This is a genomic window from Massilia haematophila (genome assembly GCF_042647645.1).
GTDB lineage: Bacteria > Pseudomonadota > Gammaproteobacteria > Burkholderiales > Burkholderiaceae_D > Telluria > Telluria haematophila.
Map to the genome: position 1 here is coordinate 2,384,656 of NZ_JBHRVV010000001.1, position 113,237 is coordinate 2,497,892.

The window sequence follows — 113,237 nt, forward strand, 5'->3', positions numbered from 1 at the left end:
GCCCAGGCGGGTCGCCTCGACCAGGCGGCAGCCTTGCAGCCACTCCGGCAGCTCGACCGACTGCTCCACGTCCAGCGGACGGAACAGGTTGGTACGGATGCGGGTGCTGCCCAGCGGCGTGCCGTCGAGCTTCGACTCGGCCAGCAGAACGATGGTATCGCTTTCGTAATCGGCCGCCTCGGGCAACGCCAGCGCACGGGCAAAATCCGGCACGTGACGTGCGTAGGCGGCGTGGCGGATGCGTACCGCCTTGAGCAGCTCGTCCTCGGTCTCGACGCGGCGGATGGTGAACGGAAGACGCTCGACCGCCTGGTGCACGGCCTGCTGCCCACCGAACGGGCGGATCGCGTCAGCGTTCGCTTGGGTGGTGAGGTTTGCTTGGCACAGCTCCATGACGGTTACTCCTAGAAATTTAAATTAAGTGAGGAAAGAATTCTTGTTTCCTGATAATTATCAATCCCTAGGGAAATATTTATGCTTTGAGCAAAGCGGCTTTTACCCTTTAGTTCCAAATTGACAAAACCCGCGAGTCAGTTATTAATCCAACGTGACTCACAAACGGCGCGCCGTGCCCGAGACCCGGATCGAGCTGCCGGGCGCCGCACCGATGTCGGCGCGCAGGCGCGAACGCATGCCCATGTCCTCGCCTTGCACCACCTCGATGTGTCCGCCGTGCGGCCAGCCCAGGTCGCGCAGGTAGCCCGCCAGCGCGGCCGTGCCGGCCCCCGTCGCTGGATCCTCGTAGACGCCGCCGGCGGCGAACGGGTTGCGTGTATGGAACAGCGAATCCGATTCCGCCCAGGCCAGCACCACGGTGACGATGCCGAGCCCGCGCATGAAACGCCGCCCCGCATCCAGGTCGTAGCGCATCGCCGCCAGCAGCGCGCGGCTCTTCAGCGCCAGCACCAAGTGGTCGGCGCCGCCATGGGCCAGCGCCGGCGGGATCCGCGGATCGAGGTCGTCGTCGCGGTAGCCGAACAGCGCCAGCGCGTCCGCGACCGCCGCGAGCGGCGCCGGGGCGCTGCGCGTGGGCGGCGACTGCAGGGCGGCCGAAACAAGGTGTCCGGCATGATTGCCGCCGCGCCTGCCCTCGACCGTGATGCGCGCGTCGTTCAGGGTCAGCGCGAAGACGCCGTCGCCCCGGCTCGCCGCCAGCGCCGCGCCCAGTGCGATGGTCGCGTGGCCGCAGAACGGCACCTCGGCTTCGGGCGAAAAATAATGCACCCGGTAGCCGTCCTCCCCGCCCTCCTCCAGCGGCGCGGCAAAGGCGGTCTCGGAATAGCCGATCTCGTGCGCAATGCGCTGCATCTCGGCCGCGGACGGAAGGGCGGCGCCGATCAAGACGCCGGCCGGGTTGCCGCCTTCGCTGCCGTCGGAAAAAGCGGCGATGCGCTGCACGCCGGCGGCCGAGGGATGGCCGGTATTGACACGATATTCCAATTGCATGTTTCCTTTTGAAAATTCATTACTCATATGACCACGCCGCCGCAGCGCCGGCGCGTACCCTGCCTGGGCTCACGGGTAGCGGACCGGGCGGCCCGGCGTCTCGGGCAGCGGAATGAACTCGGTCTCGCCCAGCACCTGCGGAAAGGCGCCGTTGCGCCAGTCCTGGCGTGCCTGCTCGATGCGGTCTTCCGAACTGGCGACGAAGTTCCAGGACAGGTAGCGCGGACCGTCCATCGGTTCGCCGCCGAGCAGCATGGCGCGGGTCGGCCCGGGGCCGGGCGCGGACAGGATCACCTCGGTCTTCGGCTTGAGCACGACCAGTTGCCCGGCCTCGAACACGCCGTCGCGGCCCAGGTCGAGCTGCCCTTCGACGATGTACAGCGCCTGCTCGTGGTATTCCGCCGGCATCGCGATGCGCGCGCCGGCCTGCAGGTGCAGGTCGACGTAGAACATGTCCGAATGGGTGGGCACCGGCGCCTTCTTGCCCCAGTAGCTGCCGGCCACCACGCGCGCGCTGACGCCGCCATCCTCGATGAAGGGCAAGTCCTCCGCGTCGATGTGGGCGAAGCCAGGATCGCTTTCCTCGCTTGCGCGCGGCAGGGCCACCCAGCATTGCAGGCCGAACAGGTCGGAACCCTGGCTGCGGCGTTCGCTGGCGGTGCGCTCGGAATGGACGATGCCGCGCCCGGCCGTCATCCAGTTGACTTCGCCCGGCTTGATCGGCTGCACGCTGCCCAGGCTGTCGCGGTGCAGGATCTCGCCGCTGAACAGGTAAGTGACGGTGGCCAGGCAGACGTGCGGGTGCGGCCGCACATCCAGGCCCTGGCCGGGCTGGAACACGTGCGGGCCCATCTGGTCGAGGAAGACGAAGGGTCCGACCATGCGGCGCTGGCGGCTGGGCAGCGCGCGCCGCACCTTGAAGCCGTCGCCGAGGTCGTGCGTGGGCGGCACGACGACAATCTCGATGTCGTGCATGCCGTTGTCGTGATCGATGGTATCCAAGCTGGTCTCCCTGGGCTGGCCGGCACGCGGCCGGCGGGTGAATGTGGGTCCGCCGCCACGACGACGTGCACATCGCGCGGTAAGCAAGACAGTCTACGTGGCCCCGCGTTCTTGTGCAAATGTTCACATATTTATTGCTGAGGAGCAGCGCCCCTTCGGTTATAATGGCGGCACCCATTGGGGAGTAGCCTGCTTCCTTCCCAGGAAGTTCCCGTATCAACATACTCGGCCAGCAAACATCAGTCGCCGTGGTACGGGCAGCCGACGCCGCGTCCGGAGCCGTGTATCCGGACTGCGCATGCCGCTCGGTTGGCAAGACCTTTGGCAAGACCGCGTGCGTTGTCCGGGCCGCGCGGCTTGCCTTTGTGCTCGCCCGGCAACGAGACCCCGATGAATCTTGCAGCAACCGCCTCCCTCGCCTTCGCCATGTCCACCGATGCTTTCGCCGCCGCCGTCGGCAAGGGCGCCGCATTGCAACGTCCGCAGCTGCGCGAGGCCTTGCGTACCGGCCTGATCTTCGGCGTGATCGAGGGCCTTACGCCCCTGCTCGGTTGGGCGCTCGGCCAGGCCGCGGCGCCCTATGTGCAGGCCTGGGACCACTGGATCGCCTTCGTGCTGCTGGCCGCGCTCGGCCTGCGCATGATCCGCGAAGGCCTCAGCGCGCCGGATGCCGTGGAAGAGAAACCCTCGAGCCACTCCTTCCTGCGCCTGGCGGTCACCAGCGTCGCCACCAGCATCGACGCGCTGATCGTCGGCGCCGGCCTGGCCTTCGTGGATGCGGACATCCTGGTCGTCTCGGCCGCGATCGGCTTCGCCACCTTCCTCATGGTGACGCTCGGCGTGATGCTCGGCCGCGGCCTGGGCGCGCTGGCGGGCAAGCGCGCGGAGCTGGCCGGCGGCGTGGTCCTGATCGTCATCGGCAGCACCATCCTTTACCAGCATCTGAGCGCGGCCGCGGTCTGAGGCAGGCGGCGGCACCCGTGGAACCGCGGGCGTCATCCGCTTCACGCAGGCCTGCCTGGGCTGCGCCGCTTACCGGCGCGGTCCGTGCATGCCCCTTTTCGCGGGCCAAACCTTTCCTCAGGCGCACTCGCGCTTCATCGCCTCTTCCATCTCTTCCGGCGAAACGTCGCGGATGTGCTGGGCCAGCGACCAGCGGTGTCCGAAGGGATCGTCGAGCTGGCCATAGCGGTCGCCCCAGAACTGGTCGGCCAATTGCATGCGCACCGTGGCGCCGGCCGCCACCGCCTTTTCCCATAACGCATCGACGTTCGGCACCGACAGGTGGATCGTGACCGGCGAGCCTTTCAGGGCGAGCGGCCCGAAGGAACCATAGTCTGGGAATTCGTCGGCCAGGAATAGCGGCGAGTCGCCGATGCGCAGCATGGCGTGGCCGACTTTGCCGTCGGGCATGGGCATGGACATGACTTCCTCGGCCCCGAAGGCCTTTTTATAGAACTCGATGGCCTCGCGGCAGTTCGCACAGACCAGGTGCGGGGTGATGGTGTGCATGCCTTCTTCGACCGGCTTGACTTCCGAACTCATGGTGCTTTCCTTTCAGGATGGGTGACCACTGCGGTGGGTTCTGGTACTGCTCTATTGAGCCTAGCTGGGCCTTGAAGTTCGTGCAACCAGTCTCGATGTTGCGCTGCGCCAGAGGCGTCCTGCACCCTCATTCATCCAGCACGAACGACAGCTCGCGCGCCAGGAACTCGACCAGCGCCGCCACCCGTGGCGCCAGCGCGCCCTGCTTGTAGAACACCGCCCAGACCGGCTGCGACCACGGCAGCGCGGCATCCGCCAGCACCGGCACCAGGCGTCCAGCGGCGACGTCGGCGCGGGTCATGAAGTCCGACAGCGAGGCGATGCCGGCGCCGTTCAGGGCCAGGTGGCGCACCGTCTCGCCGCTCGATGCGGTGACGGCCGGCGCGATCGTGTAGCCCTCGGCGCCATCGTGCACCAGCGGCCAGGTGTTCAGCGACGCCGGCGCGGAAAAGCCGAGCAGGCGATGGCGCGCCAGCTCGGCCACGCCCGCCGGGGTCCCGTGGCGCTCCAGGTAGGACGGCGCGGCCAGCACGCGGATGCGGCTGCTGCCCAGGCGGCGCGCGTTCAACGTCGAGTCGGGCAACTGGCCGATACGGACCGCGACGTCCGCCCGCTCCTCGATCAGGTCGACCACGGTTTCGCCGCTGGTCAGCTCCAGCTGCACCAGGGGATAGGCATCGAGAAAGGCCGGCACCAGGGGCGCGAGCAGGTGATCGTAGGCCGGCGTGGCGGCGTTCACCCGCACCAGGCCCGAGGGCTGGGACCGGCGCGCGGCCGCTTCCGCCTCGGTGTTGGCCAGGTCGGCCAGCAAGGCGCGAGCCCGTTCCAGCAGCCAGGCGCCTTCGTCGGTGAGCTGCAGGCGGCGCGTGGTGCGGTGCAGGAGCGTCAGGCCGAGGTGATGTTCCAGCCGCGCGATGGTGCGCGAGACGCCGGACGGCGTCTGGCCGAGGCGCTCGGCGGCCTTGGTGAACGATCCCGCATCCATGACGGCGGAGAATGCAATCAAGGCCTCTACGTCGATCATTCGTGACTCCCAGTCAAAAGTGTATTGTAGGGCAAAGGATTTTTCGCGAAGGACGAATCCATCACACTGCGCTCTTTCTTTTCACATAGAGAGAGCAACATGCCACTCGCACTCTGGGCGCTTACCTTGAGCGCCTTTGCCATCGGGACGACGGAATTCGTGATCGTCGGCCTGATTCCAGACGTCGCCGCCAGCCTCGGCGTCTCCCTGCCATCGGCCGGGCTGCTGGTCAGCCTGTACGCGCTCGGCGTCGCGGTCGGCGCGCCGGTGCTGACCGCCCTCACCGCGCGCGTGCCGCGCAAGCGCCTCCTGATCGGCCTGATGCTGCTGTTCACGGCCGGCAACCTGGTTGCTTCCGTCGCGCCGGGCTATGCCGCCCTAATGGCGGCGCGGGTGCTGACCGGCCTGGCGCACGGCGTCTTCTTCTCGATCGGCTCGACCATCGCCACCAGCCTGGTGCCGAAGGAAAAGGCCGCGCGCGCCATCGCCCTGATGTTCACCGGACTGACCGTCGCGCTGGTGACCGGCGTGCCGCTCGGCACCTGGATCGGCCAGCAGTTCGGCTGGCAGTCGACCTTCCTGGCGGTGGCCCTGCTCGGCGTGATCGCGATGATCGGCAGCGCGATCCTGGTGCCCTCCTCGATCGGCGACGCCAAGCCGGCCAGCCTCGCGGCCCAGTTCGCGGTGCTGAAGAAACCGCGCCTGCTGCTGGTGTACGCCATCACCACGCTCGGCTATGGCGGCTCCTTCGTCGCCTTCACCTACCTCGCCCCGATCCTGCAGGACGTGGCCGGCTTCGCCGCCTCGAGCGTTGGCCTGGTGATGCTGGTCTATGGCGTCTCTGTCGCCGCCGGCAATATCTGGGGCGGGCGCCTGGCCGACCGCAAGGGACCGGTGCGCGCGCTGCAGATCGTGTTCGCGCTGCTCGCCGCCGTGCTGGCCGTGTTGACATTCACCGCGCCGCACCCGGTACTGGTGATCGCCACCGTGCTGGCCTGGGGCGCAGTCGCCTTCGGCAACGTGCCCGGCCTGCAGCTCTACGTGGTGCAGCGCGCCGAGAAAGACGCGCCGCAAGCGCTGGACATGGCGTCGGGCCTGAACATCGCCGCCTTCAACCTCGGCATCGCGCTCGGCGCCTGGGGCGGCGGCCTGATCGTCGAAAACCTCGGACTGATGGCCACGCCGCCGATCGGCGCCGTGGTCGTGGCCGGCGCCCTGGCCTTGGCCACACTGGCCGGACGCCTCGACCGGCGCGATGCCGCCCGCAGCACCCGCTCGCAGTCCAAGCGGGCCACGGAACTCGTTTAATCACAACAAAGGAAACCACATGAACAAGCAAATGACTATGCCCCAGATCGGCGCAGGCACCTTCCGCCTGCAAGGCCAGCAGGCCATCGACAGCGTCGCCAACGCCCTCGACCTCGGCTACCGCCACATCGACACCGCCCAGATCTACGACAACGAAAGCGAGGTCGGCCAGGCCCTCGCGCAGAGCGGCGTGGCGCGCGGCGAGGTCTTCGTCACCACCAAGATCTGGACCGAACACCTGGCGGCCGACGCCTTGATCCCGAGCCTGGAAGAAAGCCTGCGCAAGCTGCGCATGGACACGGTCGACCTGACGCTGATCCACTGGCCTTCGCCCGGCGCGGCGGTCCCGGTGGCCGAATCGATGCGCGCGCTGATGGGGGCGCGCGAGCGCGGCCTGACGCGTGCCATCGGCATCTCGAACTTCACGATCCCGCTGATGCGGGAAGCCATCGACGCCGTCGGCGCGCAGAACATCGCCACCAACCAGGTCGAACTCCACCCCTACCTGCAGAACCGCGCGGTGGCCGCATTCGCGCGCGAGCACGGGATCCACGTCACGGCCTACATGCCGCTCGCCTACGGCAAGGTGCTGGACGACCCGGCGATCCAGGCGATCGCCGACCGCATCGGGGCGACGCCGGCCCAGGTCACGCTGGCCTGGCTGCTGGCGAAGGGTTACGCCGTAATCCCCTCCTCGACCCTGCGCGCCAACCTCGAAAGCAATCTCGCAGCAAGCCGCCTGCAGCTCGATGCGGACGCCGTCGCCGCCATCGATGCCCTCGAACGCGGCGAGCGCCTGGTCAGCCCGGACTTCGCACCGGCGTGGGATTGACCTAGATGTCGAGCTCCGGATAGCGGCGGAAGATCCCCTCTTCGTTGAAGGGGATGCGTCTATCCGAAGCCAGGTAGGCGGCGATGCGTGGCCTGCCCGCGACGCGCCGGCGCAGTTCATCGAGCTGCGGATGGCGCTTCAGCTCTTTCGCCGTCGCCTTCGGAAATGCGTACTCCAGGCCTTCGAGCGCCTGGAACAGCGACAGGTCGGCATAGGTCACCTCCTGTCCCAGCAGGTAGTCCTGTTTCCCCAGCACGCGGGCGAAATAGCCGAGGAACTTGGGGATGCGCTGCGCCGTGAACTCCCGTGCGCGGCGCAAGGCCTCGGCCTGCTGGTCCTCGTAGTAGAGCGAGGCCCCGACTGGATGGTGGGTCTCGTGCGCCTCGGCGACCAGGTCGGCGATCGTCAGTTGCAGCTGCTGGGTCCAGATCCGGCCCGCCGGGTCGTTCGGCGCCAGGCCATGGCGCTCGCCGATGAACATCAGGATCGCCGCCGTCTGGCCGATCGTCATCCCCTCGACACGCAGGAAAGGCGGCGCAAAGGCCGGCCTCGCGTCCTCCTTCAGCGCCGCCATCAGTTTCTCGACACCCTTCGGGCCGCGCGCCACATCCACATAGTCGACGCCCGCTTCCTCCAGCGCCAGCCGGACGAATTCGCCGCGGCCCTGGATGCTGGGCCAGTAGAACAGTTCATAAGTCATGGTGTCCTCCGCCATCGTCGAACCGGCAGTATCAGGCAAAAATCGGCGGGGCCGCGCGCGGCTCGTGCTATTCTGGCAAGAAACGAACCGTAGTGTTCAACGAGAAAAGCACACCTGAAGGAGCCGACACCGTGTTCGCGAACCGCCGTCGTAGCGTCGAAAAGATTGCTTCAAAGAACTTATTTCCCTTGAGCAATATCACCGCTAGCGCCAGGGAGGTAAGCCACCATAGCGTGGACTACCGCCTTTCACGGAGCGCCACCATGATTTTCGCTCACCTGACCAAGCACTGGCTGGCCCGCCGCGGCCAGCTGCCCCTCTCCTCGCGCCTGCTGTCGGTACTGCGTAGTTCGCGCGTGCTGCTGTACTGGCGCGAGCACGCAGCGCTGTGCCGGCTCGACGTCGTGCGCAACCATCTTGCCGCGGTCGCAAGCGACGACCTGTTCCACCACCTGAGCCACCGCGATTACCTGGTCAAGGGCTTGAGCGCGCGCCAGCGCGTGCAGTGCGTGCTGGCGCACTACCGTTTCGAGGACAGCAGTTTCGACGCCGCCTACAAGCAGGCGGTGTACGCGAGCGGCGGGCTGGCGCTCTGGCAGCACGAGGCGAACGGCAGCCGCTTCCTGATCCGCCTGGAGATGGCCTCGCGCATGAACGCCGAGGGCGACCTGACCATCGCCCTGGTCGCCGACGGCAAGGTGCTGCACCGGCTGTCCTTTTCTTGGGTCGCCGGCGCCATCGCCGGGCTGCCGGCCGGCCTGCTGCCCTTCGTTGCCCGCAACCAGGGACGCTGGCTTGATTCCGGCGCGGCCTTCGAGGCCTTCGAGAATGCCTTCCCGAACAACTCCCCGAGCTTCTTCTGCTTCGCCGCGATGCAGGGCGTGGCCCAGGCCCTGGGCATGGAGCAGGTGGCGGCGGTCAAGTGCACCGCCCACATCGCCTACGACCCACTGGAACTCAAGCACTTCGCGAATGCCTACGACGGCTTCTGGAAAATCCTGGGCGGGACCGAGCTCCCGGGCGACACCTGGCGCATCACGCTTCCCTTCTACCTGAAGCCGTTGGCCGACATGCCGTCCAAGCACCGCAAGCGCGCCGCCCAGCGCCGCGAACACTGGCGCACGATCGGCGACGCCGCGCGCACGACGCTGCAGCGCCACCTGCTGCACGGGCGTGCGCACTCCGGGCATGCGGCGCCGCTGCGCGAGGCGGCCGAGGCGTGAGGTGTGTTTTTCGTAGGGTGGGTTCTCGAACCCACGCGGTCGTGCTGGTGCATACCGCAACGCGACAGGAACTCCCCGTCATCCAGCCGCCCCGGCTTCGCTTGAGGTTCCATTTGCCCAAGCCGTGAGACCGCGTGGGCTCGAGAGCCCACCCTACGTAGCCTTCCATCGTCACGTTTCGATTGATCGTCTGTGCCATACCGCGTGGACACAGGTGTCCACCCTACGAGGATCAATTGTTCGCGACCGAGACGCGCACCCCCATCCATTGACAGAACCACCACGGCGCAAGAAGCCCGTGGTACACTCGCGCCTTCGCTAGGGGTCCTGGAATTCGCGTTCCGGGTGAGAGATACCCTTCGTACCTGATCTGGATAATGCCAGCGAAGGAAAGCGCAACGCAGTTCGACATCCTTGTTTGCCCTTCCCCCACGTTGGCTCCGGCTTTTTTGAAAGCAGTGCGCCGCCGACGCGGTGCGCGAAAACGAGCAAACTCATGAAACCTGTATTCAAGCATTCCCTCCTCGCCTGTGCGATCGCGCAGGCGTTCGCCATATCCGGTTCCGCTGCCGCCTCCGACGAGACCGTGGAAAACGCGCAGGCCATCCCCTCGGTGGTCGTCAGCGGCAGCAAGTGGACGGTCAGCGACCGCGCCAGCGTCGGCGGCTTCGCCGACATGCCGATCATCGACACCCCGGCCTCGGTGAGCGCCTTCGGCCGCGAACGGATGCAGGACCTGTCGATCCGCAGCGCCAGCGATGCCCTCGCCTACGACGCCTCGGTCGGCGACGCCTACAACGCGGTCGGCTATGCCGAGCAGTTCTCGGTGCGCGGCTTCATGCTGAACAATAACTCGGGCTACCGCAAGGACGGCATCGCGATTCCCGCCGATACCCAGATCCCGCTGGAGAACAAGGAGCGACTGGAGCTGCTCAAGGGCGTGGCCGGCATGCAGTCCGGCCTGGCGGCGCCGGGCGGCATCCTGAACTTCGTCACCAAGCGCCCGACCAACAACGATCTGCGTTCGGCGACCGTCGAAGCGCGCGAGCGCGGCACCCTGTATGGCGCCGTCGACCTCGGCGGGCGGTTCGACGATAAACGCTTCGGCTACCGCGTGAACGCCGCCGCCGAGCGCCTGCGCTCCTACATCAAAGGGGCCGATGGCGAGCGCCAGTTCGTGTCCGGCGCCTTCGACTGGCAGATCAGCCCGGACGCCCTGCTCCAGCTCGATGCCGACTTCCAGCACAAGGAACAGGTCACCGCGCCGGGCTACCAGCTGATCCGCGGTGTCGCACTGCCGCGCGGCGTCTCGGCCAAGACCCTGCTCAATGCCCAGCCCTGGACCAGGCCGGTCGACACCGACAGCGCCAACTTCGGCCTGCGCTTCGACTATCGCCTCAACGCCGACTGGCGCGCCACCGTTACCGCCAACAAGCACTGGTTCAAGCGCGACGACTACACCGCCTTCCCTTACGGCTGCAGCAACGAGGGCGACGGCTACTATCCGGGCTTCTGCTCGAACGGCGACTACGACGTCTACGACTACCAGAGCGTTGGCGAGCGCAAGACCCCGTTCGGCGTCCAGGCCCAGGTCCAGGGCCGCTTCGCGCTGGGCGGCCTGCGCCACGTGCTCACCGCCGGCCTCGGGTACGCCGAGCGCCACAACAGCTACGGCGACTACGTCTACGACTACGCCGGCTACAGCAACATCTACAACAATTTGATCGTCGATCCGGCGCCGGGCAACCCGAGCACCGGCCCGGTCTCGGAACGCTACACCGAGCGCGAACGTTCGCTGTTCGTGCAGGACATCGTGACGCTCACGCCGGAACTGACCCTGCACGCCGGCCTGCGCTACACCAAAATCGACAGCAGCCAATTGCCGGAACCGGAACTGGGCTGGACGTCGAGCAAGGCCAGTTATGTGCTGCCGAGCGTCTCGCTGGTCTACGGCCTGACGCCGAACTGGAACGTCTACGGCACCGTCGCCCACGGCCTGCAGTCGGGCGGCGTGGCCGAGATGGGCACGACCAACGAGAACGAGGACCTGGGCCCGAACCGCTCGAAGCAGTTCGAGCTCGGCACCAAGGGCCAGTTCGGCGACGTCGCCTTGAGCGCCGCGCTGTTTCAGATCACGACCGGCCTCGAGTACACGAACGCGGCGGACACCTTCGTCCGCAACGGCGACCAGCAGCACCGCGGCTTCGAACTGGCGGCCCAGCGCAGCAGCGGCGACCTGACCTACGGCGCGACCCTGATGGCGCTGCGCGCGAAGCAGGAAGGCACGGGCGACGCCCGCTACGACGGCAAGCGCGCCACCAACGTCCCGGAACTGAAGACGACCCTGTGGGCCGACTATGCGGTGCCGGCACTGCCGGGCCTGAAAGTCAGCGGCCAGTGGCAGTATGCCGGCAAGAAGTCCTTCGATCCCGAGAACACGGTCTACGTGCCGGGCTACCACGTGTTCGGCCTGGGCGCGTCCTACGGCCTGAAGATGGGAACGACGAACGTGACCCTGCGCGCCCGCGTCGACAACCTGTTCGACAAGTTCTACTGGCGCGACGTCACCCAGCAACTGGGCGGCTACCTGCTGCCGGGCGCGCCGCGCACCTTCCGCGTGTCGGCGCAGTTCGACTTCTAAAGGGCTGCCAACGCCAGCTCCACCTGCCGCAGACGCCGCGGCAGGTCTCCGCTGATCAACACGAACGGGATGCCCCGTTCGTTCAGCTCGGCCAGCACCATCCGGTGCACCATCTGGCGCACCTCTTCCGATTCGCGCTGCAGCCCGTCCGGCGTCCATGGCGTATCCGTGGCGGTCACCAGGGTCAGCGCGTAATCGTGGCTGCGCGCCAGTTCCCCCAGTCGGTCATCCACCCTGCCCCAGTAGACGCGGCTGTAGAGGGCCGTCATCAGCGGCGTGGTGTCGCAGAACAGGTAACGTCCTGCCTGCGCGGCGGCGGCGTCCTCGCGTTCGCGCTGGGTGCGCGCGATGCCGAACTGGTCGTCCTCGAACGGCACCCGCCCCATCGTGTCGACGAATTCGCGCAGGTATTCCGGCACCCAGAGGGTAGCGTAGCGCCGGGCCAGCGCTTCGCACAGGGTCGACTTGCCGCTCGACTCGGCGCCGAGAACGGCGATGCGCAAAGGCGCGTTCATCGAGAACACACTCATTGCGCCACTCGCGCGATATTGCTCCAGGCGCGCAGCCCGCGCGCCGCCAGCAGCACGAACACCGCATACAGCACGGCCGTCACGTGCAGGTCCTTGTACAGGTAGAGGCCGACGTAGAGCACGTCGACCACGATCCAGACGTGCCAGTTCTCGACTTTCTTGCGCGCCAGCAGGAGCTGGCCGACCAGGCTGCCGGCGGTGAGGAAGCCGTCGATGTGCGGCACGTCGGTGTTCGTGTAGTTCTTCAGGAACCAGGACAGCAGGAGAAAACCCAGGCCCCATGCCGCCACTGCCCAGGCCCAGCCGGCGGCCCCGAGGCGCGTCACCACCAGCCGCGTCTCTGCTGCACCGCGCAGCCATTGGTACCAGCCCCACACCGAGGCCGCGATGAACACCAGCTGCAGGCCGCTGTCGCCGTACAGGCGCGCGTCGAAAAACACCACCGCATAAGTGGCCGAGGACGTGATCGAGAACAGCCAGGCCCAGTGGTTCTGGCGGACGTTGAGCAGCACGGTCGTCACCGCCAGGGCAAACGAGACCAGTTCGAGGGGCGTGGTGCTGAAACCGAGGACGGCGAGTGTTTCGTTCATTCGGGCGTGTCGATGGGAAGGCGGGGCCGTGCGCGGACGGATCGAGGCTGCTGCATGGCGTACTGCATCGCGGCGGCAGGTCAGCGGGCGATTATGCGAGCTGGCGCCCGAATGCGCAAGCCGAACCGTCCGGTTCCGGACACCCCTGTTCGCAGCCGGGCAGCGCCAGGCGGGTATGCCGGACGTGTTCCCGCAATCCAGCATAAAAAAACCGCGGCCGGATCGCTCCGGCCGCGGTTCTTCGATCGATCCAGACTGCTTATTTCTTCGGATACTTGATCGTCATTTCCTTCAGCAGGTTGTCGGCGCCGTCGACCTCCTTCATCACCCACAGCATGTAGCGGATGTCGACGTGGATCGCGCGCGTGATCGCGGTGTCGAAGTACCAGTCCTTGGTGATCGACTCGTAGGTCGAGTCGAAGTTCAGGCCGACCAGTTCGCCGCGCTTGTTCATCACGGCCGAACCCGAGTTGCCGCCGGTGGTGTCGGCGCTCGACAGGAAGTTGACCGGCACGGTGCCCAGCACCGGGTCCTTGAACGCGCCATAGCGCTTTTCCAGCACCGCTTTCTTCAGCGTTGCAGGCACCAGGAACGGGTCCTTGTCGGTTTCCTTCTCGAGGATACCCGCGACGGTCGTGAACGGGCCCTTGACCAGGCCGTCGCGCGGCGCGTACGGCGACACGGTGCCGTAGGTCACGCGCAGGGTCGAGTTGGCGTCCGGGTAGACCGGTTTACCCTGCGACTTCTTCCAGGCGATGACGGCGCTCATGTACTGCGGGATGGTGCGGTCCAGGTTGCCGTCGATGTCCTTGCGGCGGTTCTCGAGCGCGTCGGCGACCTCATTCAGGCGCACGGCGAGCTGGATGAAGGGATCGTTCGACTTGCGGAAAGCATCGACGTCCGCGTTCATCCAGGCCAGGCGCTTGGCGGTGTCGGCCAGCTCGGTGCCCTTGTAGAAGGCGTCCAGGCTGGCGGCGTTCGGCGCCAGGGCGTCCAGGCCCTGCGGACGCAGCTTCTGGTCGATCTTCGCATAACGCGTCAATGCGGCGGCCCAGCGCGCCTGGTCGACGTCCGGCACGAAGGACTGCTCGAGGCGGGTCAGGCGCGCCTTGATGAAGGACAGGTCGCGTTCCTGGTAGCCGGCGTCGCGCTGGGCGTCCGGCTTCTGGCGCTCCTGGGCCAGGCGGTACAGGGTGCGCGCGCTCTTGAGCAGGTCGCTATGCGTAGCCTCGGCATAGGCCGCTTCCTCGCGCGACAGCGCCATGTCCGACGCGATCACGGCGTCCAGGTCGGCCAGCAGGTTGCCCGCGCTGCCGTTCTTGCCGTACCAGGCGCGGAACTCGGCGTCCTGCACGTCCTTGATGGCGGCGATGTCCTTGCGCGCGAAGCCGTCGAGCAGGCCCTGGGTCTTCTTCAGCACGTTGTTCAGGCTCTTGGCGACGCTGGCGTAGCGCACGTCCCAGGCGGCGTTGCCGCGGGTGGCGGCAGCGATCACGTCGAGGTCGGCGGTGATGGTCGCGACCTTGGCCGGGTAGTCGACCTCGCGCGCGAAGCGGATTTCCGACGGCAGCTTGTAGCGGCTGGTGCGGCCCGGGTAGCCGGCCAGCAGGATCGGGTCGCCGTTCTTCAGGCCTTCGGCGGACACCACCAGGAAGTCCTTCGACTTGTAGGGCACGTTGTTCGGCGACGGATCGGCCGGGCGGCCGTCGGGGCCGACGTAGGCACGCAGGAAGCTGTAGTCGCCGGTCTGGCGCGGCCACTCGTAGTTGTCGATGTCGCCGCCGAAGTTGCCGATCTTGTCCGACGGCGCGTGCACCAGGCGCACGTCGCGGATCATCAGCTGCTTGATGCGGTAGTACTCGAGGCCGCGGTGGAAGGCCGGCACCGAGCAGCGGTAGGCCTTGTCGCTCTCGCACTCGGCGATCAAGGCCTTGATGCGCGCGGAAATCGCTTCGCTGCGCTCGCGCCCGCTCATGCTGCCGCCCAGGCCCTTCAGCACGCGATCGGTGACGTTCTCGACCTTCTCGGTCACGTACACCAGGGTGTTCGGACCGCCCGGCAGTTCCTCGGCGCGGGTCTTGGCCAGGAAGCCGTCGACGATGTAGTTCTTTTCCGCGGTCGAATTGCGCTGGATGGCGCCGTAGGCGCAATGGTGGTTGGTGACCACCAGGCCGTCCGGCGACACGAACGAGGCCGAGCAGCCGCCCAGCGAGACGATCGCGCTCATCGGATGCTTCGACAGGTCGGCCAGCTTCTCGGCCGGCATCGTGATGCCGATGCGTTTCAGTTCGGATTTCAGCTGCGGCAGCTGGTGCGGTTGCCACTGGCCTTCGTCGGCGACGGCATGGGCGGCCACGCCGATCAGGGCGACGGGCAGGACGATCGATTTGAACAAGGTAGGACCCCGGATGAGTTGGAACAAGCGCGAGTATAGCCCTTGGCCGGGGCCGGAAAAAGGTTTTTCGCCGTCCATACAGGATGCATGGAGCGTACCGCGTGCCCCGCAACTCGTGCATTCTGGCTAGAATGGAGGATTGCCCGCCGGGCTGGCATTTCGAAGGAACGCCATGGGACGCCTCGCCACCCTCCTCTCCACCCTCGCGCACAAGCTCGCGCTCGACGCCTATACCGTGGCGCTGCTCGGCATGGTCGTGCTGGCGAGCTTCCTGCCCGCCAGCGGCCAGGTCGCCGTCGCGCTGGGCGACGTCACCACGGTCGCCATCGGCCTGCTGTTCTTCCTGCACGGCGCCAAGCTCTCGCGCGAAGCCATCGTCGCCGGCCTGATGCACTGGCGCCTGCACCTGCTGGTCCTGGCCTCGACCTTCGTCATGTTCCCGCTGATGGGCCTGGCCATGAAGCCGCTGGCCCTGGGGCTGCTCACGCCGGACCTGTATCTCGGCATCCTGTTCCTGTGCGTGCTGCCCTCGACCGTGCAGTCCTCGATCGCCTTTACCGCCATGGCGCGCGGGAACGTGGCGGCGGCCGTCTGCAGCGCCTCGGCCTCGAACTTCCTCGGCATCTTCCTCACCCCCATGCTGGTCGGTGCGCTGATCGTCAGCGACGGCGGCGCGGCCGGCGGCGGCTCGGGCTGGTCGCAGGTGCTGAGCATCGTCGAACAGCTGCTGCTGCCCTTCCTTGCCGGCCAGTTGCTGCGCCCCTGGATCGGCGCCTTCATCGACCGTCACAAGCCGGTGCTGCGCTACGTCGACCAGGGTTCGATCCTGCTGGTGGTCTACACCGCGTTCTCGGAATCCGTGACCGAAGGCCTGTGGCAACACGTCTCGGGCTGGACCCTGTTCGCGCTGATCGGCGTCAGCTGCCTGATGCTGGCGATCGCCCTGGGCCTGGCCACCTGGACCAGCCGCCGCGCGGGCTTCTCGAAAGAGGACGAGATCACGATCGTGTTCTGCGGCTCGAAAAAGAGTTTGGCCACCGGCGTGCCGATGGCCAAGGTGCTGTTCGCGCCTTCGGCGCTGGGGATGATCATCCTGCCGGTGATGCTGTTCCACCAGATCCAGCTGATGGTCTGCGCCGTGCTGGCGCAGAAGTGGGCAAGGCGCGCCGAGTGAGGCTTGCCTGAGGCTTACTGCTGGCGGCGCCGGCGGACGGCGTACAGTGCGCCCAGGCCGCCCAGCAGCATCGCGGTGGTGGCCGGCTCCGGCACGGGCGACGGCTCGCCCGGGGTGGCATCGAGGTCGGTGACCGTCAGGGTGTAGACGCCGGTCCCCAGGTACTGGGTCAGGTTGAAGGTGCCGAGCTTGAAGGTCGGCGTGTATTCGGAACCGGTGTAGAGCTGGAGGCCGTCGGTGCTCAGCAGGAGCGTGTCGCCGTACCAGTCGAGGATCTCCATGCCGCCGCCGATGGAAGCGTTGAAGAAGGTCAGGTCGGCCACGTCGAACCACGAACCCGGGAAGTTACCGAAGACGTCATAGACGGTGAAGCCGAGGCCGGGATAGGGAACATCCGACGCGAGGGTGGAGTCCAGCTGCCAGCTGGCGTTGTAATCGCCGGTGAGATCGAACTGGTACAGCCCCGCATTCGCCACGCCTGCCGAGAAGAACATGACGGCAGCAGCTGCTTTTTTCAGACTTTTCATCAGATTCATTGCGCATTCCTGTCAAGTGAATGGTCGTTATCCCGACCGGTGATGGTAGTTTCGGGAGCAATGCGAGGGATGTCACACTGATACCGAGGGTAAAACATCGTGCAATACCATTCGTTAGCAGGAAATGTGCCTGAGAGAAAATATTTATAAAAAACAATGAGTTATGATAATTGCCCGAAAATTAATAATATTTTCGTAAGATTTCTCGACAGGATATGGCGAAAGAAAAGCAGGTACGAGGTCCGGCTCTCGGACCTCGCCCTTGAATCCAGTCTTAGAAGCGGACCTTGACGAAGGCCGAGGGGCCGGTCAGCTTCAGGTCGAGGTCGGCAGTGCGTTCGCCATTGCGGTGCAGGTCGATCTTCTGGATGCCGTAGTCGAGCATCAGCGAGACGTTGCGGGCGGCCAGCCATTCGACGCCGGCGGCGCCATTGTAGACGTGGCCCTCGACCGTGCCGCCGTTCTTCTTGACGCCGCCCGCTTCGGCGTACAGGCGCACCTTGTCGTTCAGGGCGTAGCGCCAGGCCAGCTCGATCGTCGGCGCCCAGACGCCATCGCTGGACGAGCCGCTGCCGCTCCAGGTATAGGTCTCGGGCGGGTTGGATGCGCTCACCTGCGCATCGGCCGAACCGGAAATCTTGGCGCGCAGGTAGGCCGCGCCCAGGCCGACGCCGAACACGCTCTTTTCCTTGCCGAACCACAGCTTGTACGCCAGGCGCGCCATCTCCAGGCGCAGCTTGGCGTCGGCCTCGATGCTGCCGCTCACCGGACGGCCTTCGTACACGGTGTCGCCGTCGAGCGTGGCGCCGTAGCCTTTGCTGAAGCGGAAGTAATCGAAGGACAGGCCGTGGCTGTCGCCGAACAACAGCTCGGCCTTGGCGCGCGGCAGGCTCTCGTGGCCGATCTTTTCGTCGGGCGTGTCGACGCGGCCGTAGCGGGTGTCGCCGCCGAGGTGGATCTCGGGATCGGCATAGAAGGCGCCGCCGGAAATGCTGATACGGTCCAGGGCCGGCGATTGCTGGGCCTGGGCCATGCCGGCCGTCGCGGCGCCCAGCAGGATGGCGCCCTTGACGGCATTGACGACGATCTTGTTCAGGGAGGGGCGGACGGCGCGCGTGGCTGGGCTGGACATGGGTTCTCCAATAGAAAAGTGTTGTTCAAAAAATGTCCGCCAGACTTTGTCTGGCGCGACAACACTTTTATTATCGCCAATATCATATTAACAACGCGCACGATTGCTGACCTTGCGGTCAGCAATCGTGCGCCCGCCTCGCCCCTTCCCTCCCTTCACTCGATGCTGACCTCCTTGCGGTTGTCGCGCGACACCCGGTCGATCATCTTGTTGTAGGGATCGACGCCGACCTCGAACGGTTGTTCCTTGACCGTCACGGTCAGCACCGGATTCGCGCCCGAGAGCGCACGCTTCTCCAGCAGCAGCACCTTTTCGTCGGCTTCCTTGGCGCCCCTGGCGCGGGCGAAGACGCCGACTTCCACCGGTTCGTCGTAGGCGCGCGGGTTCTCCTTGCCCTTGCCGTCGGCCTCCGTCTTGGCCAGGTGCAGCTTCATGGTCACGTCCCACTGGCCGTCGCTGCGCTTCTTCGCGCTGGCCTCCAGCACGCGGTTGTCGTAGAAGACGATCTTCTCGAACAGGTCGGTGATCAGGGCCTGCTTCGATGGCGGGGCTTCGGCGCGGATATAGTCGACCAGCTCGGCGGAGGTAGCGAACGGCGACTCCTGGTAGCCCTTGTCCTGCAAGAAGCGCTTCAGGGCGCGGTTCAGGGCTTCTTCGCCGATCTCGTCGCGCAGGCGGTAGAAGACCAGGCTGCCCTTGCGGTAGTGGATGTAGGCCTGGTTTTCCACCCGCACCAGCGGCAGTTCCTCGATCAGCTCGCCGCCGCGCGAACTCAGGTAACGATCGAGTTCGTAGCGCAGGAAGCGGCGCATCTGCTGGCGGCCATATTCCTTCTCCATCACCATCAGCGCCGAGTATTGCGACAGCGATTCGATCAGCATGCTCGATCCCTGCACGTTGGCGGCGGTCACCTGGTGGCCCCACCACTGGTGCGCCATTTCGTGGGCCGTCACGTAGAACACGTAGTCGATGGCGTCCTTGTCGCGCAGGTCGGCGATGAAGCCGATCGACTCCGAGAACGGGATCGTGTTGGCGAAGGACTGGGCGAAGCTCTGGTAGTTCGGGAACTCCAGGATGCGCACCTGCTTGTGCTGGTAGGGCGTGAACCGGGTCGTGAAATAGTCCAGCGACTTCTGCGTGCCCGCGATCATCCGGTCGACGTTGTAGGCGTGCTTCCTGTCGTGGTAGATCTCGATCGGGATGCCCTTCCACTCGCCCTTCTTCACCGCCCAGTCGGCCGACAGGTAGGCGAAGAACGGCATCATCTTCTGGTCCATCCTGTACTGGAAGTAGTTGCGGCCGTTTTCCTTCCACGACTTCTGCAGGTAGCCCGGCGCCAGCGCGACCTGGTCGCCGCTGGTCGAGACGACGGTCTCGAAATCGATCCAGTCCGCATCCTGGCCGAACATGGTGTTGGCGCGCGCCGCCTTGTCTTCCAGCTTGGCCATGCGCTCGGGTTCGCCCAGGCCGCGCTTGCGGCGCTCGTTACGGTCGGTCAGCTCGCCGCCCGGCTGGTAACCGATCTGCGGGAAGAACTCGCGGTTGTTGAAGAAGGTGCCGTTCAGGTTGATGGTATCGGCCGTCCCGCCGTTCGTGAAGCCCGGACGGCGCACGTCGACCGCGAAGTCCAGCGGCAGGCGGGCGCCGGGCGCCAGGGCCTGGTCCAGCTTGATGATGGTGAAGCCGAACTTCCTGTCGTCCAGCTCGACCTTGTGCGCGGGCAGTCCCGACAGGGTGGTCGCGACATCCGGGTTGCGCTGCAGGCGCAGCGTGTCCAGCGGCTTGCCCGTCTTGTTCTCCAGGACGTAGCGGCCCCGGATCGCGACCCGGCGCTCCTCCGGATAGATATCCACGTTGGCGCGCACGTCGACGATCTTCGCGTGCGGCAGGTCCTTGTACTTGCGGTAGGTCTTTTCGTACTCGGCCTGCTTGTCCATCGCCACGTTGCCGGCCTCGTAGCGCGCCAGGGTGTTCGTGTTGTGGAGGATCCATGCGCCGACCCCGGCGAATGCGATGCCGCAGGCCGCCAGCGCCACGCCGGAAGGCCCCTTCAGGCGCTGGCCGGCCGTGCGCAAGCGGGTGCGCCAGTCGACCGACAGGCCGCGTACCCAGAAGGCCTGGGCCACGATCAGGGCTGCCACGGTGAACAGGGTCCAGTACAGCGCGAACCAGGCCCAGCCCGCGAGGAAGTGGCCGTAGCCGTTCATGTCCGAGTACGGCGTGCGCGGCAGGCCGCCGATGTTGTACAGGTTGTGGTCGAAGTGCATGACGAGGGCGACGACCTGCGACACCATCAGGACGATCATCAGGGCGTAGCCGGCGAACTTGTTGTTCGTGACCACCTGCAGGACGATGGCGATCAGGCCCAGGAGGATGAAGGGAACGCTCGAGACCAGCATGCCCTTGGCGTAGAGCGCCAGCTCGACCGGGGCGCCGCCCCTGACCAGCTGGATCGCGATCGCGGCCAGGACGCCGGTGAACAGGAAGGCCAGCACCACGCCCACCAGCGCCAGGCTCTTGGCGACCAACGGCGCCCAGTTCGGGGTCGGCATCGCATCGACGACGTCGGCGATCCTGGCCTGGCGTTCCTTGAAGATCAGTTCGCCGGCGTAAAAGGTCACGATGATGAGCAGCATGAAGTTGAAGCTGCCCTCCATCATGTCGATCATCAGGTGGGTCATCGGATAGACGTCGGTGCCGAACATCCGGTCCATCTGGGAGGCGGAGCCGACCATGTTCAGCACGCCGAAGAGCAGCATGACGAGGAAAGGCACGCTCTTGAAGACGGCCGCGGCGTCGAAAGCGAAGATGTGGCGGCACTGGGCCCAGCGCGTGGCGCGGCCGAAGCGCGGTTCGATGCGCGGCAGCGCACGGGGAGCAGCGGCAGGCGCGGCCGGCGCCGGCATCCTGGCCTTGCCGAACAGGCGCTTGCCGGTGCCGGCGCGCTGCGGCTTGAACAGGGCCAGGGTCAGGCCGAACAGCGCCAGCGCGACGCCGGCCCAGAGCACGCGGTTGGCCAGGATGTAGCCGGCGAAGTCAGGCAGGCCCGCGTTCGCCTCGGCGGTGGAGAAATAGCGGGTGGCGCGGCCCAGCGCGCGGATGCCGAAGGGGTCGGTCAGGACGGCGATCCACTCGTTGTCGATATCCGCGGTGAAGCGGCCGGCGACGATCCACAGCACGAAGAAGGCCAGCACGCCGACGTAGACCAGCATGATCGAGCGCGTGGTCGAGGCCAGCAGCATCAGCACCGCGCCGATGAAGAACAGGTTGGGCACCACGATGACGCCGAGCGCCCACAGGTAGGCGCTGCCCGGGAAGGGGCCGACGCGCTGGGCGTCGACCCAGGGCATCAGCGGGCCGAGCATCGAACCGGCGACGATCAGGGCGAAGATGAACAGGCAGGCCACCAGGCCGGCGGCGAAGCGGCCGACCAGGTAGTCGTGCTTCTTCATCGGCGTGGCGAACAGCATGTCGGAAATGCCGACGTCGGCGTCGCGCAGCACGGTGCCGGCGATGAAGATGGTGACGACGAACATCGAGATCAGGCTGAAGGAGCCGAGCAGCTGGGCCACGACCAGCGGCGCGTTGCGGTTGACGTTGCCGATGGCGCCGCCGACCTGGATCGCGTCGGTGGTGGTGGCGCCGAAGGCCAGCGCGCCGAACAGCAGCGCGCAGACCCACAGCAGGGGCTGGCGCAACTGGGTAGCGAGTTCGAACTTGAAGAATTCTCTCAGCATGGCCGCCCCTTATGCCATCGCCGGCGTGTGGTCGGTCGATGCGGCCGGCGCGGCCGCTTGCGCGGCGCGGCCGGCGTTGCGGATCTGGAGGAAGTAGACGTCTTCCAGGTCCGGCTCGACGCTGACGAAACCGTCGTCCGGCTGCGACTCGGCATACACGTTGATCTGTGGACGGCCGGCCACCAGGCGCGTCGACAGCACTTTGAAGCGTTCCTGGTATTCCGCCAGCGCTTCCTGGCTGATCGTGCGGCGCCAGACGCGGTTCTTGAGCGTGTCGATCGCGGCCTGGGGTTCGCCCTGCAGCAGCACCGTGCCCTTGGCGATCATCGCCATGCGCGGGCACAGGTCGGTCACGTCCTCGACGATGTGGGTGGACAGGATCACGACCACCTGCTCGCCGATCTTGGCCAGCAGGTTCAGGAAGCGGTTGCGTTCGTCCGGGTCGAGGCCGGCGGTCGGCTCGTCGACGATCACCAGGCGCGGCGCGCCGAGCAGGGCCTGGGCGATGCCGAAGCGCTGGCGCATGCCGCCCGAATAGGTGCCGAGGGCGCGCTTGCGCGCCTCCCACAGGTTGGTCTGGTGCAGCAGGCCCTCGACCGCTTCCTTGCGCTCGCCCTTGCCGGTCAGGCCCTTGAGGACGGCGAAGTGGTTCAGCAGCCGCTCCGCGCTGACTTTCGGGTAGACACCGAAGTCCTGCGGCAGGTAGCCGAGCTGGCGCAGCAGCCCTTCCTTGTTCTGCAGGACATCGAGGCCGTGGAAATGGATGCTGCCGCTGTCGGGATCCTGCAGCGTCGCGATGGTGCGCATGAGCGAGGACTTGCCGGCGCCGTTCGGTCCCAGCAGGCCAAACATGCCGTTCGGGATCTCGAGGCTGACATTGTTGATGGCCTTGACGCCGTTGGCGTAGGTCTTGTTGAGCTGCTTGATCGATAACATCGTTGCTTCTCCCTAGTTATAGATGGTGCGATGCCGCGTCCTGCCGGGGCGGATCGACGGATAGTATTTCCTCGTTGTTAATCTATCTTTGATGAAAAGCAATGTCAGCCGTTTGTGACAGGCTGCAGAAAACCGGGAATGGATGACGTTTTTCGCGGAATATGCAATGCGCATGGGAACGCCGGCGGGCCGGGGCGTCTGTTCAATGAATGTCTTGACGAGCGGAAAAATTGATCTTAAAGTGATATCACTTTTAGATCACTTCGGAGACCAGCAATGACCATGAACAAACGGCACGAAACCGCGCTTTCGTCGATGAACGGTTACCTGGGCGCCGGCGCCGGCCTGCTCGCCATCGGCGTCGGCGCCATGCTGCTGCGCGGCGGCGCGGTGCTGCCGGGCGTGCTGCTGGTCGTGCTGGGCATCCTCGCCTTCAGCGGCCTGTACATGCTGCAGCCGAACGAAACGGCGGTGCTGACCCTGTTCGGCCGCTACGTCGGCACCGACCGCAGCGAAGGCCTGCGCTGGGCCTTCCCGCTGTATCGCAAGCACCGCCTGAGCGTCCGCGCGCGCAACCTGAACATCCAGACCATCAAGGTGAACGACAAGCGCGGCAATCCGGTCGAGATCGCGGCGGCCGTGGTCTGGCGCGTGCGCGATACCGCGCAGGCGATGTTCGAGGTCGACAGCTTCGAACGCTATGTGAGCGTGCAGGCGGAAGCGGCCCTGCGCCACCTGGCCGCGCAGTACGCCTACGACGAAGGCGAAGACCTGGCGCCGGGCGAGCTGACCCTGCGCGGCGGCGCGGCCGAGGTGACGGCGGCGCTGCGCAGCGAACTGACCGACCGTTTCGAGGCGGCAGGCGTGGAGACGGTGGACGCCAAGCTGACCCACCTGGCCTACGCGCCCGAGATCGCGCAGGTCATGCTGCGCCGCCAGCAGGCGCAGGCGATCATCAGCGCCCGGGCCCAGATCGTGCGCGGCGCGGTCGGCATGGTGGAGGAAGCCCTGAAGGGACTGGCGGAGCGCGAGATCGTCGAACTGGACGCGGAACGCAAGGCGTCCATGGTCAGCAACCTGCTGGTGGTATTGTGCTCGGACCGCGAGACGCAGCCCATCGTCAATGCCGGCACCCTGTATAACTGATCATCGACACGAGGCGATACGAAGTGGCAAGTCCTGGAAAAAAGTCCTACCCGCTGCGCATCGATCCCGCCCTGTGGGAGCAGTTGCAGCGCCTGGCCGCCAACGACCTGCGCAGCGTGAACGCCGAGATCGAGTTCCTGCTGCGCGAAGCGCTGGCGCGGCGCGGCATCCGCATCGCCCCGGCACAGCAGCCGGACGACGGGAGCGAGTAAACAGCGCGGAAAAGCCACACGCCTCGCCGCCGCGCCTTGCGAGTCGTGCGACCGGAAATGGTGCAATTAAGGCATCATGACAGCGCGGCCGGCCGGCAATGGCTGGCCATGCGCGCCGCCTGTGCCGCCTCCCGGACCGCCGGGGTGCCGGCCCACGCGGCCGCACACGACAACCCGGAGAAAGGCGAGCAGAATGAATCAAGCAAACACCCGCGTCGTCATCACCGGCGCATCGAGCGGCATCGGCGCCGCCACGGCCATCGCTTTCGCCAGGGAGGGCGCGATGCTGGTCCTGGGCGCGCGCGGCCAGGAGGGCCTCGACGACGTCGCGCGCCAGTGCCGCGATGCCGGCGGCAGCGCCGAGGTGCGCACTGTCGACGTGACCGACGCCGATGCCGTCGCCGCCTTTGCGCGCGAGGCGCGCGACATCCTGGGCGAGATCGACCTGTGGTTCAGCGACGTCGGCATCGGCGTGGTCGGCAAATACCCGGACGTGCCGCTGGAAGACCACCGGCGCGTGGTCGAGGCCAACCTGCTCGGCCACATGCACGACGCGCACGCCGTGCTGCCGGTCTTCCTGGAGCAGGGCCACGGCATCTGGGTCAACATGATTTCCTTCGGCGGCTTCGTCGCCTCGCCCTACTCGGCCGCCTACGCCGCCAGCAAGTTCGGCCTGCGCGGCTTCAGCGAGGCGCTGCGCGCCGAGCTGCGCGAGCATCCCCACATCCACATCTGCGACGTCTACCCGACCTTCGTCGATACGCCCGGCTTCCGGCATGCGGCCAACTACACGGGCGCGAAGCTGTCCTACCCGCCCGGCACGGTGGAGCCGGAAAAGGTCGCCGACGCCATCGTCGCACTGGCCGAGCAGCCGCGCGACACCACCGTGATCGGCGCGCCGCTGGCCCTGATGAAAATCAGCGAACTGGCGGCGCCCCTGCCCGCCATGCTGCTGGGCCGCTTCATGGACGCCTGGGCCAAACGCGCCGACCGCACCGCCGACACCACCGGCGCACTCTACTCCCCGCAAGGCGGAGCGGATGGCATCCACAGCGGCCAGCGCCAGCCGGACGGGCAGCGCAACACGGCGCTGCTGGTCGGCGCCGGCCTGGCGCTCGGGGTGCTCGGCTGGCAGCTGCTGCGCCGGCGCGAGGCCGGCGCGCGCGACGAATATTACTGATCCTGCGCGGCCGCGCGCTCCTCGGGCGGCGTGGCCGCCTGCGCCGCAGGCGTGGCTTCGGCGACCAGCACCGTGGTCGCCGGCCTCATGGCTTTTTGCTGCACCACCTGCACCGCGACGGCGCGGCCGTCGACGACCGGCTTCGGATGACGAAAGTTGAACATGGCGGACCCGGTTCGAGTGATTGATAACTCGACATGGGTGCGCCCTGCCCCGTTTCAAGGCTGAGCTATCTGGTCTCCCGCGTGCCAGCCGCCGCCCAGCGCCTGGATCAGCGCCACCGCCACCGTCTGGCGGTCGGACTGCAGCTGCACCAGCGCGCGGCGCGCGTTCAGGGCCGTGACCTGGGCCTGCACCACTTCCGTATAGCTCACCTGCCCCGCCTTGTAGCGGTTCAGGATCTGCTGCTCGACCAGGTCGGCCGCTTCCGATGCCTCGCGCCGCAGCGCCAGCTGCTCGCTTAGCACGCGGGTGGCGGTGAGCTGGTCCTCGACGTCGGCAAAGGCGTTCAGCACGGTCTGGCGGTAGCGCGCGACCGCCGCCTGGTGGCGCGCCTCGGCGCCGGCGACGCTGGCGCGGGTGGCGCCGGCGTTGAAGATCGACTGCGCGGCCGACAGGCCGAAGGACCAGGCCGCGTTCGACACCGAGAATAGGTCGGAGAAGCTGCCGCCGGCCGTGGCGCCGGCAGCCGACAGGCCGATGTTCGGGAAGTAGGCCGAGCGCGCGATGCCGATCTCCGCGTTCGCGGCGGCGACGTCGCGTTCGGCGGCGGCGATGTCGGGACGGCGCTGCAGCAGCGTGGACGGCACGCCCACCGGCACCTCGGGCACCGTCGGGCGCCACCCAGGTTGCGGCGCCAATGAAAAGTCGCTGGGCGCCTTGCCGAGCAGGATGGCGATCGCGTGCTCGAACTGGGCGCGCTGGCGCACCAGGCCCAGTTCGTCGTTGCGGGCGTTCGCCAGCTGGGTCTGGGCCTGCAGCACGTCGGTGCGGGCGACGATGCCGACCTTGAAGCGGTTCTGCGTGATCGTGAACACCCGCTCGTAGCCGGCGATGGTGTCCGCCAGCAGCTTGCGTGCGATGTCGAGCTGGCGCACCGCGAAGTAGTTGGCGGCCAGCTCGCCCTGGGCCGACAGGCGGGCACTGGCCAGGTCGGCCGCGCTGGCCTCGGCATTGGCCTGGGCGCTGGTGACGCCGGCGCGCAGGCGGCCCCAGACGTCCGGCTCCCAGCTGCCGCCCAGGTTCAGGCGGTAGGCGTTATCGGCGCCCTGCCCGCGCACGCCGGAACGGTCGGCGCTCAGTTGCAGGTTCAGCGAGGGAAACAGCGCCGCGCGCTCCTGCCGCACCAGGGCGCGCGCCTGGGCATAGTTGGCGGCCGCCTGGGCCACGTTCTGGTTCGATACCTCGACCCCGCCGGCCAGTTCGTTCAGGACGGGATCGCCGAACAGTTGCCACCACGGGCCCCGCTCGAGCGCGTCGCCTGGCGCGGCGGGCACCCAGCCGGCCAGCTCCTTGAACGCCGCCGGTTGCGGCGTGCTCGGGACCTGGTAGGCGGGGGCGACGCTGCAGCCGGCAAGGGCCGCGGCAAGCGCAAGCAGGGTCAGTCGGATTGGCGTCGTTGCATGCATAAAAAGTCTCATTTCGATGGGGACGGGACGGCCTGTTCTTCCTCGAGCGGGTGGCGGCTCAGTTCGCGCTCGCCGGGCGTGCGGCGGCGCAGCTTGTCCATCAGGACGTAGACCACCGGCGTGGTGAGCAAGGTCAGCAACTGGCTCGCGACCAGGCCGCCGATGATGGCGATGCCCAGCGGCTGGCGCAGCTCGGAACCCTCGCCGAAGCCGATTGCCAGCGGCAGCGCGCCGAGCGCGGCGGCCAGGGTGGTCATCAGGATCGGGCGGAAGCGCAGCAGGCAGGCTTCGCGCACCGCTTCCACCGCGCTCCAGCCGTGCGCCCGCTCCGCCTCCAGCGCGAAGTCGATGATCAGGATCGCGTTCTTCTTGACGATGCCGATCAGGAGGAAGACCCCGATCAGGGCGATGATCGAGAACTCCATGTCGAACAGCAGCAGGGCCAGCACCGCGCCCACGCCCGCCGACGGCAGGGTCGAGAGCACGGTGATCGGGTGCACCAGGCTTTCGTAGAGGATGCCGAGCACGATGTAGATCACGACGATGGCCGCCAGGATCAGGAGCGGCTGCTCCTTGTTCGAGTCCTGGGCCGCGCGCGCCGTGCCTTCGAAACTGCCGCGCACGTTGGCCGGCATGGCGATGTCGGCCTCGGCCTGGCGCACCGCGGCCTGGCCGTCCGCCAGGTTGTAGCCCTCGGCCAGGTTGAAGGAGACCGTGGTCGCCAGTTCGCCGTCCTGGTGGTTGACCGACGTGGGCGTCGAACTCTCGGCGAAGCTGGCGATGGCCGGCAGCGGCACCATGGTCGATGCGCTGCTGGACAGGGCCGAGCCGCTGGAAGCGTCGCGCGTGGCGCTCAGCGTGGATGCCGGCGCCGGGGTGCCGTTGCTGGTCATGGCGTTGCTGGCGCTGTTACCTGATCCGGCGCCGGAACCGCCGGCGCGCGCCGGCACGTACACGTCATTCAGGGCTTCCGGCGACTGCGCATAGCGCTGGGCCACGCCCATGATCACGCGGTACTGGTTCAATTCGTCGTAGATGGTCGACACCTGGCGCTGGCCGAAATTGTTGTACAGCGCATTGTCGACGTCGCGCGTATTGATGCCCATGCGCGCTGCGCTCTCCTTGTCGATGGTGACGAACATCTCGACGCCGTTCTCGGCCTGGTCGGTGTCGACGTCGACCAGCGCCGGCTGGCGCTTCATGGCGTCGGCCAGTTTCGACGCCCATTCCTTCAGGTCCTGGCTGCTGTCGCTTTTCAGCGTGTACTGGTAAGTCGAGTTGCTGGAGCGCCCGCCCATGCGCAGGTCCTGCACCGGGTTCAGGAACAGCGACACGCCGGTGACCTTGGCCAGCTGCGGACGCAGGCGCGCGATCACGGCCTGGCCCTTCTCCGTCCTCTCGGACGCCGGCTTCAGGTTGATGAACATGAAGCCGCCGCCGGCGCGTCCGCCGCCGGTGAAGCCGACCACGGTGTCGACCGCCGGGTCGTTCTTGATGATGTTCACCAGCTGGCGCATCTTGGCCTGCATCGCCTGGAAGGAGATGCTCTGGTCGGCGCGGATGCCGCCGCTGATCTGGCCCGTGTCCTGCTGCGGGAAGAAGCCTTTCGGCGCGGCCGCGAACAGGTAGACGTTCAGGCCGATCACGAACACCAGGATCAGCATCACCAGCGCGCGGCTGGCCAGCGCCCAGTCGAGCGCGCGCTCGTAGACGCGCAGCATCCAGTCGAAGCCCGACTCGGCCCAGCGCGACAGCCGGCCCTGGGGCCGCTCGATGGTGTGGCCTTTTCTGAGCAGCCAGGCGCACATCATCGGCGTGGTGGTGAGCGAGATCACCAGCGAGATCATCACCGCGGCCGACAGCGTCACCGCGAACTCGCGGAACAGGCGCCCGACCTGCCCGCCCATGAACAGCAGCGGGATGAACACCGCCACCAGCGACAGGCTGATCGAGAGCACGGTGAAACCGACTTCGCGCGCGCCGAGCAAGGCGGCCTGCATGCGGTCCATGCCCTTCTCGATGTGGCGCGCGGTGTTTTCCAGTACGACGATCGCGTCGTCGACCACGAAGCCGGTGGCCACCGTCAGCGCCATCAGCGACAGGTTATTCAGGCTGAACCCCAGCAGCCACATCACGCCGAAGGTGCCCAGCAGCGAGACCACGGTCGCCACCGCCGGGATCACGGTGGCGCGCACGCTGCGCAGGAACACGCTCACCACCAGCACCACCAGCAGGATCGAAATGAGCAGCGTGAACTCGATCTCGTGCAGCGAGGCGCGGATCGAGTTGGTGCGGTCCGAGGCCACCTGCAGGGTGATGTCGCCCGGCAGCTGGGCCTGCAGCGAGGGCAGCAGCGCACGCACGCCGTCGACCGTCTCGATCACGTTGGCGGCCGGCTGGCGCGTGATCAGCACGATCACCGCCGGTTCGCCGTTGAACAGGCCCAGGGTGTTGATGTTTTCCGGCCCGTCGATGACCTCGGCCACATCAAGCAGGCGCACCGCCGCGCCGTTACGCCAGGCCACGACCAGGTCGCGGTAGTCGGCCGCGGTGCGTCCGTTGGTCGGCGTATCGACCTGGGAATAGATCTGCAGGCGGTTGCCGCCGCCCTCGATCGCGCCCTTCGGGCGGTTCGGGTTGCTCGACTGGATCGCCGCCCGCACGTCCTCGGCCGAGACGCCGAGGCGGTTCAGCGCGTAGGGGTTGAGTTCGACGCGCACCGCCGGCAGCGAGCCGCCGCCGATCTCGACCTCGCCCACGCCCGGCACCTGGGCCAGGCGCTGCTGGACGATGTTCGAGACGGCGTCGTAGATCTGGCCCGGCGTCCTGGTCTTCGACGTGAGCGCCAGGATGATCACCGGCGCGTCCGAGGGATTGACCTTGCGGTAGGTCGGGTTGCTGCGCAGCGTGGACGGCAGGTCGGCGCGTGAAGCGTTGATCGCGGCCTGCACTTCGCGCGCGGCCGAATCGATCTTGCGGTTCAGTTCGAACTGCAGGTTGATGCGGGTCGAGCCGCTGCCCGAGTTCGAGGTCATCTCGTTGACGCCCGCGATCACGCCCAGGCGCCGCTCGAGCGGCGTGGCGACGCTGCTGGCCATGGTCTCGGGACTCGCGCCGGGCAAGGACGCCGACACGGAGATCGCCGGGAAGTCGACCTGCGGCAGCGGCGAGACCGGCAGCACGAAGAAGGCGGCAATCCCCGCCAGCGCCAGCCCGAGCGTCAGCAGGACGGTCGCGATCGGACGCTGGACAAAGGGCTTCGACAGATTCATGCGCCCGCCTCTTTCGGTTTCGACGGCGCCTTTCCGGTCCAGCGGCGCGCGGTGCGGTCGAATGCCAGGTAGATCACCGGCGTGGTGAACAGGGTCAGCAGCTGGCTCACGATCAGGCCGCCGAAGATGGCCAGGCCCAGCGGACGCCGCAGCTCGGCGCCTTCGCCCCAGCCGAACATCAGCGGGACGGCGGCGAACAGCGCGGCCAGGGTCGTCATCAGAATCGGACGGAAGCGCAGCAGCGCGGCCTGGCGGACCGCCTCGAGCGGGGTTTTACCTTGATCGCGCTCGGCCTCGATCGCGAAGTCGATCATCATGATCGCGTTCTTCTTGACGATGCCGATCAGGAGGATGATGCCGATGATGCCGATCACGCCCAGGCCCTGTCCGGTGACCCACAGCGCCAGCAGCGCGCCGACGCCGGCCGAGGGCAGTGTCGACAGGATCGTCAGCGGGTGGATGTAGCTCTCGTAGAGCACGCCCAGCACGATGTAGACGCAGACCACCGCCGCCAGGATCAGCCACAACTGGTTCGACAGCGAGTTCTCGTAGGCGCCGGACGCGCCGAGGAAGGTCAGCGTGACCGAGGCCGGCAGCTTGATGTCCTCGGCCGCCGCGCGGATCGCGTCGACCGCCTGGCCGAGCGAGGTGCCGGCGGCGGTGTCGAAGCCGATCGTGGTGGCCGGGTACTGCGCCACGTGGGTCACCTGCAGCGGCGCTTCTTCCTCGCGGATGGTGGCCACCGCCGACAGCGGGGTCGGCTCGCCGGAACCGGTGCGCAGTTGCAGGCGGCCCAGCGCAGCCAGCGACATGGCTTCGTCCTGTTGCGCCTCCAGGATCACACGGTACTGGTTGGTCTCGGTGAAGATGGTCGAGACGATGCGCTGGCCGAAGGCGCTGTACAGGGCGTCGTCGATGGCGGACGCGGTGATGTTCAGGCGCGAGGCGGTGTCGCGGTCGATGTGGACCACGGCCGCCGCGCCGACCGCGCCGGCGTCGGTGGTCACGTTGCGCAGCTGCTTCTGCTGCTGCATGCGGGCGACCAGCTTCTTCGCCCACTCGACGACGGTGGCGTTGTCGGCGCCCTCGAGCGAGACCCGGTACTGGGTCGGGCCGGTCTCGGCGTCGATCGTCAGGTCCTGGGTCGGCTGCAGGTAGAGCGTCACGCCGGGCACCTGTGCCACGCGGTTGCGCAAGCGCTGCATCAGCTCGTCCGGGTCTGAGCTGCGATCGCGCTTCAGGTTGATCAGCATGGTGCCGGTGTGGAGCATGGTGCTATTGGCGGCGTCGACTCCGACATTGGAGGCCAAAGACGCCACTTCCGGATCCTCGAGAATGGCCTTGGCGGCGCGCTGCTGCAGCTCGGCCATGGCGTTGTAGGAGATCGCCTGGCGCGCTTCGACGCGCGCCTGGAGCTGGCCCGTGTCCTGGGTCGGGAACAGGCCTTTCGGGATCACCACCCACAACAGGGCCGTGAGCGCCAGCGTGGCCAGGGCGACGATCAGCGTCAGGCCCTGCCGCGCCAGCACCCAGTCCAGGCCGCGGTCGTACTTCTGGATCACGCGATCGAAAAAAGCCTGGGTCTTGCGCGCGAACTTGCCTGGCTTTTCTTCCTCGTGGCTGCGCAGCCAGCGCGCCGACATCATCGGCACCAGGGTCAGCGACACCACGCCCGAGATCAGGATCGTAATCGCCAGCGTCACCGCGAATTCGCGGAACAGGCGGCCGACCACGTCGCCCATGAACAGCAGCGGGATCAGCACCGCGATCAGCGAGACCGTCAGCGAGATGATGGTGAAGCCGATCTGGGCCGCGCCCTTGATGGCGGCCGCCATCGGCTTCTCGCCCTCCTCGATGTAGCGCGCGATGTTCTCGATCATCACGATGGCGTCGTCGACCACGAAGCCGGTGGCGATCGTCAGCGCCATCAGCGACAGGTTGTTCAGGCTGTAGCCGAGCAGGTACATCACGCCAAACGAGCCGATCAGCGAGATCGGCACGGCGAGGCTGGCGATCACGGTGGCGCGCACGCTGTGCAGGAAAGCGAAAATCACCAGCACCACCAGCACCACAGCCAGCAGCAGCTCGATCTGCACGTGCTCGACCGAGGCGCGAATGCCCGTGGTGCGGTCGCTCAGCACGTCCAGGCGCAGCGCGGCCGGCAGGCTGGCCTGCAGCTCGGGCAGGCGCTCCTTGATGGCGTCGACCGTGGCGATCACGTTGGCGCCCGGCTGGCGCTGCACGTTCAGGATGATCGCGGGCTTGAGGTTGGCCCAGGCGCCCAGGCGCACGTTTTCGGCGCTGTCGACCACCTGCGCCACGTTCTCCAGGCGCACCGGGGCCCCATTGCGGTAGGCAACGATCAGGTTCTTGTAGTCCTGGACGGTGACCAGCTGGTCGTTGGCGTTGATCGCGTAGGCCCGGGTCGGGCCGTCGAAGCTGCCCTTGGCGCTGTTGGCGTTGGCCGCCGTGATCGCGGTGCGCAGCGAATCCAGGCCCAGGCCGTACGAGGCCAGAGCTTCAGTGTCGGCCTGGATCCGGACGGCCGGACGCTGGCCGCCCGAGAGCGTGACCAGGCCCACGCCCGAGACCTGGCTGATCTTCAGCGCCAGGCGCGTGTTGACCAGGTTCTGGACCTCGGTCAGCGGAATCGTATCGGAGGTGATCGCCAGCGTCAGCACCGGCGCGTCGGCCGGGTTGACCTTGGCGTAGACCGGCGGCGCCGGCAGGTCGGCCGGCAGCAGCGAGCCGCCGGCATTGATCGAAGCCTGCACTTCCTGCTCGGCGACGTCCAGCGTCTGGCCGAGGCCGAACTGCAGCGTGATCACCGAGACCCCTGCGGCGCTGGTCGAACTCATGCGCGTCAGGCCCGCCATCTGGCCGAACTGGCGCTCGAGCGGCGCGGTCACGGTGCGCGACATCACCTCCGGACTCGCGCCCGGATACAGGGTCTGCACCTGGATGGTCGGGAAGTCGACCTGCGGCAGGGCCGACAGCGGCAGGAAGCGGTAGCCGACCAGGCCGGCCAGCACGATCGCCAGCATCAACAGGGCCGTGGCGACCGGACGGCGGATGAATGGTCCGGACGGGCTCATGGCAGCACCTCGTAGGGTGGGCGGCTATGCCGCCCACGCGTCCAACCGGCGGGTGATCGGTCGGGGAGCGGCATCACATCATTGGCAAACATCGCGTGCGCGGATACGCACACGTTCGTTGAACGCGTGGGCGGCGAAGCCGCCCACCCTACGACGACCTTCATTGCGCATTCCCTTCACGCTGGCGGCGCTGGCCTTGTGCTCCCTGCGCACCCTGCGGCCGCTCGCCCGGCAGCGTCACCTTCGCGCCATCCTTCAGGCGGTCGGCGCCTTCGGTGATCACGCGCTCGCCGGGCTTCAGGCCTTCGGTCACCTGGACCCGGTCCGCCGTCGCCTGGCCGCGCTTCACCGGGCGCATCGACACCGTCTTCTGCTGCTCGTTCAACACGAACACGAAGTCGCCGTCGGCGCCGTGGCGCAAGGCGTTCACCGGGACCACGACCGCGTCCTCGATGGTGCGCACCTGCAGGCGCAGGTTCACGAACTGGCTCGGGAACAGCTTGCTGTCGGCGTTCTCGAAACGCGCCTTGGCGCGCACGGTGCCGGTCTGGACGTCGACCTGGTTGTCGAGCGCGGCGAAGCGGCCCTGGGCCAGCTCGTTGCTGCGGGTGCGGTCGAGCGCCGTGGCCGGCAGGGTCGCACTCTGGGCGATGCGGCGCTGCAGCTCCGGCACCTGGTCCTGGGGCACGGCGAATTCGACGTCGATCGGCGAGAACTGGGTGATGACGGCGATGCCGTTGGCGTCGCCGCTGCCCACCAGGTTGCCGATGTCGACCGTGCGCAGGCCGACGCGGCCGGCGATCGGCGCCTTCACCTGGGTATAGCTCAGGTTCAGGCGCGCCTGGTTCTCGGCCGCGCGGTCGGTGGTGACCGTGCCTTCCAGTTGCTTGACCAGGGCCGCTTGGGTGTCGACTTCCTGGCGCGCGATCGAGTCCTGTTCCAGCAGGGTCTGGTAGCGCGACAGGGTCAGGCGCGCGCTTTCCAGCTGGGCTTCGTCGCGCTGGCGCTGGCCGGTGGCCTGCAGCACCGAGATCTCGAAGGTGCGCGGATCGATGGTGGCCAGCACCTGGCCGGCCTTCACTTGCTGGCCCTCGGTGAAGTGGATCTTTTGCAGCACGCCCGAGACCTGGGGACGCACGGTGGCGACCGCCGCCGGCACCACCGTGCCGAGCGCGTCGAACATGACCGGGATGTCGGCCTGTTCGGCGGTGGCCACGCCGACCGTGGTGGCCGGCATGCCGCGCCCACCCCCGCCGCCCCTGCCCGGCCCGCCCGCCGCAGGACCGGCTGCAGAACCGGCGCCCGGCCTGCCGCCGGCCGCACCCGGACCGCCGGCGCCAGCCGGCGCGCGGTGCGTCAGGTACCAGGCCAGGGCGCCGAGCGCCACCATGGCCAGGACCGCGACGATGCTGCCGGCGATCCGGCCACGCTTGGTCCGTGGCGGGGTGGTGGAAGTCTTGTTGGGGGATACGGGAGAATCCATGCTCATCCTTGTTGACCGAACTGAACTGCTGACAAATGCACAAGTAATCAGCTTGGAATGTAACATGGGGCGGCGGCTCAATATGTTTCGTAACGTACATAGCGCCGGGTCCAGAAATGACGCGCAAGCCTGCGCTGCGGCATCCTCTTTACACCGATTTACACCATAGGTAGAACTTAGCCGCAGTTAGCGAAACAAATAAAAGAAAACGGGCGCTGGTTACCCTGCGCCCGTTTCCCTTGGTATGTAACAGCGGTTACAAATTCACACCACCCTCAAGCCCGCGTTCACACCCATGCGCACGCCATCACGGCAATTCGCACAAGCAATGGGTGACGGCGGCGAACGGCTTCTTGCCGTCGGCCAGCTCGTTCAGCCAGCCCAGGTCCTTCGCCACGCCGGCCACGGCGCCCGCGGGCAGCGCGTCCGGCAGGATGCCCAGCTTGACCTGGATGTTGACGGCGGCCTGGGTCGAGGCGCCCATCATTTCCAGGAAGCGCTCGAACTTCGAGCCCGGACGCTCGACGTAGGCGACGCGGAAGTCCTCGCCCAGCTTGGCCCGCTTGGCGGCCGAGCGCAGCGCGTCGCCGTAGCTGCCGAGCGTGTCGACCAGGCCGCGCTCCTTGGCCTGGGCGCCGGTCCAGACGCGGCCCTGGCCCACTTCGTCGATCTTCGCCGCGGTGGTCTTGCGCGCCACCGCCGCCTTGGTGGTGAACTCCCGGTAGACGTTGTTGATGCTGGCCTGGACCAGCTGGCCGAAGCGCGGGTCCATCGGGCGCAGCGGGTTGTAGGCGTCGGCCAGCCAGGTGGTGGTGTAGCCGCCGGTGCGCACGCCGATCTTGTCGGCCACGCGGTCGGCGGTCGGCAGGATGGCGAACACGCCGATCGAGCCGGTGATGGTGGCCGGGTCGGCGATGACTTCGTCGGCCGCCATCGACATCCAGTAGCCGCCCGAGGCGGCGACGTTGCCCATCGAGACCACGACCGGCTTGCCGGCGGCGCGCGTCAGTTCCAGTTCGCGCCGGATCAGCTCGGAGCCGTAGGCGCTGCCGCCGGGCGAATCGACGCGCAGCACCACGGCCTTGATCTGGTCGTCCTCGCGCGCGCGGCGGATCTGGTTGGCGGTCGAGACGCCGCCGATCACGCCCGGGCCGCCTTGGCCGTCAGTGATCTCGCCGGCCGCGACGATCACGCCGACCGCGTCGCCGAAGGGCTTTTGCGGATGGCGCTGCAGGTAGTCGTGGTAGGACACCTGGCGGAACGACTCGATCGACGCGTCGAAGACGCCGCGCTGGATCATCATCGCGCGCACTTCGTCCTTGGTCTTGATGCCGTCGACCAGCTTCAGGTTGCGCGCGACCTGGGCGGCGCTGCCGCCGGCTGCTTCCATCAGCTGCGGCAGCTGCTCGATGCCGCGCGCCACCGCGCCGGCTTCCAGCTTGCGGTTCTTCTCGACCATGGCGGTGTAGTTCTGCCACAGCGCGCCGTACAGGTAGGCGTCGGCCTCGAGCGCCGCCTGCGAAGGGCCGTTCGCGATGAAGGGCTCGGCCGCGCTCTTGTAGGTGCCGACCTTGATCAGGTTGACGGTCACGCCCAGCTTGTCGAGGGCGTCGCGGTAATAGTTGCGGTTGCGGCCGAAACCTTCGATCAGCACCATGCCCATCGGGTGCACGTAGATTTCGTTGGCGTGCGAGGCCAGCAGGTAGCGCTTCTGGTCGTACATCCCGCCCCAGGCCACCACCCGCTTGCCGGCCGCCTTCACGCGGTCGATGGCGGCGCCGACCTCGCGCAGCATGGCCAGGCCACCGCCGTCGAGCTCGTCGAGCATCAGCACCACGCTGCCGATCTTCTCGTCCTTGGCGGCGGCATCGAGCACGGTCAAGAGGTCGCGCAACTGGATGGTGCGGCGCGTCTCGCCGCCGATGTTCGACAACAGCTGGTCGCCGACGCTGCCGGTGTTCTGCTCGGCCAGGTCGCCGCGCAGTTCCAGCACCAGCGCCGTCTTGTCCGCCAGCGGCTTGGCGCCGCCGCCGAACAGCGCCACCAGGAACACGATCAGGATCAGCAGGAACAGCATGTTCAGCACGAAGCGGCGCGTGGCGTCGAGGCCGCGCCAGAGCATGCCGATACCGCGGCGCAGGGAAGACAAGGGCTTGAAGGACATCGGAACTCCGCTAAAAGGATTGGAACGTGATGCGCCGGGGACGTCAGGCAGTAAAAGGCTTCCGGACCGCCGCCTCGTCCGCGGTCTCCTTGCGGGAGATCGCGAACAAACCGGCAAATACGAGTATGCCATTGAGGATCAACAGTTCAAGGCCAAGGCGGTAATTGCCCAGCAAATACTGTTGATAGTGCTCAAGCAGCGCACAGAGAATCGGCGCGCCGATGGTCACGAAAGGCACCAGCCGGTCCGTCAGCGTACGTTTGGTCAGCATGCCGAAGGCGAACAGGCCGAGCAGCGGGCCATAGGTGTAGGCGGCCAGCTTCAGGATGATGACGATCATGCTCGGTTCGTCGATCCATTTGAAGCCCATCACCAGCAGCAGGAACAGGCCGGCGAAACCGAGGTGCACGCGGCGGCGCAGCTTTTCCTGCGCTTCCACCGACAGGTCGGTGCGGCGCTTGATGCCGAGGATGTCGATGCAGAAGGTGGACGTGAGCGCCGTGATCGCACCGTCCGCGCTCGGGAACAGCGCCGAGACCAGGGCGATCAAGAAGATGATCTGCACTGCGGCTGGCAAGTGGCCCATGACGATCGCCGGGAAGATCTTGTCGCCGGTGGCCGTGACGCCGACCGCCGGCGCGTACAGGTACAGCAGGCCGCCCAAAAACAGGAAGGCGGACAGGACGACCACCAGCACCGCGGTCAGGCTCAGCAGGTTCTTCTGCGAATCCTTCAGGGTCTTCACCGAAATCGTCTTCTGCATCATTTCCTGGTCCATGCCGGTCATGGTCAGCACGATGAAGATGCCGGCGACGATCTGCTTGAGCCAGAAGTTCGGGCTGTCGACGTCCATCGTGAAGATGCGCGCCAGGCCCTGCGACTGCATCGCGTTCAGGCTTTCCGTCATCGACATGCCCATCTGGTCGAGCAGGAACCAGACGCAGGCGAACAGGCCGAACAGCATGCAGGAGGTCTGCAGGGTATCGGTCCAGACGATGGTCTTCACGCCGCCCTGGTAGGTGTACATCAGGATCATGCCGAGGATGACCAGGGTGGTCAGCCAGAACGGGATGCCGAGGCTGTCGAGGATGATCGCCTGCAGGATGTTGACGACCAGGTAGAGCCGCGCGGTCGAGCCGAGCAGGCGCGAGACGATGAAGAACCCTGCCCCGCTCTGGTAGGCGCGCCTTCCCAGGCGCACGTCCAGGTAGTGGTAGATCGAGGTCAGTTGCAGGCGGTAGTACAGCGGCAGCAGGATGTAGGCGACGGCGATGTAGCCGATCACGTAGCCGATCAGGATCTGGCCATAACCGAAGGCATCGGCGCCGACGTTGCCCGGCACGCTGATGAAGGTCGCGCCCGAGAGCGTGGTGCCGACCATGCCGAAGGCAACCAGCATCCAGTTGCTGCTTTTATTACCGATGAAGAAACTGTCGTTGTTGGCGTTGCGGGAGGTGGCCCAGGCCACGCCGAGCAGGAGCGCAAAATAGCCGATGAGGATGCAGAACAGGAGAACCGGTGACATGTAAATCCGAAGGTGTTGTCGTTTCGCCCAGCAATATAACTGAGAACGGACGGCAGGTCACCAAGGGAATGGCCGTATTGACGGCCTGGAAAGTGGCGGTGCGCCTTTCGTAGGGTGGGTTCTCGAACCCACGCTGTTTCACCTGATGCATCCATGCGGCGCTGGCGTCGCCGGACCGCATGCGTTGCCGGTTTTCGTAGGGTGGGCTCTTGAGCCCACGCGGTAGAGCGTTTGATCAACCGCGATGCGCGCAAAGATAGGCAGATCGAGCAATCCGGCGATAACGGTATCCCGTGTACGCGACCGGTGAGACCGCGTGGGCACAGGTGTCCACCCTACAACGTCACGCCTCCTCGCCCTCGACGCGCTCGAACGGCCCGATGCACGCCTCCATCGACTCGTCGCTGCACATCAGGAACAGCTCCCCCGAGGGGTGGAAGCGCACGAAATTGGTCGCGCGCGTGCCGACCTTCATGATCGCGCCGGCGCAATCCTTCTTGCCGTTGTCCTTGACGATGCGGTCCTCGAGCTTGTAGAAGCCCTTCGCGCTGGGCTGGTCGGGAATGCTGTATTCGCTCTCGGACACCTCTTCCGCGCTGGTGACGAGGGTGGTGCCGTCGCCGCGGAAGCGGTAGACCTCGGAGCAGCGCAGGTCCGGCAGCGACAGCTTCCAGATGCCGAGGATGGGATGGGTGGAGGCCGGCGCCGGCGGCGCAGCCGCGGCGTAGGGGACGGCCACGAGGAGGGAGATGAGCACACCGGCAAGGACACGCATGGCTTTCCTTTCACAACGGTCGAGCACGATCGGCCGCGCCGCGGCCAGCTCCCCGGCGCGCGACGCGCGAGGCGGCGGCGCCAGGACGCCGGCCCCGGCGCCCTGCTGCTGTATTACTGCTGCTGTACGACTGCTGCTGCCTTACGCGTTGTCCACCGTCTTCGGCTTGGCCGGACGGCGGCTGCGCGTGGCCGGCTTGCGTGCCGGCGCCTTGTGCGCGGGCTTGGCGCCGGGCTTGGCGTTCTTCTTGCGCGCGGGCTGGTCGCCCGCCTCGCCAGCCGCACCCTCGCCCGCAGCGTTGACCTCATTCTCGCCGATTGGCGGGAAACCTGCTTCCGGCACCAGTGCGCCCAGTGCTTCGGCGGCGGCGCCCTCGGCGGGCGGCAGCGCGGCGGGGGCGGCAGCCGGAGCGGCGGCCTCGGCCGGGGCGCCGAGCGGCGCCAGTTCGGCGGCGGCGGCATCGCCCTGGGCAACTGCAGCGGTCTTCTTGGCAGCCGGCTTGCGCGGCGTGCGGCGGCGCTCCTTCAACGGCGCCGGCGGCGCCTCGGCCGCAGCGGTGTCGACAGGCGCATTTTCCGCCACGGCGGCAACGGCGTCGGTGGCAACCGCGCTGTCGTCAAGCGCCGCCTGGGTTGGCGCCTGCGCCTGGGCATCCTGGGCTGGCGGCACGGCCGCTTCCATTTCGCCCAGCTCGTCCGGCGTCACGGCCACGACCGGCGTCTCGGCACGCTGTGCGCCCTTGCGCCCGCGTCCGCCACGGCGGCGGCCCTCGGCACGGCCTTCTTCAGGCGCGGCCTGCTGTTCGACCGGTTCGGCCGGCTCGGCAGCCGAGGCTTCCACCAGTGCGGTCTCGAGCGGCGCCGGTTCCGCCAGCACGGACGGAGCGGCGCTGCGGTACACATAGGTGCCGGACTTCTCGTCGCGGCCGAACTCGAACAGGCCGCGCACCTGCGCTTCCTCGAGCAGGTTGCCAAAAGTACGGAAACCGTAATACACCTCGGAGAATTCCGGACGGCGGCGCTTGAGGGTGTCCTTCAGCAGCGAAGCCCAGATCTTGCCGGTATCGCCGCGTTCGGATACCAGGGCGTCGAAGGTCTCGACCACCATCTCCAGGGCCTGCACCTTGCGCGCTTCCAGCTCTTCCTTGCGCTTGTCTTCGCTCGGACGCTTCGATTGCGGCTGGGCCTTGCGTTCGTCGCGCTTGGCGGCAGCGCGGCGCACTTCGCGCACCAGGTCGTCATAAAAAATGAATTCGTCGCAATTGGCCACCAGCAGGTCCGAGGTGGATTGCTTCACGCCCACGCCGATCACCTGCTTGGCGTTCTCGCGCAGCTTCGACACCAGGGGCGAGAAATCGGAGTCGCCGCTGATGATGACGAAGGTGTTCACGTGCGACTTCGTATAGCACAGGTCGAGCGCGTCGACGACCAGGCGGATGTCGGCCGAGTTCTTGCCGGACTGGCGCACGTGGGGAATCTCGATCAGCTCGAAATTGGCTTCGTGCATGGTGGACTTGAAGCCCTTGTAGCGATCCCAGTCGCAATAGGCTTTCTTGACGACGATGCTGCCCTTGAGCAGGAGCCGCTCGAGAACGGGCTTGATATCGAATTTCTCGTAGTTCGCATCGCGCACGCCGAGTGCGACGTTCTCGAAGTCGCAGAACACCGCCATGCTGATGTTATCGGAAGATGAAGCCATGAATTGTTGGTTTCTTAATGAGTGGACAGATTACCTGCGGATTATACGCACAACGGGCGCGCTTCCTGCGCGCATGACAAGCTGGCCACGGCCATAAAAATTTTCCGATCAGAACCCGCAAGCCGGCCTCGACGGTATACACTTGCGGCGCGCAGGATGCCTGTCGCGGACCCAGCACGTAGTCGAAACGCACGTCATAGCACCGCACGCAGTTGAACCTCTGAGGTACGAGCCCGCATGAAACACTCGAAACATGTCGCACTCCGCTTGAGCCATACCGCCGCTTGTCCGCCTTGCGGGATCCAGGCGCCAGCCTGACACCGGCCTTCCTTCAGCCGCTTCCTCCATTTTTACGATTCCTACCAGGCGATGACATCCTGCGTCGATGACCGCGTTGCGCGCGTAACATTCGCGTCGCGCCTTGCTGCCCACCTGCGGCGGGCGCTGCCCCTGCTGCTGCCCTTCCTCGCCGTGCTGGCCGCCGTCCACGCCGGCCATGCCGGTTCGCGCGCCTGGCAGGTGCTGGTGCTGGCCCTGCCCGGCTGGTTCTGGCTGTGGTGGCCGATGCGCAGCGCGCGCCGGCGCCGCCTCCAGGGCCTGGCCTGCCTGGCGCTGGGCCTGGCCTTCGTGCTCGACGGCGCGGTGCGCGGCTTCCTGTTGTCCGCCTACGACGCGCTGCCGAACAGCTCGATGGTCTTAAGCGCGGTCGCCAACACCACCCCGGGCGAGTCGCGCGAATTCGCCGCCATGTACTGGCGCGACCTGGTCGAATGGTCGCTGTTCGCCTTCCTGTGCGGCGCCGTGCTGGTGGCCGGCATCCGGCTGTGGTGGCGGGCCCCGCCGAAGCTGCCCGAGCCGCGCGGCTGGCGCATCGCGATCGCGGTGCTGATGCTGGCCCTGATCCTGGGCGCTTTCGTGAGCAAGCCGTGGCGGCGCCACCATCCGGCCGTGTTCTGGGCGCAATGGGTACAGGATATCGGCGATCTGCGCCACCAATGGGGCGAACTGGGCCAGCAGCGCCAGCGCCTGCTGGCCGCGGCCAGGCAGCTCGCGCCGAGCCTGGCCGAGGACAGCCCGGACACCCTGGTGCTGGTGATCAGCGAAAGCATGAACCGCAACAACATGAGCAGCTACGGCTATGCGCGTCCGACCTCGCCGGCGCTGTTCGCGCGCCAGCACGAGCTGGGCGAGCGCATGGAGGTATTCCGCCACGCCTGGTCGGTGAACGCCTCGACCGTGCCGGCCCTGCGCAACCTCTTCTATTTCGGCAAGCCAGACGACCGCGAGCGCGTGCACCTGCTGGCGCTGGCGCGCGCGGCCGGTTACCGCACCTGGTGGATCAGCAACCACAACGACCTGGCGATCGAGCAGGAACACGCGCTGCTGGCCGACAACGTCGAGATCCTGAACCGCAAGCCCGGCCGCTCGTCCGAAGCACTCGACGAGCACCTGCTGCCGGCGATGCGCAGCGCGCTGGCGGACCGCGCCCCGCGCAAGCTGATCGTGCTCCACATGCTGGGCCTGCATCCGAACTACGCGATGCGCCGCCCGGCCGGCATGCAGCCCTTCGCCCACGCGGCCGACCTGGTCGACGCCCGCCTGCGCAGCGAAGGCCGCCCCGGCTGGCTGCGCGACCTGCGCAACGACTACGATTCGGCGGTGCGCTACCACGACCAGACGGTCGCCGCCACGCTCGACATGAGCCGCCACGCGCCGGGCAAGCAGATGTGGGTCTACCTGTCGGACCACGGCCAGGAAGTCGGCCACACGATCGACCGCGCCGGCCATAGCGCCACCACGCCGGACGGCTACCGCATCCCGCTGATGGTCTGGAGCTCCTACCAGGACACCGCGCCGGGCTCAAGCCTGAGCCTGCCGGTGCGCGGCGACTGGCTGGCCCACAGCCTGACCAACCTGCTCGGGATCGAATGGCAGGGCGACCAGCCGGGCCAGGACGTATTCGACGCGCGCTACCGCTGGCAGCCGCCGCGCATGCCGGTGCCGATCGACTTCAATTCCTGACGGGCCGGTGCGTCTACAGGCGCGCCAGCGTCGCCGGGTCCGACTCGCCGTCAAAGAAGATGTCGAGGCAGGTCTGGAACACGGCCTCGTCGGGCGCGACGTCGGCGAACAGCGTCATCGAGGAATGGAATTTGCGGTCGTCGGGGCTGTCGAAGATCTGCCCGATCGCGATGTCGGGGTGGGTGGTGACCAGGCGCGCGCATTCGCGCAGGCGCGGGCCCAGCACCGGATGGGCCAGATAGGCGGCGGCCTCGTCGCTCGATCGGATCGCGTACTTGCGCGCCATCTCGCTGCTTCCCAGCCCTTCGAGCTGGGGAAAGACGAACCACATCCAGTGCGTGCGCTTGCGGCCGGTGCGCAGTTCGGCCAGTACGTCGGAGTACACCGGGTCTTGCGCGGCGACGAAGCGGTCCAGGTCGAAATCCTTGTCCATGGCATTCTCCCAGCGAGTACGTCGTCTTCATGCTACCGCGTTCCCCGGATTTGCTAAAGTGGCGTCCACGATGAAACCCGAACACCTGCCTCTGCTCCTGACGCGCGAAATGCCCTACGGTAAATATAAAGGGCAAAAGATCGCCGACCTCCCCGGCCACTACCTGGGCTGGTTCGCGCGCGAAGGCTTCCCGCGCGGCGAACTGGGCGAACTGCTGGCCCTGATGTACGAACTCGACCACAATGCCCTGCGCGGGCTGCTCGATCCGCTGCGCCGGGACCGGCGCTGAGCCTCCGCCGGGCGTGCCCCGCAGCGGTGCACCTTCGTTATAATGGCAGCGGTCTTTACGCTTTCCAGAACGCATGCAAAATACCGTGCCCGCCGCTCCAACCGTCCTCGTCGTGGAGGACGACCAACACATCGCCGAAGTCCTGCGCTTCATGCTCGAGCGCCAGGGCTACCGGGTGGTGCACCTGGCCGACGGGCGCGCCGCCAGCGCCCACATCGCCGCCGCCGAAGCGCCGGGACTGGTGCTGCTCGACGTGATGCTGCCCTACGTCGACGGTTTCGAGATCGTTGGCCTGATCCGCTCGCAGCCGGCCTGGCGCGACGTGCCGGTGCTGATGCTGACGGCCAAGAACACCGAGCGCGACACCGTGCGCGCGCTCGACGCCGGCGCCAACGACTTTGTCATCAAGCCCTTCCAGCCGCAGGAACTGCTGGCCCGCGTGCGCCGCTTCCTGAGGACCGGCGCATGAGCATGCCCCGGCAAGCGGGAGGCCCCCGCGCCGCGGCCCGGCTGCGTACCTAGCATGCAGGCCCTTCCCGTGGCCGGCGCGGCGCAATCCGACATCTTCATCACCGCCGCGGTCTGGACCGGTTTTGCCGCACTGCTCCTGACGGCGCTGCTCGGCCTGCAGATCATCGTGATGCGCATGAGCCTGCGCCGGCGCGAACGCATCGACGCGCGCGCGCTGACGCGCTGGCGCCCGGTGCTGAACGCCGCCATCGTCGGCGAGATCCCGGCCACGCTGCCGCCGCTGCGCGCCAGCGAACGCCTGCCTTTCCTGCGCCTCTGGGCGCACCTGCAGGGCTCGCTGCGCGGGGAAGCGAACGAGGCCCTGAACGAGGTCGCGCGCCGCGCCGGCATCGACGCCTATGCGCGCACCCTGCTGGGACGCGGCGCCCGCCCGGCGCGCCTGCTGGCGGCGCTGGTGCTGGGCCACCTGCGCGACCGCCAGGCCTGGGATGGCCTGATGCGCATGGCCGAACTGCCCGACGACACGATGTCGCTGACCGCCCTGTGGGCGCTGGTGCGGGTCGACCCACGCGCGGCCAGCGACTACATGGTGCCGCTGTTCATCGCGCGCGAGGATTGGGCGCTGTCGCTCGCGGCCGGGATCCTGCAGCAGGCGGGCGAAGCGGCCGGCGCCGCGCTGGCGCAACACCTGCCCCGGCTCGAGGCTGCGCGCCTGCCGCGCGGCCTGCGCATCGCCGAAGCCCTGAACGCCACGTTGCCGGCGGGCCTGCTGGCCGAAGCCCTCCGCAGCGAGGCGATGCCGGTCGTGATCGCCGCCCTGCGCAGCGTGCGCACGCCCGAGACCATTGCCGAGGTGCGCGCGCTGCTCGCGCATCCGGACTGGCAGGTGCGGGTGCAGGCCGCGCGCGCCCTGGGCCGGGTCGGCGAACGGGCCGACGCCGAGCGCCTGGTGGCGCTGCTGGGCGACCGCGAATGGTGGGTGCGCTACCGCGCCGCCCAGGCGCTGCTGGAACTGCCGGCGCTGCCGCGCGCCGAACTGGAAAGCCTGCGCGCCGGGCTTACCGACCGCTTCGCGGCCGACATGCTGTCGCAGGCGATGGCCGAAAGCGGGGCCGCATGAATACCGACAACCTGCTGGTCGCCTTCATCACCTGGTTCGTGCTGGCGTTTTTCGTGCTTCTCAACGGCGGCTACCTGCTGCTCAACCTGTTCTCGCTGCGCGCGCTCTACCGCAAAGGACAGGAAGCCTTCATCGGCGAGCTGCCGCGCGCCTATTCCGGCCTGGAGCCGCCGGTCAGCATCCTGGTGCCGGCCTATAACGAGGAGGCCACGATCGCCGCCTCGATCCGCTCGATGCTGCAGCTGACCTATGCCGAGTTCGAGATCATCGTCATCAACGACGGTTCGAAGGACGGCACGCTCGACGTGCTGCGGCGCGAATTCGCCCTGCTGCCCTTCCCCGAAGCCTACCGCCGCCAGATCCCGACCAAGGAGGTGCGCCAGATCTACCGCTCGACGCGCTACCCGAACGTGCGCGTGATCGACAAGGTTAACGGCGGCAAGGCCGACTCGCTCAACGCCGGCATCAACGCCTCGCGCTATCCGCTGTTCTGCGGGGTCGACGCCGACTCGGTGCTGCAGCGCGACAGCCTGGCGAAGGTGACCGAGCCTTTCCTGCGCGACCCGACCGTGGTCGCCACCGGCGGCACCGTGCGCGTGGCCAACGGCTGCGAGATCAGCGGCGGCTTCCTGACCAGGGTCGGCCTGCCACGCAGCCCCCTGGCCCTGTTCCAGGTGGTCGAGTACCTGCGCGCCTTCCTGTTCGGCCGCCTCGGCTGGTCGGCCCTGAACGGCATGCTGATCATCTCCGGCGCCTTCGGCATCTTCCGCAAGGACGCGGTGGTGCTGGCCGGCGGCTACCGGCCCAACACCATCGGCGAAGACATGGAACTGGTGGTCCGCATGCACCGCACCCTGCGCGAGAAGCGCCAGCCCTACCGCATCGAATTCGTGCCCGACCCGGTCTGCTGGACCGAGGCGCCCGAAGACCTGGCCACGCTGAAGAACCAGCGCGTGCGCTGGCAGCGCGGCCTGGCCGAAAGCCTGAGCGCCAACTGGGGCCTGATGTTTTCAAAGAATGGCGGCGTCCCCGGCTGGGTCGCCTTCCCCTTCATGCTCTTCTTCGAGTGGCTGGGGCCGGTGATCGAGCTGGGCGGCTACATCTTCATGGCCTACGCCTTCCTCACCGGCCTGATTTCCTGGGAAGCCTTCGGCGCCTTCCTGTTCGTCGCCCTCGGCCTGGGCATCCTGCTGTCGGCCTCCGGCCTGATGCTGGAAGAGATGTCCTTCCACCTCTACCCGCGCGGCAAGCAGCTGATGCTGCTGGGCCTGGTCGTGATCCTGGAGAACTTCGGCTACCGCCAGTTGAACACTTGGTGGCGCCTGGTCGGCCTGTGGCGCTGGGCCGTGCAGAAGGAAGCGAGCTGGGGCGCGATGAAGCGCAAGGGCGTCGGCGTCGATGCGCACGCCAAGGCCGCGCCGCCGACCAGCCCACCAAGCGAGACGACCTCGACCCGGCCGCCGGGCAGCGCCTCATGAAAACGATCTTCCTCGCGTCGCTCTTCCTGTTGATGACTTCCGCGCACGCCGCCTCGCTGCAGGTCTGTCCGGCCTCCCAGGCCCCGGCCGACGCCGCGCGCGCCGCCCTGCCAGGTCCGGGCGAACTGGTCGTCGTCGCCAGCGCGCAATCGCTGCCCGGTTGCCGCGCCACGCCGCTCGGCGTCGATGTGAGCCAGGTCGACGCCCTGTACCCGCTGCCTGCCGGAGAACGTCCGGCACGCACCATCCTGCTCTACGGACCGGCGGACCAGAAGCGTTTCGTGCCAAGCAGCCACGACCTGCCCCAGCCCGCTCCCGCCAATGCCACGCCACGTCGCGTGACCATGCCGCTGCGCGCGAACCTGCTGCCGGATGCGAAGCTGCGCCCCTTCGGGATCGAGGAGCGGGTCAGCATCAACCATCAGGACGGCAAGCTGCGCCTGCAATGCCGCGCCGGCACGCGGCCGGCCGGCGTCCTGCTGGACGGGCCGTGGAAGCTCGCGCTGGGTGCCTTCGCACTGGGCGCAGACTTCTCGGGCAGCGGCAGCTTCGCGCTCCAGGCCGCCGACGCCGCATCGAGCGCGCGCGAGTCGTCGTATGCGCTCGGCGAACTCGCGGCCACGCAGACCCCGCGCAGCGTCGCCCTGCCCCTGCCGGCCCGACTGGACCGCGCCAACTGGCGCCAGTTCGTGCTGTTATGCCCCTCGCATGCCGCCACCCTGGACCTCGACGCGCTGCGGCTCGAACCTGTCGCGCCGGCCAAGCCCGCCCCGCGTTCGACCTGGATCTGGGACCGCGGCGAATGGATGGACAAGGGCGACGCCCTGCTGGCCTGGGCCAAGAGCGAAAACATCGGCGAACTGTTCATCGTCGTCACCCTCGACGGTCCCCGAGTGCGCGATCCGCAGCAACTGCGCACCTTCGTGCGCAAGGCAAGCAGCGCCGGCATCACGGTCACCAGCGTCGAAGGCGACCCGCACATGGCCTTGCCGAATCACCGCGCCGCCACCGCCGACCGTGCCCGCGCCTTTGCCGCCTACAACCGCGAGTCTGCGCCGGAGGAACGCCTGCGCGCAATGCAGTTCGACGTCGAACCCTACCTGCTGCCGGACGCGGTGCTGGCCCCGAACGATCGCGACCGCGAGTACTTGGCGATGGCGCGCACCCTGCGCGAGGCGGCCGGCGCCATGCCGCTCGAATTCGTGGTGCCGTTCTGGTGGTGGGACAAGACCGCACTGCTGGACGGCCTGGCGCAGGTCGCGGACGGCCTGGCCGTGATGGACTACCGCACCGCGCCCGACGAGATCGTCCGCTTCGCCGTGCCCTTCCTCGACTGGGCGGCGGTGCACAACAAGCGCGTGCACATTGCGCTCGAAGCGGGGAGCGTCGGCGCCGAGCGCCAGCGCCGTTACGTGCGGGCCGATGCGGGCGAAGCCGGGGATCTGCTGCTGGCCCAGGCCGGGGAGACGCCGGTGCTGGTGCTGCTGCGCCAGCCGGCGAAAGCGGCCGCCGGCTCCCTGTATCGCTTCAGCAGCGAGCGCATCCTCGATGGCAGCGCCACCAGCTTTTATGGCGACAAGGACAGGCTGCGCAGGCTGCTGCCGGAACTGGAACGCGATCTGGGTGCCTGGGCGGGGTTTGCCGGGGTTGCCTTGCACGGCTGGCGTTGAAAAGCCTGCCTACATCCAGGAACAGGGAGCAACGAGCGGTAAGCGTTGACGCGCACGCCGATTGAACATCAATCTGCGCGTCAACGGGCCCACCTACTAGTTGTCGAGTACTTCCTGAAAAGTCATGCGTTGAGATCTGCTCAGCGTAATCGCCTTAACGTTTTGCACTTCGCGGAACGAACCATCCATGTACTGGATCTTGATTTTCGGGATCTTGAACGATTCGACGATATCGGTGTGCCAGAGGTAGTCCCACTCGTAGGAGGCGGAAGCACCGGGAGCAATCGGGCCGATTCCTTTGACTGTCGTCGATGCGCCAGAGCGGTTACGTACAGGGTCGCCCACTGCGTTATAGCCCACGACGGTGAACCAGACATATTTGATTGGCTTCTTCGCCTGATTCAGCACTTCGATCGAAAAGCTCGTCCCCTCCGTGTGCTCGCTGACGTCCGCAATTCCGCTGGAAACCACCGTCAAGCCGCTCTTCTTGTGACGATTGAAGGTGTCGAGTATGTCGGAAAGCTCTTGTTGGCGCACATGAATCGCAGTCAACTCTGCCTGTTTCGAAAATCCTGCCTTCTGTTCTTCAGAGAGCGATTTGACCGACTCTGCCTCTTCCTCGGACAACTCCAGATCAGCCTCGGCAATATAATATTTCTGCAGGCCTTTGTAGACGATGTAGAAGCCTTTCGGTCCCGAATACGCTGTCTTGCAGTTTTCATGGCCTGCGACGACGAGCAGCGTCGCAGTGTTCAGCATCTTGTCGCTATCCCTGTGACACGAAGATGACAAGGACTTGCCCATGAATTTGTATTGTTTCGCGATGCCCGCCACGGGCTTCGGAATGGCCACGACCGGGCTTTTGGTATCGCTATCGACTGCGGGAGTTTCTGGGTCGACGGTTTGTGCGTGCGATTGGGCAAGTATGGAAAAACCTACTACGCCGATAATCTGTTTGATTTTCATATCTGTTCGGTGACGGCGAGCCTGCGAGGACGTTAATGTGGTTAATGTTCTTTTTGTCACCGTATGATACTCATCCGAACAAAATATTGCCATTTAATAATTTTTTGATGTCATCAAGCGACACCATCTGTTGGAAATGCGTCGCGAGGTCGACGAATGAGCGAACTAGGAAAGTCCAGGCCTCGTCGGGAAGCGCCGTTCCGCCGGCACATCGTTCGTGACGATCACGCGCCGCGCGTCTTGTCCGATCACGCGCATGGGAACCCCACGCCGCCGTAGGTCCGCGTAGATGTCCGGGCGCACGAAGGCGATGGCCTTGATGCCGCGTGCGCGCTGCGCTTCCCAGGTGGCGACGAAGGTGTCGAGCCTGGATATCCACAAATGCGGCCGCCGCTCCAGGTCCAGCCGCATGGCGTCTTCGGCCCTGTGCACCATGATCATCGTGCGCCCGAGGTAGAACGGCAGCGCGTATTCGTACTGCCCCACCGCATACAGCGGCGTTTGCGGCGTGATTGCCGACCGGATGGCCGGGAGGTGGGCGACGCCCGCCTTGTCTCGTCCCCAGGACTCATGTCCGAGCATGAGCGCTTGCCCTGCCAGGAAGCCCGCCGCGGCGAGAACGGTCAACGCCCATGCGCGTGCGCGAGGCGCCAGCCACGCGGCAGCGATACCGCCCAACACGAGCAGTGCGGCAGCGCCGGCGATCCAGTACCTGATGCCTCGTTGCGCCGGCGCCAGCGCATGCATGTTGTTCAGCGCAGGACCGATCCACTGGAACACGAGGACGGCCGCGCCCAGCGTGGCAGGCGGGGCTGCCGCGACGATCGTCGCCTTGTGCGAAGCACTGTCGAGATAGCGGGCAATCAGCAGCGCCAGCGCCGGAAAGACCGGAAGGATATAGGCCGGCAGTTTGGCGTTCGAGAGGCTGAAGAAAACGAAGATCGAACCAGCCCAGACCACCAGGAAACGGCCCGGATCGAACCCAGCGGCGCCGGCGCGCCACCCGTGGCGCAGGCTTTGCGCGAGCACGCCGAACCACGGGGCGATGCCCACGACCAGGAAGGGCAGGAAATAATGCCACGGCTGGTACCTGCTGTGTACGTCGCTGGTAAAGCGGCCTACATGTTCGCGCATGAAGAAGAACGCCGGAAATTCCGGATTCTCGAGCGAGACCAGCACGAACCACGGCGCGGCGATCGCCAGGAACAGCGCCAGGCCGGGCACGACATGCAGACGTTGCCAGATTCGCCAGTCGCCCGACACCAGCGTGTACACGACCAGCACCATGCCCTGCAGGAGAATGCCGACCAGGCCCTTCGACAGGACCGCCAGCGCCATGGCGGCCCAGCAGCCGAGCATCCAGTTGCGCCGCGCGCGCGGGGTTGTGGCCGGGCGCTGCGCGATGAGCATGGCGCACAAGGCGCAGGCCAGCATCGCGCTCAAGCCCATGTCGTAGGACGCGACATGGCCGGCCCCGGCCCAGAAAAAACTCGAGCCCAGGACCAGTGCCGCCGTGATGCCGGTGGCCCTGCCGTACAAGCGGCTGCCGGCAAGGTAGACCATGACGATGCCGGCCAGTCCGCACAGCCCCGTCCAGAGACGCGCCTGCCACTCCCCGAGCCCGAACGCGGAAAAGACCAGCGCGGTCGCCCACGCCTGCAGGGGCGGCTTGCCGAAATACTTGATGCCGTTGAGGTGAGGCGTGAGGAAATCGCCGCTGGCGGCCATTTCGCGGGCAATTTCCGCATACCGCCCCTCGTCGCTCGGCACCAGCGTGCGCGCGCCCAGCGTGTAGAACCAGACCAGGCAGAATCCAACGAACAGGCAAACGGCGGCTCGCCTCGGTATCCATGGTTCGCGGCGGAGTTCGCGGGCAGCCACCTGTGTCCCATCGGGTGCGGTATGAAGAAGCATGGTTCGACCTCCCGCCAAACTGAAGACCCGTGTTCGACCGCAGAGCGCGGGCGATGTTCAGGTCAACCCGGAGGCTTGCCGCCTGCCACCCGGCAGACGCTCTTGGTCGTGCGCCAGCGGCAAATCCACCCTGAACGTCGTCCCCTGCCCCTCCGCCGTCTCGAACCCGATCCTGCCGCCATGCTCCTCGACCAGGCTCTTGGTGATGCTCAACCCCAGTCCGGTCCCGCCCTGCTGGCGCGTGTCGGCGCCATCGGCCTGGGCGAAGCGCTGGAACACGCGCGGTTGGAATTCCGGCGGGATCCCGGGGCCCTGGTCGCACACCGACAGCCGCGCGCAGCCTTCGTGCGCGGCCAGCACCAGGGTGACCAGGCCGCCGCGCGGCGAGAACTTGATCGCGTTCGACAGCAGGTTGGTCAATACCTGCACCAGGCGGTCGCGGTCGATGGTGGCGGCAAGCTTGCGCGCCGGTTCGCGGCATTCGAGGCGCAGGGTGACGCCCAGCTGTTTCGCATAGCCCTGCATCGCCTCCAGGGCGTGCTCGGCCACTGGCAGCAAGGGTTGCGCGCGGCGCTCGAAATGCATGACGCCGGCCTCGATCTTCTGCAGGTCGAGCACGTCGTTCACCATGCGCACCAGGCGTTCGCTGCTCTCGAAGGCGACAGTCACCAGGCGCGCCACGTCGGGCGGCAGTTCGCCGGCCATGCCTTCGCTTAGCATCGCCAGCGAGGCGCGGATCGAGGTCAGCGGGGTGCGCAGTTCGTGCGAGACGGTGGCGACGAACTCGCTCTTCATGCGCTCGATCTTCTTGCGCTCGGAGATGTCGTGCAGGAAGACGGCGAAGAAGACGCCCTCGTTGCTGCTGGCCAGGCCGGCCGTCATCTCGATCGGGAATTCGTCGCCCTGGCGGTTGATCACGATGCGTTCCGCGCGCCGCTCCAGCAGCACGCTGTGGCCGGTGGCGCGGAACTGGTCGATGGCGCGCGCGGTGCTGGGGCGGAAGCGCTCGGGCACCAGGATCTCGGCCATCGGCCAGCCCAGCACTTCGCTGCGCTTCCAGCCGAACATGCGCTCGGCCGCGCTGTTCCAGTCGGTGACCAGGCCGCGCAGGTCGACCCCGACGAAGGCGTCCTGGGCCGCCTCGACGATGGCGCCGACGCGCTGCTCGCTGGCCTGCACCGCCACCAGCGCCCGTTCCAGCTCGGCCGTGCGCGCCTCGACCCGCTGCTCCAGCGTCGCGTTCAGGCCCTGCAGCTCGGCGCGGCCGCGCACCAGGTCGCCCACCAGCGCGTTCAGGGTATCCGACAGCCGCTCGACCTCGACGTAGGTGCGCCCCTTCGTGTCGAGTTGCACGCTCTCGCCGCGCCGGATGCGGCCGGCGTCGCGCACCAGCTGGCCGAGCGGGCGGGTGATGCGGCCCGCCACCAGCACGCCGACCACCGAGAACAGGGCCGCCAGGGCGATGCCGCTCCAGATGGCGCGCTGGCGCAGGGCCAGGGCCGGCGCGTAGGCGTCGTCGACGGCCTGGCGCACCAGCACGGTCCAGCCCAGGCCGGGATAACTGTCGAAGCCATTGCTGCTGGCGTAGCCGACCAGGTAGGACTGGCCGTCGGGCCAGCGCTCGACGACGAAGCCGGCGTCCTCGTTGTGGGCGGCCTGGAAGCTGGGCAGGTCGAGCAGCTGGCCTTGCAGGCCTTTCGGTCCCAGCAGGACGGTGCCGTCGCTGCCGAGGATCAGGGCGTCGACCCGGCCGCCGCGCGCGGCGACCGGCGCGATCACCGAGCGCTCGACCGCGCGCGCCCACTGCCAGGACAGGTGGATGCCGAGCACGCCGATGGTCTTGCCGTCGCGATCGAGATAGGGGAAGGCGACGTCGACGAAGCGGCGCGGCTCGCCGTCCTGTTGCGGCAGCAGGCGCGCCAGCAGCACAGCCTCGTGCACGTCGCCGACGTTCACCCCGCGCAGCGCGTTGCGGAACCAGGGCCGCTGCGAGACGTCCACCCCTTCGAGCAGGCCGTGCCCGGCGACCTGCACCCGGCCGTCGATGCCAACCATGCCGACCCAGTCGTAGTAGCCGTAGGTGTCCTGGATACTGTCGAGCACCGCGCGGCGCTCGGCGGGGCTGGCGTTGCCGGGCGCCAGGTCGCGCCGCTGGGCCAGCAGGCGCACTTCGCGGTAGCGCTCGAACATGCCGCGGTCGAGCTTGTCGGCGGTCTGGAGGGCGAGTTCGCGCAGGCCCTGGCCGATGCTGGTCTCGACCTGGCCGGTGGCGGCGATGTCGACCACCTCGACCAGCAACAGGGTCAGGACGATCGACAGCAGCGAAAACGCCAGCGCCAGCCAGCTGCCCAGCGAGCGGCGCCTGCCCTGCCGCGGGCGCGGTCCCGTGGTGTTGTTGCTATCCTGGTCCATATTGCTCACGTGTTGACTGAAGCGCAAGCGTACCACGCCGCGGCGGCGGGGAGCCAGCAGCCACAGGCGGCCACGGCCACGGACCGCACGGGAAGAGCCGATTTCTTTTATACTTACCGGCTACAGCCATTTGTCCCAAGACCAGCATGTCCAACACTACGACCGCACCAGCGCCTGCCAGCGAAAATCTGCTCGACTACGTCACGTCCTGCGCCCTGCCCACGCCCTGGGCCCAGTTCACGCTGCACGCCTTCGTCGAGCATGCCACCGGCAAGGAACACCTGGCGATGGCGCTGGGCGACATCGGCAACGGCGAGCCGGTGCTGGCGCGCGTGCACTCGGAATGCCTGACCGGCGACGTGCTGTTCTCGCAGCGCTGCGACTGCGGCGCCCAGCTCGAAGGCGCCCTGAAGCGCATCGCCGCCGAAGGCCGCGGCGTGCTGCTCTACCTGCGCCAGGAAGGCCGCGGCATCGGCCTGGTGAACAAGATTCGCGCCTACCGCCTGCAGGAAGCCGGCGCCGACACGGTCGAGGCCAATCTGCAGCTGGGCTTCCACGCCGACGCCCGCAACTATGAACTCTGCCGCCCGATGCTGGAACAGTTCGGCATCGGGCAGGTCAAGCTGATGACCAACAACCCGCGCAAGATCGATGCCCTGACCCGCCTCGGCATCGAGGTGACCGAGCGCGTGCCGCTGCTGGTCAACCGCAACGCCTTCAACAACAGCTACCTGGACACCAAGCAGGCCAAGCTCGGCCACATGATGACGCCCGCCGAAGTCGTGGCGCAAGATGGCGAACTGTAAGGTTCTGCACGAAGGCTGATCTGGTGGCAAGATGATCGCTGTCTGCCACCTTTAAGAAGCGCGGGCAGCGGCCCCGCCTGCCGCGCCAAGCGCCGACGACACCATGCGACGCGCCGCCAGCCTTGCCCTGCTGTCCTGCCTGAGCATCTCCACCGCCGCGACCGGCGACAAGCCGGCCGCGCCGGCCAAGCGCACCGCCGCGCCGCCCGCTTCCTCAAGGCAGGCAACCCCGGCGCCCCCGGCGCCGCCCCTGGTCACCCCGCCGGCCACGCCGCCCGCCGCCACCCCGCCCGCCCCCGGCCCCGGCGAAACCGACGAGACCACCACCCTGCCGCCGCCCTCCTCGGCCGCCCAGGAACTGTATTCCTCCGCCCAGGGCGACCTGCTGCAGATTCGCATGCTGCTGCGTAACGGCCGCACCCAGTCGACGGTCGGTTCGGGCTTCCTGGTCGGCGACAGCAACCTCGTGCTGACCAATTACCACGTGGTGTCGCAGATGGCGCTCGACCCGGACGTCTACACCGGCGAGTACGTCGACACCGACGGCAAGCGCGGCCCGATCGAATTGATGGCGGTCGACGTGCTGCACGACTTGGCCGTGGTGCGCGTGAACCGCAAGGGCAGCGGCTTCTTCCTGGTGCCGGAACAGCCGGTGAAGCTGACCCAGGGCCAGCCGCTGTATTCGCTCGGCAATCCTCTCGACCTCGGCTTCGCGATCTCGGAAGGCGCCTACAACGGCGTGGTCAGCCGCAGCTTCTACGACCAGCTGATCTTCAGCGGGCCGATCAATTCGGGCATGAGCGGCGGCCCCAGCGTGACCGCCGGCGGCACCGTGGCCGGCATCAACGTCTCCAAGCGGCGCGACGGCGAGGCGGTCAGCTTCCTGGTGCCGGTCAAGTACGCACAGGAACTGCTGCGCCAGGTCTCCCTGCAGGGCGCGCCGCCGAAGGATTTCAATCCGCTGATCGCGGCCCAGCTGCTGGCGCACCAGCGCGCGATGGTAGCGCGCCTGCTCGATTCGCCGCTGTCGATCAAGAGCATGGGCCCGTACCGGGTGCCGGTGCGCGAATCCGGCCAGGTGCGCTGCTGGGGCCGCTCGAACGTGAAGGCCGACACGTCCTACAGCGCGGACACCATGAGCTGCGCGATGGAGTCCGCGATCTACGTCTCCGACACCCAGCAGACCGGGCATGTGTCGATGACCCACCAGTACCTGCGCTCGCCGAACCTGCACCCGCTGCGCTTCGCGGCGCTGGCGAGCAGCCAGTTCCGTGTCGACCGCCTGGGCAGCACGCGCGACGCGCGCCTGACCGGCCCCCTGTGCAGCGAGCGCTTCGTGCATTCGAACACGCTGCCGCTGCGCGCCGTGGTGTGCGTGCGCGCCTACCGCAAGTTCCCCGGCCTGTACAACTTCACGCTGCTGACCGCCAGCACCGACAACCCGCAAGCCAGCCTGCAGAGCCGGCTCGACGTGGCCGGTGTTTCCTACGACAACGGCATGCGCGTCACCCGCGCCTTCCTGGTCGCGCTCGGGCGCAGCGGGCAACTATGACGGGCCCGTGGTTCATCGAGACCCTCGCGCGCAACGGCGACGTGCTGCACCGCCACCGGGTCGACACGCTGCCGATCCGCATCGGGCGCGGCTACGACAACGACTACATCCTCGACGACACCTACGCCGCGCCGCGCCATGCCCAGGTGGACAGCGACGGCAACGGCGGCCTGGTGCTGCGCGACCTCGGTACCAGGAACGGCATGGTCCATGCCGGCAAGCGCATCAAGACGCTGCCGCTGGAAGGCAACACCGTGGTGCGCCTCGGCCACACGACGCTGCGGGTGCGCGCGGCCGACTTCCCGGTGCCGGCCGAACTGCTGGACCGCACCATGCACGGCTGGGAAGGCGCCCTGCCCGGCCTGGCCGGCGCCTTCCTGATCGCGCTGGTGGCCCTGTTCACCATGTGGCTGGCGGACACCCAGCCGTTCCGCCTGTTCCGCTATCTGCAGGCGCTGGCCTACGGGCTGGGCGCCGGCCTGGTCTGGGCCGGCCTGTGGGCCCTGGGCAACCGCCTGTTCGGGCGCCACGCCCGCCTCGGGCGCCACCTGTTCATCTTCGGCTGCGGCGTGGCGGTGCTGATGGCCTTCCGGCTGGCCTCGAGCGCGGTCGGCTACGCCTACTCGATCGAGGTGTTCACGCGCTACGGCTCGCATGTCGCGATCGCGCTGGTGGCCGGCATGATCTACTTCCACCTGATGACGGTGAAACCGCAGCCGCGGCGCCGCTTCGCCATCATCTGCGCGGCGCTGGCCGTGCTCGGCTCGGGACTGGTCCTCATCAGCAACGAGCAGCGCAATGGCCGCCTGGCGGACGAACTCTACATGTCGGTGCTGCTGCCGCCCGACATGCGCGCCACGCCCGACGCCACGGTGGACGAGTTCATGGCCGACGTGGCGGGCATGAAAGCCAGGCTCGACCGTGAACGGGCCGACGAGGAGGCGCGGCGCGGCGATGCGCCCGAGCCGTGAGGCTTTGACACCTTGCCAAAAATAAATGATGATCGCGGAATCTCGACAGGGTTCAAGGGTTCCTCGTGCTTTCCACACGCAATACGCGGGTCGTCGTCTGCGCCTGGTGCCTGTTCTGGGCGCTGATGACCCTGATCGCCATCCAGGACTACCGGCGCGACGGCGGCAGCGCCCTGTGGCAGCCGCTGCTCTGGGAAGGCTCGTCGGCGCTGGTCATCAGCCTGCTCTGGCTGGTGCAGCGGCGCGCCACCGCGCGCCACGCCGGCCTGCTCGACCGGCCCTGGCGCTGGTTCGCGCTGCAGGCCGCCTGGCTGCCGATGTACTGGCTCGCCTTCGTGCCGCTGGTGTTCGGCATCCGCCATGCCGTGTATGCGCTGGCGGGCCAGGTCTACCGGCACGATCCCTGGCCGCAACTGTTCGTCTACGAAATCTCCAAGGTCTCGCTGTTCGTCTGCCTGTTCACCGTCATCGCCTTCGGACTGCAGTCCTGGCGCCGCATGCTGGAGGAGCGCCTGCGCCTGGAACGCGCCACCGCCCTGCTGCGCCAGGCCGAACTGCAGCGCCTGGCGCAGCAGGTGCAGCCGCATTTCCTGTTCAATGCGCTGAACACGATTTCCTCGCTGATGCATACCGACGTCGACAAGGCGGACGCGACCCTGGTGCGGCTGTGCGAACTGCTGCGCGCGACCCTGCAGGCCGGCGAGCAGGCGCAGTCCCCGCTGGCGGCCGAGCTCGGCCTGGCCCGCGCCTATGCCGAGGTGATGAGTGCCCGTTTCGGCAACCGGGTGCGGCTGGACTGGCGGGTGGGCGACGAGCTGTTGCCGCTGCCCCTGCCCGCGCTCAGCCTGCAGCCCCTGCTCGAAAACGTCTTCAAGCTTACGGTCGAGCAGCGCCAGGCGCCGACCAGCATCGCGGTATCGGCCCTGCGCGACGGCGCGGACCTGGTGGTGCGGGTCGAGGACGACGCTGGCACCCTGGCCGGTGCGCCGGCTGACACGGATGACGGCGCGGAAGACGGCGCGGAAGACGGCGGTCGGCGCGGCGGGGTCGGGCTTGCCAACCTGCGCGCGCGCCTGGACAAGCTGTACGGGCCTGGCGCGACCCTGACCCTGTCGCAGCTGGCGCCGGCCGGCGTGCGCGCCGAGATGCGGCTGCCATGCGCGTCCTGATCGTCGACGACGAAGCCCCGGCGCGCGCCCGGCTGCGGCGCCTGCTCCAGCTCGAGGGCGTGGCCGAGGTGCTGGAAGCCTGCGACGCGGCCGAGGCGCGGCGCCGGCTGGCCGACGACAGGCCGGACGTGCTGTTCCTCGACATCCAGATGCCGGGCGGCTCGGGCATGGCGCTGGCGGCCAGCCTGGCGCCGCCGATGCCGCAGCTGGTGTTCACCACCGCCTTCGACGCCTACGCCGTGGCGGCCTTCGACACCGGCGCGGCGGACTACCTGCTCAAGCCCTTCGACGGCGCGCGCCTGCAGCGGGCGCTCGCGCGGGTGCGCACGCGGCTGGCGGCGCCGGCGCAGGCGCTGCCGCAGGCGCAGATGCAGGCGCAGATGCAGGCAATGCAGCAGCCGGCCCACCTGCTGGTGCCCGGCCGCGGCGGCACCGCGGTCGTGCCCGTGGCCGACATCGGCTGGATCGAAACCGCCGACAACTACGTGATCCTGCATACCCGCGACGCCCAGCCGCTGCTGCGCAGGACCATGGCGGCGCTGCTGGCCGAACTCGGCCCGGGCTTCGTGCGCTGCCACCGGCGCGCGGCGGTCCAGGTTGGCTGGATCGAGCGCGTGCTGGCGCGCCCGCACGGCGACTGCGCGCTGCAGCTGCGCGGCGGGGCCCTGGTCCCCTGCAGCAGGCAGTACCGCGCGGCCGTGATGGCGGCACTGGGCTGATCGGCAGCGCCGGGTTGATCCGCTGCGCTTCGCCCCAGCGCGCACGCGCCTGGCCACATAGCGCTCGCGCCGCGCGCGGCCCGGACCTAGGCTGGACGTTTTCAACCCATCGCCCCGGCCATGCACACTCCCACATCGACGCCGCGCCTGCTGTTCCTCGACTGGCTGCGCATCATCGCCTTCTTCATCCTCGTTCTCTACCACGTGGGCATGTACTACGTCAGCTGGGACTGGCACGTGAAAAGCGACTTCGCCAGTCCCGGCCTGGAGCCCTTCATGCTGCTGTCCTCGCCGTGGCGCCTGGGCCTGCTGTTCCTGGTCGGCGGCGCGGCCGCCGCCATGTCCCTGCGGCGCCTGGGCGGCCGCGCCTTCCTGCGCCGGCGCAGCCTGCGCCTGCTGCTGCCGCTGCTGTTCGGGATGCTGGTCGTGGTGCCGCCACAGTCCTACTTCGAAGTGGTCGAGGATCTCGGTTTCGGCGGCGGCTACCTGCGCTTCATGGCGCTGTACGTGCAGGGCTACCAGGACTTCTGCGACGGCGACGGCTGCCTGTTCCTGCCGACCTGGAACCACCTGTGGTTCGCGCCCTACCTGTGGGCCTACGGCGCCGTCCTGGTCCTGCTGGCCGCCGGCGGCGCGCGCCTGTCGCATTGGGCAAACGCGGCCGCGGCGCAACTCCACGGCTGGAAACTGATCGTGCTGCCGGCCGCCTGCCTGGCGCTGGCGCGCGTGAGCCTGCTCCGGGAATTCGGCGAAACCCACATGTTCGTCAACGACCCGTTCAACCACGCGACCTACCTGTTCCTGTTCCTGCTCGGCGCACTGTTCGCCCACGCTCCGCACAGCTGGACGCGTTTCGTCGCCCTGCGCTGGCATGCCCTGGCGCTGGCGCTGACCGGCTGGGCCGCCATCGTGATCTGGCGTGCACTGTGGAAGGCCGAAGTGCCCGGGATCGACTTCGAGGCCATGTTCGCGCCGATGGCAACGGTGTATGCGACGACGGCCTGGAGCGCCATCGCCGCCGCCTGCGGCTTCGGCGCGCGCCACCTGGAGCGCGACGGCCCGGCCCGGCGTTACCTGGTCGAAGCGGTCTTCCCCGTGTACATCGTGCACCAGACCTTGATCGTCGCCCTTGCCCATTGGCTCAAGCCGGCCAGGCTGGCGCCCGGCATCGAAGGCGTGCTGCTGACGGTGCTGACCTTGACGCTCAGCTTCGCCATCTTCGAGGCGGTGCGCCGCATCAAGCTGCTGCGTCCGCTGTTCGGACTGCCGTTCGGGCGGAAGACGAGGCCAGGGACGAAGCTAGAGACGAAGATGGAACTGAAAGTGGAGATGAGCGCGAAGGCGAATGCGGAGACAGGGCCATAGGCCGGGACAGCGTCGGGGCAACCGCCCTGTGGCAACCGCCCTGGCACCCGCCGCCAACCGGTTCGAGACTGGCGGACGAGCAGCAGGCAAACCCGCCGGCCCGTCAGGACAGGCCGGCGGGGTCAAGCAAATAATCAGGCGCTGTGCGCGCTCTTCCCGGCCATATTGCCGTCGCCGCGCTGCATGCTCTGGCCTTGCGCGGCATGGGCGCCGGCGCCGGCATTGCCTTGCGACCGGGCTTCGCCATTACCGCCGTAGCCGGAACGCACGAAAGGATCGACGAAGCGCTGCACGGTTTCCTGCTGCTTGCGCAGGCCGCGCTCGGTTTCCTCGGAGGCGTTGCGCGCCACCTCGTCGGCCAGCGCACGTGCGGTGCGCGAGGTGTTCTGCACGTGCTGCTCGGTCACGCGGGCCAGTTCGACCTGGGCGTCGGCGGCCAGGCGCGAGATGTGCTGCTGGTAGGCACGCAGCTTTTCGCTGGCCGGCTGGGCGCGCGAAGCGGCTGCGCTGATCAGCTCGCTCTGGCGGTCAGCGGTCAGCAATTGCTGGCTGGTCAGGGCGGTTTCCTCGAGCATGGTCTGCACCAGCTGGATGTTCAGGTCGCACATCTGCTGGAAGGATTGGAAAAACGATTTCGACATGTCGTTCATGAAAGCGGTCTGCGCATCCAGGTGGGTGCGTACCGCCGGGTTCACCGATTGGGAAAATGGGTACATGCGTCGCCTCGTGAAATGGTTGTGGTTTGTGTCAAAACTTTCCCGGCGCCGCAAGTAGCGGCGCGCGTGGAGTCCAGTGGAAGCGCGGCCTGGCGAGCTTGCCGGGCCGTCTTCCACAAGAGCCTCAAGACTAGGGGAGCGAAGTGTCGGGCGCTTGCGGCCCCTCAAACGTGCTTCAGGCCGCGGGGCCGGGCGGCGGCGACAGGGCGGCGCCGCAATCCTTGCAGAAACGTGCGCGCGGATCGTGCTCCGTGCTGCCGCAGGCGGCGCAGCTGCGCTCGGGCGTGCGCGGGCCGCGGCGGCCCAGGCGCTGCGAGGTCATCTCGGCGGTGACGATGCCGGTCGGCACCGCCAGGATGCCCCAGCCGAGCAGCATCATGAAGGATGCGATCAGCTTGCCCAGCGGGGTGTGCGGCGTGATGTCGCCGTAGCCGACCGTCGTCATCGTGACGGTGGCCCAGTACATCGCCGTCGGGATGCTGGTGAAGCCGCTCTCCGGGCCTTCGACCACGTACAGCAAGGTGCCGAGGATGACGATGGCCATCAGCACCACCGACAGGAAGACCATGATCTTGCGCCGGCTGGCGGCCAGCGCTTCTCCGAGACGGGTGTACTCTTCGAGGTAGAGGGTCAGCTTGAAGATGCGGAATACCCGCAGCAGGCGCAGCACGCGGATGTCGAGCAAGGCGCCGCTGCCCGGCACCAGCAGGGAAATGTAGGTAGGCAGGACCGAGACCAGGTCGACCAGGCCGTAGAAGCTGGTGGCGTAGCGCGCCGGCCTCTGCACGCAGATCAGGCGCGCGATGTACTCGACGGTGAACAGCAGCGTGAACGCCCATTCGAGCGCATGCATGACGCCGGCGTGGCGGGCGCGCACCTGCGGCACGCTCTCGAGCATGACGACGACGATGCTGAGCAGAACGACACACACCAGTGCGATGTCGAAGTTGCGGCCCGCCGGCGTGTCGATGCCGAAGATGACCTCGTGCATGCGCGCGCGCCAGCCCGCCGATGGCTTGCCGAAGGTATCGGGTTCGGTATAGGTGCGGTCCTGCTTGTGCTGCTTCATTGCGAAGGCGGTCCCTTCAGCTCGATCGTGTTGCCCTCGGGATCCTGCAGGTAGATCGAGGGGCCGTCGCCTTCGGCGCCAAAACGGGAATCAAGGGGGCCGGCCTCGACGCCGTGCGCCGCCAGGTGGGCGCGGATCGCCGCCTCGTCGAAGGGCTCGACGCGGAAGCATACGTGGTCGAGGTTGCGCCCTTCCTTGCCGGGAGCGGCCCCGCCCATGCGGCCGAGCTTGCCGTCGACCGGCACCAGGTCGACCAGCGAGCTGCCGGCGCGCAGCTGGATCAGGCCGATCGCCTCCTGGCGGCGCGCCACCGTGCAGCCGAGCACGTCACGGTAGAAGCGCTCGACGCGCTCCAGGTCGACCACGCGCAGCACCACGTGGTCGATCTCGCGGATCGCGATCGGGCGCGGGCCTTGGCCCTCGGCCGCCGCGATCTGCTGCTCAGCCTGCATGTTTTTCCACCCAGCCGGCAAAGGTGTCGACGAAGGTTTGCAGGAAGCCGCGCAGCGAGTCGTCGGTCAGCGTGTCGCCGTCGAACTTGGTGGCGATGCCGCCGAGGTAGGCTTCCGGCGCCGGCATGGCCGGCATGTTCAGGAAAGGCAGCATCTGGCGCAGATGGTGGTTGGCGCCGAAGCCGCCCAGCGCGCCCGGCGACTGGCTGACGATGGCGCAGGGCTTGCCGGTCCAGGCGGCCTTGCCGTAGGGGCGCGAGCCGACGTCGATCGCGTTCTTCAGGGCCGCCGTGACAGAACGGTTGTACTCGGGGGTGACGAAGAGCACGCCGTCGGCTGCGCGGATGCGGTCGCGGAATTCGGTGAAGGCTTGTGGCGGGGTCGCGGTCTCGTCGTCCTCGTTATACAGCGGCAGGTCGCGGATCTCGACGATCTCCATCTCCAGCTTGTCCTGGGCCAGGGCCATCATGGTCCTGGCGATCTTGCGGCTGAACGACTCCTTGCGCAGGCTGCCCACGACGACGGCGATTTTTTTCGTTGCCATAGTTTCCCCTCATGTTCGTTTGTAAAGTCTCGATGTTAACCATTTTCGCGGCGGCGCGTGCGGGGCGTCCTCTTCAGATGCGCCCACGCCTGAAGGCCGCAAGAAATTTCTTTGCCTGCGCAGCGCTCAGCACCTGGACCGGATCGCCATGCCAGGCATACAGGAAAGGCTCGCCGCCCAGGCGGTCGGTGAGCTTGGCCTGCAGCAGGAAGCGCGTGCCCTCGGGATAGCGTTCGGGATCGCGCAAGGCGGCCGCGCACTGCACGCGCATGGTCGGGGCAAAGGCCTGGCCGGGCAACGGCGCGATGCGCAGCCTGCTGCTCCGCCCATCGCGCACGGAATGCACGGCCACTTCGCGGTAGGCCCAGGTGTCGCGCGCCATCGCCTAGGCCTTCGCCGCCGGCAGCACGCCCGCGCGCGCCACCGGCGCCTCGCGGATCGGCAGGTTGACCAGGGCCGCCAGCAGGGCGAGCAGAATGTCGGCGTACCACATCCAGCTATAGTCGCCGAAGCGGACAAACGCCAGCCCGCCCAGCCAGGCGCCGAAGAAGCCGCCGATCTGGTGCGACAGCAGGGTCAGGCCGAACAGCGTGGCCAGGTAGCGCGTGCCGAACAGCTTGCCGACCAGGCCGGCCGTCGGCGGCACGGTGGCGAGCCAGGTGAAGCCGAGCGCGGCGGCGAACAGGTAGAAGGTCAGTGCCGTCTTCGGCGCCAGCAGGTAGATGACGATGATCAGGGCGCGGCTGGCGTACATCAGGGCCAGCAGGTTCTTCATGCGGTAGCGCGTGGACAGCGCGCCGGCGCTCAGGCTGCCGGCGATGTTGAACAGGCCGATCAGCCCGAGCGCCGTGCCGGCGACGCCGACCGGCAGGCCGCACAGCGCGACCTCGCCCGGCAGGTGGGTCACCAGGAAGGCGATGTGGAAGCCGCAGGTGAAGAAGCCCGCGTGCAGGCACAGGTAGCTGCGGTCGCGCAGGGCCTGGCGCAGCTGTTCGGTGAGGCCGATGCCGGTGATGGGCGCGGCACCGGCGGCCGCAACCGTGTTCGCCGCGGGGCTCTTGCCGCGCATGAACCAGGCCAGCGGGATGGTCAGCAGGGTTGTCGCGGCCATGGTCAGCATGGCGATGATCCAGCCGGGACCGGCGATCAGGACCTGCATCAGCGGCGAGAACACGAACTGGCCGAAGGAGCCGCCGGCATTGATGAAGCCGGAGGCAAACGGGCGGCGCGCGGCCGGCAAGCGCTGGGCGGTGGCGCCGATCAGGATCGAGAAGCTGCCGGCCCCGGCACCGGCGGCCGACAGCATGCCGAGGGTGACCAGCAGGCCCCACTCAGAGCTGACGAAGGGGGTGGCGGCCAGGCCGCCGGCCAGCAGCAAGGCGCCGACGATGATGACGCGCGCCGAGCCGTACTTGTCGGCCACGGCGCCGAACACCGGTTGCGAGGCGCCCCACATGAACTGGCCGACCGCCATCGCGAAGCTGATCGTGGCCACGCCCAGGCCAGTGGAGGTGTTCAGCGGCGAGAGGAAGAGCCCGGTGGTCAGGCGCGCGCCCATCGTGATCATCAGGATGGCGCTGGCGGCCAGGATCAGCAGCCAGGCGGCGCGCGGCGACATCTCGTTGTTGGTATTCATGGTTTCCCCGTTCGGACGCGTGGGTGTCGATCAGGGATGGGATTCTAGCAACGATGTGACGGGTTTGCTGGCGAGGCGGGATTTGAAGGGGCGTATTGGGTTGCGGCCGCCGCCTTCGCGGCACACCTCGGGACAGCGGCGCTGTACGACCGCGTGGGCTCGAGAGCCCACCCTACGCCCGTACCAAGGCCATCGATAAGAACGGCGCCCGGATTTGCGTAGGGTGGGTTCTCGAACCCACGCGGTACAACGTCGAGCCCATCGATGAAAAACGGCGCCCGGGTTTTCGTAGGGTGGGTTCTCGAACCCACGCCGTACGAGGCAGGCGAGCCGAAACGTCCGGCTTACGCGCCGGCGCGGATCAGCAGCGCAACCGCCTCGGCGGCCATGCCTTCCTCGCGGCCGAGGTAGCCCAGCTTCTCGTTGGTCTTGGCCTTGATGTTGACCTGTTGCGGCGAAACGCCCAGGTCTTCGGCGATGCGCGAAACCATGTGCGGGATGTGCGGCGCCATCTTCGGCTGCTGGGCGATGATGGTGGCGTCGACGTTGCCGATGGTGTAGCCAGTGGCGAGGACGCGGGTCGCCGCCTCCCGCAATAACGTGCGCGAGTCCGCGCCGGCGAACATCGGGTCGGTGTCGGGGAAATGCTTGCCGATATCGCCCAGCGCGGCGGCGCCGAACAGGGCGTCGATGATCGCGTGCAGCAGCACGTCGGCGTCGGAGTGGCCGAACAGGCCGAGGCGGTGCGGGATGGTCACGCCGCCGACGATCAGTTTGCGGCCTTCGACCAGCCGGTGACAGTCATAGCCGGTACCGATGCGGAACGGCGGGGTCGGGTTGTAGGATGCAAGTGCCATGGTTCGGTTACAGTAATTCGGGTTGGGTCGTTGCCAGGTACATCTCGGCGATGCGGATGTCGCCCGGCAGCGTGACTTTCAGGTTGCGCGGATGGCCTTCGACCAGTTTCGGCGACAGGCCCAGCGCCTCGACGGCGGAAGCGTCGTCGGTGATCTGGTGCGGATTGCGCGCGGGGTTGCTCACATGAGCGAGCGCGTCGCGCAGCAGCTTGTAGCGGAACATCTGCGGTGTCTGCGCCAGCCACATGCCTTCGCGCGAGACGGTGCCGACCTCGCCGGCGACACAGCGCTTGACGGTGTCGACCACCGGCAGCGCGAGCACGCCGCCGACCGGATGTTCGGCGGTGTTGGTGATCAGCTTTTCGATCAGGGCGTCGTCCAGGCCCGGACGCGCGGCGTCGTGCACCAGCACCCAGTCGTTTTCGCGCAGGGTGCCGTTCAGGGCCGCCAGGCCGTTCTGGACGGATTCCATCCGTGTTGCACCGCCGCATCTCAGCACGGTAACGCCGTGGCTGGGCACGATGCTGTCGATGATCGGGTCGTCGGGGCTGACGACGACATAGGTGTGGGCAATCAGTTCGCTGAACAGGAAGGCGTCGATGGCATGGCGCAGCATCGGCTTGCCGCCGATTTTCAGGTATTGCTTGGGTCCGTTCGCGGCCATGCGCGCCCCGACGCCGGCAGCGGGGATCAAGGCGAAATAGCGTGGTGCTTGTGAATTCATGTTGTTTTCTTACGTTTTGCCGGTCTAATAAGAGACTGTACCTCACCTGCACAAACTTTGCCGAGACGCGCGTATTCCTGCGGAGTATCAATAGCTGCCTGCAGGATCTCTACTTTTGCCATTTCCTTCTTGATGAAAGGCATCCATCCGCTGTCGATCTCGCGCTGCAGCAAACTGCGCGCCTGGCCCGCCGGCGCATACAGGGGCTTGCCCTCGAAACGCCGCGCCAGCGCCTCGCTCACGGTCTTCTCGGCGCGCGGCAGGAAATCCTGGTAGACCTCGAGGTGGCGCATCTCGTGCGCGAGGATCTCCCGGTAGGCGCAGCTGCCGGGCACAAACTCGCGCCCCACATAGACAACGATCGGGAGGTAGTAGAGGTTTACGTCGAGACGCGGCGCGACGCATTCGTAACCGGTGGCGGGGTCAGACAGCATGCGCCCGTGCACGGCGATGGCGACGCGGCTCTCGGCGCGCGTCAGGCCGAGCACGTAGCTGCCCGGCGCGCGGTTGCCCTTCATGCGCGTCAGGCCGTGGAACGAGTAGGTATTGTCGACGCGGTAGCCGTTCTGGCGCGAGGACAGCACCGAGATGCTGTCGCCGATCGTGTCCTCGCAGCGCGCCTGGAAGGGAGTTCGTTCAGCCGCCATGCCGGGCGCGCAGCACACCAGCATCGCCAGCGCGAACGGCAGTTTCATTCTTAGACTCTGGCCGGCGTCCAGGTCCCGCTGCTGATCTTCTCGAGCCAGAAGGCGCCGATGATGGTCTTCACGTCGGTCACCTGGCCGCTTTTCACCATCTCGAGCAGCTCGGGCACGGTGGCGGTGAAGGTTTCCAGGAATTCGCCCTCGTCCAGTTTCGGCGCGCCGGCGGTGAGGCCGCGCGCCAGGAACAATTCCAGGTGCTCGTCGGAATAGGCGATCGCGTTGTGGATGGTACAGACGTAGCGCCAGTCGGTCGCGGTGTAGCCGGTTTCTTCTTCCAGCTCGCGCCGGGCGCAGGCCAGGTGCTCCTCGCCCGGGTCGATCTTCCCGGCGGGGAATTCGACGAAGACGCGGTCGTTCGGGTAGCGGAACTGGCGTTCGAGCAGCACGCGGCCGTCGTCGAACAGGGGCAGGATCACGACCGCGCCCGGATGGCGGATGTATTCGCGGTGGCTGATTTTGCCGTCAGGCAGTTGAATACGGTCACGCGAGACTTTCAGGAAATTGCCGTCATAGGCAACTTCGCCGTCGAGGCGTACTTCTTTGAGATGAGAATCCATTACGCTCCCAGGTTGGATTGTAGAGAGATCCAGAGCGCCTGATAAAGCCCCGAGGGCAAGGCGCACCGTCGAAGACAGCACGCAAGTACGGCGAGACGGTGCAACGCCGCCATCGGGGTTTTATCAGGCGCTCTAGTGGCGCTTGCGCAGGTAGCGGAGAACGAATCCCGGAAACGCCAGCACGACGAACAGGCAGCCGGTGATCGCGTAGAACTCCCAACCCTGGGCAAACACGTTGCCGATCGAGGATTCAAGCAGCCAGGCCAGTGCGCCGACGATGAAGTATAAGACAAGCAGCTCGAGCAGGCGCGCGAAGAAGGACTTCGTGCGTGCCGGGGCGGCTGGAGAAGCGGAAGAGGAGGAAGCGGAAGGGGCGCCTGGCGGGGATGCCATCCCTCCCCTGCCTTGCGGCAGCGGGAGGAACCCGAACAGGCGTTCGTTCGCGAACGGCAGGTTGGCGGCCGCCACGGCGACCGCCAGGACCAGCCAACCTGCCAGCGAGACGTCCAAGGCTTAGGACGCCAGGGTGGCGCGGATCGCCTGCAGGCAGGTGCCCAGCAGTGCGCCCGGGATCACGCCCAGGACCAGGACCATGATGCCGTTCAGCGACAGCGCGACGCGCATGTCGGCCGGGGTGACGATCGGGCTGGCATCGGCCGCTTCGTCGAACCACATCAGCTTGACGACGCGCAGGTAGTAGAAGGCGCCGATCAGCGAGAACAGCACGGCGATCACGGCCAGCCAGACCAGGCCGGCGTTGGCGACTGCCTGCAGCACTGCCCACTTGGCCATGAAGCCCATCATCGGCGGCACGCCGGCCAGCGAGAACATCAGGATGGTCATCACGACGGCGAACCACGGGCTGCGCTTGCCCAGGCCCTTGAAGTCGGCCAGCAGGTCGGCTTCGAAGCCGGCGCGCGCCAGCATCATGACGACGCCGAAGCTGCCCAGGGTGGTCAGGACGTAGGTGATCGACGAGTACATCGCGGCGCTGTAGGCGGTCGCCATGTTGCTGGTGTCGTCGCCGACGACGCCGGCCATCATCGCCAGCAGCACGTAGCCCATCTGGGCGATCGACGAATAGGCCAGCATGCGCTTGATGTTGGTCTGGGCGATCGCGGTCAGGTTGCCGATGGCCAGCGACAGCACGGCCAGCACCAGCAGCATCTGCTGCCAGTCGTAGGCCATGCTCGGCAGGGCTTCGACCAGGATGCGCATCAGCATCGCGAACGCGGCCAGCTTCGGCGCGCCGCCCAGCAGCAGGGTCACCGCGGTCGGCGCGCCCTGGTAGACGTCCGGCGCCCACATGTGGAACGGCACCGCGCCCAGCTTGAAGGCCATGCCCGCGACCAGGAACACCAGGCCGAACACCAGGATGGTGGTGTTGGCGCCGTCCACGCTGCGCGCGGCGATCTCGTTCACGTCCAGCGAACCGGTGGCGCCGTAGATCATCGAGATACCGTAGAGCATGAAGCCCGAGGCCAGTGCGCCGAGGACGAAGTACTTCATCGCCGCTTCGGTCGAGACCGCGTGGTCGCGGCGCATCGCCACCAGGGCGTACAGCGACAGCGACATCAGTTCCACGCCCAGGTAGATCGACAGCATGCTGTTACCCGAGATCATGATCATCTGGCCCAGCATCGAGAACAGGGCAAGCACGTAGAACTCGCCGCCCAGGTTACCCGAGAGCATGCCGCGCTCGCCGACGTACTGGCGCGAGTAGACCAGGGTGACGCCGACCGCCAGGTAGGTGAACAGCTTGAGCAGGTTCGACATCGGGTCCGACACGTACATGTGGTTGAACGTGTAGACGGTGGCGCCGCTGTTGAAGTCGGCCCAGCTGAACACCGCGCAGCCGACCAGGGTCAGCAGCGACAGGTAATAGGTCACGTTGCGGCGCGACCCCTTCAGGTACAGGTCGATCAGCAGGATCGCGGAAGCCGCGATCAGCAGGAAGATTTCGGCATAGACCGGCACCAGGTTGGTGTCGACCGCCGGTAGCAAAGTGTTGGTCATCTCGTTCATATCGATTTATTGAGGCAGCTGCGGGAGCTTGCTCACGGACACGTGTTGCAGGAGGTCTGCGACCGAAGTCTGCAGGGTGTCGGCGATCGGCGCCGGGTACAGGCCCATGTACAGCGTGGCAATTGCCAGCACCGCCAGGATGGCGAACTCGCGCTTGTTCAGGTCGACCAGTTCGGCGACGTGCTTGTTGCCGATCGGACCGAACACCACGCGCTTGACCATCCACAGCGAGTAGGCGGCGCCCAGGATCAGGGCGGTGCCTGCCAGCAGGCCGGTCCAGAAGTTGAACTGCACGGCGGCCAGGATCACCATGAATTCGCCGATGAAGCCCGAGGTGGCCGGCAGGCCCGCGTTGGCCATCGAGAACAGCACGGCGAAGGCGGCGAACTTCGGCATCGTGTTGACGACGCCGCCGTAGTCGGCGATTTCACGCGAGTGCATGCGGTCGTACAGCACGCCGATGCAGAGGAACATCGCGCCCGACACGAAGCCGTGCGAGATCGCCTGCATGATGCCGCCCTGCACGCCCATCTCGTTGAAGATGAAGAAGCCCAGGGTGACGAAGCCCATGTGGGCGATCGACGAGTAGGCAACCAGTTTCTTCATGTCCTTCTGGACCATGGCGACCAGGCCGATGTAGATCACGGCGATCAGCGACAGGACGATGACGACCGGGGCCAGGTAGTGCGAGGCGTCCGGGGCGATCGGCAGGGAGAAACGCAGGAAACCATAGGCGCCCAGTTTCAGCATGATCGCGGCCAGCACCACCGAGCCGCCGGTCGGCGCTTCGACGTGCGCGTCCGGCAGCCAGGTGTGCACCGGCCACATCGGGACTTTCACGGCGAAGGCCATGAAGAAGGCGATGAAGATCAGGATCTGCTCTTTCATCGACAGCGGCTGCGCGTGCCATTCGACGATGTTGAAGGTGCCCGACACGTTGTACAGGTAGATGATCGCGATCAGGGTCAGCAGCGAGCCGAAGAACGTGTACAGGAAGAACTTGAATGCCGCGTACACGCGGTTCGGGCCACCGAAGACGCCGATGATGATGAACATCGGGATCAGGGTCGCTTCGAAGAAGAAGTAGAACAGCACGCCGTCCAGCGCCGCGAAGACGCCGATCATCAGGCCCGACAGCAGCAGGAAGGAACCCATGTACTGGGCCACGCGTTCCTGGATCACTTCCCAGGCGGCCACCACCACGATGATCGTGATGAAGGCGGTCAGCGGGATGAACCAGAGCGACAGGCCATCGACACCGAGGCGGTAGAAGATGTTGAAGCGCTCGATCCACGGCGCCGTTTCGGCGAACTGCATGCCGTGCGCGGCGTTATCGAAGTTCGTAATCAGCGGAATCGTCGGCAGCAGGCTGACGACGGCGCCGACCAGCGACAGCAGACGCACGAAACCGGCGTTCTTGTCGCGGCCCACGGCGAGCACGAGCACGCCGAACAGGATCGGGAGCCAGATAGCCAGGCTCAGGTAAGGAGGAAATGTAGAGATCGTAGACTGCATCATTTGTCTTTTTCTTTGCCTGTGATTAGCGCCAGAACGGGAAGAAGTACAGCAGGGTCGCGAGGACGCCCACGATCATCACGAACGCGTAGTGGTAGATGTAACCCGTCTGGAAGGTACGGGTCAGCAGCGCGAACCAGCCGACCAGCTTCGCCGAACCGTTGACCACCAGGCCATCGATCAGCGCGCGGTCGCCCACTTTCCACAGGCCGCCGCCGATGGCGCGCGCGCCGCCGGCAAACACGACCTGGTTGAACTTGTCCATGTAGTACTTGTTGTCCAGCAGCGTGTGCAGGAACTTGAACTTGCTGTAGAACCAGGCCGGGACGCGCGGGTTGACCATGTAGCAGTAGTAGGCGCAGACGACGCCTGCCAGTGCCAGCCAGAACGGTGCGGTCTGCAGGCCGTGGATCGCCATCGCGGCGGCGCCGTGGAACTCTTCGCGCAGGGTTTCCATCGCGGTGTGGTTCTCGCCGACGAAGATCACGCCCTTGAAGAAGTCGCCGTGCAGCATCGGACCGATCGCCAGGTAGCCGATGATGACCGATGGGATCGCCAGCAGGATCAGCGGCAGGGTCACGACCCATGGCGACTCATGCGGCTTGTCGCCCGGCTGCAGGCCGTGGTGGTGGTGATCGTCGCCGTGGTCGTCGTGCGCGTCTTCTTCGTTGTGCGCGTCCGAATCGTGGCCGTGGCTATGCGGCTGCGGCTTGTTCCAGCGCGATTCGCCATGGAACACCAGGAAGTACATGCGGAACGAGTAGAAGGCGGTGATGAACACGCCGGCCAGCACCGCGAAGTTCGCGAAGCCCGCGCCCGGGATATTGGTCGCGTGCACGGCCTCGATGATCGAGTCCTTCGAGTAGAAGCCCGAGAAGAACGGGGTACCGATCAGGGCCAGCGAGCCCAGCAGCGAGGTGATCCAGGTGATCGGCATGTACTTGCGCAGGCCGCCCATGTTGCGCATGTCCTGGTCGTGGTGCATGCCGATGATGACCGAACCCGCGCCGAGGAACAGCAGCGCCTTGAAGAAGGCGTGGGTCATCAGGTGGAACACGGCCACCGAGTAGGCCGACGCGCCCAGCGCGACGGTCATGTAGCCCAGCTGCGACAGGGTCGAGTAAGCGACGACGCGCTTGATGTCATTTTGAATGATGCCCAGGAAGCCCATGAACAGCGCGGTGATCGAACCGATGACGATCATGAACGACAGTGCGCCGTCGGAGAGCTCGAACAGCGGCGACATGCGCGACACCATGAAGATGCCGGCGGTAACCATGGTCGCGGCGTGGATCAGTGCCGAGATCGGGGTCGGGCCTTCCATCGAGTCCGGCAGCCAGACGTGCAGCGGGAATTGCGCCGATTTACCCATCGCGCCGATGAACAGGCAGATGCAGGCGGCGGTCAGCAGCGGCCAGCCGATGCCCGGCACGGTCATGCCGGCGAGCTTGTCGGCTTGCGCGAAGACCTCGGTGTACTGCATCGAGCCCGACGCGGCCAGCAGCAGGCCGATGCCGAGGATGAAGCCGAAGTCGCCGACGCGGTTGACCAGGAAGGCCTTCATGTTGGCGAAGATCGCGGTCGGACGGGTGTACCAGAAGCCGATCAGCAGGTACGAGACCAGGCCCACCGCTTCCCAGCCGAAGAACAGCTGCAGGAAGTTGTTGGACATGACCAGCATCAGCATCGCGAAGGTAAACAGCGAGATGTACGAGAAGAAGCGGTTGTAGCCTTCGTCCTCGGCCATGTAGCCGATCGTGTAGATGTGCACCATCAGGGAGACGGACGTCACCACGCACATCATCATCGCCGACAGCGTGTCGATCTGGAAGCCGACGGCCAGCTTCACCGTGCCGACGGTCATCCAGGTGTAGATGTCCTGGTTGAAGCTTGCGCCGTCGAGCACGGCCATCAGGGTCTGGACCGAGATGATCAGCGCGATCAGTACGCCCAGGATGGTTGCCGTGTGGGAGACCTTGCGGCCGACCACGTTACCAAGGAACTTGGTGCCGAGCAGGCCGGCAATCGCCGAGCCTGCGAGCGGCGCCAAGGGCACCGCCAGTAACATTGAGGAAGAGAGTTGCCCCGCCATGTTGAACCTTAATCGTTATTGTTTATCCGAACCCATCAGCCCTTGAGGCTGTCGAGGTCTTCCACATTGATCGTGTCCAGGTTACGGAACAGGACCACCAGGATCGCCAGGCCGATCGCCGATTCGGCGGCCGCGACGGTCAGGATGAAGAACACGAAGATCTGCCCCGCCGCATCCCCCAGGTAGTGCGAGAAGGCGATGAAGTTCAGGTTCACTGCCAGCAGCATCAGTTCGATGGCCATCAGCAGGATGATGATGTTCTTCCGGTTCAGGAAGATACCGATGATCGAGATCGCGAAAAGGATCGCGCCCAGGACCAGGTAGTGTGCAAGCGATAAAGTCACGAGTTCTGCTCCTTGTTCTGCGCCGGGTTTGCAACCGCGGCAGCTGCGGCCACGGCGGCTTCGTCGATGGCGCGCTGGTTCACGGCATCCATCTTGACGACGCGCAGGCGGTCGTTGCGCTTGACGCGGACGGCGGCGCCCGGGTCGATGGCCTTGCTGTCCTTGCGCTTGCGCAGGGTCAGCGCCACGGCGGCGATGATCGCCACCAGCAGGATCACGGCCGCGATCTCGAAGCCGTAGATGTAGCGGGTGTAGATCAGGCGGCCCAGCTCGCGGGTGCCGCCGATGTTCATGGCGGCCGCTTCCGGGCTCTGGGCGAAGCCGCTGTAGCCGTTCCACAGCACGGCGGCCATTTCCAGCACGATGACGGCGCCGATGATCAGGGCCATCGGCAGGTAGCCGAGGAAGCCTTCGCGCATGCGGTCGAGGTTAATGTCGAGCATCATGACGACGAACAGGAACAGCACCATGACGGCGCCGACGTAGACCAGGACCAGCACGATGGCCAGGAACTCGGCCTTCAGCAGCAACCAGATACCGGCCGCGTTGAAGAACGCGAGCACCAGGAACAGCGCCGCGTGCACGGGGTTCTTGGCGGTGATGACGCGCAGCGCGGACAGCACCATGATGGCCGCGAACACGTAGAACAAAACAGTTTTAAATTCCATGACTAAACCGGGCCTCTTCTTGTTATCGGTACTTGGCGTCGGCCGCGCGGGCGGCGGCGATGTCAGCCTCGTAGCGGTCGCCCACGGCCAGCAGCATCTCTTTGGTGTAATAGAGATCGCCGCGCTTCTCGCCGTGGTATTCCAGCACGTGGGTTTCCACGATCGAGTCGACCGGGCAGGACTCTTCGCAGAAGCCGCAGAAGATGCACTTGGTCAGGTCGATGTCGTAGCGCGTGGTGCGGCGGGTGCCGTCCTCGCGCTGCGCCGACTCGATCGTGATGGCCATGGCGGGGCACACCGCTTCGCACAGCTTGCAGGCGATGCAGCGCTCTTCCCCGTTCGGGTAGCGGCGCAGGGCGTGCAGGCCGCGGAAGCGGTTCGACATCGGCGTCTTCTCTTCCGGGTACTGCACCGTGATCTTGCGCGACAGGGCATATTTGCCGGTCAGCGCCAGACCCTTGAACAGCTCGGTCAGCATCAGGCTGCCGAGGATTTCTTTGATTCGGTTCATTTGAATGCGCTTCCTTACTTCCAAATATTCCAGGAGGTCTGCATGATGGCCGCGATCAGCACCAGCCAGACCAGGGTCACCGGGATGAACACTTTCCAGCCCAGGCGCATGATCTGGTCATAGCGGTAGCGCGGGAAGGTGCCGCGGACCCAGACCATCGCCGAGACCATCAGGAACGTCTTCACGAACAGCCAGAAGAAGCCGCCGAAGGCGCCGCCGAATTCCAGGAAGCCGAACGGTGCGTGCCAGCCGCCCAGGAACATGATCGATGCCAGGGTGCCGATCAGGATCATGTTGGCGTATTCGGCCAGCATGAACATGGCGTACGACATGCCCGAGTATTCCACCATGTGGCCGGCGACGATCTCCGACTCGCCTTCCACCACGTCGAACGGGTGGCGGTTGCACTCCGCGAGGCCCGAGATGAAGTAGATGAAGAACAGCGGCAGCAGCGGCAGCCAGTTCCAGGACAGGAAGTTCAGGCCCATGTCGGCGAACATGCCGCGGTCCTGGCCCAGCACGATGTCCGAGAAGTTCAGCGAACCCGAGACCATCAGCACCACGACCAGCACGAAGCCCATCGGGATTTCATAGGAAATCATCTGGGCCGAGGCGCGCATCGCACCCATGAAGGCGTACTTCGAGTTCGAAGCCCAGCCGGCGATGATGATGCCGTACACCTCGACCGAGGTGATCGCCAGCAGCAGCAGGACGCCGGCGTTGACGTTGGCCAGCGCCGCTTCCGGACCGAAAGGCACGACCGACCAGGCGGCCAGGGCCGGCATGATGGTCATGATCGGGCCCAGGATGAACAGCTTGGTGGTGGCGCGGGTCGGGATCACGATTTCCTTGACCAGCAGCTTGACCGCGTCGGCGATCGGCTGCAGCAGGCCGCCCGGACCGACGCGGTTCGGGCCGAGACGGATGTGGATCCAGCCGATCAGCTTGCGCTCCCAGAGGGTGGCGTAGGCGACCAGGCCCATCAGCGGCAGCAGCACGCACAGGATCTTGACCACGGTCCAGACGAACGTCCACGCGGTCGGTCCCAGCAGCGCGTCGCCGCTGGTATAGATGTTATCGATAAAACCGGGCGTTGCCATTACTTGCCCTCCCCTGCTTTTTCAATGTTGATGGAGCCGAACATTGCGCCCAGCGTCGCGGTTGCCGGATGAGCGGCGGCCACGCGCACGACGTTCGCCGGCAGGCGCACGTCGACGTCGGCGACCAGCACGGCAGAGCCGTTGCCCTGGGTGACCTTGACCGCGTCGCCGGCCTTCACGCCCAGCTTCTCGGCCACTGCCGCCGGCAGGCGCACCAGCGGCGCGTTGGCGTCGGCCGTGCGCAGCAGCGGTTCCGAACGGCGCGCGATGGCGTCGGCGAAGTAGATCGGCACGTCGGCGATGCGCTGCAGCGCGCCGGCTTCTTCCGAACGCTTGGCAGCAGCCGGGGCCAGCTTGGCCACGTTGTTCAGCTTGGCTGCGTGGTCGAACACGCCCTTGCCCAGCGCTTCGTCGCGGATCGATTCCGAATTCTCGTAGTCGAAGCCCGACACGCCCAGCAGGTTGCCCAGCACGCGCAGCACTTTCCAGGCCGGACGGGTCTCGCCCAGCGGACGCACGGTGCCGTTGAAGCTCTGTGCGCGGCCTTCGCAGTTCACAAAAGTGCCGGCGGTCTCGCTGAACGGCGAGACCGGCAGCAGCACGTCGGCGTAGTCCAGGCCATGCTTGAACGGCGACATGGCGACGACCATCTCGGCGCCGTTCAGGGCGGCGCGGGCTTGCTGCGGATTGGCCGCGTCCAGTTCCGGCTCGGTGTTAAGCAGCACATAAGCTTTCTTCGGTACGCTGAACAGGTCGGCAGCCTTGTTCGAGACGGCGTTCACCAGGTAACCGCCGACGGTGTTGGCCGCTTCGACGAAGTAGCCGAACTTGGCGCCGGTGGCGTTGGCGATCCATTGCGCGGCAGCGTGGATCTTCGACGCGTCCGGATGGTGGGTGACCGAGTTACCCAGCAGGATGGCGCCCGGCAACTCGGCGCCGACCGCGACCAGCGAAGCGGCGATGGCTTTCGCGGCGTCGCCCGCTTCGATGTGCTCGAAGCCGGCCGGAGCCGCGGTTTCCTTGGCGGCGGCGATGGCCGAGACGATTTCCGACAGCGCGGCGAGCCAGTCGCCCGGGGCGGCGATCATCTTGGCAGAGGTCGGGATCAGGTTGTCCTCGTCGGTCGCGTGCAGGATCGACAGCTTGGCACCGCCCTTGACTGCCTGGCGCAGGCGGGTTGCGACCAGCGGGTGGTCCTTGCGCAGGAACGAGCCGATGACGAAGGCGCGCTTCAGGTTCGACAGTTCGGCGATCGGCATGCCCAGCCACGGGGTGACGGCGCCATCGAGGGCGAAGTCGGTCTGGCGCAGGCGGAAGTCGACGTTCTCGACGCCGAAGCCGCGCATGGCCTTCTGCAGCAGGTACAGTTCCTCGACGGTCGAGTGGGCGGTGGCGACGGCGGCGATGCTGTCCGCGCCATGCTCGTGACGGATGTTACGCAGGCCGTGGGCCACGTATTCCAGCGCGGTCTGCCAGTCGGTCTCGATCCACTCGCCGCCCTGCTTGATCATCGGGTTGATCAGGCGGTCTGCGTTGTCGAGGGCTTCGTACGAGAAGCGGTCCTTGTCCGACAGCCAGCATTCGTTGATGGCTTCGTTTTCCAGCGGCAGCACGCGCATGACTTTGCCGCCCTTGACCTGGACGATCAGGTTGGTGCCGAGCGAATCGTGAGGCGAGACCGACTTGCGGCGCTGCAGTTCCCACGGACGTGCCGAGTAGCGGAAAGGCTTCGAGGTCAGGGCGCCGACCGGGCACAGGTCGATCATGTTGCCCGACACTTCCGAGTCGACGGTCTTGCCGACGAAGGTGGTGATCTCCGAGTGCTCGCCGCGGCCCAGCATGCCGAATTCCATGACGCCGGCCACTTCCTGGCCGAAGCGCACGCAACGGGTGCACTGGATGCAGCGGCTCATCTCTTCCATCGAGATCAGCGGGCCGGCTTCCTTCGGGGCCACCACGCGCTTTTCTTCCTGGTAGCGCGATTCGCCCTTGCCGTAGCCGACGGCCAGGTCCTGCAGCTGGCATTCGCCGCCCTGGTCGCAGATCGGGCAGTCCAGCGGGTGGTTAATCAAGAGGAATTCCATGACCGACTTCTGCGCGTGCACGGCCTTGTCGCTGTGGGTGCGCACGATCATGCCCGGCGAGACCGGGGTGGCGCAGGCCGGCAGCGGTTTCGGGGCTTTCTCGACCTCGACCAGGCACATGCGGCAGTTCGCTGCGATCGACAGTTTCTTGTGATAGCAGAAGTGCGGGATATAGGTCCCGAGTTTGTTTGCGGCGTCCATCACCATGGAACCTGGTGCGACTTCGACTTTCTTGCCGTCTAATTCAATTTCAACCATTTGTCGTTACCTGACCTGGCTTAAAGGTAAGTGGGCACGAGGCAGTGCTTGTGCTCGATGTGATATTCGAATTCCTCGCGGAAGTTCTTGATCATTGCCTGAACCGGCATCGCGGCGGCGTCGCCCAGGGCGCAGATGGTGCGGCCCTTGATGTTGTCGGCGATGTTGTTCAGCAGCTCCATGTCTTCCGGACGGCCCTGGCCGTGTTCGATGCGGTGGACCATGCGGTACATCCAGCCGGTGCCTTCGCGGCACGGCGTGCACTGGCCGCAGGATTCTTCGTAGTAGAAGTAGGACAGGCGCAGCAGCGACTTGACCATGCAGCGGGTCTCGTCCATGACGATGACGGCGCCCGAACCGAGCATCGAACCGGCTTTCGCGATCGAGTCGTAGTCCAGGTCGGTGTCCATCATGACGTCGCCGCGAACCACCGGCGCGGACGAGCCACCCGGGATCACGGCCTTGATCTTCTTGCCGCCGCGCATGCCACCGGCCAGCTCCATCAGCTTGGCGAACGGGGTGCCCAGTGGGACCTCGTAGTTGCCCGGACGCTCGACGTCGCCCGAGATCGAGAAGATCTTGGTGCCGCCGTTGTTCGGCTTGCCCAGGCCCATGTAGTTCTCCGGACCGATGTTCAGGAGGAACGGGACGGCCGCGAAGGTCTCGGTGTTGTTGATCGTGGTCGGCTTGCCGTACAGGCCGAACGAGGCCGGGAACGGCGGCTTGAAGCGCGGCTGGCCCTTCTTGCCTTCCAGCGACTCCAGCAGCGCGGTTTCTTCGCCGCAGATGTAGGCGCCGTAACCGTGGTGGGCGTGCAGCTGGAACGAGAATTCCGAACCCATGATGTTATCGCCCAGGAAGCCGGCGGCGCGCGCCTCTTCCAGCGCTTCTTCGAAGCGCAGGTATTCCTGGAAGATCTCGCCGTGGATGTAGTTGTAGCCCACGGTGATGCCCATCGCGTAGGCGCCGATGGCCATGCCTTCGATCAGCGCGTGCGGGTTGTAGCGGATGATGTCGCGGTCCTTGAACGTGCCCGGTTCGCCTTCGTCGGTGTTGCAGACGAGGTATTTCTGGCCCGGGTACTGGCGCGGCATGAAGCTCCACTTCAGGCCGGTCGGGAAACCGGCGCCGCCGCGGCCGCGCAGGCCCGAGGTCTTCAGGTCGGCGATGATCTGTTCCGGCGCAATCTTGCCTTCGAGGATACGACGCAGGGCCGAGTAGCCGCCGCGCTTGACGTAGTCTTCCAGGTGCCAGTTCTCGCCGTTCAGGTCCTTCAGGATCAGCGGATTGATGTGACGGTCGTGCAGGCTGGTCATTTCTTCAGTTCCTCAACGAGGGCGTCGATCTTGTCGTTGCTCATGAACGAGCACATGCGGTGGTTATTCACCAGCATGACCGGTGCGTCGCCGCACGCGCCCATGCACTCGCCTTCGAGGACGGTGAATTGGCCGTCTTCGGTGGTGCCGCGGAATTCGACGCCGAGCTTGTCTTTCAGGTGCTGGGCGGCGCGCTCGCCGCCGGACAGCGCGCACGGCAGGTTGGTGCACACGGTGATCTTGTGCTTGCCGACCGGGCGGGTGTTGTACATGTTGTAGAAGGTCGCCACTTCCTGCACGGCGATGGCCGGCATGCCGATGTAGTCGGCGATTTCCTGCATGGTTTCGGGCGACAGCCAGCCCAGTTCGACCTGGGCGTGGGCCAGCGAGGCCATCACGGCGCTCTGGCGCTGGTCGGCCGGATACTTGGCCAGCTCACGGTCGATTTTTTTATAGCACTGCTCGGATAACAACATAATCTCTTCTGCCTTTCGGACTTTATCGGTCAATGGAGCCGAAAACGATGTCTTGCGTACCGATGATCGTGACGGCGTCGGCGATCATGTGGCCGCGGGCCATCTCGTCCAGGCTCTGCAGGTGGGCATAGTCGGGCGTGCGGATCTTCAGGCGGTACGGCTTGTTGGCGCCGTCGGACACGATGTAGATGCCGAACTCGCCCTTCGGGTGCTCGACCGCGGCGTAGGCTTCGCCTTCCGGCACGTGGAAGCCTTCGGTGAACAGCTTGAAGTGGTGGATCAGCGATTCCATGTTCGACTTCATCTCTTCGCGCTTCGGCGGCACGACCTTGTGGTTGTCGACCATGACCGGACCCTGGTTCACGCGCAGCCAGGCGATGCACTGCTTGATGATGCGGTTCGACTGGCGCATTTCTTCCACGCGCACCAGGTAGCGGTCGTAGGAGTCGCCGTTGGTGCCGACCGGGATGTCGAAGTCGAGCTTGTCGTAGACGGCATAAGGCTGGGTCTTGCGCAGGTCCCAGGCGATGCCCGAGCCGCGCAGCATGGCGCCGGTGAAGCCCATGGCCTTCGCCGCTTCCGGCGACACCACGCCGACGCCGACCGTACGCTGCTTCCAGATACGGTTATCGGTCAGCAGGGTTTCGTATTCGTCGACGTAGCCGTCGAAGCGCTTGGTGAAGGCTTCGATGAAGTCGAGCACCGAACCCTGGCGGTCTTCGTTCAGCTTGGCGATCGCCTGCTTCGAACGGATGATCGATTCCTTGTGCTGCGGCATGGTGTCCGGCAGGTCGCGGTAGACGCCGCCCGGGCGGTAGTAGGCCGCGTGCATGCGCGCGCCCGAGACCGCTTCATAGACGTCGAACAGGTCTTCGCGGTCGCGGAAGGCGTACAGGAAGGGGCCCATGGCGCCGATGTCGAGCGCGTGCGCGCCGAGCCACATCAGGTGGTTCAAGAGGCGCGTGATCTCGTCGAACATGACGCGGATGTACTGGGCGCGGATCGGCGCTTCGATGCCGAGCAGCTTCTCGATGGCGAGCACATAGCCGTGCTCGTTGCACATCATCGACACGTAGTCGAGGCGGTCCATGTAAGGCACCGACTGCAGGTAGGTGCGGGTTTCCGCCAGCTTCTCGGTGCCGCGGTGCAGCAGGCCGATGTGCGGGTCGGCGCGCTGGATCACTTCGCCGTCCAGTTCCAGCACCAGGCGCAGCACGCCGTGCGCTGCCGGGTGCTGCGGACCAAAGTTCAGGGTGTAGTTCTTAAGCTCAGCCATTATTTCATCCCGTAGGTTTCTTCGCGGATCACGCGCGGGATGTTTTCACGCGGCTCGATCGTCACGGGTTGGTAGATCACACGCTTCTGTTCGGGGTCGTAGCGCATTTCGACGTAGCCCGAGATCGGGAAGTCCTTGCGGAACGGGTGGCCGATGAAGCCATAGTCGGTCAGGATGCGGCGCAGGTCGCCGTGACCGTCGAACAGGATGCCGTACAGGTCGAAGGCTTCGCGCTCGTACCAGTTGGCGCCGCGCCAGATGCTGGTGACCGATTCGACCAGGGGCATCTCATCGTCCGGGCAGAACACGCGCACGCGCACGCGCCAGTTGTGTTCGATCGACAGCAGGTGCGAGACGACGGCGAAACGCAGGCCGTCCCAGGTGCCTTCGCCGTACTGGGAGTAGTCGACGCCGCACAGGTCGATCAGTTCTTCGAACTTCAGCGACGGGTCGTCGCGCAGGATCTGCATCGAGCGCAGGTAATCGGCGGCCTTGACCACCACGGTCACTTCGCCGAGCGCCGTCGAAATGGCGGCGCCCTCGCCCAGTGCTTTTTCCAGGGCGAGTTGGAGGACTTCGAGTTTTGTCGTCATGGTGAATCCGGCAGTGTTAACGCGCGATCGTGTTGGTGCGCTTGATCTTGTTCTGCAGCTGCATGATGCCGTACAGCAGGGCTTCAGCCGTCGGCGGGCAACCCGGGACATAGACGTCGACCGGCACGATACGGTCGCAGCCGCGCACCACCGAGTACGAGTAGTGGTAGTAGCCGCCGCCGTTGGCGCAGGAGCCCATCGAGATCACCCAGCGCGGCTCGGCCATCTGGTCGTACACCTTGCGCAGCGCCGGCGCCATCTTGTTGCACAGCGTGCCGGCGACGATCATCACGTCGGACTGACGCGGCGAGGGGCGGAACACAATACCGAAACGGTCGAGGTCATAGCGGGCCGCGCCCACATGCATCATCTCGACCGCGCAGCAGGCCAGGCCGAACGTCATCGGGAACATCGATCCCGTGCGTGCCCAGTTGATCAGCTTGTCGGCTGTGGTGGTAATGAAACCTTCGTTTAATACGCCTTCAATAGCCATGGCTTATTCCCAATCAAGGGCACCTTTCTTCCAGATGTACCAGAAACCAACGACGAATTCGGCGATGAACACCATCATCGTGATGAACCCGGTCCAGCCCAGTTCGCGCATCGAGACGCCCCATGGGAAGAAGAATGCCGTTTCCAGATCAAACAAAATAAACAGGATCGCCACCAGGTAGTAGCGAACGTCGAACTTCATGCGGGCATCTTCGAAGGCTTCGAAGCCGCATTCGTAAGGAGAGAGCTTGGCAGCGTCGGGACGGTTCGGGCCGAGGAGATAGCCGAGCACCTGGGGAGCGACGCCGACACCGACGCCGATCAGGATGAAGAGAAGAACGGGGAAGTAATTTTCGAGGTTCACGATGGAGCCTATTTGAACGATCGGTTAATGAAACCACTGCATTGCCTGCAGCGCCGTATCGCGCAATCCTGGCCGTAAAGCACTGTCCAGGAATAAATGTGGTCTCGGTGCCCAGCGGGCACCAAAACCACATTTGCTGCTGGCCAACCACTTCGCCCTGCTACCAGGACCGTACGACTGATCCTCGTAAAAAAGCCAGCTCAGGCTGGAGAGCGGTTGCTCATCGCCCTTGCTGGCTTTCTTTTATCTTGGTGCCGACGGCGAGACTCGAACTCGCACAGCTTGCGCCACTACCCCCTCAAGATAGCGTGTCTACCAATTTCACCACGTCGGCTGGAGACCAGTATTATACCCTGCCTTAACACCTTCTTTCAATGCACAAATTGAGGTGGCGCAAGGAAAAAACTGGTTTTTCTCGAACTTTTTTGTATTGCATGAAGCAAAACACATCTTGTCAGTTCGAGAATCCCGTCGGACCGCCGTTTTCGGCGCCGCCGGGGCACTGCAAGGCCGTGAAGGCCTGTCGTTTCATGGGCAGGTGCCGCTGCCGGCCCTGCCCCGCGGCCCACCCTGGGGCGACCGCATCGCGCGCACCAGCCGGCGCGCGCATAAGGATACTACGATTACTTCTGACCTGCCGGCGCCGGAGCTGCCGGAGCGGCCGGGACGTCGGCGGCCGGAGCGGCCGGCACGTCGGCGGCCGGCGCCGTTGCAGGAGCGGTCGGCGCGCCAGCCGGCGCACCAGGAACGTCGTTCACCGGCGCGGCCGGGGTGGTGGCGTTCGGCACGCCCGAGCCGGCGTTGTTATTCATGCGCTCCATCACGCCGCCGCTGGTGGCAACGGTGCGGGTGTTGCCCATGTAGGCCAGGGCCAGGGTCGAGGCGAAGAAGATCGCCGCGGCCACCGCCGTCGACTTCGACAGGAAGTTCGACGAACCGCTGGCGCCGAACAGGCTGCCCGATGCGCCAGAGCCGAAAGCGGCGCCCATGTCGGCGCCCTTACCGTGCTGCAGCAGCACCAGGCCGATGATGACCAGGGCCGAGATCACCTGCACGACAATAACAAGATTGAACATCACGTTCATTACAGTTCCATTCCAAGTTTAACTACGTTGCAAATTCTTTAGTGCGGCACTCAGGCGGCGGCGCCGATGATCGCCAGGAAGTCGGCCGCCTTCAGCGCCGCGCCGCCGATCAGGCCGCCGTCGATGTCGCCCTGGCCCATCAGCTCGGCCGCATTGTCCGGCTTCATGCTGCCGCCGTACAGGATGGCGACGCGCTCGCCAGCTGCGGCGCTGCGCTCGCGCAATTGGCTGCGCAGCTGGGCATGCACTTCCTGCGCCATCGCCGGGGTGGCGGTCTTGCCGGTGCCGATCGCCCACACCGGCTCGTAGGCGACCACGATACGCGCGGCAGCGTCGACGTCAAGCAGTTCCAGCACGGCAGACAATTGTCGGCCGACTACAACATTTGTTTGACCCGCTTCGCGCTGCTCGAGGGTTTCGCCCACGCAGACAATCGGGGTCAGGCCGGCGTTCAGCGCGGCCAGGGTTTTCTGCGCCACGACCTGGTCGGTTTCGCCATGGTAGGCGCGGCGTTCCGAGTGGCCGACGATCACGTAGCTGCAGCCGAAATCGGCCAGCATCGAGGCCGCCACTTCGCCCGTATAGGCGCCGCTGGCGTGAACCGACACGTCCTGCGCGCCCCAGGCCAGCTTGCCGCCCGCCAGGGTGTCCGCGCATTGCTGCAGATACGGAGCCGGCACGCACACGGCGCACGTGGCGTTCGCGTTGTCCAGTCCGGCGACAATTCCAGCGAGCAGCGACGCATTCGCTGCGCGGCTGCCGTTCATCTTCCAGTTACCTACGACGAGTTTGGGACGCATATAACCCCACAGTCAAATAACCCGCTATTCTAGCCCCCGTTCCGGGGGCGGTCAAACTATGGCTGAGCGGGTGTGTTAAAAGGACGTCAATGAAACCGGTATGGTTCAGTGACGAGGAACGGTGCGATCTCAAACCACCTGCAACACGATCTTCCCGACGTGCGTGCTCGACTCCATCAGCGCATGCGCCTCGGCCGCCTGGGCGAGCGGGAAGGTCTTGTAGATCACCGGCTTGATCTTCCCCTGCGCGAACAGCGGCCACACCTGCTCGCGCAGCTTGCGCGCAATCGCGCCCTTGAAGGCCACCGGCCGCGGGCGCAGGGTCGAGCCGCTGATGCTCAGGCGCCGGCGCAGCACCTGGCCGAGGTCGACATTCGCTTTCGCGCCGCCGAGTAGCGCGATCAGGGCGATGCGGCCGTCGTCGGCCAGGCAGTCGATCTCGCGCGCCACGTAGTCGCCGGCGACCATGTCGAGCACGACGTCGACGCCCTTCCCGCCCGTGAGTTCCTTCACCACCGCGACGAAATCCTCGGTCCGGTAGTTGATCCCGCGCTCGGCACCGAGCTCCTCGCAGGCCCGGCATTTCTCGTCGCTGCCGGCGGTGGCGAACACCCGGTGTCCCAGCGCGGTAGCGAGCTGGATCGCGGTCACGCCGATGCCCGAGGTGCCGCCCTGCACCAGCAGGGTTTCGCCTTCCGATAAACCCGCGCGGTCGAACACGTTGGTCCAGACCGTGAAGAAGGTTTCCGGCAGCGAGGCCGCCTCGACGGCGCTCAAGCCTTCCGGCACGGGCAGGCACTGCGCCAGCGGCGCCGCGCAGTATTCGGCATAGCCGCCGCCCTGCACCAGGGCGCAGACCATGTCGCCCTTTTTGAAACCGCTGTCGCCAAGCTCGCCGTCGACGATCTCGCCGGCCACTTCCAGGCCCGGCAGGTCGGAGGCGCCCGGCGGCACCGGATAGTGGCCCATGCGCTGCAGCACGTCGGGCCGGTTGATGCCGGCCGCGTGCACACGGATCAAGACCTCGCCTGCTTTCAGCTCGGGCAGCGGCCGCTCGCACGGCTGCAGCACTTCCGGTTTGCCCGGTTGCGTAATTTCGATTGCGCGCATTTCGGCCTCCTCTTGAGAAAAGGACAATTGTACGGCAAGCCCGCCTTCCCTGTTCCTGCCTCATTTGTTGCTCGGCGGCGAATGTATTTCCTTTTCTTGTGCTCGAACGCAAACAAATTCTTTAATGCATGAGCTTTTTGGGGAACTTTAGAGTTAGCACAACGAACTCGTCCGTAGCCACCTTGTCGCCCCCATGCGCGCCGCATAGATTGGAGGACGCGCGCTGAAGCATTCAAACCGTTTCCACCAATAAGCAAAGGAACGATCATGCAACTGATTCCGTCCTCCCTGTCCGACTGGCTGCGACGTACCGCAGCAAGTTTCTCCGACTCCCTCCCCGTCGACCGTCCGCGCCGCAGCATGCTGCTGGCCGGCACGCTGCTGGCCACCGCCCTCGCCCTGCCCGGCCCGCCGGCCGGCGCCCAGGATTGGACCACCGAACGCTGGACCGGCACCTGGGGCACCGGCCCGGCCGGCCCGCCGGCAGCCGGCACGGCGCAGGTCTTCACCGACCAGACCTTGCGCCTGATCGTCCACACCAGCATCGGCGGCAACCGCGTGCGCATCCGCGTCTCGAACGAGTTCGGCAGCACGCCGCTGCGGATCGGCGCCGCCCGCATCGGCGTACGGGCCTCGGGTTCCGACATCGCGCCGGGCACCGACCGCGTGCTCACCTTCAGCGGCCGCACGGCGATCGTGATCCCGCCCGGCGCGCCGGTGCTGTCCGACCCGGTCGAGCTGAACGTGCCGGCGCTGGGCGACCTGGCGGTCAGCCTCTACCTGCCGGGCACGGTGGAAGCGACCACGATCCACAACACCGGCCTGCAGACCAACTACGTCTCGCTGCCGGGCGACTTCACGGCCGCCGCCACCCTGCCGGTGCAGCGCACCATCACGGCCTGGCCCTTCCTCACCGAAGTCGACGTCGACAGCGCCGGCCCGGCCATCGTCACCCTGGGCGACTCGATCACCGACGGTACCCGCAGCACGGTCGACACCAATAACCGCTGGCCCGACTGGCTGGCGCGGCGCCTGCAGACCGTGCGCGACCCGGTCCTGGGCCTCAACGGCCGCCTGGGCGTGGTCAACCGCGGCATCAGCGGCAACCGCCTGCTGGCCGATTCGCCGAACCCGCTCGCCGGCCGCAGCATCCTCGAGCGCTTCGACCGCGACGTGCTCGCCACCGCCGGCGTCAAGTACATGACCCTGATGATCGGCATCAACGACATCGGCAACAGCTCGCCGGCCAACCCGGTGACGGCCGAGGACCTGATCGCCGGCTACCGCCAGGTGATCGCGCGGGCCCACGCCAAGGGCATCGCCGTGTTCGGCGCCACGCTCACGCCCTTCGAAGGCGCAGGCTACTATTCGCCCGAGAAGGAAGTCGTGCGCCAGGCCGTGAACGCCTGGATCCGCTCCACCGACGAGTTCGACGGCGTGATCGACTTCGACCTCGCCACCCGCGACCCGGCGCACCCGACGCGCTTCCTGCCGGCCTACGACAGCGGCGACCACCTGCACCCGAGCGACCTGGGGTACCAGGCGATGGGCAATGCGGTGCCGTTGACGCTGTTCCGCGCGCTCGGTGCGGCGGCTGCGGCGCCGGTGAAGGTGGAAAAGGTGAAGTGAGACGGGTTGTTTCAGTTCCGCCGCTGCAGCGCCGGCACCGCTGGCGCTGCTGATGCGGCAGGGCCAACAACCACCTCGATGGACTGGCCCGGCCCCGCCAGTTCGTGGAAGATGTCGTCGAGGTAGACGGCCAGCTCGTGCTCCCCGAGCTCGGCCGGGATCACGAGTTCGTCTTCAGGCACGCGCGTGCCGGAGGTGAGCCGGTACGCCATCCAGCGCTCCTGCTCGCGCCGTACCTCCAGCTGGAAGCGGCCGTAGATATTGAATCGCATGTCCTGTCCCTATCGCAGCGCAGATCATTCCGGCCCGCTCCGCAAAACCGGCAGGCCGACCGCTTCTTCTTGCGGCGTGCGGGCGCCGGCCTCGCTGCCCGCCTCAGTTGCCACCCGTCTTCGACTGCGCCGGCAAGCTTGTGCCCACCTTCCAGGTCCGCGACAAGGCCTGCGCCTCCTCGATCTGCTCCTGGGTCATGGTCTTGGCAATCGCGGCGCGCTGGTTGATGGCATTCTGGTGGCCGCTGGCCGCCGCCAGGTTGTACAGCATGTAGGCGATCACCGGGTCGGCCGGCACGCCGGCGACGTGGTAGCGGTACATCAGCCCGAGCGCGTGCTGGGCTTCGGCATGGCCCTGCTCGGCCGCCTTGCGGAACCAGGTGACGGCGTGCTTCTGGTCCTGGGGCACCGCGTTGCCGGTGTAGTACATGGCGCCGACCACGTACTGGGCGTCGGCCTTGCCCTGCTGGGCCGCCTTCAGGTGCCAGGCGAAGGCCTGCTTGTAGTCGCGCGCCACGCCGCGGCCCATGTAGTACATCAGGCCCAGCAGGTGCTGGGCGTCGGGATTGCCGGCGCGCGCCAGCGGCGCGATCTCCTTCATCGCCAGCGTATAGTTGCGCGCGTTGTAGGCGCTTGCTCCCTCGGGAAAACCCGCGTGCGCCGGGCCGAGCAGGCCAAGCGCAAGCAGGATCGCTACGGTATATGTTTTCATTGTCTCGTGCGTGGTACCGGTCTCTTGGAGCGCTGACGCTCGTAGTCCACCCTTGTTTTCTTGCGGCGCGCATCCCCGGCGCCGCCACGATGTCATTTCCAGCTCACCTTGCCCAGTCCGTCGACGCTGACCTTGCGGTTGAGCGGCTTGCCGTAGACTGTGACCGAGCCCATGCCCGACAGGTTCAGGTTCGCGTTCTGCTGCGCCGTCACGGTCGCATTGCCCAGGCCCGACAGGTCCAGCGTCACGCTCTCGGCGGTGAACTGCTGGGCGTCCAGTCCGCCCAGGCCGGCCAGGTCGGCCTTGAGCCACTTGCTGCGCCCGGCCAGGGTCACATAGCCTGCGCCCTGCAGGTCGAGCTCGATGCCCTCGCTCTGCATGCCGGCCAGCTTCATGCTGCCGACGCCGCCCAGGCTGGCGCTGATCAGGCGGTAATTGGCGTTCACGTCCATCGAGCCGGCGCCGTCCAGCGACAGGTCCAGCTCGTCGCCGGAGAAGCCCGTGATCTCGGTCGTGCCGACGCTGTCCGAACTCACCTCGCGCAGCCGCGGCAGCACCAGCTCGGCGCGCAGCGCGCTGGCGCGCTGCAGGCGCACGCCGCGCGTCGCGGTGCCGATGTGGAGCGTGTCGCCGCTTTGCACCGTGGTCAGTTTTTCCAGCCAGCGCGGATCGCCGCGCAGCACCAGCACCGCCGGGCTGCCCTGGCGGATGCGCAGGTCGACCAGGCCGTCGAGCTTGACGCGCACCACGCGGGCGTCGATGGCGCGGGTTTCGTCTGCCGTCTCGGGCGCGGCCGCGGCCAGGCGCACCAGCGCCAGCAGGCCGAACAGCGCGAGCGCGAACTTGAAAAACTTGTGCATGAACATACTCCGTATCCGATTCCAGTGTCGTCTTGTGTTGCAGCCTCGTCAATACAATGACATGCAGCCGCAACACTACCAGCAAGCCTCGCCCTACTCCAGTAATAAATTGTACTAAAGCAATCTAGCGAGACTGGCAATCACTGCACTATAGCCCTCGCTTCCGTCGCTGCGCCCCGGAATGCGACAGACCGCAGAATCCGCCGACAGGCTGCCCGAATCGCCGCTGGATCACTGCTGAATCACTGCCGAATCGCCGGTCTCCTACGCCGATATACATACGCAAAAAATTACTTTTTGGCATGTCGTTGCGTTAAGATGAATTGCTCCGCGCCCCGGGTGCGGTCGCTATTTCGTTTCAGCCATTTATTGAGGTCATCAATGCGCATGCGCCAACTCCCCGTCCTGCTGGCCGGGCTCGGCTTGTCGATGTCCGCCCTCGCGGCGACGTCCGACAAGTGGGACCTGCCGGTCCATGTGAAGAAACTCGACAACGGCATGACCGTGGTCGTCTCCGAAGACCACAGCTCGCCCACCGTCGGCGTCTCGGTCGTCTACCACGTCGGCATGCGCCTCGAGCCGCGCAACCGCACCGGCTTCGCGCACCTGTTCGAACACCTGATGTTCCAAGGGACACCAAACGCCCCCAAGGGCGTTTTCGATAAAACCATCACCGCCGGCGGCGGCCGCAACAACGGCTCGACCCGGCCCGACTTCACCAACTACATCGAGACCGCGCCGGTGTCGGCCCTGGAACCGATCCTGTGGCTGGAAGCGGACCGCATGAAGACCCTCGATTTCAACGAGAAGACGCTGAAGAACCAGCAGGACGTGGTCAAGGAAGAGATCCGCGTGAACGTGAAGAACCAGCCCTACGGCGGCTTCATGTGGATCGACATCAGCCAGCACGCTTTCCAGAAGTGGGAAAACAACCACGACGGCTACGGCAGCTTCGAGGACCTCGAAGGCGCCAGCCTGGACGACGTACGCGCCTTCCACCGCGACTACTACGGCCCGAACAACGCGGTGCTGGCGATCTCGGGCGACGTGACCCCGGCCCAGGGCTTCGCGCTGGCGCAGAAGTACTTCGGTTCCATCGCCGCGCGTCCGACACCGAAGAGCGGCGACTTCTCCGAACCGATGAACAAGACCGAGAAGCGCATCGAACAGACCGACGCGCTGGCCCAGGTGCCGGCGATCGCGGCGGCCTGGAAGATCCCGGAACGCGGCAGCCGCGACCAGGCGCCGATGGCGGTGCTGGCCGAGCTGCTGGCCGGCGGCGACGCCTCGCGCCTGTACCAGGGCCTGGTCAAGGGCCGCGAGATCGCGCTCAACGTCGATTCGCTGTTCGGCCTGGTCGACCCCTGGACCTACGACGGCCCGACCCTGTTGACCGTGTTCGCGCTGTACAAGCCGAGCAGCAACGCCGACGCCGTGCTGGCCGCGATCGACGAGGAAGTGGCGAAGGTCGTCACCGACGGCGTCGACGAGGCGACGCTCAAGCGCGTCAAGACGCGCATGCTGGCCGACTGGAACAACTCGCTCGAGTCCTTCATCAACCGCGCCGACACCCTGGCCAAGCTGCAGACCCTGTGGGGCGACGCCAACGTCGTCAACAAGATCCCGGGCTGGATCGAGGGCGTTACCTCCGCCGACCTGCAGCGCGTCGCCGCTACTTACCTGGTGAAGAACAACCGCACCGTCATTGACCGCAAGCCCGTCGCCAAGCCGGCGGTGGCTGCAGCCCCGGCCGCACCGGCTGCGGGCGACAAGAAATAATTAGGAGCGCATCGATGAAAAAACTGATGCTCACATTCGCCATCGCGATGGCGTTCGCCCCGGCCGTCGCCGGGGACGCCCCGTCCGCGGCAAAGGCCGTTTCTCCCACTTCCGCGAAGTCGCTGCCGATGCCGGCCTACGGCAAGGACAAGCCGATCCCGACGCCGCAGATCGTCAAGAAGACCCTGGCCAACGGCATGACCGTCTGGGTCGTGCCGCGCCAGGGCCTGCCGCGCGTCGACTTCGTGCTGGCCGTGCGCGGCGCCGGCTATGCCGCCGACGACAAGGCCCACCCGGGCTTCGCCAGCATCCTGGCCGGCATGCTCAACGAAGGCAGCGCGAAGCGCGATTCGCGCGCGATCGCCGAAGCGGCCCAGGGCATGGGCGGCTCGGTGGCCGCCGGTCCCGCGGCCGACGGCATCGTGGTCTCGGCCAACGCCCTGGCCTCGCACGCCGGCGAGATGATGTCGCTGCTGGCGGAAGTCACGCGCACCCCGTCCTTCCCGGATAGGGAAGTCGAACTGGCCAAGGCGAATGCGCTGCAGGCGCTGCGCGTGTCCGAAACCACGCCGCGCTTCCGCGCCGAGCGCGCCATCAGCCAGGCGGTCTACGGCGCGCACCCCTACGGCCACACCGACCCGACCGCGGAAGCGATCAACTCGGTCAGCCGGGACCTGCTGCGCGCCGAGCACGCCAAGCGCTTCCGTCCGGACCGCGCGCTGCTGGTCGTCACCGGGCGCGTCAAGGAAGCCGAGGCGATGAAGCTGGCCCAGGCGGCCTTCGGCGACTGGAAGGCGCAAGGCCAGGCCGTGGCTGACGTCGCCCCGGTCCCGGCCAACGCCAAGCCGGCCCGCATCCTCTTGCCGCGCGCCGGCAGCGTGCAGTCGACCATCCGCATCGGCGGCCCGGGGATTGCCGCCAGCGCCGCCGACCAGGTGCCGCTGCGCCTGGCCAGCACCATCCTCGGCGGCGGCTTCTCGAGCCGCGTGAACATCAACCTGCGCGAGGAGAAGGGCTATACCTACGGCGCCTCGGCCGGCGCGCGCATGAGCCGCGCGGGCGGCGCCATCGTCGGCGGCGCCGACGTGCGCAACGAAGTCACCGGCGCGGCCCTGAACGAGTACTTCAAGGAGTACAAGCGCATCGGCTCCGAAGCGGTGCCGGCCGACGAAATGTCGATGAACAAGCGCTATGTCGCCGGCGGCTACCTGATCGGCAACCAGCTGCAGCGCTCGGTCGCCACCACGCTGGCGCAGAACTGGCTGGTCGGCCTGCCGCCGGAATTCCTCGGCCAGTACGTCCCGCTGATCGAGAAGGTCACCCCGCAGCAGGTGCGCGAGGTCTCGGCGAAGTACTTCGCGCCGGAGAAGCAGTCGATCGTCGTGGTCGGCGATCCGGCCGCGGTGGGCGAGCAGCTCAAGCAGTTCGGCGAGTTCACCGTCAGCGACAAATAAGGACGGTTTCGTCCGGTTCGAACGCCCGCCTCGCGCGGGCGTTTTTGTTTGGTCGGAGCGTGCGTACGGGTATTCCGAAATACGAAAGACCGCGTGGCCACAAGTGCCCACAACCTGTGTAGGACCGATGGATTCCCGCGGCGCCTCCAAACCTCACTGTCCCAACGCAATCCCCGGCTTGCGCCGCAACGCGCTCATGACCTCGCGCACCGGCAGGTGCCAGTCCAGGTCCGTGTTCGTGTAGTGCCAGGCATTGCGCGGCCGGTATTCGATGCTGATCGCGGCGTTCGAATTCATGACGCCGAACCAGTCGACCTCGCCCATCACGTCGATGATCCTGCGGTAGCGCGGCGGCATCGCGATCGCGGCCGATATCGTGACGATCGCCAGGTCCCCCAGCTCCTCGTCCTGGTGCTCGTCGCGTAGCGCGTACAGCGCTTCCGAGATCACCAGGTTGCCCTTCGAATGCCCGACCAGCAGGCCGAAGCGGAAGCGCCGGTCGGTCAGCACCCGGTACAGCGTGCGCGTGTCCAGGCTGGTGCGCGCCGGGTTCATCGCCTCCATGGTGTCCAGTTCCCAGGCATTGCCGCGCGCTAGTTCGTCGATGCCCTCGTACTGGTGGCGCAGGCGGTTGAGCGTGCCGAACCAGAACCAGCCCCCGGCCGCTTCGGTCAGCATGTCGGCCAGTCCGTAGCCCGAGACCAGGGCCGCCACCGGCTCGCCGAAGGCATCGGCCACGTTGCGGGCAAAGGCCGCCGTGCCGAGTGCGGAGCTGCCGACGCCGGCCACGGCCAGGATGCGAGTCTGGATGCCGCCGTTCCTGGCGAAGTCCTCGATGTCCGGACAGATGCGCAGGCTGCCGGCGCCCGACGGTGGCACGATCAGGAGCGCCCCTTCGCGCGCCAGCCAGGGCGCGACCGAGGCCGCTTCCGCGGGCGTGACCACGCCGATATCGTAGAAGATCGCGTCGAGCACGGCGTTGCGGCGCCGGTAGGCTTCCAGCAGGGCCTCGCGCCAGGGTGCTTTTGCCTGCACGACCTCCGACGCGGTATTGCGCCCCGCCTGGACGGACGCGAGCACCAGCGGCGCGCTGGTCCTGGTTGACGCTGTCATGGGCGATCCCTCCCATCGGGCACATGCGGGACGGCTTGCGGAGCGTCGTCCCAATCCGATTAAGAGCGACGCGGAGAGGCAAAGTTCACCGCCGGGCGCGCTAACGCTCCGGGAGCCAGCAGCGCTTCCGGATGGGCGCGGTGTCGGCGCCGTGGCCGATGCGGCAGGCTCAGGCCCCGGCGTGGAAAGGACAGCCGTGCACCGGTTCGGCAAGCGGCGCCGCGGCGGCTTTCGAGTCCGGCCTGCGCTCCAGCACCAGCCGCAGCCCGCCCTCGGGCCGCTGGCTCACGCCCATGCGCGCCTTCGGTTCGCCCTGCCCCGGCGCCGGGCGCAGGCTGAAGCGCTGCAGCAGCATCGCCAGCGCCAGCGTGATCTCGACGCCGGCGAAGCCGTTGCCGATACATACCCGTGGACCCGCGCCGAAAGGCAAGTAGGCGCCGCGCGGAATGTCGTGGGCTGCCGAGGTGTCGAAGCGCGAGGGGTCGAAGCGCGAGGGGTCGAAGCGTTCCGGCTGCGGGAACCAGCGCGCGTCGTGGTGCGGGATGACGGTCATGATCGACACCACGCTGCCCTTGGGCAGCAGGTAATCGCCGATGCGCACGTCTTCCAGCGCGCGCCGCGCCAGCAGGCCTGGCGACGGCGAGTACAGGCGCATGACTTCCTTGACCACCATGCCGATGTAGGGAAGCCGGGCCAGATCGGCGTAGCCCGGCGTGCGGCCGCCGAGCACGCGGTCGGCTTCCTCGGCGGCGCGGCGCGCCACTTCCGGGTGCGCGGCCAGCGCCCAGCCGGCCCAGGTCAGCGCCGCCGCCGTGGTCTCGTGGCCGGCCAGGAAGGTCGTCATCAGCTGGTCGCGCACGCCTTCGTCGTCCAGCATGGCGCTGCCCTGCTCCCCGCTCGCGTCCCCGCTCTCTCCTTCCGCGTCCACCGCCGCCAGCAGCATGCCGAGCAGGTCGTCCTGCCTGTCCGGAGCCGCGCGGCGCGCGGCGATGTGCGAACGGATCAGGGTGTCGAGCAGGCGCATCGCGGCGCGCTTCGCGCCCCGGCCCGGATACGGCAGCCAGTCCGGCAGGGCGAAAGGCAGGAACATCTCGCGGTAGCCGGTGTCGACCAGCGTGCGGATCGCGCGTTCGATGCCGGCGGTCCGGTCGCCGGAACTGGCGTCGACCCGCGTGCCGAACATCGTGCGCAGGATGGCGTCGGCCGCCAGCATGTTCATCGCGTGCTCGAAGTCCAGCGCCGTGGCGCCGTCGCCCGGCATGGCCTCGAGCGCCTCGTCGATGGCGGCGCTCACCTGGCCGGCGTAGACGTCGAAACGCTTCGGGCTGAAGGCCGGCTGCAGCATGCGGCGCTGGCGCCGCCACTGCGCGCCCTCGGTGATGAGCAGGCTCTGGCCGTGGAGCTGGGCCAGCACCTCGACATGGCGCTCCCAGCGCACAAAAGCATGCGCCTTCTCGACCAGCACCTCGCGGATCTGCTCCGGATGACGCAGGGCGTAATAGTCGACGTGGCCGAACTTCACGTACACCATGTCGCCATGGCGTTCGTGGGCATCGCGCCAGAAACCGAGGAAATCGTCCTGCATGCGCCGCAGCGAACGCATGCCGAAAGCGCGGTCACGCGGGCCGGGTGGGCGGGTTATCGTCGTCAAGGGAAAACTCCAGTCGGTAGATCCAGTCCGCTTCTTCGCTCTGCACGTCGCGCGCAAGCTGCAGCGGCGTGCGGCCGGTCTGGGCCTTGCAATCGCGGACCATGTGCGACTGGTCCGCGTACTCGTTGACCAGGGCGTGGTCGGCCATGTCGACCTCGTGGCCCGCCAGGTACTGGCGCTGGGCACGCAGGAAGCTGCGTTCGCCGCGCCACAACCGCGCCAGTGTCTGCAGACTGGCGCCGGCCTGGCGCGGCGCGACGCGCTGCAGCTGGCGCGGTCCGATGCCCAGGACCTTGCTCGCCAGCGCCAGTGTCAGCCGTCCGCCGAGGCGGCGCATGCGGGTCCAGGCCGGCAACGCGGCGCCATGGGCCCACTGTGCGATGAAATCCTCGATCAGGCGGCGGCGCTCGTCGTCGCTCGAGGCCGCGAACACGGCATCGACCAGGCCCAGTGCGTGTGCGGGCAGCACCTCGCGCGCATCGGCGAAGCGGTTCTGCACACGCGCCAGGTCGACGCCGAACAGGGCGTGGAAAGCATCAGGGTAGAACATCGCGAAGAATGCGTGGACCTCGCCTTGGTTCCGCGACGTGAAAGGCGCGGTCTGGCAACCGCCGACGACGCAGCGCGCGAGCGGCTGGCGCAGCCCGGCATCGCCGCCGCAGGACAGCAGCTCGACGCTGCCCTCCAGGAACCAGGTGATGCTGCAGTAGGCGCCTGCCGGGAAGCGGTTCAGCAGCGCCGGCCCGGTCAGCCCGCAACCGCGTGCATCGCGCGAAATAGTCGCCCGCAGGAAAGGCGCCGCGCCCGCGTCGGGCAGCGACATGCGGGTAATGGGCGGGCGGGAAATGGGGGAGCGCATGACACGTATTCTAGCCTTGCCTGTCTGGCAAGATAGAATAAAAACGACATCGGCCGGGCTATCCGTGCCCGGCCGATGTGATGTACTTCGGTTCCCGCGCCTTGCTTACCCGCGCAGCGCCTTTTCCAGGTCTTCCAGCTCGGCCGGCTTGACCAGGTGGGCGTCGAAACCGGCTTCCTGGGCTTTTCTCCGGTCTTCGGGCGAACCGTAGCCGGTGTGGGCGACCAGGCGGATGTGCTTGAGTTCCGGATGCGCCTTGAGCATGCGCGCCAGCTCGTAGCCGTCGGCGCCCGGCAGGCCGATGTCGAGCACGATCACCTGCGGCCGGTGCTGCAGCGCCAGCGGCACGATCTGGCTGGCGTCGTGCGTGGTCCAGGCCTCGTGGCCCATCTCGGCCAGCAGGAAGCCCATCATCTCCATGGCGTCGATGTTGTCGTCCACCAGCAGCACGCGCAGTCCGCCGGCCATGCCCGTGTTTTCCGCGGGCGCCGCGGCGGCCTCTTCCGGTCCCGTCACGCGCAGCACCGGCAGCTCCACCGTGAAGGTGCTGCCCATGCCGATGCCGGGGCTTTCGGCGCGCAGCTGGCCGCCGTGCATCTCCAGCAGGCGCGACACCAGCGACAGGCCGATGCCCAGGCCTTCCGGCGCGCGGTCGGGCGGCACCGCGGCCTGGGCGAACATGCCGAAGATGCGCGGCAGGTTGTCCTCGGCGATGCCGATGCCGTTGTCGATCACGGCGATGCGCACGGTCTCGCCGTCGAGCGTGACGGCCAGGCGGATGCGGCCGCCCTTGGGCGTGAACTTGGCGGCGTTGTGCAGCAGGTTGCCCATCGACTGGGCCAGGCGCACCGGGTCGCCCGCGACCCAGACCCGGCGCTCGGGCTGGCTGATCTCGAGGTGATGTTCGCGCGCGGCGATCAGCGGGCCGGCGGTCTCGATCGCCTGGGCGATGACGGCACCCAGGTTGACCTCCTCGCGGCGCAGCACGATCTTCCCTTCCGAGATGCGGGCGACGTCGAGCAGGTCGTCGACCAGGTGCGCGAGATGGTCGACCTGGCGCAGGATGACTTCGCGCGCGCGGTTCTGGCGCTCGGCCGCGTTGGTGCCGGTAACGCCGAGCAGGGCCGCGGCGTTGCGGATCGGGCTCAGCGGATTGCGCAGCTCGTGGGCCAGCGTGGCCAGGAACTGGTTCTTGTTGGCGTCGGCCGCGCGCAGCAGCGCTTCCATCTCCTTGCGTGCGCTGATGTCGCTGGTGACGCGCGCCACGCGGTAGACCTCGCCGCGCGCGTTGCGCACCGCGAACAGGCGGTCGCGCACCCAGCGCGTGGCGCCGTCGGCCAGCACCACGCGGAACTCGTCTTCGTAATGCGGCTCGGTCGCCAGCGCGGCCCAGCGGCCCTGCAGGCGGGCGCGGTCGTCCGGGTGGACGCCGTCGAGCCAGCTCAGGTGGTTGCGGCGCAGCGACTCCGTGCTGCGGCCCCAGATCTTGGCATAGGCCGGGCTGACATAGGCCAGCACGCCGTCGGGCGCCGAGAACATCCAGAACACGTCCTCGATGTTGTCGGTCAGCTGGCGAAATCGCTCCTCGCTCTCGCGCAGGTCGTCCTGGGTCTGGCGCATGCGCAGCAGCGCGTTGACGTTGGCGACCAGCTCGTCGGCCTCGATCGGCGCGGCCAGGTAGTTGTCGGCGCCGCCCTCCAGGCCGCGGATCTTGTCGGCGCGGCCGGTCAGCGCGGCCGAGGTCTGCAGCACCAGCACGCAGTTGGTGTCCGGATCGGACTTGATGCGGCGGCACACCTCGATGCCATTGATGTCGGGCAGCTTGACGTCGAGCAGCACCAGCGCCGGGTCTTCTTCGCGCACCATCGCCAGGGCATCGGTGCCGTTGGCCGCTTCCATCACCCGGAAACCGGCGCTCTGCAGGATGCGGGTCTTGGCGTAGCGGGCGCCGTCGTTGTCGTCAACGTTGAGGATGAGGGTCGGGTTCGCGGTCATGATTCGGTATGGTCGGCGCTGTCGGACTGCGGAAATGGATACTGGCGCGGCAGCGTCAGCGAGAAGGTCGAGCCGACCCCGGGGCGGCTGGTGACGTCGACCCGCCCGCCGAGAAAGTCGGCCAGGCGCCGGCACAGCGGCAGCCCGAGGCCGGTGCCCTTGCTGCGGCGCTGCAGCGGATGCTCGACCTGGGTGAACTCTTCGAAGATCAGTTTCAGGTGGTCGGGCGCGATGCCGATGCCGGTGTCGGTCACGGCAAAGGTGATGGTATCGGTATCGGCGTCGTAGCTGGCGCTCACGCGCACCGAGCCCTGCTCGGTGAACTTGAGCGCGTTCGAAATGAAGTTGCGCAGGATCTGGGAGATCTTGCCCTCGTCCGAATCGAAAGGCGCCTCGATGCCGCCGGTGTCGAACACCAGTTCGACGCGGTCGGACGTCACCAGCGGGCGCAGCATGCCCTTGAGGGCGCGGAACAGGTTCTCCACCACCACCGGCGCCAGGTGGGTTTCGACCTTGCCGGCCTCGATCTTGGCCAGGTCGAGCAGGTCGTTCACCAGTTCCGACAGGTTGGTGGCGGCGGTCTCGATGAAGCGCACCTGGCGCTCCTGCTCCGGGGTCAGGTCGCCGTCCATGCGGTCGAGCAGCAGCTTGGCCAGGGCGCGGATCGAGGACAGCGGCGTGCGCAGCTCGTGGCTGGTGTTCGACAGGAAGCGCGACTTCATCTCGTCGGCAAGGCGCAGGCGCTCGGCCTTGTCCTCGATCTCGGCGTACAGCGCGACGATGCCGCGGTTGGTGTCCTCGAGTTCGCGGGTGAGCGAGAGCAGGTCTTCCTGGCGCTCGCGCAGTTCGGCGAGCGTTTCGACCAGCTCGTTGTTCTGCTGCTGCACCTCCTGGTAGGTGTTCGGGGCGGGCATGGCCGCCAGTTCGGCGCCGATCTGGGCCAGGCGCGCGGCGCCCAGCGGCGGCTGCGGCGGCAGGGTCTTGCGCATCACGACTCGCATGCCCTGCGGGCCATCGGCGATCTCGCAGCCGTCCATCAGGCGGTGCGCCGTGACGATCGCCGGATCGGCCCCGGCGTTGGCCTGGCCGGGATTGCCCACCGCGGCGGCGACGCTGACCTCGAGGTACTGGCCTGCGCCCTGGCCGGCCAGGGCGAACACGGCGCGCGCGCCGGGCCCGAACTGGGAAGCGGCGCGCGCCACTTCCGACACCGCGGTGGCGATGCGCACCTGGTCCTGCCTGGAAAAGCCGAGCAGGCTCGATACCTGGCGCGCGCGCTGGCGCACCAGCACCACGTCCTGGTCCGATTCCAGCGCGACGTTGAGGATGCGTCCGTTCATACGCGCCCCGCCCTTCTGCGCACCACCAGCACCATGGCGTCGTCGCGGCGCCGGATGTAGTCGCGCATCAGCACCGCCGCGATCAGCGCCGGGCTGTGCCCCAGCAGGCCGGGGTACTTGTCCAGGTCCCACTGGGTCTGGATGCCGTCCGAGTGCATGATGCACAGCGCCCCCGGCGGGCAAGGCACGGAGAACTCCTGGATCTTGCGTACGTTGTGGCCGACGATGCCGTTGTGCGAGACCAGCGCGCGGCGGCCGTCGCCGTCGATCACGCAGGCATTGATGTTGCCGATGCCGGCGAAGTGCAGCATGCCGGCGCCGAAGTCGATGCGGGCGGCGGCCATCGCCGCCCCGCGCGTGATGCGCAGGGACTGGTGGGCGGCGTCGACCAGGCGCCCCGGTGCCGAACCGGGCAGGCGCTGCAGCTCGCGGATCGCGGCGTTGGCGGCGGCCGCCGCTTCCGGCCCGTGACCGAGGCCGTCGGCCGCCAGCAGCGTGGCGCCCGCGCCGTCGCAGGCGACGCCCCAGCCGTCGCCGCAGGCATCCTCGCCCGCCAGCGGCACCGTCAGCGCCCCCACGTCAACCCGGCACATTCCAGGTACCGAGTCATCTTTCCACAGGCGCATGAAGAACAGCGCGCCATTGCCGGGTTGCGACCAGACGTCGAACTCGTCGGCCAGGCGCTTCAGGGCGCCCAGGCCGGTGCCCGCGGTGCCGGCGGTGGACATGCCGTCGCGCAGGCAGGCGTCGAGGTCGAGGATGCCGGGGCCGGCGTCGACCGCCAGCACGTCGATGCCGGGCACGCCTTCGGACTGCGACACGTTCACGTAGATCGTGCCCTCGCCCGCATGCTTGAGCAGGTTGGTGCCGGCCTCCGTGACGATCAGCGCCAGCTGGCCGGCGCGGGTCTCGTCGAAGCCGAGCTCGGTGGCAAGCCGTTGCCCGGCGCGGCGCGCGGCCGCGATGTCGCTGGCATGGGTGATCGCGAACGCCAGCTGGGTATCCAGCGAACTGATCAGCGTTTCCATTTCACCGCCAGCACCGCGGTGCCCTCGCCAGGCCGGGTATCGATGTCGAACTCGTCGACCAGGCGCTTCGAGCCGCCCAGGCCCAGCCCGAGGCCGCCGCCGGTGGTGTAGCCGTCGCGCAGCGCCAGCTCGAGGTCGGCGATGCCGGGCCCGTTGTCGACGAACAGCAGGCCGATGCCGTTGCGGAAGCCGTCGACCAGCTTGTCGAGATGGACCTCGCCGCCGCCGCCATACTTGATGGTGTTGCGCCCCAGTTCGCTCGCGGCGGTGACGAGCTTGGTCTGGTCGACCAGCGACAGGCCGATCGCCACCGCCCGCTCGCGCACATGCTTGCGCAGGCCGACCACGTCCTCGTCGCCGCGCAGCGGCAAGGTGACGCGGTCGGCGCGCAGCTGGCGGTTGCGGTCCAGTAGCTCCGTGTCGAATTCAACTGCGGTTGCAGCGTTCATCTATTCAGGTTCTTTCCGAGCAGGGCCATACCCTTTTCGACGTTCAGCGCGGTCTTCACGCCATGCAGCGTCAGGCCCAGCTCGACCAGGGTGATGGCGACGGCCGGCTGCATGCCGACCACCACCGTCTGGGCATCGAGCACGCGCGCCATCGCCGCGGTGTTGCTGATCATACGCCCGATGAAGGAATCGACCAGGTCGAGCGCCGAGATGTCGATCAGCACGCCCTTGGCGCTGTCGCGCACGATGCGCTCGGTCAGGTCGTCCTGCAGCGTCATCGCGAGGCGGTCGTGCATGTCGACCTGGATGGTGACCAGCAGCAGGTCGCCCATCCGGAGAATAGGAATGCGTTCCATCGGCTCAGGCTTTGTTGGTGATCAGGGTGGTGCCGGTGCGCTCGAGCGCGACGACGAAGGCATCGGCCAGCGTGGCCTTGGTGATCACGTCCTCCAGGTTCACGCCCAGGTGCACGATGGTCTGTGCGATCTGCGGACGGATGCCGCTGATGATGCAGTCGGCGCCCATCAGGCGCGCGGCGGCGATGGTCTTCATCAGGTGCTGGGCGACCAGGGTGTCGACGGTCGGCACGCCGGTGATGTCGATGATGGCGATGACGGCGCCGGTGTCGACGATCTTCTGCAGGATGTTTTCCATCACCACCTGGGTGCGGGCCGAGTCCAGGGTGCCGATCAGCGGCAGCGCCAGGATGCCGTTCCACAGCTTCACGACCGGGGTCGACAGCTCCAGCAGTTCCTGCTGCTGGCGCACGATGATCTGGTCCTTGGCCTTCTGGAACACTTCGATGGTGTACAGGCCCAGCTTGTCGAGCAGCGTGCTGATCGACCAGGAGGCGGCGGCCAGGATCTCGGGTTGGCCGGCGTAGGCGGCGGTCAGTTGCGAGAACACCGGCTGCTTCAGCGAGAACACGAAGGTCGCGGTCTCGCTCGGGGTCGAGCCGGTCTTGGCGCGGGTGGACGAGATCTCGGCCAGCAGGTCGCGCACCTCGTCCCAGGAACGGTGTTCGATGTTCTCCAGCTCGCCGCCACGGGTGGCGGTCGCGAAGGTGGCCAGGAACTGCTGGCAGTGGTCACGCAGTTGCTGTTTCGAGCTGGCGGTGCCGCGCACTGTCAGGGCTTCAAGCTGGGCAATCCATTGCGAGCCGATCTCGGCTTCGTGATCCTGGATAAGCTGGCTGATGCGGGCGGCGTTGTCCTTCGTGGTCATCTCTTCTTGTCCTCGGTCGGTTTTGGATGGTTCGGGTCGTGCGCGGAAGACTGGCGCACTGTTCCCATGATTGGAAAAATGACCAACTATAACATCTATTAACGATACTCTACGACACGGCAGAGTCGAGTATGCATACTAAACGTGGCATGGCTTGCGGTGCCGATGTAACAAAAAGCCATCAAGCCTCCGCGCAGCCGTATCGCACACAAGCATCCCCTCTTGATCCGGCCCAAGTTCATCTGGCCTTGGAGGCGCAACAATCGCGATTGCTTTCCAATCGTTCCTGACCGAAACCGGCGCAGCGAACCGCGAATGGAAGACGAAGCCAATGCAGATCGGCGTCGCCGGCGATCCCGGCTTGAAGGCACTACTATCCGGAACGGAAGGTGGAGAACTGATCTTGCCGCCGAGCTGGCAGGCAAGGCTCAGCTTTGGGAGTGTGACGACGATTCCGAGCCATAACATACGCGCAGGTGTAGCTTACTTGCTCATGCGTATGGCGTATTTCGAGCATAGAACAGTGCTCGCTGCCGACGCTTCAATGGTTGAGGCGGTCAAAGTAAGCCCTGGCGACAGCCTTGCGAAGCTCGCCAGGAAGCATGGAAGCACCCCTGAAATCCTGAAACAATTGAACAACGGGGTGTCGACACTACAAGTTGGGCAAACCCTTAAATTCCAGAAAGGCCGCCTTGAAAGGGTCATTATTGGCTGGCGTCCGATCTCGACCACGATGATCGCTCAGCGCTACAACGGCGGTGGCGACCCCAACTATGCCAGGAAGCTCGATCATGCCCTGACCTTGATAACGAAAGGTGGAAACGTTCAATGCGAATCCCACTAGCCATCGCGTTCGCCATCAACGTTTGTGCAGCCACCCCGGCAGCGGCTGGAGACACCGTGGGTCAGTCTGCCGCCCTGGAGCATTGCTCCGCTTACTCGCAGGCAGAGATTCGCACATGCCTGATGAGCCAAGCGCGTCAGAGTGAAGCAGCCGTCCGCAAAGCGGAATCGTCCGTTTTAACGGCAATTTTGACATGGGACGAGGATGAGAAATACATTACCAAAGCGAAGGACCAGCTTAACCTTTCAAAAAAGAGATTCGCGGAGTATCGAGACGCGCAATGTGCGTTCCATACCTCGCTCGGAGGCGGTGCCATCATGAACGGCCTGGAACAGCGCAGGCTGGCCTGCATCAGCGATCTCAACAACAATCAGGCCAGGCTGTATCTGGTCGAGGCTTCCACCCTGCCCTCCAGGAAATAGCAAGTTCAACGTCACGACTGGGTAATCCAATGGAAAAACCTGCCATTAGCGAAGACGACACCAAAGAAAAACGCCATGACGTGTACAAAAGCTTTACCTCCGGTGCGATATTTGGAATCCTCATCGCACTGCTCGTGCTGTTCGTAAAATCGATGTGACCCGAATTGCGCTGAAAAAAAAAAAACCGCCAGGCTCACGCACTGGCGGTTTTCGTTTGGAGCGGCACAAAGCCGCTGCTCAGATGCTTACTGCGCAGCAGCTTCCACCGGATCCGCAGCCTTCATCGACAGCTTCAGGCGGCCGCGCTCGTCGGTCTCGAGGACCTTCACGCGCACTTGCTGGCCTTCTTTCAGGTAGTCGGCCACGGCGTTGACGCGCTCGTTGGCGATCTGCGAGATGTGCAGCAGGCCGTCCTTGCCCGGCATCACTTGCACGATGGCGCCGAAGTCCAGCAGCTTGAGCACGGTGCCGTCGTAGGTCTTGCCCACTTCGACCGAGGCGGTCAGCTCTTCGATGCGGCGCTTGGCTTCCTGGCCGGCGGCAGCGTCGACGGAAGCGATGGTGACCACGCCTTCGTCGGTGATGTCGATCTGGGTGCCGGTCTCTTCGGTCAGCGCGCGGATGACGGCGCCGCCCTTGCCGATCACGTCACGGATCTTTTCCGGGTTGATCTTGATGGTGATCAGGCGCGGTGCGAAGTCCGACAGTTCGGTCTTCGTGGTCGGCATGGCTTTCTGCATCTCGGCCAGGATGTGCTGGCGGCCGTCCTTGGCTTGCGCCAGCGCGACCTGCATGATTTCCTTGGTGATGCCCTGGATCTTGATGTCCATCTGCAGCGCGGTGATGCCCTGCGCGGTGCCGGCGACCTTGAAGTCCATGTCGCCCAGGTGGTCTTCGTCACCCAGGATGTCGGTCAGGACGGCGAAGCGGCCGCCTTCCTTGATCAGGCCCATGGCGATGCCGGCGACGTGCGCCTTCATCGGCACGCCGGCATCCATCAGCGCCAGGCAGCCGCCGCAGACCGATGCCATCGACGAGGAACCGTTCGATTCGGTGATTTCCGACACCAGGCGCACCGAGTACGAGAACTCTTCCGGCGATGGCAGGGCAGCCACGAGTGCGCGCTTGGCCAGGCGGCCGTGGCCGATTTCGCGGCGCTTCGGGGTGCCCACACGGCCGGTTTCGCCGGTGGCGAACGGAGGCATGTTGTAGTGCATCATGAAGTCGTCGGTGTACTCGCCCATCAGCGCGTCGATCTTCTGGCTGTCGCGCGCGGTGCCCAGGGTGGCGATGACCAGGGCCTGGGTTTCGCCGCGGGTGAACAGGGCCGAGCCGTGGGTACGCGGCAGGACGCTGGTGCGGATCGAGATCGGACGCACGGTGCGGGTGTCGCGGCCGTCGATGCGCGGCTCGCCTTCCAGGATCTGGGAACGCACGACCTTGGCTTCCATGTCGAACAGGATGTTGCCGACTTCGGCGGCATCGGCTTCGACGCCCTGGGCAGCCAGGTCGGCCATGACTTCGCCCGACAGCGACTTCAGCTTTTGCTGGCGCAGGGTCTTTTCGCGGGTCTGGTAGGCGTCGCGGATCTTCGCGTCGGCCAGCTGGGCCACTTGTGCGATCAGGGTTTCGTTCTTGGCCGGGGCGGTCCACTCGACTTCCGGCTTGCCGCCTTCTTCGACCAGGGCATGGATGGCGTCGATGACGGCCTTCATCTGCTCGTGGCCGTAGACGACCGCGCCCAGCATGATTTCTTCCGACAGTTGCTGGGCTTCCGATTCGACCATCAGCACGGCGGTTTCGGTACCGGCCACGACCAGGTCCATCTGCGAGGTTTTCAGCTCGGTGGTGGTCGGGTTCAGGATGTACTGGCCATTCGCGTAGCCGACGCGCGCGGCGCCGATCGGGCCGCTGAACGGGATGCCGGACACGGCCAGGGCAGCCGAGGCGCCGATCATCGACGGGATGTCCGGATCGATCTCAGGGTTGACCGACAGCACGTGGATGATGACCTGGACTTCGTTCAGGTAGCCTTCCGGGAACAGCGGGCGGATCGGACGGTCGATCAGGCGCGAGGTCAGGGTCTCTTTTTCGGATGGACGGCCTTCGCGCTTGAAGAAACCGCCCGGGATTTTACCGGCAGCGTACGTTTTCTCGATGTAGTCGACGGTCAGGGGGAAGAAGTCCTGGCCCGGCTTCGCGTCTTTCTTTGCGACCACGGTTGCCAGCACGACGGTGTCTTCGACCGACACCACGACGGCGCCGGATGCCTGACGAGCGATCTCACCGGTCTCCAGGGTGACCGTGTGTTGGCCGTACTGGAAGGTTTTCGTAACTTTGTTAAACATGGGTAATCCCTTTCTATTTGCCGACAGATTTTCAGGAGCTGTCGTTCACCTCACCGCGGACGGCCTCAGAAACAGGCTAGTCGCCTCGCCGCCTTACTTCAAAACAACTAAACAACAAACGCTTAAAACAAAAAATGCCCGCGTCAGTGGAGACTGGCGCAGGCATTTCCTTGCTAAACCGTCTGACGCAAAAATTACTTACGCAGGCCGAGTTTGGCGATCAGGTCACGGTAACGGTTCAGGTCTTTACCCTTCAGGTAAGCCAGCAGGCTCTTACGACGGTTGACCATCATGATCAGGCCGCGGCGCGAGTGGTGGTCTTTCTGGTGGGCCTTGAAGTGGCCGTTCAGTTCGTTGATGCGTGCGGTCAGCAGTGCAACCTGGACTTCCGGCGAACCGGTGTCGTTCTGGCCACGTGCGTTGTCCGCGATGATCGCGGCTTTGTTGATGTTTTCTACGGTCATGATGTTACCTTTCACATGCGGTGCAAGAGTCGGAACCCAGCGCACCGTGGGATGTTCAAAAAAACTGCCCTTGCGGACAGACCCGCCAGTATATGCGAAAACGATTGGCGTCACCAGCATTTGCTGCGCCAAAGCTGGGGCATCATAGGGTTTTTCATGCCTTACGCGAGGTGCATGATGCACAAAATGATAAGAATTGCAACGATTTGGACCGCAATCGTGCTTGCCGGCTGCGCCGGCCCGGCCTTCATGCGCGGCGCACCCGCCGTCGGCGACCCGGTGGAAGCGGTCACCGCCAGGCTCGGCCAGCCGACCAACGTCTACCCCCTGCCCGACGGCAGCCGGGAACTCGAGTACGCGACCGGGCCGATGGGCCAGTTCACCTGGATGGCGCGCATCGGGCCGGACGGACGGCTGGTGTCGTACGAGCAGGTGCTGACCGGCGAGAAGTTCGCCACCATCCGGATCGACCAGGCCACCAAGGCGAACGTGCTGCGCACCATCGGCCGGCCGGCCGAAACCTCGCGCATCGCCATGCACGACTACGAGGTCTGGTCCTATCGCTACAAGGAATCGGGCGTGTGGAACTCGCTGATGCACGTGCATTTCGACGCCAACGGCGTCGTGCGCATGATGCAGAATGGGCCCGATCCCATGTTCGAGGTGCGCGACCGCTTTCCCTGGTAGATGAAGGAGACTGCGGCGCGCCGTGCACGCGCGCCTGCGGACGCGGATTAGCGCCGCTCGTCGAGCGGACCGTCGTCGGTCGGGATGATCGACACCTTCTTGCCCTTGGCGCGCTGCCAGACGAACACCGCGTAGCCGGACAGGCCGTAGATCACGAAGATCGGCCACAGCACCTTCGGCGGGTCGATCGCCACCAGGGCGAAGCCGAGCGCGATCAGGAACACGACGATGAATGGCACCGACTTGCGGAAGTTGACGTCCTTGAAGCTATAGAAAGGCACGTTCGATACCATGGTCAGGCCGGCGAACACGGCGATGCACCAGCTCACCCAGTCGACCTTGCGCGCGCTGATGTTGATGTCCGGGTCGGTCATCATCATGATGAAGCCGACCACCAGCGCCGCGGCCGCCGGGCTCGGCAAGCCCTGGAAGAAGCGCTTGTCGACCACTTCGATGTTGGTGTTGAAGCGGGCCAGGCGCAGGGCCGCGCCGGCGCAATAGACAAAGGCCGCGATCCAGCCGAGCTTGCCGAGGCCGCGCAGCGACCATTCGTAGATGACCAGGGCCGGCGCGGCGCCGAAGGAAACCATGTCGGACAGCGAGTCGTACTGGGCGCCGAACTCGGACTGGGTATTGGTCAGGCGCGCCACGCGCCCGTCCAGGCCGTCGAGCACCATGGCGATGAACACCGCCCAGCAGGCGTATTCGAAACGCTGGTTCATCGCCATCACGATCGCATAGAAACCGCAGAACAGGGCCCCGGTGGTGAAGGCGTTCGGCAGCAGGTAGATGCCGCGGCCGCGCTGCCCCTGTTTATCCTCGGCCCGGCGGCCGAAGCGCCTGAGGCGGGAGAATCGTGGCGCGCGCGGCGCCCCTCCGTTTTTTTTGCGTCGTGGGAAGGCTGGCATAGTGATCCGTATTCAAGTGCGCGCAAACAAAGCGCCGTTCCCCGCATTATAGAGGCGAGGACGGCATGTTAGCGAACGGATACGAATGGAAGCTGTCCGGCGCGCCAAGAATTTGCTTACTTGAACTTCACCTTGCCGACCAGACGCATCTGCAGGGTGGTCTCGCCCGGCTCGAAGCTGGGCTCGGGCATCTCGTCCGCCATGTCCTGCTTGGCGCGCGACATCATCATTGCCGCCGGCCGCGCCTGCTCCTGCACGTAGTTGCCGGAACCCTCGAAATCAACCGTATCGAGCACGGCCTCGGACGGCTGGCGGCCCATGGCGCGCGCGATCGAGGCGATGCGTTCGTTCAGGTTGCGGTAGGTAGCGGCGATGCGCTGGTCGTCCAGGCGCTTTTCCAGCTCCGGGCTCAGGCCGAAATTCACGCCATTGATCTGCAGGACCTTCTGGGCCGCGGCGGCGGTCTTCGGCAGCGCATCCAGGTTCTTGGTCTTGACTTCCAGGTACTGGCCGACGCGCCAGGCGATCGGCACCGGCTTGGTGGCCGCGCGGCTGGCCGGCTGCGGCATCGGCGGCACTTCCGGATAGACGGGATAAGTGTAATAGCCCATGGTCTTGAGCTCGGCCTGCGGATCGGCACGGCGCACGATCTCGGTGCCTTCCTTCATCTTGCGATTCACGCGCGCGGCGGCCGCCGCCTTGTCCTTGTCGTGCTCCTCGACGGCGAAGGTCATGACGGCCTGGTCGTTGGCATGCTTGACTTCGCCGTAGGCGGGAACCACGACCAGGGTGCCGCTGGTGGCGGGCGCGGCGGTGGCCGGGGCCTGGGCCTGGGCTTGCACTTGGAACGCCAGCACCAGGGCAGCGGCGACGAGGGATTTCGAAAGACTCATTGTTGTTCTCCAGTATGTATAACAAATGCGAGGGTCAGTTATACGATACCGGGACGATGACTTCTATCGTGATTTTGTAATGGAAACTTGCAACTGAACTAAACGGTAACAGTTGTCTCGAATTGTCGCGTCGTTGTTGGGAGACGGAAAAACGGGACGGTATCGTAGGGTGGGCACGCCGTGCCCACGCGTTACGGACGCATGCGTGCACCGATGACGGTGAAGCGTCGCTCGCGAACCTCGCATGGGCCACGAACGTGATGCCTCGGTTGCATACGAGGCATGCTGCGCGAGCGACATTCTTGGACCTCAGGTGCAAGGAGGCGCCCGTAACGCGTGGGCACAGGGTGCCCACCCTACGGGTGCCGTCACGGGCTGCCGCTTGGCCGCCCGGGCATTCAATCGACGATCAGTTCTTCGACTGATCCACCAGCTTGTTCTTCGCGATCCACGGCATCATCGCGCGCAGCTTGGCGCCGACTTCCTCGATCTGGTGCTCCGAGGTCAGGCGGCGGCGCGAGATCAGGGTCGGGGCGCCGGCCTTGTTCTCGAGGATGAAGCTCTTCGCGTATTCGCCGGTCTGGATGTCCTTCAGGCACTGGCGCATCGCTTCCTTGGTCTGCGCGGTCACGACGCGCGGGCCGGTGACGTACTCGCCGTATTCCGCGTTGTTCGAGATCGAGTAGTTCATGTTGGCGATGCCGCCTTCGTAGATCAGGTCGACGATCAGCTTCAGTTCGTGCAGGCACTCGAAGTAGGCCATTTCCGGCGCGTAGCCGGCTTCGACCAGGGTCTCGAAGCCGGCCTTGATCAGCTCGACGGTGCCGCCGCACAGCACGGCCTGCTCGCCGAACAGGTCGGTCTCGGTTTCTTCGCGGAAGTTGGTCTCGATGATGCCGGCGCGGCCGCCGCCGTTGGCCATGGCGTAGGACAGCGCGATGTCGCGCGCGGCGCCCGACTTGTCCTGGTAGACCGCGATCAGGTGCGGCACGCCGCCGCCCTGGCGGTAGGTGCCGCGCACGGTGTGGCCCGGGGCCTTCGGCGCGACCATGATGACGTCGAGGTCGGCGCGCGGCACGACCTGGCCGTAGTGGACATTGAAGCCATGGGCGAAGGCGAGGACTGCGCCCTGCTTCGCGTTCGGCTCGACGTTTTCCTTGTAGACCTGGGCGATGTTCTCGTCCGGCAGCAGGATCATGATGACGTCGGCATTCTTGACCGCCTCGTCGACCTCGGCCACCTTCAGGCCGGCCTGCTCGACCTTGCCCCAGGAAGCGCCGCCGCGGCGCAGGCCGACGGTGACGTTGACGCCCGATTCGGACAGGTTCTGGGCGTGGGCGTGGCCTTGCGAGCCGTAGCCGATGATGGCGACGTTCTTGCCTTTGATGAGGGAGAGGTCGCAGTCTTTGTCGTAGAAAACTTTCATGGTGTTGTCCTGTATTTTCAAGTTATTTGCTGGTGCCAGGTTAATGGCTGTTCATTTGTCAGGCAGGTGGCGGCTCATGCGTTACGCGTGGGCACGGGGTGCCCACCCTACGGACCTGTTTGTACGGCAGGCGGCGGATCAGGCGTTACGCGTGGGCAGTGGGGCTGGCTAAATGCCGGCACCACAAAGTGCCCACCTACGGATCGCGGCTTCGATCGGGCTGTTGGCCGGTCAGACCTTCAGGATCCTCTCGCCGCGGCCGATGCCCGAGCCGCCGGTGCGTACGGTCTCGAGGATGGACGTGCGGTCGATGGCGTCGATGAAGGCGTCGAGCTTGCTCTTGGCGCCGGTCAGTTCGATCGTGTAGGTCTTCTCCGTCACGTCGATGATGCGGCCGCGGAAGATGTCGGCGGTGCGCTTGATCTCTTCGCGCTCCTTGCCGACGGCCCTCACCTTGATGAGCATGAGCTCGCGCTCGATGTGCTGGCCCTCGCTCAGGTCGACCACCTTGACCACCTCGATCAGGCGGTTCAGGTGCTTGGTGATCTGCTCGATGATGTCGTCCGATCCCGTGGTGACGATGGTCATGCGCGAGAGCGTCGCGTCTTCGGTCGGCGCCACGGTCAGCGTTTCGATGTTGTAGCCGCGCGCCGAGAACAGGCCGACGACGCGCGAGAGTGCGCCTGCTTCGTTCTCGAGCAGGACCGAGATGATGTGTCTCATTTAGAGGTCCTCCGATCCGAGCAGCATTTCGGACAAGCCCTTGCCCGCCTTGACCATCGGCCAGACGTTCTCGGCCTGGTCGGTGATGAAGTTCATGAACACGAGACGATCCTTCATGCCGAAGGCGTCACGCAGTGCGCCCTCGACGTCGCCCGGCTTCTCGATGCGCATGCCGACGTGGCCATAGGCCTCGGCCAGCTTCTCGAAATCCGGCAGCGAATCCATGTAGGACTCGGAGTAGCGCGAACCATAGTCGATCTGCTGCCACTGGCGCACCATGCCCAGGAAGCGGTTGTTGAGCAGGATGATCTTCGGCGTCAGGCGGTACTGCTTGCAGGTGGCAAGCTCCTGGATGCACATCTGGATCGAGCCTTCGCCGGTCACGCAGGCGACCGTCGCGTCCGGATTGGCCATCTGCACGCCCATCGCGTAGGGCAAGCCCACGCCCATCGTGCCCAGGCCGCCGGAATTGATCCAGCGGCGCGGCTTGTCGAAGGGGTAGTACTGGGCGGCCCACATCTGGTGCTGGCCGACGTCGGAGGTGATGAAGGCATCGCCTTTCGTCACCTTCCACAGCTTCTCGATGACCGACTGCGGCTTGATGACGAGGTCGGAGTTCTCGTACTTCAGGCAGTCGCGCCCGCGCCATTCGTCGATCTGCTTCCACCAGTTGCGCAGGGCTTCCGGATTGCCGCGGGTATTGCCGGCAGCGTCGAGCTGGGCCAGGAATTCGGTCAGCACGTCCTTCACGTTGCCGACGATCGGAATGTCGACCTTCACCCGTTTCGAGATCGAGGACGGGTCGATGTCGATGTGGATGATCTTGCGCGGGTGGCTGGCGAAGTGCTTGGGGTTGCCGATCACGCGGTCGTCGAAACGGGCGCCGATCGCGATCAGGACGTCGCAGTGCTGCATCGCCATGTTCGCTTCATAGGTGCCGTGCATGCCGGGCATGCCGACGAAATGCTCGCTGCTGGCGCGCGAGCCGCCCAGGCCCATCAATGTGTTGGTGATCGGCGCGCCGAGACGGTCGGCCAGGCGGTTCAGTTCGGGCGAGGCATTTGCCAGGATCACGCCGCCGCCCGCATAGATCATCGGGCGCTCGGCGCCGGCCAGCAGCTGGACCGCCTTGCGGATCTGGCCGGCATGGCCCTTGTCGACCGGCTTGTACGAGCGCATCTCGATCTCGCGCGGATAGTCGAAGGCGCATTTGTTGACCGTGATGTCCTTCGGGATATCGACCAGCACGGGGCCGGGACGGCCGGTGCGGGCGATGTAGAAGGCCTTCTTGATGGTGCTGGCCAGTTCGCGCACGTCCTTGACCAGGAAGTTGTGCTTGACCACCGGACGCGTGATGCCGACCGTGTCGCATTCCTGGAAGGCATCCTGGCCGATCGCATGGCTCGGCACCTGGCCGGAGATGACGACCATCGGGATCGAATCCATGTAGGCGGTCGAGAGGCCGGTGACGGCATTGGTCACGCCCGGACCCGAGGTGACGATGGCGACGCCGACGGTGTTGGAGCTGCGCGAATAGGCGTCGGCCGCGTGCACGGCTGCCTGCTCGTGGCGGACCAGGACGTGCTGGAACTTGTCCTGGTTGAAGATGGCGTCGTAGATATACAGGACTGCGCCGCCGGGATAACCGAAGACGTGTTTGACACCTTCCTCGGCAAGACAACGGACGACGATTTCAGCACCCGTCAATGTGGGGGCTGAGGCTTCGTTATTCATGAATCGTTCCTTTCAAGACCCATAGGGAGATTGATCGGATGCTCGTTCCTAACGAAATGCGGTTTGCCCCACAGCGCTCCAGCTTCCCTTCTTTCTGCGCGCACGACGTTCGATCCGGGCATCGGCAGATACCCTTCATGACGGCGCTAAACGCAACTCGTTTGGCTGAGTGTCTGTAGCGGCTCGACGCATCTCTCGCGCTTGTGGCGCGGGTTGGAGCAAACTGCCTACAAATGAAAGCGTGTCAACACAGGAAGGCCTTGTGTGCCGGCCTGGCTGACCATGAAGCTTCGGGGGTGCAAAGCGTAAGGAACACCTTACTGCGTTGCACCATTTTGGTCAAGATAAAAAGAAAGGAATGATTCGCGGGGTGCGGGAGGCGCTTTGGCGGGCTCGGCGGTGCACCGGCGTGGTGCGGTGCAGGGGCATCGCGATGAACGGTGGGTTCGAGAACCCACCCTACGATGCGCGGCGTTTTGATTTTGTAGGGTGGACACCTGTGTCCACGCGGTCGTACGTATGCAGACCACGGTCGTAGGGTGGGTTCTCGAACCCACCGTGACGTAGCGCACCCTTAGCGCTGCATCCCCCACCGCCTCACCGTCACCCGCTCGAGCGTCTGGAACACGATATGTTCGACCGCCAGCCCGATCAGGATCACCGCCGCCAGCCCCGCAAACACTTTGTCCGTGAACAGCTCGTTGCGGCTCTGGAAGATGAACCAGCCGAGCCCGCCCTGCCCCGAGGTCGTGCCGAACACCAGCTCGGC

At 66.4% G+C, this 113,237-nt stretch carries 102 protein-coding genes, 1 tRNA gene and 1 riboswitch (2 of these 104 only partly in view); of the genes, 28 read left to right on the forward strand and 75 right to left on the reverse strand.

Features of this window, described 5'->3' with window-relative positions:
• The 3 genes from ACFOPH_RS10595 to ACFOPH_RS10605 form a co-directional block, all read right to left on the reverse strand.
• Positions 1–393, reverse strand: partial view of an N-acyl amino acid synthase FeeM domain-containing protein gene (locus tag ACFOPH_RS10595; protein ID WP_312550617.1) — the beginning only. It extends 399 nt beyond the left edge of the window; the window shows 393 of its 792 coding nt (coding positions 1–393); its start codon is at positions 391–393; the stop codon falls past the left edge of the window.
• A gap of 159 nt (positions 394–552) precedes the next feature.
• Positions 553–1,440 (reverse strand): PhzF family phenazine biosynthesis protein, encoded by an 888-nt coding sequence (locus ACFOPH_RS10600; protein WP_379735154.1) that lies wholly within the window; start codon positions 1,438–1,440, stop codon positions 553–555.
• Positions 1,441–1,515: 75 nt separating this feature from the next.
• A complete protein-coding gene (locus ACFOPH_RS10605; RefSeq protein ID WP_379737906.1) occupies positions 1,516–2,421 on the reverse strand; it encodes a pirin family protein in 906 nt (301 codons plus the stop codon).
• Between the two features lie 417 nt (positions 2,422–2,838).
• Between ACFOPH_RS10605 and ACFOPH_RS10610 the strand changes: the two genes are divergently transcribed.
• On the forward strand, positions 2,839–3,411 hold the full coding sequence (locus ACFOPH_RS10610; protein ID WP_312549519.1) for a manganese efflux pump MntP: 573 nt from the start codon (positions 2,839–2,841) through the stop codon (positions 3,409–3,411).
• A gap of 117 nt (positions 3,412–3,528) precedes the next feature.
• Here ACFOPH_RS10610 and ACFOPH_RS10615 read toward each other — a convergent pair whose 3' ends face one another.
• On the reverse strand, positions 3,529–3,993 hold the full coding sequence (locus tag ACFOPH_RS10615; protein WP_312549518.1) for a VOC family protein: 465 nt from the start codon (positions 3,991–3,993) through the stop codon (positions 3,529–3,531).
• Between the two features lie 127 nt (positions 3,994–4,120).
• Positions 4,121–5,017: a LysR family transcriptional regulator gene (locus ACFOPH_RS10620; RefSeq protein WP_312549517.1), complete on the reverse strand. Its 897-nt coding sequence runs from the start codon at positions 5,015–5,017 to the stop codon at positions 4,121–4,123.
• Positions 5,018–5,116: 99 nt separating this feature from the next.
• On the opposite strand from ACFOPH_RS10620, the gene ACFOPH_RS10625 reads away from it, so the two are divergent.
• Both ACFOPH_RS10625 and dkgB read left to right on the forward strand, forming a co-directional pair.
• Positions 5,117–6,325 carry an MFS transporter gene (locus ACFOPH_RS10625; RefSeq protein WP_379735157.1) on the forward strand — a complete coding sequence of 403 codons (1,209 nt, stop codon included), beginning with the start codon at positions 5,117–5,119 and terminating at the stop codon, positions 6,323–6,325.
• 31 nt (positions 6,326–6,356) lie between these two features.
• On the forward strand, positions 6,357–7,157 hold the full coding sequence (gene dkgB, locus ACFOPH_RS10630; RefSeq protein ID WP_379737908.1) for a 2,5-didehydrogluconate reductase DkgB: 801 nt from the start codon (positions 6,357–6,359) through the stop codon (positions 7,155–7,157).
• A 1-nt stretch (position 7,158) separates the two neighbouring features.
• On the opposite strand, the gene ACFOPH_RS10635 is transcribed toward dkgB, so the two are convergent.
• Positions 7,159–7,857 carry a glutathione S-transferase gene (locus ACFOPH_RS10635; RefSeq protein ID WP_312549513.1) on the reverse strand — a complete coding sequence of 233 codons (699 nt, stop codon included), beginning with the start codon at positions 7,855–7,857 and terminating at the stop codon, positions 7,159–7,161.
• Positions 7,858–8,120: 263 nt separating this feature from the next.
• On the opposite strand from ACFOPH_RS10635, the gene ACFOPH_RS10640 reads away from it, so the two are divergent.
• Both ACFOPH_RS10640 and ACFOPH_RS10645 read left to right on the forward strand, forming a co-directional pair.
• Positions 8,121–9,080 carry a DUF535 family protein gene (locus ACFOPH_RS10640; protein ID WP_379735159.1) on the forward strand — a complete coding sequence of 320 codons (960 nt, stop codon included), beginning with the start codon at positions 8,121–8,123 and terminating at the stop codon, positions 9,078–9,080.
• Positions 9,081–9,390: 310 nt separating this feature from the next.
• Positions 9,391–9,489: riboswitch (TPP riboswitch) on the forward strand.
• Between the two features lie 87 nt (positions 9,490–9,576).
• Entirely contained in the window at positions 9,577–11,721 is a 2,145-nt protein-coding gene (locus ACFOPH_RS10645; RefSeq protein WP_312549511.1) for a TonB-dependent siderophore receptor, read from the forward strand.
• On the opposite strand, the gene ACFOPH_RS10650 is transcribed toward ACFOPH_RS10645, so the two are convergent.
• The 3 genes from ACFOPH_RS10650 to ACFOPH_RS10660 form a co-directional block, all read right to left on the reverse strand.
• Entirely contained in the window at positions 11,718–12,236 is a 519-nt protein-coding gene (locus ACFOPH_RS10650; RefSeq protein ID WP_312549510.1) for an ATP-binding protein, read from the reverse strand. The genes ACFOPH_RS10645 and ACFOPH_RS10650 overlap by 4 nt on opposite strands.
• A gap of 11 nt (positions 12,237–12,247) precedes the next feature.
• Entirely contained in the window at positions 12,248–12,841 is a 594-nt protein-coding gene (gene pnuC, locus ACFOPH_RS10655) for a nicotinamide riboside transporter PnuC (protein WP_312549509.1), read from the reverse strand.
• Between the two features lie 259 nt (positions 12,842–13,100).
• Positions 13,101–15,236 carry a S46 family peptidase gene (locus tag ACFOPH_RS10660; RefSeq protein WP_312549507.1) on the reverse strand — a complete coding sequence of 712 codons (2,136 nt, stop codon included), beginning with the start codon at positions 15,234–15,236 and terminating at the stop codon, positions 13,101–13,103.
• A gap of 172 nt (positions 15,237–15,408) precedes the next feature.
• Between ACFOPH_RS10660 and ACFOPH_RS10665 the strand changes: the two genes are divergently transcribed.
• On the forward strand, positions 15,409–16,410 hold the full coding sequence (locus ACFOPH_RS10665) for a bile acid:sodium symporter family protein (RefSeq protein ID WP_312549505.1): 1,002 nt from the start codon (positions 15,409–15,411) through the stop codon (positions 16,408–16,410).
• 14 nt (positions 16,411–16,424) lie between these two features.
• Here the strand turns inward: ACFOPH_RS10665 and ACFOPH_RS10670 are convergent, their stop codons facing one another.
• The 4 genes from ACFOPH_RS10670 to ACFOPH_RS10685 all read right to left on the reverse strand — a co-directional run bounded on the left by ACFOPH_RS10670 (position 16,425) and on the right by ACFOPH_RS10685 (position 22,751).
• Positions 16,425–16,946: a PEP-CTERM sorting domain-containing protein gene (locus ACFOPH_RS10670; protein ID WP_312549504.1), complete on the reverse strand. Its 522-nt coding sequence runs from the start codon at positions 16,944–16,946 to the stop codon at positions 16,425–16,427.
• 274 nt (positions 16,947–17,220) lie between these two features.
• Positions 17,221–18,078: a hypothetical protein gene (locus tag ACFOPH_RS10675; RefSeq protein WP_312549503.1), complete on the reverse strand. Its 858-nt coding sequence runs from the start codon at positions 18,076–18,078 to the stop codon at positions 17,221–17,223.
• 155 nt (positions 18,079–18,233) lie between these two features.
• Positions 18,234–21,815 (reverse strand): M1 family aminopeptidase, encoded by a 3,582-nt coding sequence (locus tag ACFOPH_RS10680; protein WP_379735163.1) that lies wholly within the window; start codon positions 21,813–21,815, stop codon positions 18,234–18,236.
• Between the two features lie 9 nt (positions 21,816–21,824).
• Positions 21,825–22,751: an ABC transporter ATP-binding protein gene (locus tag ACFOPH_RS10685; RefSeq protein WP_379735165.1), complete on the reverse strand. Its 927-nt coding sequence runs from the start codon at positions 22,749–22,751 to the stop codon at positions 21,825–21,827.
• 282 nt (positions 22,752–23,033) lie between these two features.
• Between ACFOPH_RS10685 and ACFOPH_RS10690 the strand changes: the two genes are divergently transcribed.
• From ACFOPH_RS10690 to ACFOPH_RS10700, 3 genes are all read left to right on the forward strand, one after another.
• Positions 23,034–23,897, forward strand: a complete 864-nt coding sequence (locus ACFOPH_RS10690) for an SPFH domain-containing protein (RefSeq protein ID WP_379735167.1) — start codon at positions 23,034–23,036, stop codon at positions 23,895–23,897.
• A gap of 23 nt (positions 23,898–23,920) precedes the next feature.
• Complete coding sequence (locus tag ACFOPH_RS10695; RefSeq protein ID WP_379735169.1) at positions 23,921–24,109, forward strand: hypothetical protein; 189 nt, start codon at positions 23,921–23,923, stop codon at positions 24,107–24,109.
• Between the two features lie 193 nt (positions 24,110–24,302).
• Positions 24,303–25,289, forward strand: a complete 987-nt coding sequence (locus tag ACFOPH_RS10700) for an SDR family oxidoreductase (protein WP_379735171.1) — start codon at positions 24,303–24,305, stop codon at positions 25,287–25,289.
• Here ACFOPH_RS10700 and ACFOPH_RS10705 read toward each other — a convergent pair.
• The 9 genes from ACFOPH_RS10705 to ACFOPH_RS10745 all read right to left on the reverse strand — a co-directional run bounded on the left by ACFOPH_RS10705 (position 25,283) and on the right by ACFOPH_RS10745 (position 40,929).
• Complete coding sequence (locus ACFOPH_RS10705) at positions 25,283–25,453, reverse strand: hypothetical protein (protein WP_379735173.1); 171 nt, start codon at positions 25,451–25,453, stop codon at positions 25,283–25,285. The two genes, ACFOPH_RS10700 and ACFOPH_RS10705, sit on opposite strands and share 7 nt — an antisense overlap.
• A gap of 54 nt (positions 25,454–25,507) precedes the next feature.
• Complete coding sequence (locus tag ACFOPH_RS10710; RefSeq protein WP_379735175.1) at positions 25,508–26,917, reverse strand: efflux transporter outer membrane subunit; 1,410 nt, start codon at positions 26,915–26,917, stop codon at positions 25,508–25,510.
• Between the two features lie 8 nt (positions 26,918–26,925).
• Positions 26,926–30,189, reverse strand: coding sequence for an efflux RND transporter permease subunit (locus ACFOPH_RS10715; protein WP_379735177.1), 3,264 nt, complete (start codon positions 30,187–30,189; stop codon positions 26,926–26,928).
• Positions 30,186–33,284 (reverse strand): multidrug efflux RND transporter permease subunit, encoded by a 3,099-nt coding sequence (locus tag ACFOPH_RS10720; RefSeq protein ID WP_379735179.1) that lies wholly within the window; start codon positions 33,282–33,284, stop codon positions 30,186–30,188. Before ACFOPH_RS10720 ends, ACFOPH_RS10715 begins: the two co-directional genes overlap by 4 nt.
• Positions 33,285–33,444: 160 nt before the next feature.
• Complete coding sequence (locus ACFOPH_RS10725) at positions 33,445–34,767, reverse strand: efflux RND transporter periplasmic adaptor subunit (protein ID WP_379735181.1); 1,323 nt, start codon at positions 34,765–34,767, stop codon at positions 33,445–33,447.
• Positions 34,768–35,074: 307 nt separating this feature from the next.
• The gene (gene sppA, locus ACFOPH_RS10730) at positions 35,075–36,931 is read right to left on the reverse strand and encodes a signal peptide peptidase SppA (RefSeq protein ID WP_379735183.1); all 1,857 of its coding nucleotides are present in this window, start codon (positions 36,929–36,931) and stop codon (positions 35,075–35,077) included.
• Positions 36,932–36,974: 43 nt separating this feature from the next.
• Positions 36,975–38,456, reverse strand: coding sequence for a sodium:solute symporter (locus ACFOPH_RS10735; protein WP_312553467.1), 1,482 nt, complete (start codon positions 38,454–38,456; stop codon positions 36,975–36,977).
• Between the two features lie 343 nt (positions 38,457–38,799).
• Complete coding sequence (locus ACFOPH_RS10740) at positions 38,800–39,231, reverse strand: hypothetical protein (protein ID WP_312553468.1); 432 nt, start codon at positions 39,229–39,231, stop codon at positions 38,800–38,802.
• A 141-nt stretch (positions 39,232–39,372) separates the two neighbouring features.
• Entirely contained in the window at positions 39,373–40,929 is a 1,557-nt protein-coding gene (locus ACFOPH_RS10745) for an NYN domain-containing protein (protein ID WP_379735186.1), read from the reverse strand.
• A gap of 369 nt (positions 40,930–41,298) precedes the next feature.
• Here ACFOPH_RS10745 and ACFOPH_RS10750 point away from each other — a divergent pair, with 369 nt between their 5' ends.
• Positions 41,299–42,951: a phosphoethanolamine transferase gene (locus tag ACFOPH_RS10750; protein ID WP_312553381.1), complete on the forward strand. Its 1,653-nt coding sequence runs from the start codon at positions 41,299–41,301 to the stop codon at positions 42,949–42,951.
• 13 nt (positions 42,952–42,964) lie between these two features.
• On the opposite strand, the gene ACFOPH_RS10755 is transcribed toward ACFOPH_RS10750, so the two are convergent.
• Positions 42,965–43,384, reverse strand: coding sequence for a DUF1810 domain-containing protein (locus ACFOPH_RS10755; protein ID WP_312553379.1), 420 nt, complete (start codon positions 43,382–43,384; stop codon positions 42,965–42,967).
• 70 nt (positions 43,385–43,454) lie between these two features.
• Between ACFOPH_RS10755 and ACFOPH_RS10760 the strand changes: the two genes are divergently transcribed.
• The 5 genes from ACFOPH_RS10760 to ACFOPH_RS10780 all read left to right on the forward strand — a co-directional run bounded on the left by ACFOPH_RS10760 (position 43,455) and on the right by ACFOPH_RS10780 (position 48,412).
• Entirely contained in the window at positions 43,455–43,673 is a 219-nt protein-coding gene (locus ACFOPH_RS10760; RefSeq protein WP_312553377.1) for a DUF3820 family protein, read from the forward strand.
• Between the two features lie 85 nt (positions 43,674–43,758).
• Positions 43,759–44,142, forward strand: a complete 384-nt coding sequence (locus ACFOPH_RS10765) for a response regulator transcription factor (RefSeq protein WP_312553375.1) — start codon at positions 43,759–43,761, stop codon at positions 44,140–44,142.
• Between the two features lie 54 nt (positions 44,143–44,196).
• Positions 44,197–45,264, forward strand: a complete 1,068-nt coding sequence (locus tag ACFOPH_RS10770) for a HEAT repeat domain-containing protein (protein WP_379735189.1) — start codon at positions 44,197–44,199, stop codon at positions 45,262–45,264.
• Positions 45,261–46,742, forward strand: a complete 1,482-nt coding sequence (locus tag ACFOPH_RS10775) for a glycosyltransferase family 2 protein (RefSeq protein ID WP_379735191.1) — start codon at positions 45,261–45,263, stop codon at positions 46,740–46,742. Before ACFOPH_RS10770 ends, ACFOPH_RS10775 begins: the two co-directional genes overlap by 4 nt.
• Complete coding sequence (locus ACFOPH_RS10780; RefSeq protein ID WP_379735193.1) at positions 46,739–48,412, forward strand: hypothetical protein; 1,674 nt, start codon at positions 46,739–46,741, stop codon at positions 48,410–48,412. The genes ACFOPH_RS10775 and ACFOPH_RS10780 overlap by 4 nt, the downstream gene beginning before the upstream one ends.
• 96 nt (positions 48,413–48,508) lie before the next feature.
• On the opposite strand, the gene ACFOPH_RS10785 is transcribed toward ACFOPH_RS10780, so the two are convergent.
• The 3 genes from ACFOPH_RS10785 to ACFOPH_RS10795 all read right to left on the reverse strand — a co-directional run bounded on the left by ACFOPH_RS10785 (position 48,509) and on the right by ACFOPH_RS10795 (position 53,704).
• Positions 48,509–49,378 (reverse strand): hypothetical protein, encoded by an 870-nt coding sequence (locus ACFOPH_RS10785; protein ID WP_379735195.1) that lies wholly within the window; start codon positions 49,376–49,378, stop codon positions 48,509–48,511.
• A 165-nt stretch (positions 49,379–49,543) separates the two neighbouring features.
• Positions 49,544–51,292 (reverse strand): glycosyltransferase family 39 protein, encoded by a 1,749-nt coding sequence (locus tag ACFOPH_RS10790; RefSeq protein WP_379735197.1) that lies wholly within the window; start codon positions 51,290–51,292, stop codon positions 49,544–49,546.
• A 57-nt stretch (positions 51,293–51,349) separates the two neighbouring features.
• Positions 51,350–53,704 carry a sensor histidine kinase gene (locus ACFOPH_RS10795; RefSeq protein WP_379735199.1) on the reverse strand — a complete coding sequence of 785 codons (2,355 nt, stop codon included), beginning with the start codon at positions 53,702–53,704 and terminating at the stop codon, positions 51,350–51,352.
• A 146-nt stretch (positions 53,705–53,850) separates the two neighbouring features.
• Between ACFOPH_RS10795 and ribA the strand changes: the two genes are divergently transcribed.
• The 6 genes from ribA to ACFOPH_RS10825 all read left to right on the forward strand — a co-directional run bounded on the left by ribA (position 53,851) and on the right by ACFOPH_RS10825 (position 60,286).
• A complete protein-coding gene (gene ribA, locus ACFOPH_RS10800) occupies positions 53,851–54,510 on the forward strand; it encodes a GTP cyclohydrolase II (RefSeq protein WP_312552330.1) in 660 nt (219 codons plus the stop codon).
• 103 nt (positions 54,511–54,613) lie between these two features.
• Positions 54,614–56,062 (forward strand): S1 family peptidase, encoded by a 1,449-nt coding sequence (locus ACFOPH_RS10805; protein ID WP_379735201.1) that lies wholly within the window; start codon positions 54,614–54,616, stop codon positions 56,060–56,062.
• Positions 56,059–57,033 carry an FHA domain-containing protein gene (locus tag ACFOPH_RS10810; RefSeq protein WP_379735203.1) on the forward strand — a complete coding sequence of 325 codons (975 nt, stop codon included), beginning with the start codon at positions 56,059–56,061 and terminating at the stop codon, positions 57,031–57,033. Before ACFOPH_RS10805 ends, ACFOPH_RS10810 begins: the two co-directional genes overlap by 4 nt.
• A gap of 65 nt (positions 57,034–57,098) precedes the next feature.
• Positions 57,099–58,202, forward strand: a complete 1,104-nt coding sequence (locus tag ACFOPH_RS10815) for a sensor histidine kinase (RefSeq protein ID WP_379735205.1) — start codon at positions 57,099–57,101, stop codon at positions 58,200–58,202.
• Positions 58,190–58,921: a LytR/AlgR family response regulator transcription factor gene (locus ACFOPH_RS10820; RefSeq protein WP_379735207.1), complete on the forward strand. Its 732-nt coding sequence runs from the start codon at positions 58,190–58,192 to the stop codon at positions 58,919–58,921. The genes ACFOPH_RS10815 and ACFOPH_RS10820 overlap by 13 nt, the downstream gene beginning before the upstream one ends.
• Before the next feature lie 120 nt (positions 58,922–59,041).
• On the forward strand, positions 59,042–60,286 hold the full coding sequence (locus ACFOPH_RS10825; RefSeq protein ID WP_379735209.1) for an acyltransferase family protein: 1,245 nt from the start codon (positions 59,042–59,044) through the stop codon (positions 60,284–60,286).
• Positions 60,287–60,420: 134 nt separating this feature from the next.
• On the opposite strand, the gene ACFOPH_RS10830 is transcribed toward ACFOPH_RS10825, so the two are convergent.
• From ACFOPH_RS10830 to ACFOPH_RS10970, 29 genes are all read right to left on the reverse strand, one after another.
• Positions 60,421–61,002: a phasin family protein gene (locus tag ACFOPH_RS10830; RefSeq protein ID WP_379735211.1), complete on the reverse strand. Its 582-nt coding sequence runs from the start codon at positions 61,000–61,002 to the stop codon at positions 60,421–60,423.
• 175 nt (positions 61,003–61,177) lie between these two features.
• Positions 61,178–62,071, reverse strand: coding sequence for an ion transporter (locus tag ACFOPH_RS10835; protein WP_312550008.1), 894 nt, complete (start codon positions 62,069–62,071; stop codon positions 61,178–61,180).
• The gene (locus ACFOPH_RS10840; RefSeq protein WP_312550006.1) at positions 62,068–62,523 is read right to left on the reverse strand and encodes a VOC family protein; all 456 of its coding nucleotides are present in this window, start codon (positions 62,521–62,523) and stop codon (positions 62,068–62,070) included. Before ACFOPH_RS10840 ends, ACFOPH_RS10835 begins: the two co-directional genes overlap by 4 nt.
• Positions 62,513–63,067 carry an NADPH-dependent FMN reductase gene (locus tag ACFOPH_RS10845; protein WP_312550005.1) on the reverse strand — a complete coding sequence of 185 codons (555 nt, stop codon included), beginning with the start codon at positions 63,065–63,067 and terminating at the stop codon, positions 62,513–62,515. Before ACFOPH_RS10845 ends, ACFOPH_RS10840 begins: the two co-directional genes overlap by 11 nt.
• A gap of 73 nt (positions 63,068–63,140) precedes the next feature.
• Entirely contained in the window at positions 63,141–63,449 is a 309-nt protein-coding gene (locus ACFOPH_RS10850) for a hypothetical protein (RefSeq protein WP_312550004.1), read from the reverse strand.
• Positions 63,450–63,452: 3 nt separating this feature from the next.
• A complete protein-coding gene (locus ACFOPH_RS10855; protein ID WP_379735214.1) occupies positions 63,453–64,703 on the reverse strand; it encodes an MFS transporter in 1,251 nt (416 codons plus the stop codon).
• 344 nt (positions 64,704–65,047) lie between these two features.
• Positions 65,048–65,560: a 2-C-methyl-D-erythritol 2,4-cyclodiphosphate synthase gene (ispF, locus tag ACFOPH_RS10860; protein WP_312550002.1), complete on the reverse strand. Its 513-nt coding sequence runs from the start codon at positions 65,558–65,560 to the stop codon at positions 65,048–65,050.
• A gap of 7 nt (positions 65,561–65,567) precedes the next feature.
• On the reverse strand, positions 65,568–66,284 hold the full coding sequence (gene ispD, locus ACFOPH_RS10865) for a 2-C-methyl-D-erythritol 4-phosphate cytidylyltransferase (protein ID WP_379735216.1): 717 nt from the start codon (positions 66,282–66,284) through the stop codon (positions 65,568–65,570).
• Complete coding sequence (locus ACFOPH_RS10870; protein ID WP_312550000.1) at positions 66,281–66,979, reverse strand: hypothetical protein; 699 nt, start codon at positions 66,977–66,979, stop codon at positions 66,281–66,283. The genes ispD and ACFOPH_RS10870 overlap by 4 nt, the downstream gene beginning before the upstream one ends.
• Before the next feature lie 2 nt (positions 66,980–66,981).
• Positions 66,982–67,545: an NUDIX hydrolase gene (locus tag ACFOPH_RS10875; RefSeq protein WP_312549999.1), complete on the reverse strand. Its 564-nt coding sequence runs from the start codon at positions 67,543–67,545 to the stop codon at positions 66,982–66,984.
• 132 nt (positions 67,546–67,677) lie between these two features.
• Complete coding sequence (locus ACFOPH_RS10880; RefSeq protein WP_379735218.1) at positions 67,678–68,055, reverse strand: DUF2818 family protein; 378 nt, start codon at positions 68,053–68,055, stop codon at positions 67,678–67,680.
• Positions 68,056–68,058: 3 nt separating this feature from the next.
• Entirely contained in the window at positions 68,059–69,570 is a 1,512-nt protein-coding gene (gene nuoN / locus ACFOPH_RS10885; RefSeq protein WP_379735220.1) for an NADH-quinone oxidoreductase subunit NuoN, read from the reverse strand.
• A gap of 6 nt (positions 69,571–69,576) precedes the next feature.
• Positions 69,577–71,088: an NADH-quinone oxidoreductase subunit M gene (locus tag ACFOPH_RS10890; protein WP_312549996.1), complete on the reverse strand. Its 1,512-nt coding sequence runs from the start codon at positions 71,086–71,088 to the stop codon at positions 69,577–69,579.
• A gap of 22 nt (positions 71,089–71,110) precedes the next feature.
• Entirely contained in the window at positions 71,111–73,177 is a 2,067-nt protein-coding gene (gene nuoL / locus ACFOPH_RS10895; RefSeq protein WP_312549995.1) for an NADH-quinone oxidoreductase subunit L, read from the reverse strand.
• A 35-nt stretch (positions 73,178–73,212) separates the two neighbouring features.
• Complete coding sequence (nuoK, locus tag ACFOPH_RS10900; protein ID WP_312549994.1) at positions 73,213–73,521, reverse strand: NADH-quinone oxidoreductase subunit NuoK; 309 nt, start codon at positions 73,519–73,521, stop codon at positions 73,213–73,215.
• Positions 73,518–74,189 (reverse strand): NADH-quinone oxidoreductase subunit J, encoded by a 672-nt coding sequence (locus ACFOPH_RS10905; RefSeq protein WP_312549993.1) that lies wholly within the window; start codon positions 74,187–74,189, stop codon positions 73,518–73,520. Before ACFOPH_RS10905 ends, nuoK begins: the two co-directional genes overlap by 4 nt.
• A 22-nt stretch (positions 74,190–74,211) precedes the next feature.
• The gene (gene nuoI / locus ACFOPH_RS10910) at positions 74,212–74,700 is read right to left on the reverse strand and encodes an NADH-quinone oxidoreductase subunit NuoI (protein ID WP_312549991.1); all 489 of its coding nucleotides are present in this window, start codon (positions 74,698–74,700) and stop codon (positions 74,212–74,214) included.
• Positions 74,701–74,714: 14 nt separating this feature from the next.
• On the reverse strand, positions 74,715–75,800 hold the full coding sequence (gene nuoH / locus ACFOPH_RS10915; protein WP_312549989.1) for an NADH-quinone oxidoreductase subunit NuoH: 1,086 nt from the start codon (positions 75,798–75,800) through the stop codon (positions 74,715–74,717).
• On the reverse strand, positions 75,800–78,142 hold the full coding sequence (nuoG, locus tag ACFOPH_RS10920; RefSeq protein ID WP_379735223.1) for an NADH-quinone oxidoreductase subunit NuoG: 2,343 nt from the start codon (positions 78,140–78,142) through the stop codon (positions 75,800–75,802). Before nuoG ends, nuoH begins: the two co-directional genes overlap by 1 nt.
• A gap of 20 nt (positions 78,143–78,162) precedes the next feature.
• Positions 78,163–79,458 (reverse strand): NADH-quinone oxidoreductase subunit NuoF, encoded by a 1,296-nt coding sequence (nuoF, locus tag ACFOPH_RS10925; RefSeq protein ID WP_312549987.1) that lies wholly within the window; start codon positions 79,456–79,458, stop codon positions 78,163–78,165.
• Positions 79,455–79,934 carry an NADH-quinone oxidoreductase subunit NuoE gene (gene nuoE, locus ACFOPH_RS10930; RefSeq protein WP_312549985.1) on the reverse strand — a complete coding sequence of 160 codons (480 nt, stop codon included), beginning with the start codon at positions 79,932–79,934 and terminating at the stop codon, positions 79,455–79,457. The genes nuoF and nuoE overlap by 4 nt, the downstream gene beginning before the upstream one ends.
• Positions 79,935–79,956: 22 nt before the next feature.
• The gene (locus ACFOPH_RS10935) at positions 79,957–81,210 is read right to left on the reverse strand and encodes an NADH-quinone oxidoreductase subunit D (RefSeq protein WP_312549984.1); all 1,254 of its coding nucleotides are present in this window, start codon (positions 81,208–81,210) and stop codon (positions 79,957–79,959) included.
• Positions 81,210–81,803, reverse strand: coding sequence for an NADH-quinone oxidoreductase subunit C (locus ACFOPH_RS10940; RefSeq protein WP_312549982.1), 594 nt, complete (start codon positions 81,801–81,803; stop codon positions 81,210–81,212). Before ACFOPH_RS10940 ends, ACFOPH_RS10935 begins: the two co-directional genes overlap by 1 nt.
• A gap of 16 nt (positions 81,804–81,819) precedes the next feature.
• Complete coding sequence (locus tag ACFOPH_RS10945) at positions 81,820–82,296, reverse strand: NuoB/complex I 20 kDa subunit family protein (RefSeq protein WP_020654624.1); 477 nt, start codon at positions 82,294–82,296, stop codon at positions 81,820–81,822.
• A gap of 3 nt (positions 82,297–82,299) precedes the next feature.
• Positions 82,300–82,659, reverse strand: coding sequence for an NADH-quinone oxidoreductase subunit A (locus tag ACFOPH_RS10950; protein WP_312549978.1), 360 nt, complete (start codon positions 82,657–82,659; stop codon positions 82,300–82,302).
• Between the two features lie 249 nt (positions 82,660–82,908).
• Positions 82,909–82,993 (reverse strand) — tRNA-Leu (locus ACFOPH_RS10955).
• A 289-nt stretch (positions 82,994–83,282) separates the two neighbouring features.
• A complete protein-coding gene (gene secG / locus ACFOPH_RS10960) occupies positions 83,283–83,744 on the reverse strand; it encodes a preprotein translocase subunit SecG (RefSeq protein ID WP_379735226.1) in 462 nt (153 codons plus the stop codon).
• A 50-nt stretch (positions 83,745–83,794) separates the two neighbouring features.
• The gene (gene tpiA / locus ACFOPH_RS10965; RefSeq protein ID WP_379735228.1) at positions 83,795–84,544 is read right to left on the reverse strand and encodes a triose-phosphate isomerase; all 750 of its coding nucleotides are present in this window, start codon (positions 84,542–84,544) and stop codon (positions 83,795–83,797) included.
• A 129-nt stretch (positions 84,545–84,673) separates the two neighbouring features.
• Positions 84,674–85,654: an NAD(P)H-quinone oxidoreductase gene (locus ACFOPH_RS10970; RefSeq protein WP_379735230.1), complete on the reverse strand. Its 981-nt coding sequence runs from the start codon at positions 85,652–85,654 to the stop codon at positions 84,674–84,676.
• A gap of 267 nt (positions 85,655–85,921) precedes the next feature.
• Here ACFOPH_RS10970 and ACFOPH_RS10975 point away from each other — a divergent pair, with 267 nt between their 5' ends.
• Complete coding sequence (locus ACFOPH_RS10975) at positions 85,922–87,283, forward strand: SGNH/GDSL hydrolase family protein (RefSeq protein WP_379735232.1); 1,362 nt, start codon at positions 85,922–85,924, stop codon at positions 87,281–87,283.
• Between the two features lie 11 nt (positions 87,284–87,294).
• On the opposite strand, the gene ACFOPH_RS10980 is transcribed toward ACFOPH_RS10975, so the two are convergent.
• From ACFOPH_RS10980 to ACFOPH_RS10990, 3 genes are all read right to left on the reverse strand, one after another.
• Entirely contained in the window at positions 87,295–87,555 is a 261-nt protein-coding gene (locus ACFOPH_RS10980; RefSeq protein ID WP_379735234.1) for a DUF7661 family protein, read from the reverse strand.
• A gap of 103 nt (positions 87,556–87,658) precedes the next feature.
• The gene (locus ACFOPH_RS10985; protein ID WP_312552407.1) at positions 87,659–88,267 is read right to left on the reverse strand and encodes a tetratricopeptide repeat protein; all 609 of its coding nucleotides are present in this window, start codon (positions 88,265–88,267) and stop codon (positions 87,659–87,661) included.
• 92 nt (positions 88,268–88,359) lie between these two features.
• Complete coding sequence (locus ACFOPH_RS10990) at positions 88,360–89,127, reverse strand: GIN domain-containing protein (protein WP_312552408.1); 768 nt, start codon at positions 89,125–89,127, stop codon at positions 88,360–88,362.
• Between the two features lie 387 nt (positions 89,128–89,514).
• Between ACFOPH_RS10990 and ACFOPH_RS10995 the strand changes: the two genes are divergently transcribed.
• Complete coding sequence (locus ACFOPH_RS10995; RefSeq protein ID WP_379735236.1) at positions 89,515–90,906, forward strand: M16 family metallopeptidase; 1,392 nt, start codon at positions 89,515–89,517, stop codon at positions 90,904–90,906.
• 14 nt (positions 90,907–90,920) lie between these two features.
• Positions 90,921–92,360 carry a M16 family metallopeptidase gene (locus ACFOPH_RS11000; protein WP_379735238.1) on the forward strand — a complete coding sequence of 480 codons (1,440 nt, stop codon included), beginning with the start codon at positions 90,921–90,923 and terminating at the stop codon, positions 92,358–92,360.
• 153 nt (positions 92,361–92,513) lie between these two features.
• Here ACFOPH_RS11000 and ACFOPH_RS11005 read toward each other — a convergent pair whose 3' ends face one another.
• The 9 genes from ACFOPH_RS11005 to ACFOPH_RS11045 form a co-directional block, all read right to left on the reverse strand.
• Positions 92,514–93,473 (reverse strand): hypothetical protein, encoded by a 960-nt coding sequence (locus ACFOPH_RS11005; RefSeq protein ID WP_379735240.1) that lies wholly within the window; start codon positions 93,471–93,473, stop codon positions 92,514–92,516.
• Between the two features lie 169 nt (positions 93,474–93,642).
• Complete coding sequence (locus tag ACFOPH_RS11010; protein ID WP_379735242.1) at positions 93,643–95,124, reverse strand: cytochrome P450; 1,482 nt, start codon at positions 95,122–95,124, stop codon at positions 93,643–93,645.
• Complete coding sequence (locus ACFOPH_RS11015; protein ID WP_379735244.1) at positions 95,090–95,983, reverse strand: AraC family transcriptional regulator; 894 nt, start codon at positions 95,981–95,983, stop codon at positions 95,090–95,092. Before ACFOPH_RS11015 ends, ACFOPH_RS11010 begins: the two co-directional genes overlap by 35 nt.
• Positions 95,984–96,088: 105 nt before the next feature.
• Positions 96,089–97,978 (reverse strand): hybrid sensor histidine kinase/response regulator, encoded by a 1,890-nt coding sequence (locus ACFOPH_RS11020; protein WP_312553347.1) that lies wholly within the window; start codon positions 97,976–97,978, stop codon positions 96,089–96,091.
• Entirely contained in the window at positions 97,975–99,318 is a 1,344-nt protein-coding gene (locus ACFOPH_RS11025) for an ATP-binding protein (protein WP_312553349.1), read from the reverse strand. Before ACFOPH_RS11025 ends, ACFOPH_RS11020 begins: the two co-directional genes overlap by 4 nt.
• Positions 99,315–100,346 carry an ATP-binding SpoIIE family protein phosphatase gene (locus tag ACFOPH_RS11030; RefSeq protein WP_379735246.1) on the reverse strand — a complete coding sequence of 344 codons (1,032 nt, stop codon included), beginning with the start codon at positions 100,344–100,346 and terminating at the stop codon, positions 99,315–99,317. Before ACFOPH_RS11030 ends, ACFOPH_RS11025 begins: the two co-directional genes overlap by 4 nt.
• On the reverse strand, positions 100,334–100,795 hold the full coding sequence (locus tag ACFOPH_RS11035) for an anti-sigma regulatory factor (protein WP_312550806.1): 462 nt from the start codon (positions 100,793–100,795) through the stop codon (positions 100,334–100,336). Before ACFOPH_RS11035 ends, ACFOPH_RS11030 begins: the two co-directional genes overlap by 13 nt.
• A complete protein-coding gene (locus ACFOPH_RS11040) occupies positions 100,792–101,151 on the reverse strand; it encodes an STAS domain-containing protein (protein WP_312550807.1) in 360 nt (119 codons plus the stop codon). The genes ACFOPH_RS11035 and ACFOPH_RS11040 overlap by 4 nt, the downstream gene beginning before the upstream one ends.
• A gap of 4 nt (positions 101,152–101,155) precedes the next feature.
• Positions 101,156–102,019: an STAS domain-containing protein gene (locus ACFOPH_RS11045; protein WP_379735248.1), complete on the reverse strand. Its 864-nt coding sequence runs from the start codon at positions 102,017–102,019 to the stop codon at positions 101,156–101,158.
• Positions 102,020–102,350: 331 nt separating this feature from the next.
• Here ACFOPH_RS11045 and ACFOPH_RS11050 point away from each other — a divergent pair, with 331 nt between their 5' ends.
• From ACFOPH_RS11050 to ACFOPH_RS11060, 3 genes are read left to right on the forward strand one after another with little or no spacing between them, the layout of a single operon-like run.
• Positions 102,351–102,863 carry a LysM peptidoglycan-binding domain-containing protein gene (locus ACFOPH_RS11050; RefSeq protein ID WP_379735250.1) on the forward strand — a complete coding sequence of 171 codons (513 nt, stop codon included), beginning with the start codon at positions 102,351–102,353 and terminating at the stop codon, positions 102,861–102,863.
• Positions 102,864–102,919: 56 nt separating this feature from the next.
• Entirely contained in the window at positions 102,920–103,285 is a 366-nt protein-coding gene (locus ACFOPH_RS11055; RefSeq protein WP_379735252.1) for a lysozyme inhibitor LprI family protein, read from the forward strand.
• 29 nt (positions 103,286–103,314) lie between these two features.
• Positions 103,315–103,443 carry a hypothetical protein gene (locus ACFOPH_RS11060; RefSeq protein WP_312550811.1) on the forward strand — a complete coding sequence of 43 codons (129 nt, stop codon included), beginning with the start codon at positions 103,315–103,317 and terminating at the stop codon, positions 103,441–103,443.
• 87 nt (positions 103,444–103,530) lie between these two features.
• On the opposite strand, the gene pnp is transcribed toward ACFOPH_RS11060, so the two are convergent.
• Together pnp and rpsO are read right to left on the reverse strand one after the other, a co-directional pair.
• Entirely contained in the window at positions 103,531–105,633 is a 2,103-nt protein-coding gene (gene pnp / locus ACFOPH_RS11065) for a polyribonucleotide nucleotidyltransferase (RefSeq protein ID WP_312550812.1), read from the reverse strand.
• 194 nt (positions 105,634–105,827) lie between these two features.
• Positions 105,828–106,097: a 30S ribosomal protein S15 gene (gene rpsO / locus ACFOPH_RS11070; RefSeq protein ID WP_379735255.1), complete on the reverse strand. Its 270-nt coding sequence runs from the start codon at positions 106,095–106,097 to the stop codon at positions 105,828–105,830.
• 219 nt (positions 106,098–106,316) lie between these two features.
• Here rpsO and ACFOPH_RS11075 point away from each other — a divergent pair, with 219 nt between their 5' ends.
• Positions 106,317–106,784, forward strand: a complete 468-nt coding sequence (locus ACFOPH_RS11075) for a hypothetical protein (RefSeq protein ID WP_379735257.1) — start codon at positions 106,317–106,319, stop codon at positions 106,782–106,784.
• A gap of 47 nt (positions 106,785–106,831) precedes the next feature.
• On the opposite strand, the gene pssA is transcribed toward ACFOPH_RS11075, so the two are convergent.
• The 6 genes from pssA to ACFOPH_RS11105 form a co-directional block, all read right to left on the reverse strand.
• Positions 106,832–107,692, reverse strand: a complete 861-nt coding sequence (gene pssA / locus ACFOPH_RS11080) for a CDP-diacylglycerol--serine O-phosphatidyltransferase (RefSeq protein ID WP_312550815.1) — start codon at positions 107,690–107,692, stop codon at positions 106,832–106,834.
• Between the two features lie 116 nt (positions 107,693–107,808).
• A complete protein-coding gene (locus ACFOPH_RS11085; RefSeq protein ID WP_379735260.1) occupies positions 107,809–108,585 on the reverse strand; it encodes an SIMPL domain-containing protein in 777 nt (258 codons plus the stop codon).
• A 409-nt stretch (positions 108,586–108,994) separates the two neighbouring features.
• A complete protein-coding gene (gene ilvC / locus ACFOPH_RS11090) occupies positions 108,995–110,011 on the reverse strand; it encodes a ketol-acid reductoisomerase (RefSeq protein WP_312550819.1) in 1,017 nt (338 codons plus the stop codon).
• Positions 110,012–110,242: 231 nt separating this feature from the next.
• On the reverse strand, positions 110,243–110,734 hold the full coding sequence (gene ilvN, locus ACFOPH_RS11095; protein WP_312550821.1) for an acetolactate synthase small subunit: 492 nt from the start codon (positions 110,732–110,734) through the stop codon (positions 110,243–110,245).
• On the reverse strand, positions 110,735–112,468 hold the full coding sequence (locus ACFOPH_RS11100) for an acetolactate synthase 3 catalytic subunit (protein ID WP_312550823.1): 1,734 nt from the start codon (positions 112,466–112,468) through the stop codon (positions 110,735–110,737).
• 574 nt (positions 112,469–113,042) lie between these two features.
• Positions 113,043–113,237, reverse strand: partial view of an ABC transporter permease gene (locus ACFOPH_RS11105; protein WP_312550825.1) — the final stretch only. The gene runs 699 nt beyond the window's last position; only the last 195 of its 894 coding nucleotides appear in the window; its start codon lies off the right edge, out of view; it ends in the stop codon at positions 113,043–113,045.

Excerpts from the sequence above, each read along its gene's own strand:
- ACFOPH_RS10605 (WP_379737906.1), bottom strand. The coding sequence starts at position 2,421 with ATGCACGACATCGAGATTGTCGTCGTGCCGCCCACGCACGACCTCGGC.
- ACFOPH_RS10610 (WP_312549519.1), top strand. The coding sequence starts at position 2,839 with ATGAATCTTGCAGCAACCGCCTCCCTCGCCTTCGCCATGTCCACCGAT.
- ACFOPH_RS10615 (WP_312549518.1), bottom strand. The coding sequence starts at position 3,993 with ATGAGTTCGGAAGTCAAGCCGGTCGAAGAAGGCATGCACACCATCACC.
- ACFOPH_RS10620 (WP_312549517.1), bottom strand. The coding sequence starts at position 5,017 with ATGATCGACGTAGAGGCCTTGATTGCATTCTCCGCCGTCATGGATGCG.
- ACFOPH_RS10625 (WP_379735157.1), top strand. The coding sequence starts at position 5,117 with ATGCCACTCGCACTCTGGGCGCTTACCTTGAGCGCCTTTGCCATCGGG.
- dkgB (WP_379737908.1), top strand. The coding sequence starts at position 6,357 with ATGACTATGCCCCAGATCGGCGCAGGCACCTTCCGCCTGCAAGGCCAG.
- ACFOPH_RS10635 (WP_312549513.1), bottom strand. The coding sequence starts at position 7,857 with ATGACTTATGAACTGTTCTACTGGCCCAGCATCCAGGGCCGCGGCGAA.
- ACFOPH_RS10640 (WP_379735159.1), top strand. The coding sequence starts at position 8,121 with ATGATTTTCGCTCACCTGACCAAGCACTGGCTGGCCCGCCGCGGCCAG.
- ACFOPH_RS10645 (WP_312549511.1), top strand. The coding sequence starts at position 9,577 with ATGAAACCTGTATTCAAGCATTCCCTCCTCGCCTGTGCGATCGCGCAG.
- ACFOPH_RS10650 (WP_312549510.1), bottom strand. The coding sequence starts at position 12,236 with ATGAACGCGCCTTTGCGCATCGCCGTTCTCGGCGCCGAGTCGAGCGGC.
- pnuC (WP_312549509.1), bottom strand. The coding sequence starts at position 12,841 with ATGAACGAAACACTCGCCGTCCTCGGTTTCAGCACCACGCCCCTCGAA.
- ACFOPH_RS10665 (WP_312549505.1), top strand. The coding sequence starts at position 15,409 with ATGGGACGCCTCGCCACCCTCCTCTCCACCCTCGCGCACAAGCTCGCG.
- ACFOPH_RS10670 (WP_312549504.1), bottom strand. The coding sequence starts at position 16,946 with ATGAATCTGATGAAAAGTCTGAAAAAAGCAGCTGCTGCCGTCATGTTC.
- ACFOPH_RS10675 (WP_312549503.1), bottom strand. The coding sequence starts at position 18,078 with ATGTCCAGCCCAGCCACGCGCGCCGTCCGCCCCTCCCTGAACAAGATC.
- ACFOPH_RS10680 (WP_379735163.1), bottom strand. The coding sequence starts at position 21,815 with ATGCTGAGAGAATTCTTCAAGTTCGAACTCGCTACCCAGTTGCGCCAG.
- ACFOPH_RS10685 (WP_379735165.1), bottom strand. The coding sequence starts at position 22,751 with ATGTTATCGATCAAGCAGCTCAACAAGACCTACGCCAACGGCGTCAAG.
- ACFOPH_RS10690 (WP_379735167.1), top strand. The coding sequence starts at position 23,034 with ATGAACAAACGGCACGAAACCGCGCTTTCGTCGATGAACGGTTACCTG.
- ACFOPH_RS10700 (WP_379735171.1), top strand. The coding sequence starts at position 24,303 with ATGAATCAAGCAAACACCCGCGTCGTCATCACCGGCGCATCGAGCGGC.
- ACFOPH_RS10705 (WP_379735173.1), bottom strand. The coding sequence starts at position 25,453 with ATGTTCAACTTTCGTCATCCGAAGCCGGTCGTCGACGGCCGCGCCGTC.
- ACFOPH_RS10710 (WP_379735175.1), bottom strand. The coding sequence starts at position 26,917 with ATGCATGCAACGACGCCAATCCGACTGACCCTGCTTGCGCTTGCCGCG.
- ACFOPH_RS10715 (WP_379735177.1), bottom strand. The coding sequence starts at position 30,189 with ATGAATCTGTCGAAGCCCTTTGTCCAGCGTCCGATCGCGACCGTCCTG.
- ACFOPH_RS10720 (WP_379735179.1), bottom strand. The coding sequence starts at position 33,284 with ATGAGCCCGTCCGGACCATTCATCCGCCGTCCGGTCGCCACGGCCCTG.
- ACFOPH_RS10725 (WP_379735181.1), bottom strand. The coding sequence starts at position 34,767 with ATGGATTCTCCCGTATCCCCCAACAAGACTTCCACCACCCCGCCACGG.
- sppA (WP_379735183.1), bottom strand. The coding sequence starts at position 36,931 with ATGTCCTTCAAGCCCTTGTCTTCCCTGCGCCGCGGTATCGGCATGCTC.
- ACFOPH_RS10735 (WP_312553467.1), bottom strand. The coding sequence starts at position 38,456 with ATGTCACCGGTTCTCCTGTTCTGCATCCTCATCGGCTATTTTGCGCTC.
- ACFOPH_RS10740 (WP_312553468.1), bottom strand. The coding sequence starts at position 39,231 with ATGCGTGTCCTTGCCGGTGTGCTCATCTCCCTCCTCGTGGCCGTCCCC.
- ACFOPH_RS10745 (WP_379735186.1), bottom strand. The coding sequence starts at position 40,929 with ATGGCTTCATCTTCCGATAACATCAGCATGGCGGTGTTCTGCGACTTC.
- ACFOPH_RS10750 (WP_312553381.1), top strand. The coding sequence starts at position 41,299 with ATGACATCCTGCGTCGATGACCGCGTTGCGCGCGTAACATTCGCGTCG.
- ACFOPH_RS10755 (WP_312553379.1), bottom strand. The coding sequence starts at position 43,384 with ATGGACAAGGATTTCGACCTGGACCGCTTCGTCGCCGCGCAAGACCCG.
- ACFOPH_RS10760 (WP_312553377.1), top strand. The coding sequence starts at position 43,455 with ATGAAACCCGAACACCTGCCTCTGCTCCTGACGCGCGAAATGCCCTAC.
- ACFOPH_RS10770 (WP_379735189.1), top strand. The coding sequence starts at position 44,197 with ATGCAGGCCCTTCCCGTGGCCGGCGCGGCGCAATCCGACATCTTCATC.
- ACFOPH_RS10775 (WP_379735191.1), top strand. The coding sequence starts at position 45,261 with ATGAATACCGACAACCTGCTGGTCGCCTTCATCACCTGGTTCGTGCTG.
- ACFOPH_RS10780 (WP_379735193.1), top strand. The coding sequence starts at position 46,739 with ATGAAAACGATCTTCCTCGCGTCGCTCTTCCTGTTGATGACTTCCGCG.
- ACFOPH_RS10785 (WP_379735195.1), bottom strand. The coding sequence starts at position 49,378 with ATGAAAATCAAACAGATTATCGGCGTAGTAGGTTTTTCCATACTTGCC.
- ACFOPH_RS10790 (WP_379735197.1), bottom strand. The coding sequence starts at position 51,292 with ATGCTTCTTCATACCGCACCCGATGGGACACAGGTGGCTGCCCGCGAA.
- ACFOPH_RS10795 (WP_379735199.1), bottom strand. The coding sequence starts at position 53,704 with ATGGACCAGGATAGCAACAACACCACGGGACCGCGCCCGCGGCAGGGC.
- ribA (WP_312552330.1), top strand. The coding sequence starts at position 53,851 with ATGTCCAACACTACGACCGCACCAGCGCCTGCCAGCGAAAATCTGCTC.
- ACFOPH_RS10805 (WP_379735201.1), top strand. The coding sequence starts at position 54,614 with ATGCGACGCGCCGCCAGCCTTGCCCTGCTGTCCTGCCTGAGCATCTCC.
- ACFOPH_RS10810 (WP_379735203.1), top strand. The coding sequence starts at position 56,059 with ATGACGGGCCCGTGGTTCATCGAGACCCTCGCGCGCAACGGCGACGTG.
- ACFOPH_RS10820 (WP_379735207.1), top strand. The coding sequence starts at position 58,190 with ATGCGCGTCCTGATCGTCGACGACGAAGCCCCGGCGCGCGCCCGGCTG.
- ACFOPH_RS10825 (WP_379735209.1), top strand. The coding sequence starts at position 59,042 with ATGCACACTCCCACATCGACGCCGCGCCTGCTGTTCCTCGACTGGCTG.
- ACFOPH_RS10830 (WP_379735211.1), bottom strand. The coding sequence starts at position 61,002 with ATGTACCCATTTTCCCAATCGGTGAACCCGGCGGTACGCACCCACCTG.
- ACFOPH_RS10835 (WP_312550008.1), bottom strand. The coding sequence starts at position 62,071 with ATGAAGCAGCACAAGCAGGACCGCACCTATACCGAACCCGATACCTTC.
- ACFOPH_RS10840 (WP_312550006.1), bottom strand. The coding sequence starts at position 62,523 with ATGCAGGCTGAGCAGCAGATCGCGGCGGCCGAGGGCCAAGGCCCGCGC.
- ACFOPH_RS10845 (WP_312550005.1), bottom strand. The coding sequence starts at position 63,067 with ATGGCAACGAAAAAAATCGCCGTCGTCGTGGGCAGCCTGCGCAAGGAG.
- ACFOPH_RS10850 (WP_312550004.1), bottom strand. The coding sequence starts at position 63,449 with ATGGCGCGCGACACCTGGGCCTACCGCGAAGTGGCCGTGCATTCCGTG.
- ACFOPH_RS10855 (WP_379735214.1), bottom strand. The coding sequence starts at position 64,703 with ATGAATACCAACAACGAGATGTCGCCGCGCGCCGCCTGGCTGCTGATC.
- ispF (WP_312550002.1), bottom strand. The coding sequence starts at position 65,560 with ATGGCACTTGCATCCTACAACCCGACCCCGCCGTTCCGCATCGGTACC.
- ispD (WP_379735216.1), bottom strand. The coding sequence starts at position 66,284 with ATGAATTCACAAGCACCACGCTATTTCGCCTTGATCCCCGCTGCCGGC.
- ACFOPH_RS10870 (WP_312550000.1), bottom strand. The coding sequence starts at position 66,979 with ATGAAACTGCCGTTCGCGCTGGCGATGCTGGTGTGCTGCGCGCCCGGC.
- ACFOPH_RS10875 (WP_312549999.1), bottom strand. The coding sequence starts at position 67,545 with ATGGATTCTCATCTCAAAGAAGTACGCCTCGACGGCGAAGTTGCCTAT.
- nuoN (WP_379735220.1), bottom strand. The coding sequence starts at position 69,570 with ATGAACGAGATGACCAACACTTTGCTACCGGCGGTCGACACCAACCTG.
- ACFOPH_RS10890 (WP_312549996.1), bottom strand. The coding sequence starts at position 71,088 with ATGATGCAGTCTACGATCTCTACATTTCCTCCTTACCTGAGCCTGGCT.
- nuoL (WP_312549995.1), bottom strand. The coding sequence starts at position 73,177 with ATGGCGGGGCAACTCTCTTCCTCAATGTTACTGGCGGTGCCCTTGGCG.
- ACFOPH_RS10905 (WP_312549993.1), bottom strand. The coding sequence starts at position 74,189 with ATGGAATTTAAAACTGTTTTGTTCTACGTGTTCGCGGCCATCATGGTG.
- nuoI (WP_312549991.1), bottom strand. The coding sequence starts at position 74,700 with ATGAACCGAATCAAAGAAATCCTCGGCAGCCTGATGCTGACCGAGCTG.
- nuoH (WP_312549989.1), bottom strand. The coding sequence starts at position 75,800 with ATGGCAACGCCCGGTTTTATCGATAACATCTATACCAGCGGCGACGCG.
- nuoG (WP_379735223.1), bottom strand. The coding sequence starts at position 78,142 with ATGGTTGAAATTGAATTAGACGGCAAGAAAGTCGAAGTCGCACCAGGT.
- nuoF (WP_312549987.1), bottom strand. The coding sequence starts at position 79,458 with ATGACCAGCCTGCACGACCGTCACATCAATCCGCTGATCCTGAAGGAC.
- nuoE (WP_312549985.1), bottom strand. The coding sequence starts at position 79,934 with ATGTTGTTATCCGAGCAGTGCTATAAAAAAATCGACCGTGAGCTGGCC.
- ACFOPH_RS10935 (WP_312549984.1), bottom strand. The coding sequence starts at position 81,210 with ATGGCTGAGCTTAAGAACTACACCCTGAACTTTGGTCCGCAGCACCCG.
- ACFOPH_RS10940 (WP_312549982.1), bottom strand. The coding sequence starts at position 81,803 with ATGACGACAAAACTCGAAGTCCTCCAACTCGCCCTGGAAAAAGCACTG.
- ACFOPH_RS10945 (WP_020654624.1), bottom strand. The coding sequence starts at position 82,296 with ATGGCTATTGAAGGCGTATTAAACGAAGGTTTCATTACCACCACAGCC.
- secG (WP_379735226.1), bottom strand. The coding sequence starts at position 83,744 with ATGAACGTGATGTTCAATCTTGTTATTGTCGTGCAGGTGATCTCGGCC.
- tpiA (WP_379735228.1), bottom strand. The coding sequence starts at position 84,544 with ATGCGTCCCAAACTCGTCGTAGGTAACTGGAAGATGAACGGCAGCCGC.
- ACFOPH_RS10970 (WP_379735230.1), bottom strand. The coding sequence starts at position 85,654 with ATGCGCGCAATCGAAATTACGCAACCGGGCAAACCGGAAGTGCTGCAG.
- ACFOPH_RS10975 (WP_379735232.1), top strand. The coding sequence starts at position 85,922 with ATGCAACTGATTCCGTCCTCCCTGTCCGACTGGCTGCGACGTACCGCA.
- ACFOPH_RS10980 (WP_379735234.1), bottom strand. The coding sequence starts at position 87,555 with ATGCGATTCAATATCTACGGCCGCTTCCAGCTGGAGGTACGGCGCGAG.
- ACFOPH_RS10985 (WP_312552407.1), bottom strand. The coding sequence starts at position 88,267 with ATGAAAACATATACCGTAGCGATCCTGCTTGCGCTTGGCCTGCTCGGC.
- ACFOPH_RS10990 (WP_312552408.1), bottom strand. The coding sequence starts at position 89,127 with ATGCACAAGTTTTTCAAGTTCGCGCTCGCGCTGTTCGGCCTGCTGGCG.
- ACFOPH_RS10995 (WP_379735236.1), top strand. The coding sequence starts at position 89,515 with ATGCGCCAACTCCCCGTCCTGCTGGCCGGGCTCGGCTTGTCGATGTCC.
- ACFOPH_RS11000 (WP_379735238.1), top strand. The coding sequence starts at position 90,921 with ATGAAAAAACTGATGCTCACATTCGCCATCGCGATGGCGTTCGCCCCG.
- ACFOPH_RS11005 (WP_379735240.1), bottom strand. The coding sequence starts at position 93,473 with ATGACAGCGTCAACCAGGACCAGCGCGCCGCTGGTGCTCGCGTCCGTC.
- ACFOPH_RS11015 (WP_379735244.1), bottom strand. The coding sequence starts at position 95,983 with ATGCGCTCCCCCATTTCCCGCCCGCCCATTACCCGCATGTCGCTGCCC.
- ACFOPH_RS11020 (WP_312553347.1), bottom strand. The coding sequence starts at position 97,978 with ATGACCGCGAACCCGACCCTCATCCTCAACGTTGACGACAACGACGGC.
- ACFOPH_RS11025 (WP_312553349.1), bottom strand. The coding sequence starts at position 99,318 with ATGAACGGACGCATCCTCAACGTCGCGCTGGAATCGGACCAGGACGTG.
- ACFOPH_RS11030 (WP_379735246.1), bottom strand. The coding sequence starts at position 100,346 with ATGGAAACGCTGATCAGTTCGCTGGATACCCAGCTGGCGTTCGCGATC.
- ACFOPH_RS11035 (WP_312550806.1), bottom strand. The coding sequence starts at position 100,795 with ATGAACGCTGCAACCGCAGTTGAATTCGACACGGAGCTACTGGACCGC.
- ACFOPH_RS11040 (WP_312550807.1), bottom strand. The coding sequence starts at position 101,151 with ATGGAACGCATTCCTATTCTCCGGATGGGCGACCTGCTGCTGGTCACC.
- ACFOPH_RS11045 (WP_379735248.1), bottom strand. The coding sequence starts at position 102,019 with ATGACCACGAAGGACAACGCCGCCCGCATCAGCCAGCTTATCCAGGAT.
- ACFOPH_RS11050 (WP_379735250.1), top strand. The coding sequence starts at position 102,351 with ATGCAGATCGGCGTCGCCGGCGATCCCGGCTTGAAGGCACTACTATCC.
- ACFOPH_RS11060 (WP_312550811.1), top strand. The coding sequence starts at position 103,315 with ATGGAAAAACCTGCCATTAGCGAAGACGACACCAAAGAAAAACGCCAT.
- pnp (WP_312550812.1), bottom strand. The coding sequence starts at position 105,633 with ATGTTTAACAAAGTTACGAAAACCTTCCAGTACGGCCAACACACGGTC.
- rpsO (WP_379735255.1), bottom strand. The coding sequence starts at position 106,097 with ATGACCGTAGAAAACATCAACAAAGCCGCGATCATCGCGGACAACGCA.
- pssA (WP_312550815.1), bottom strand. The coding sequence starts at position 107,692 with ATGCCAGCCTTCCCACGACGCAAAAAAAACGGAGGGGCGCCGCGCGCG.
- ACFOPH_RS11085 (WP_379735260.1), bottom strand. The coding sequence starts at position 108,585 with ATGAGTCTTTCGAAATCCCTCGTCGCCGCTGCCCTGGTGCTGGCGTTC.
- ilvC (WP_312550819.1), bottom strand. The coding sequence starts at position 110,011 with ATGAAAGTTTTCTACGACAAAGACTGCGACCTCTCCCTCATCAAAGGC.
- ilvN (WP_312550821.1), bottom strand. The coding sequence starts at position 110,734 with ATGAGACACATCATCTCGGTCCTGCTCGAGAACGAAGCAGGCGCACTC.
- ACFOPH_RS11100 (WP_312550823.1), bottom strand. The coding sequence starts at position 112,468 with ATGAATAACGAAGCCTCAGCCCCCACATTGACGGGTGCTGAAATCGTC.